100 protein-coding genes and 1 tRNA gene (2 of these 101 only partly in view) are annotated in these 115343 nt (G+C 59.1%); 52 read left to right on the forward strand and 49 right to left on the reverse strand.

From position 1 onward, the window contains the following. The 4 genes in view from PSJ8397_RS01930 to PSJ8397_RS01945 are tightly spaced (at most 60 nt apart) and all read right to left on the reverse strand, a layout consistent with a single transcriptional unit that may run on beyond the window. Positions 1-378, reverse strand: partial view of an ABC transporter permease gene (locus tag PSJ8397_RS01930; protein WP_085862867.1) — the beginning only. The gene continues 438 nt to the left of window position 1, outside the view; the window shows 378 of its 816 coding nt (coding positions 1-378); the start codon lies at positions 376-378; its stop codon lies beyond the left edge, outside the window. Continuing rightward, a complete protein-coding gene (locus PSJ8397_RS01935; protein ID WP_306372129.1) occupies positions 375-1475 on the reverse strand; it encodes an ABC transporter permease subunit in 1101 nt (366 codons plus the stop codon). The genes PSJ8397_RS01930 and PSJ8397_RS01935 overlap by 4 nt, the downstream gene beginning before the upstream one ends. Then, on the reverse strand, positions 1472-2611 hold the full coding sequence (locus tag PSJ8397_RS01940) for an ABC transporter ATP-binding protein (RefSeq protein ID WP_085862868.1): 1140 nt from the start codon (positions 2609-2611) through the stop codon (positions 1472-1474). The genes PSJ8397_RS01935 and PSJ8397_RS01940 overlap by 4 nt, the downstream gene beginning before the upstream one ends. Positions 2612-2671: 60 nt before the next feature. Further along, on the reverse strand, positions 2672-3760 hold the full coding sequence (locus PSJ8397_RS01945; protein WP_085862869.1) for a polyamine ABC transporter substrate-binding protein: 1089 nt from the start codon (positions 3758-3760) through the stop codon (positions 2672-2674). A 197-nt stretch (positions 3761-3957) separates the two neighbouring features. On the opposite strand from PSJ8397_RS01945, the gene PSJ8397_RS01950 reads away from it, so the two are divergent. The 9 genes from PSJ8397_RS01950 (at position 3958) to PSJ8397_RS01990 (ending at position 13844) form a co-directional block, all read left to right on the forward strand. Then, entirely contained in the window at positions 3958-5355 is a 1398-nt protein-coding gene (locus PSJ8397_RS01950) for an aspartate aminotransferase family protein (RefSeq protein ID WP_085862870.1), read from the forward strand. Beyond that, positions 5355-6644, forward strand: a complete 1290-nt coding sequence (locus tag PSJ8397_RS01955; RefSeq protein WP_085862871.1) for an NAD(P)/FAD-dependent oxidoreductase — start codon at positions 5355-5357, stop codon at positions 6642-6644. Before PSJ8397_RS01950 ends, PSJ8397_RS01955 begins: the two co-directional genes overlap by 1 nt. A 327-nt stretch (positions 6645-6971) precedes the next feature. Next, positions 6972-7748, forward strand: coding sequence for an ABC transporter ATP-binding protein (locus PSJ8397_RS01960; protein ID WP_085863453.1), 777 nt, complete (start codon positions 6972-6974; stop codon positions 7746-7748). After that, positions 7745-8461 (forward strand): ABC transporter ATP-binding protein, encoded by a 717-nt coding sequence (locus tag PSJ8397_RS01965; RefSeq protein WP_085862872.1) that lies wholly within the window; start codon positions 7745-7747, stop codon positions 8459-8461. The genes PSJ8397_RS01960 and PSJ8397_RS01965 overlap by 4 nt, the downstream gene beginning before the upstream one ends. 1 nt (position 8462) lies before the next feature. Continuing rightward, positions 8463-9410 carry a branched-chain amino acid ABC transporter permease gene (locus PSJ8397_RS01970; protein WP_085862873.1) on the forward strand — a complete coding sequence of 316 codons (948 nt, stop codon included), beginning with the start codon at positions 8463-8465 and terminating at the stop codon, positions 9408-9410. A 1-nt stretch (position 9411) separates the two neighbouring features. Beyond that, a complete protein-coding gene (locus PSJ8397_RS01975; RefSeq protein ID WP_085862874.1) occupies positions 9412-10512 on the forward strand; it encodes a branched-chain amino acid ABC transporter permease in 1101 nt (366 codons plus the stop codon). After that, positions 10509-11699 (forward strand): ABC transporter substrate-binding protein, encoded by a 1191-nt coding sequence (locus PSJ8397_RS01980; RefSeq protein WP_085862875.1) that lies wholly within the window; start codon positions 10509-10511, stop codon positions 11697-11699. Before PSJ8397_RS01975 ends, PSJ8397_RS01980 begins: the two co-directional genes overlap by 4 nt. A 149-nt stretch (positions 11700-11848) precedes the next feature. After that, entirely contained in the window at positions 11849-12883 is a 1035-nt protein-coding gene (locus PSJ8397_RS01985) for a zinc-binding dehydrogenase (RefSeq protein ID WP_085862876.1), read from the forward strand. Between the two features lie 208 nt (positions 12884-13091). Further along, positions 13092-13844 carry a helix-turn-helix transcriptional regulator gene (locus PSJ8397_RS01990; protein WP_085862877.1) on the forward strand — a complete coding sequence of 251 codons (753 nt, stop codon included), beginning with the start codon at positions 13092-13094 and terminating at the stop codon, positions 13842-13844. Positions 13845-14220: 376 nt separating this feature from the next. On the opposite strand, the gene tsf is transcribed toward PSJ8397_RS01990, so the two are convergent. From tsf to PSJ8397_RS02010, 4 genes are all read right to left on the reverse strand, one after another. Beyond that, positions 14221-15096, reverse strand: a complete 876-nt coding sequence (gene tsf / locus PSJ8397_RS01995) for a translation elongation factor Ts (RefSeq protein WP_085862878.1) — start codon at positions 15094-15096, stop codon at positions 14221-14223. A gap of 77 nt (positions 15097-15173) precedes the next feature. Continuing rightward, a complete protein-coding gene (gene rpsB, locus PSJ8397_RS02000; protein ID WP_085862879.1) occupies positions 15174-16034 on the reverse strand; it encodes a 30S ribosomal protein S2 in 861 nt (286 codons plus the stop codon). Positions 16035-16368: 334 nt separating this feature from the next. Next, a complete protein-coding gene (locus PSJ8397_RS02005) occupies positions 16369-17499 on the reverse strand; it encodes a diguanylate cyclase (protein ID WP_085862880.1) in 1131 nt (376 codons plus the stop codon). Positions 17500-17591: 92 nt separating this feature from the next. Then, complete coding sequence (locus tag PSJ8397_RS02010; protein WP_143515320.1) at positions 17592-18941, reverse strand: HupE/UreJ family protein; 1350 nt, start codon at positions 18939-18941, stop codon at positions 17592-17594. On the opposite strand from PSJ8397_RS02010, the gene PSJ8397_RS02015 reads away from it, so the two are divergent. Continuing rightward, positions 18934-19749, forward strand: a complete 816-nt coding sequence (locus tag PSJ8397_RS02015) for a DUF4198 domain-containing protein (protein WP_085862881.1) — start codon at positions 18934-18936, stop codon at positions 19747-19749. The genes PSJ8397_RS02010 and PSJ8397_RS02015 overlap by 8 nt on opposite strands. Positions 19750-19835: 86 nt before the next feature. Here the strand turns inward: PSJ8397_RS02015 and PSJ8397_RS02020 are convergent, their stop codons facing one another. Further along, on the reverse strand, positions 19836-20513 hold the full coding sequence (locus PSJ8397_RS02020) for a lysophospholipid acyltransferase family protein (RefSeq protein ID WP_143515321.1): 678 nt from the start codon (positions 20511-20513) through the stop codon (positions 19836-19838). A gap of 187 nt (positions 20514-20700) precedes the next feature. On the opposite strand from PSJ8397_RS02020, the gene PSJ8397_RS02025 reads away from it, so the two are divergent. From PSJ8397_RS02025 to PSJ8397_RS02045, 5 genes are all read left to right on the forward strand, one after another. Beyond that, complete coding sequence (locus PSJ8397_RS02025) at positions 20701-21591, forward strand: PfkB family carbohydrate kinase (protein WP_085863455.1); 891 nt, start codon at positions 20701-20703, stop codon at positions 21589-21591. Beyond that, positions 21588-22487: a pseudouridine-5'-phosphate glycosidase gene (locus PSJ8397_RS02030; protein WP_085862883.1), complete on the forward strand. Its 900-nt coding sequence runs from the start codon at positions 21588-21590 to the stop codon at positions 22485-22487. Before PSJ8397_RS02025 ends, PSJ8397_RS02030 begins: the two co-directional genes overlap by 4 nt. Positions 22488-22578: 91 nt before the next feature. Next, positions 22579-23340, forward strand: a complete 762-nt coding sequence (locus PSJ8397_RS02035) for a DUF502 domain-containing protein (RefSeq protein WP_085862884.1) — start codon at positions 22579-22581, stop codon at positions 23338-23340. A gap of 180 nt (positions 23341-23520) precedes the next feature. Then, positions 23521-23757: a hypothetical protein gene (locus tag PSJ8397_RS02040; protein ID WP_085862885.1), complete on the forward strand. Its 237-nt coding sequence runs from the start codon at positions 23521-23523 to the stop codon at positions 23755-23757. A 212-nt stretch (positions 23758-23969) separates the two neighbouring features. Next, a complete protein-coding gene (locus PSJ8397_RS02045; RefSeq protein WP_085862886.1) occupies positions 23970-24206 on the forward strand; it encodes a hypothetical protein in 237 nt (78 codons plus the stop codon). Between the two features lie 62 nt (positions 24207-24268). On the opposite strand, the gene PSJ8397_RS02050 is transcribed toward PSJ8397_RS02045, so the two are convergent. Continuing rightward, positions 24269-25288, reverse strand: coding sequence for a patatin-like phospholipase family protein (locus PSJ8397_RS02050; RefSeq protein ID WP_085862887.1), 1020 nt, complete (start codon positions 25286-25288; stop codon positions 24269-24271). A gap of 58 nt (positions 25289-25346) precedes the next feature. Beyond that, positions 25347-26132, reverse strand: a complete 786-nt coding sequence (locus PSJ8397_RS02055) for a 3-hydroxybutyrate dehydrogenase (protein WP_085862888.1) — start codon at positions 26130-26132, stop codon at positions 25347-25349. A gap of 186 nt (positions 26133-26318) precedes the next feature. Between PSJ8397_RS02055 and PSJ8397_RS02060 the strand changes: the two genes are divergently transcribed. The 4 genes from PSJ8397_RS02060 to PSJ8397_RS02075 all read left to right on the forward strand — a co-directional run bounded on the left by PSJ8397_RS02060 (position 26319) and on the right by PSJ8397_RS02075 (position 30394). Further along, the gene (locus PSJ8397_RS02060; protein ID WP_085862889.1) at positions 26319-26849 is read left to right on the forward strand and encodes a hypothetical protein; all 531 of its coding nucleotides are present in this window, start codon (positions 26319-26321) and stop codon (positions 26847-26849) included. 351 nt (positions 26850-27200) lie between these two features. After that, positions 27201-29033, forward strand: a complete 1833-nt coding sequence (locus PSJ8397_RS02065; protein ID WP_085862890.1) for an extracellular solute-binding protein — start codon at positions 27201-27203, stop codon at positions 29031-29033. Between the two features lie 351 nt (positions 29034-29384). Beyond that, on the forward strand, positions 29385-30068 hold the full coding sequence (locus PSJ8397_RS02070; RefSeq protein ID WP_085862891.1) for an aquaporin: 684 nt from the start codon (positions 29385-29387) through the stop codon (positions 30066-30068). Between the two features lie 98 nt (positions 30069-30166). Continuing rightward, positions 30167-30394 carry a hypothetical protein gene (locus PSJ8397_RS02075; RefSeq protein WP_085862892.1) on the forward strand — a complete coding sequence of 76 codons (228 nt, stop codon included), beginning with the start codon at positions 30167-30169 and terminating at the stop codon, positions 30392-30394. Between the two features lie 21 nt (positions 30395-30415). Here the strand turns inward: PSJ8397_RS02075 and PSJ8397_RS02080 are convergent, their stop codons facing one another. Beyond that, a complete protein-coding gene (locus PSJ8397_RS02080) occupies positions 30416-31039 on the reverse strand; it encodes a helix-turn-helix domain-containing protein (RefSeq protein WP_085863456.1) in 624 nt (207 codons plus the stop codon). An 81-nt stretch (positions 31040-31120) separates the two neighbouring features. Between PSJ8397_RS02080 and PSJ8397_RS02085 the strand changes: the two genes are divergently transcribed. The 3 genes from PSJ8397_RS02085 to PSJ8397_RS02095 are packed head-to-tail and all read left to right on the forward strand — an operon-like array spanning position 31121 to position 34504. Then, a complete protein-coding gene (locus tag PSJ8397_RS02085) occupies positions 31121-32614 on the forward strand; it encodes a class I adenylate-forming enzyme family protein (RefSeq protein ID WP_085862893.1) in 1494 nt (497 codons plus the stop codon). Further along, entirely contained in the window at positions 32601-33257 is a 657-nt protein-coding gene (locus tag PSJ8397_RS02090) for a DsbA family oxidoreductase (protein ID WP_085862894.1), read from the forward strand. Before PSJ8397_RS02085 ends, PSJ8397_RS02090 begins: the two co-directional genes overlap by 14 nt. After that, positions 33254-34504: a multidrug effflux MFS transporter gene (locus PSJ8397_RS02095; protein ID WP_268794653.1), complete on the forward strand. Its 1251-nt coding sequence runs from the start codon at positions 33254-33256 to the stop codon at positions 34502-34504. The genes PSJ8397_RS02090 and PSJ8397_RS02095 overlap by 4 nt, the downstream gene beginning before the upstream one ends. Before the next feature lie 43 nt (positions 34505-34547). Here PSJ8397_RS02095 and hemB read toward each other — a convergent pair whose 3' ends face one another. Beyond that, positions 34548-35540 carry a porphobilinogen synthase gene (gene hemB / locus PSJ8397_RS02100; protein WP_085862895.1) on the reverse strand — a complete coding sequence of 331 codons (993 nt, stop codon included), beginning with the start codon at positions 35538-35540 and terminating at the stop codon, positions 34548-34550. Positions 35541-35660: 120 nt separating this feature from the next. Here hemB and PSJ8397_RS02105 point away from each other — a divergent pair, with 120 nt between their 5' ends. The 3 genes from PSJ8397_RS02105 (at position 35661) to PSJ8397_RS02115 (ending at position 40390) form a co-directional block, all read left to right on the forward strand. Continuing rightward, a complete protein-coding gene (locus PSJ8397_RS02105; RefSeq protein ID WP_085862896.1) occupies positions 35661-36185 on the forward strand; it encodes a component of SufBCD complex in 525 nt (174 codons plus the stop codon). A gap of 45 nt (positions 36186-36230) precedes the next feature. Beyond that, positions 36231-39719 carry a transcription-repair coupling factor gene (mfd, locus tag PSJ8397_RS02110; protein WP_085862897.1) on the forward strand — a complete coding sequence of 1163 codons (3489 nt, stop codon included), beginning with the start codon at positions 36231-36233 and terminating at the stop codon, positions 39717-39719. Positions 39720-39832: 113 nt separating this feature from the next. After that, positions 39833-40390, forward strand: a complete 558-nt coding sequence (locus PSJ8397_RS02115; RefSeq protein WP_085862898.1) for a lipid-binding SYLF domain-containing protein — start codon at positions 39833-39835, stop codon at positions 40388-40390. Positions 40391-40461: 71 nt separating this feature from the next. Here PSJ8397_RS02115 and PSJ8397_RS02120 read toward each other — a convergent pair whose 3' ends face one another. Then, the gene (locus PSJ8397_RS02120; protein WP_085862899.1) at positions 40462-42867 is read right to left on the reverse strand and encodes a GcvT family protein; all 2406 of its coding nucleotides are present in this window, start codon (positions 42865-42867) and stop codon (positions 40462-40464) included. 91 nt (positions 42868-42958) lie between these two features. Beyond that, positions 42959-44338 carry a DUF2254 domain-containing protein gene (locus tag PSJ8397_RS02125; RefSeq protein ID WP_085862900.1) on the reverse strand — a complete coding sequence of 460 codons (1380 nt, stop codon included), beginning with the start codon at positions 44336-44338 and terminating at the stop codon, positions 42959-42961. Positions 44339-44439: 101 nt separating this feature from the next. On the opposite strand from PSJ8397_RS02125, the gene PSJ8397_RS02130 reads away from it, so the two are divergent. Both PSJ8397_RS02130 and PSJ8397_RS02135 read left to right on the forward strand, forming a co-directional pair. Then, entirely contained in the window at positions 44440-46830 is a 2391-nt protein-coding gene (locus PSJ8397_RS02130) for a GcvT family protein (protein ID WP_085862901.1), read from the forward strand. A gap of 79 nt (positions 46831-46909) precedes the next feature. Further along, on the forward strand, positions 46910-47488 hold the full coding sequence (locus PSJ8397_RS02135; RefSeq protein WP_085862902.1) for a nucleotidyltransferase family protein: 579 nt from the start codon (positions 46910-46912) through the stop codon (positions 47486-47488). On the opposite strand, the gene PSJ8397_RS02140 is transcribed toward PSJ8397_RS02135, so the two are convergent. From PSJ8397_RS02140 to PSJ8397_RS02155, 4 genes are all read right to left on the reverse strand, one after another. Continuing rightward, entirely contained in the window at positions 47478-48731 is a 1254-nt protein-coding gene (locus PSJ8397_RS02140) for a Hint domain-containing protein (protein WP_085862903.1), read from the reverse strand. The genes PSJ8397_RS02135 and PSJ8397_RS02140 overlap by 11 nt on opposite strands. 311 nt (positions 48732-49042) lie before the next feature. After that, on the reverse strand, positions 49043-50134 hold the full coding sequence (locus PSJ8397_RS02145; protein ID WP_085862904.1) for a Hint domain-containing protein: 1092 nt from the start codon (positions 50132-50134) through the stop codon (positions 49043-49045). Between the two features lie 262 nt (positions 50135-50396). Next, a complete protein-coding gene (locus PSJ8397_RS02150; RefSeq protein ID WP_085862905.1) occupies positions 50397-57602 on the reverse strand; it encodes an Ig-like domain-containing protein in 7206 nt (2401 codons plus the stop codon). Between the two features lie 659 nt (positions 57603-58261). Continuing rightward, positions 58262-58347: transfer RNA gene (locus tag PSJ8397_RS02155), tRNA-Leu, on the reverse strand. Between the two features lie 210 nt (positions 58348-58557). On the opposite strand from PSJ8397_RS02155, the gene PSJ8397_RS02160 reads away from it, so the two are divergent. Further along, entirely contained in the window at positions 58558-59136 is a 579-nt protein-coding gene (locus tag PSJ8397_RS02160; RefSeq protein ID WP_085862906.1) for a YqaA family protein, read from the forward strand. Continuing rightward, a complete protein-coding gene (locus tag PSJ8397_RS02165) occupies positions 59133-59594 on the forward strand; it encodes a disulfide bond formation protein B (protein WP_085862907.1) in 462 nt (153 codons plus the stop codon). Before PSJ8397_RS02160 ends, PSJ8397_RS02165 begins: the two co-directional genes overlap by 4 nt. Positions 59595-59656: 62 nt before the next feature. On the opposite strand, the gene PSJ8397_RS02170 is transcribed toward PSJ8397_RS02165, so the two are convergent. Further along, entirely contained in the window at positions 59657-60085 is a 429-nt protein-coding gene (locus PSJ8397_RS02170) for an Lrp/AsnC family transcriptional regulator (RefSeq protein ID WP_085862908.1), read from the reverse strand. A gap of 104 nt (positions 60086-60189) precedes the next feature. Here PSJ8397_RS02170 and rocF point away from each other — a divergent pair, with 104 nt between their 5' ends. From rocF to gluQRS, 7 genes are all read left to right on the forward strand, one after another. Continuing rightward, entirely contained in the window at positions 60190-61113 is a 924-nt protein-coding gene (gene rocF / locus PSJ8397_RS02175; RefSeq protein WP_085862909.1) for an arginase, read from the forward strand. Between the two features lie 19 nt (positions 61114-61132). Next, a complete protein-coding gene (locus PSJ8397_RS02180; RefSeq protein ID WP_085862910.1) occupies positions 61133-62176 on the forward strand; it encodes an ornithine cyclodeaminase in 1044 nt (347 codons plus the stop codon). Positions 62177-62439: 263 nt separating this feature from the next. Then, a complete protein-coding gene (gene gyrA / locus PSJ8397_RS02185) occupies positions 62440-65187 on the forward strand; it encodes a DNA gyrase subunit A (RefSeq protein ID WP_085862911.1) in 2748 nt (915 codons plus the stop codon). Between the two features lie 195 nt (positions 65188-65382). Next, on the forward strand, positions 65383-66219 hold the full coding sequence (locus tag PSJ8397_RS02190) for a hypothetical protein (RefSeq protein ID WP_143515322.1): 837 nt from the start codon (positions 65383-65385) through the stop codon (positions 66217-66219). A 151-nt stretch (positions 66220-66370) separates the two neighbouring features. After that, positions 66371-67726: a methylenetetrahydrofolate--tRNA-(uracil(54)-C(5))-methyltransferase (FADH(2)-oxidizing) TrmFO gene (gene trmFO / locus PSJ8397_RS02195; RefSeq protein WP_085862913.1), complete on the forward strand. Its 1356-nt coding sequence runs from the start codon at positions 66371-66373 to the stop codon at positions 67724-67726. A 22-nt stretch (positions 67727-67748) separates the two neighbouring features. Beyond that, on the forward strand, positions 67749-68378 hold the full coding sequence (locus PSJ8397_RS02200; protein ID WP_085862914.1) for a class I SAM-dependent DNA methyltransferase: 630 nt from the start codon (positions 67749-67751) through the stop codon (positions 68376-68378). Continuing rightward, positions 68375-69280, forward strand: a complete 906-nt coding sequence (gene gluQRS / locus PSJ8397_RS02205) for a tRNA glutamyl-Q(34) synthetase GluQRS (protein ID WP_085862915.1) — start codon at positions 68375-68377, stop codon at positions 69278-69280. The genes PSJ8397_RS02200 and gluQRS overlap by 4 nt, the downstream gene beginning before the upstream one ends. A 29-nt stretch (positions 69281-69309) precedes the next feature. Here the strand turns inward: gluQRS and hisI are convergent, their stop codons facing one another. Next, on the reverse strand, positions 69310-69675 hold the full coding sequence (gene hisI / locus PSJ8397_RS02210; protein WP_085862916.1) for a phosphoribosyl-AMP cyclohydrolase: 366 nt from the start codon (positions 69673-69675) through the stop codon (positions 69310-69312). 69 nt (positions 69676-69744) lie between these two features. Here hisI and PSJ8397_RS02215 point away from each other — a divergent pair, with 69 nt between their 5' ends. Then, entirely contained in the window at positions 69745-70197 is a 453-nt protein-coding gene (locus tag PSJ8397_RS02215; protein WP_085862917.1) for an iron-sulfur cluster assembly scaffold protein, read from the forward strand. Positions 70198-70394: 197 nt separating this feature from the next. Here the strand turns inward: PSJ8397_RS02215 and PSJ8397_RS17315 are convergent, their stop codons facing one another. The 5 genes from PSJ8397_RS17315 to sciP form a co-directional block, all read right to left on the reverse strand. After that, positions 70395-70517, reverse strand: coding sequence for a hypothetical protein (locus PSJ8397_RS17315; RefSeq protein ID WP_268794654.1), 123 nt, complete (start codon positions 70515-70517; stop codon positions 70395-70397). Between the two features lie 111 nt (positions 70518-70628). Further along, positions 70629-72728 carry an ATP-dependent DNA helicase RecG gene (gene recG, locus PSJ8397_RS02220; RefSeq protein WP_085862918.1) on the reverse strand — a complete coding sequence of 700 codons (2100 nt, stop codon included), beginning with the start codon at positions 72726-72728 and terminating at the stop codon, positions 70629-70631. Next, positions 72725-74974, reverse strand: coding sequence for an NAD-dependent DNA ligase LigA (gene ligA / locus PSJ8397_RS02225; protein WP_085863458.1), 2250 nt, complete (start codon positions 74972-74974; stop codon positions 72725-72727). Before ligA ends, recG begins: the two co-directional genes overlap by 4 nt. Before the next feature lie 116 nt (positions 74975-75090). Further along, the gene (gene ctrA, locus PSJ8397_RS02230; protein ID WP_085862919.1) at positions 75091-75810 is read right to left on the reverse strand and encodes a response regulator transcription factor CtrA; all 720 of its coding nucleotides are present in this window, start codon (positions 75808-75810) and stop codon (positions 75091-75093) included. Positions 75811-75899: 89 nt separating this feature from the next. After that, complete coding sequence (gene sciP, locus PSJ8397_RS02235) at positions 75900-76178, reverse strand: CtrA inhibitor SciP (RefSeq protein ID WP_085862920.1); 279 nt, start codon at positions 76176-76178, stop codon at positions 75900-75902. A 129-nt stretch (positions 76179-76307) separates the two neighbouring features. On the opposite strand from sciP, the gene mnmA reads away from it, so the two are divergent. Continuing rightward, positions 76308-77447, forward strand: coding sequence for a tRNA 2-thiouridine(34) synthase MnmA (gene mnmA, locus PSJ8397_RS02240; RefSeq protein ID WP_085862921.1), 1140 nt, complete (start codon positions 76308-76310; stop codon positions 77445-77447). 223 nt (positions 77448-77670) lie between these two features. Here mnmA and PSJ8397_RS02245 read toward each other — a convergent pair whose 3' ends face one another. The 4 genes from PSJ8397_RS02245 to PSJ8397_RS02260 all read right to left on the reverse strand — a co-directional run bounded on the left by PSJ8397_RS02245 (position 77671) and on the right by PSJ8397_RS02260 (position 81379). Then, positions 77671-78756 carry a methyltetrahydrofolate cobalamin methyltransferase gene (locus PSJ8397_RS02245; protein ID WP_085862922.1) on the reverse strand — a complete coding sequence of 362 codons (1086 nt, stop codon included), beginning with the start codon at positions 78754-78756 and terminating at the stop codon, positions 77671-77673. A 141-nt stretch (positions 78757-78897) separates the two neighbouring features. Continuing rightward, a complete protein-coding gene (locus PSJ8397_RS02250; RefSeq protein WP_085862923.1) occupies positions 78898-79998 on the reverse strand; it encodes a Hint domain-containing protein in 1101 nt (366 codons plus the stop codon). 128 nt (positions 79999-80126) lie between these two features. After that, complete coding sequence (locus PSJ8397_RS02255) at positions 80127-81053, reverse strand: methylenetetrahydrofolate reductase (protein WP_085862924.1); 927 nt, start codon at positions 81051-81053, stop codon at positions 80127-80129. 29 nt (positions 81054-81082) lie between these two features. Continuing rightward, positions 81083-81379 carry a virulence factor gene (locus PSJ8397_RS02260; protein WP_085862925.1) on the reverse strand — a complete coding sequence of 99 codons (297 nt, stop codon included), beginning with the start codon at positions 81377-81379 and terminating at the stop codon, positions 81083-81085. Positions 81380-81592: 213 nt separating this feature from the next. Here PSJ8397_RS02260 and PSJ8397_RS02265 point away from each other — a divergent pair, with 213 nt between their 5' ends. Continuing rightward, positions 81593-82705, forward strand: a complete 1113-nt coding sequence (locus PSJ8397_RS02265; protein WP_085863459.1) for a Ppx/GppA phosphatase family protein — start codon at positions 81593-81595, stop codon at positions 82703-82705. A 116-nt stretch (positions 82706-82821) separates the two neighbouring features. Here the strand turns inward: PSJ8397_RS02265 and PSJ8397_RS02270 are convergent, their stop codons facing one another. From PSJ8397_RS02270 to pyrH, 15 genes are all read right to left on the reverse strand, one after another. Beyond that, the gene (locus tag PSJ8397_RS02270) at positions 82822-83586 is read right to left on the reverse strand and encodes an HpcH/HpaI aldolase family protein (RefSeq protein WP_085862926.1); all 765 of its coding nucleotides are present in this window, start codon (positions 83584-83586) and stop codon (positions 82822-82824) included. Positions 83587-83599: 13 nt separating this feature from the next. After that, positions 83600-84760, reverse strand: coding sequence for a lipid-A-disaccharide synthase (gene lpxB, locus PSJ8397_RS02275; RefSeq protein WP_085862927.1), 1161 nt, complete (start codon positions 84758-84760; stop codon positions 83600-83602). Next, positions 84757-85695 (reverse strand): LpxI family protein, encoded by a 939-nt coding sequence (locus PSJ8397_RS02280; RefSeq protein ID WP_085862928.1) that lies wholly within the window; start codon positions 85693-85695, stop codon positions 84757-84759. Before PSJ8397_RS02280 ends, lpxB begins: the two co-directional genes overlap by 4 nt. Further along, positions 85692-86471, reverse strand: a complete 780-nt coding sequence (gene lpxA, locus PSJ8397_RS02285) for an acyl-ACP--UDP-N-acetylglucosamine O-acyltransferase (RefSeq protein ID WP_085862929.1) — start codon at positions 86469-86471, stop codon at positions 85692-85694. The genes PSJ8397_RS02280 and lpxA overlap by 4 nt, the downstream gene beginning before the upstream one ends. A 3-nt stretch (positions 86472-86474) precedes the next feature. Then, positions 86475-86936: a 3-hydroxyacyl-ACP dehydratase FabZ gene (gene fabZ, locus PSJ8397_RS02290; protein WP_085862930.1), complete on the reverse strand. Its 462-nt coding sequence runs from the start codon at positions 86934-86936 to the stop codon at positions 86475-86477. A gap of 118 nt (positions 86937-87054) precedes the next feature. Then, positions 87055-87669 (reverse strand): OmpH family outer membrane protein, encoded by a 615-nt coding sequence (locus PSJ8397_RS02295; protein WP_085862931.1) that lies wholly within the window; start codon positions 87667-87669, stop codon positions 87055-87057. Beyond that, the gene (gene bamA, locus PSJ8397_RS02300; protein ID WP_085862932.1) at positions 87669-89975 is read right to left on the reverse strand and encodes an outer membrane protein assembly factor BamA; all 2307 of its coding nucleotides are present in this window, start codon (positions 89973-89975) and stop codon (positions 87669-87671) included. Before bamA ends, PSJ8397_RS02295 begins: the two co-directional genes overlap by 1 nt. Positions 89976-90108: 133 nt before the next feature. After that, a complete protein-coding gene (locus PSJ8397_RS17320; protein ID WP_268794655.1) occupies positions 90109-90243 on the reverse strand; it encodes a hypothetical protein in 135 nt (44 codons plus the stop codon). Positions 90244-90318: 75 nt separating this feature from the next. Then, entirely contained in the window at positions 90319-91698 is a 1380-nt protein-coding gene (rseP, locus tag PSJ8397_RS02305) for an RIP metalloprotease RseP (RefSeq protein WP_085862933.1), read from the reverse strand. Positions 91699-91701: 3 nt separating this feature from the next. Continuing rightward, a complete protein-coding gene (dxr, locus tag PSJ8397_RS02310; protein WP_085862934.1) occupies positions 91702-92874 on the reverse strand; it encodes a 1-deoxy-D-xylulose-5-phosphate reductoisomerase in 1173 nt (390 codons plus the stop codon). Positions 92875-92884: 10 nt separating this feature from the next. Next, a complete protein-coding gene (locus tag PSJ8397_RS02315; RefSeq protein WP_085862935.1) occupies positions 92885-93691 on the reverse strand; it encodes a phosphatidate cytidylyltransferase in 807 nt (268 codons plus the stop codon). Positions 93692-93695: 4 nt separating this feature from the next. Next, positions 93696-94415 (reverse strand): polyprenyl diphosphate synthase, encoded by a 720-nt coding sequence (gene uppS, locus PSJ8397_RS02320; RefSeq protein ID WP_085862936.1) that lies wholly within the window; start codon positions 94413-94415, stop codon positions 93696-93698. A gap of 234 nt (positions 94416-94649) precedes the next feature. Further along, complete coding sequence (gene frr / locus PSJ8397_RS02325; RefSeq protein ID WP_085862937.1) at positions 94650-95213, reverse strand: ribosome recycling factor; 564 nt, start codon at positions 95211-95213, stop codon at positions 94650-94652. Positions 95214-95306: 93 nt separating this feature from the next. Next, positions 95307-95624 (reverse strand): hypothetical protein, encoded by a 318-nt coding sequence (locus PSJ8397_RS02330; protein WP_085862938.1) that lies wholly within the window; start codon positions 95622-95624, stop codon positions 95307-95309. Then, positions 95621-96358, reverse strand: coding sequence for a UMP kinase (gene pyrH, locus PSJ8397_RS02335; RefSeq protein WP_085862939.1), 738 nt, complete (start codon positions 96356-96358; stop codon positions 95621-95623). Before pyrH ends, PSJ8397_RS02330 begins: the two co-directional genes overlap by 4 nt. Before the next feature lie 74 nt (positions 96359-96432). Between pyrH and miaA the strand changes: the two genes are divergently transcribed. The 6 genes from miaA (at position 96433) to PSJ8397_RS02365 (ending at position 104932) form a co-directional block, all read left to right on the forward strand. Next, a complete protein-coding gene (gene miaA, locus PSJ8397_RS02340) occupies positions 96433-97335 on the forward strand; it encodes a tRNA (adenosine(37)-N6)-dimethylallyltransferase MiaA (RefSeq protein ID WP_085862940.1) in 903 nt (300 codons plus the stop codon). A gap of 69 nt (positions 97336-97404) precedes the next feature. Then, positions 97405-98223: an AraC family transcriptional regulator gene (locus tag PSJ8397_RS02345; protein WP_085862941.1), complete on the forward strand. Its 819-nt coding sequence runs from the start codon at positions 97405-97407 to the stop codon at positions 98221-98223. A 244-nt stretch (positions 98224-98467) separates the two neighbouring features. After that, positions 98468-100135: an ABC transporter substrate-binding protein gene (locus tag PSJ8397_RS02350; RefSeq protein WP_085862942.1), complete on the forward strand. Its 1668-nt coding sequence runs from the start codon at positions 98468-98470 to the stop codon at positions 100133-100135. A 112-nt stretch (positions 100136-100247) separates the two neighbouring features. Further along, the gene (locus PSJ8397_RS02355) at positions 100248-101294 is read left to right on the forward strand and encodes an ABC transporter permease (RefSeq protein WP_085862943.1); all 1047 of its coding nucleotides are present in this window, start codon (positions 100248-100250) and stop codon (positions 101292-101294) included. A gap of 14 nt (positions 101295-101308) precedes the next feature. After that, positions 101309-102763, forward strand: a complete 1455-nt coding sequence (locus tag PSJ8397_RS02360; RefSeq protein WP_085862944.1) for an ABC transporter permease — start codon at positions 101309-101311, stop codon at positions 102761-102763. A 72-nt stretch (positions 102764-102835) separates the two neighbouring features. Beyond that, positions 102836-104932, forward strand: coding sequence for a dipeptide ABC transporter ATP-binding protein (locus PSJ8397_RS02365; protein ID WP_085862945.1), 2097 nt, complete (start codon positions 102836-102838; stop codon positions 104930-104932). Between the two features lie 115 nt (positions 104933-105047). Here PSJ8397_RS02365 and PSJ8397_RS02370 read toward each other — a convergent pair whose 3' ends face one another. Next, positions 105048-105635, reverse strand: coding sequence for a lytic transglycosylase domain-containing protein (locus PSJ8397_RS02370; RefSeq protein ID WP_085862946.1), 588 nt, complete (start codon positions 105633-105635; stop codon positions 105048-105050). 162 nt (positions 105636-105797) lie between these two features. Between PSJ8397_RS02370 and ssb the strand changes: the two genes are divergently transcribed. Then, positions 105798-106310, forward strand: a complete 513-nt coding sequence (gene ssb / locus PSJ8397_RS02375) for a single-stranded DNA-binding protein (RefSeq protein ID WP_085862947.1) — start codon at positions 105798-105800, stop codon at positions 106308-106310. Positions 106311-106475: 165 nt separating this feature from the next. On the opposite strand, the gene aroB is transcribed toward ssb, so the two are convergent. Both aroB and PSJ8397_RS02385 read right to left on the reverse strand, forming a co-directional pair. Beyond that, positions 106476-107609 carry a 3-dehydroquinate synthase gene (aroB, locus tag PSJ8397_RS02380; protein WP_085862948.1) on the reverse strand — a complete coding sequence of 378 codons (1134 nt, stop codon included), beginning with the start codon at positions 107607-107609 and terminating at the stop codon, positions 106476-106478. Further along, positions 107609-108187 (reverse strand): shikimate kinase, encoded by a 579-nt coding sequence (locus PSJ8397_RS02385; RefSeq protein ID WP_085862949.1) that lies wholly within the window; start codon positions 108185-108187, stop codon positions 107609-107611. The genes aroB and PSJ8397_RS02385 overlap by 1 nt, the downstream gene beginning before the upstream one ends. A gap of 171 nt (positions 108188-108358) precedes the next feature. On the opposite strand from PSJ8397_RS02385, the gene PSJ8397_RS17090 reads away from it, so the two are divergent. The 5 genes from PSJ8397_RS17090 (at position 108359) to PSJ8397_RS17325 (ending at position 112666) form a co-directional block, all read left to right on the forward strand. Next, entirely contained in the window at positions 108359-108511 is a 153-nt protein-coding gene (locus PSJ8397_RS17090; protein WP_200811274.1) for a hypothetical protein, read from the forward strand. Then, positions 108511-110100, forward strand: coding sequence for a hypothetical protein (locus PSJ8397_RS02390; protein WP_085862950.1), 1590 nt, complete (start codon positions 108511-108513; stop codon positions 110098-110100). The genes PSJ8397_RS17090 and PSJ8397_RS02390 overlap by 1 nt, the downstream gene beginning before the upstream one ends. After that, positions 110097-111035, forward strand: a complete 939-nt coding sequence (locus tag PSJ8397_RS02395) for a site-specific tyrosine recombinase XerD (protein ID WP_085862951.1) — start codon at positions 110097-110099, stop codon at positions 111033-111035. The genes PSJ8397_RS02390 and PSJ8397_RS02395 overlap by 4 nt, the downstream gene beginning before the upstream one ends. A gap of 93 nt (positions 111036-111128) precedes the next feature. Further along, on the forward strand, positions 111129-112421 hold the full coding sequence (locus PSJ8397_RS02400) for an HlyC/CorC family transporter (protein WP_085862952.1): 1293 nt from the start codon (positions 111129-111131) through the stop codon (positions 112419-112421). A gap of 110 nt (positions 112422-112531) precedes the next feature. After that, complete coding sequence (locus PSJ8397_RS17325) at positions 112532-112666, forward strand: hypothetical protein (RefSeq protein ID WP_268794656.1); 135 nt, start codon at positions 112532-112534, stop codon at positions 112664-112666. A gap of 51 nt (positions 112667-112717) precedes the next feature. Here the strand turns inward: PSJ8397_RS17325 and PSJ8397_RS02405 are convergent, their stop codons facing one another. After that, entirely contained in the window at positions 112718-114259 is a 1542-nt protein-coding gene (locus tag PSJ8397_RS02405; protein WP_085862953.1) for a helicase HerA-like domain-containing protein, read from the reverse strand. 479 nt (positions 114260-114738) lie between these two features. On the opposite strand from PSJ8397_RS02405, the gene PSJ8397_RS02410 reads away from it, so the two are divergent. Beyond that, positions 114739-115343, forward strand: the 5' portion of a protein-coding gene (locus PSJ8397_RS02410; RefSeq protein ID WP_085862954.1) for an invasion associated locus B family protein. 28 nt of this gene lie beyond the right edge of the window; the window shows 605 of its 633 coding nt (coding positions 1-605); its start codon is at positions 114739-114741; its stop codon lies off the right edge, out of view.

Consider the following 115343-nt stretch of genomic DNA (forward strand, 5'->3'; position numbering starts at 1 on the left):
CAACCCGATGGCGATAAAGAACAACAACAGTGACAGACCAGTGATCACCTCAGGCATGACCAGCGGCGCGTAGATCATCCCCGAAAACAACCCACGCCCGCGAAACCGCCCCGCGCGCACCATGATATAGGCCGCCATGGTGCCCAATACCGTGGCCAGCGTCGACGACCAGAAGGCCACCTTGATCGTGACCCAAGCGGCGTCCAGAAACGCCTCATTCTGCCACAACTCACCATACCACTTCGTGGAAAAGCCCGCCCAGACGGTCACCAGACGACTTTCGTTGAAGCTGTAGATGATCAAGATCAGCATCGGCAGATACAGAAACGCGAACCCAAAGGTCAGCGCCGTTGCGTTGAACCACGAAAACCGCCTCATCTGTCCGCCTCCCTCTCGATCTGTTGGTTGCGTTGGAACAACACGATGGGAACGATCAGGATCAACAACAGCATCACCGCCACAGCGGAGGCGACAGGCCAGTCGCGGTTGTTAAAGAACTCTTCCCACAGCACTTTGCCGATCATCACCGTGTCCGACCCGCCCAATAGCGACGGGATCACAAATTCGCCCAAGGTGGGGATGAACACCAGAAAACAGCCCGCGATCACACCCGGTTTGCTAAGGGGGGCGGTGATCAGCCAGAAGGCAGACAGGGCCGTACAACCCAGATCTTCGGCGGCCTCAACCAAGCTGTCATCCATCTTTTCCAATGCTGCATAGATCGGCAGCACCATGAACGGCAGGTACGTATAGACGATGCCCACATAGACAGCGGCATTGGTGTTGAGGATCGTCAAAGGCTCAGAGATCACACCAAGGCCCAACAGAAACTGGTTCAGGTAGCCTTCGGTGCTCAGAATGCCGATCCAAGCGTAAACGCGGATCAGAAAGGACGTCCAGAACGGCAGGATGACCAACATCAGCAACGTGGGCCGCCAATGTTCCGGCGCGCGCGCCATACCGTAGGCAATGGGATACCCGATCAGCAGGGTGAAAAAGGTCGAAATAATCGCGATTTTCAGGGACGACAGGTAGGCTGCGAAATACAGGAAATCAGGGATGTCCACGAAGGCGCGCAGCTGCGGCAACAGCAGCGCCAGAACACCCACAATCACCGCCACATTCACCAAAGCCACCGCCAGCGCGGTCAATGCCGCCGCCGCCGTGTCAAAGAACCCGTTCGGCGTGTCCGGCACCAGCGCGCGGCGCACGCGGGGGTAGACGATGTTGAACATCACCACACACAGCGCGACAGCGGCAAAGGCCGCAACCACAGCACCGGCCCCGATGAACGCATAGTTCTCCAGATCGAGGCCGGACAGCATCGTCCAGAACCCGTCCTTCATCGTCGGCACATAAGGCGGGATCGCCAGCGCGATATCGCTGAGAGAGATTTTCAGAACGATGCCAAAGGGCACCAAAAAGAAAATCAGCAGCCACGCATAGGGCAGGGCAATCAGCAGGCGGCGTTTCATTCCGTCAACACCACGCCTGCGGTGTCCGTCCAGCTGAGGTAGACGTGATCCTCCCACGTCAGGTTCCGGCGGGAGATGCGGCGCGTGTTCGTCGCCTGCGCCTTTACAATCAGGCCGGGCGCGACCTCAACATGATAGGTGGAGATGTTGCCGAGGTACGCAATGTCGAGGATCTTACCCTCCATCACATTCGCGGCGTCTGGTTTTTCGGACGAAATCGCCACCTTTTCAGGGCGGATCGCAAATTGGACAGTGCTGGCCGCAGGGGGTGGCGTGTCCGAGGTGGCCTTGATCGGCTCTTCGGTCGCGGACCACTTGATCGCGACGTCCGTACCAGTACTGCCAGCCTCAACCGCGCCTTCGATCAGGTTCACGTCACCAATGAAGTCCGCGACGTAAGCACTTGTTGGGGCTTCATAAATCTGATCCGGCGTGGCAACTTGGGCAAGGTTGCCATCGACCATGACGGCAACGCGGGACGCCACGGTCATCGCCTCTTCCTGATCGTGGGTGACGATCACAAAGGTCGTGCCTGTGGATTCTTGAATATCCATCAATTCAAACTGCGTCTCATGGCGCAGTTTTTTGTCCAGCGCGCCCAAAGGTTCGTCTAACAACAACAACTTAGGCGCCTTTGCTAAACTACGGGCAAGGGCCACACGTTGGCGTTGCCCGCCCGAGATCTGATGGGGTTTGCGTTTTGCAAACTTGCCCAGCTGCGTCAGCTTCAGCATCCGCTCCACACGATCGCCAATCTGGTCTTTGGGCATGTCGGACCGCTTGAGGCCAAAGGCGATGTTTTCCCAAACCGTCAAATGCGGAAACAGCGCGTAGGACTGAAACATCATATTCACGGGCCGCTCATTTGGGGGCACCGGCCCAATATCGACACCATCAAGCAGGATTGTGCCCTCGGTCGGGGTTTCGAACCCCGCCAGCATGCGCATCAACGTGGTTTTGCCACAGCCCGAGGGGCCCAAAAGCGCAAAGAACTCCCGCGCGTAAATATCAAGGGTCAGATCATCAATGGCGGTGAAGTCGCCAAACCGTTTGGTAACGTTTTTGAACTGGATCAGGGGTGTTTCGCTGGGGTCATCCCACGGGGCAAACACCGCGTCAGGTCTGGGCTGCGCCATACGCATTCTTTCTGAAAAGTGCCCCGCGCCAATCAGGGAAAGGCGCGGGGGATCAAAGCCTTACTGGCCGGACTTAATGCGTGTCCACAACCGTGTCACATCACGCTGAACACGGGCCGGATAGGGGCGCGTGATATAGAGGTTTTCCAACGTGGCCTCATCTGGATAGACGGCAGGATACTCAAGGATCTCAGGATCAATGAACTCCTGTGCGGCCTCGTTGCCGCTGGCGTACCAAACATAGTTGGTGGCTGCGGCCGCATTCTGGGCGTCCAGAATGAAGTTGATGAAGGTGTGCGCAGCTTCAGGGTTTGGGGCATCCGCAGGGATTGCCATCTGGTCAAACCACATCTGGGCGCCTTGAACGGGGATCGAATAGTCGATCTCGTGGCCGTTCTCGGCCTCAGCCGCGCGCAGCTGTGCCAGGAACACATCACCGGACCAGCCGACGGCCACACAGATATCCCCATTGGCCAGCGCGTTGATGTATTCCGAGCTGTGGAATTTCTGGATGTAGGGGCGCACGGCCGCGAACACGCCTTCGGCTTTGGCGATCACCTCAGGGTCATGGCTGTCGGGATCCTCACCGATGTAATTCAGCGCAGCGGGAATCATCTCGGTCGGTGCATCAAGGAAATAGACACCGCACTCCGCCAGCTTTTCCATATTCGCCGGATCAAACACCAGATCCCAGTTGTCGAAGGGCGCATCTTCGCCAAGGATTTCGGTCACTTTACCGATGTTATAGCCGATGCCTGTGGTCCCCCACATGTAGTTCACCGAATACTCACCGTTCGGGTCATACTGATCGGTGCGGCCCTGGATCACGTCCCACAGGTTGTCGTGGTTGGGCAGCTGCGCAAGGTCCAGCGGCTGGAACGCGCCCGCAGTGATCTGGCGCTGCAGGAAGGTGGCAGACGGGACAACCACGTCATAGCCCGACCCGCCGGCCAGCAGTTTGGTTTCCAGCACTTCGTTGCTGTCGAACACGTCGTAGATCAGATCGATACCGGTTTCTTCCTCGAACTGTGTCAGCAGGTCTTCGTCGATATAATCGGACCAGTTATAAACGCGGACTTCGTCGGCAGACGCCATACCGGCCAGAAGGGCGGCGGCGGCAATGCCGGATGCAAAATGTTTGGTGGTCATAGTGTTTCCCTGTTTTCGAACGCGCGGTTTACCCCGCTTGATAACTTTGACTATGAAACCCACGCCGGTGATTTGCAATATCGCGGCGATCACACCTGCACGTTGCGGCTTTCGTTTTGTTTGACACTGCGGCCCGCCCCAATAAGCTGCCGCAAACTTAGGCGCTTTGCGTCTGACCTCTCGCCAAGGAGTCCCCGATGAACGTGATTTCCAACCACATGCCCACGGCTGACCTGCAACGCCTGGATGCCGCCCACCACATGCACCCGTTCACCGCTGGGTCAGAACTGGCCGAAAAGGGCGCGCGGGTGATCACATCGGCCAAAGGCGTTATGCTGACGGACAGCGACGGGCACCAGATTCTGGACGCCATGTCAGGGCTGTGGTGTGTCAACATCGGCTATGGCCGCGAAGAGCTGGCCGAGGCCGCCGCCCGCCAAATGCGAGAGCTGCCCTACTACAACACGTTTTTCCAGACCACCCACGTCCCCGCGATTGCGCTGTCCGCCAAACTTGCCGAAATCGCCCCACGGGATCTCAATCACGTATTCTACGCAGGCTCAGGGTCCGAGGCGAACGACACCAACATCCGCCTCGTGCGCCATTATTGGGCGCAAAAAGGCCAGCCGGACCGCAACATCATCATCAGCCGCACCAACGCCTATCACGGCTCCACCTTGGGGGGCGGGTCTTTGGGCGGCATGTCGGGCATGCAAAATCAGGGCGTGCCAGTGATCCCCGGCATCCATCACATCGACCAGCCCGATTGGTGGTCCGAGGGCGGGGACATGTCGCCCCATGACTTCGGCCTTGCCTGCGCCCGCCAACTGGAAGACGCGATCAAACAGCACGGCCCCGACCGCGTCGCCGCCTTTATCGGCGAGCCTGTGCAGGGTGCGGGCGGTGTCATCGTGCCGCCCGACAGCTATTGGCCTGAAATTCAGCGCATCTGCGACGACTATGGCATTCTGCTGATCGCGGATGAGGTGATCTGCGGGTTCGGACGCACGGGCCATTGGTTCGGATCAGACTATATGGGCATCCGTCCGGACATTATGACCATCGCCAAGGGCCTGTCGTCAGGCTACGCGCCCATTGGTGGGTCGCTGGTCTGCGATGAGGTCGCTCAGGTCGTGAATGATGCGGGTGATTTCAACCACGGCTACACCTATTCGGGCCATCCGGTGGCCTGTGCTGTGGCGTTGGAAAACCTGCGCATTTTGCAAGAAGAACGCATCGTTGAGAATGTGTGCAATAAGATCGCCCCGTATCTGGCTGATAAATGGACACAATTGACCGATCATCCCTTGGTGGGGGAAGCCAAGATCGTGGGCATGATGGGGTCCATCGCGCTGACGCCAGACAAGGCCGCCCGCGCCAAATTCAAGGCGGACGCGGGCACCGTGGGGCTGCATTGTCGGGGTCGGTGTTTCGACAATGGCCTTGTGATGCGCCATGTGGGCGACCGGATGATCATCGCCCCGCCGTTGGTCATAACGGAAAGCGAGATTGATACGCTGATCGATCGGGCCGTTCAATCGCTTGATGAGACCTACGATCTGATCCGCGCCGAAGGACTTTATCAGGCCGCCTGATGGATCTGTTGACCGCCAATGACCGCCAGGGCGCCTATCCTGCGTCCTATTATGCGGCCACGGCCACGCCGCTTGACCCGTTTCCCACGGCCAAGGGCGCGATCGCGTGCGATGTCTGCGTTGTGGGCGGCGGCTATTCGGGCCTGTCCGCCGCGCTGCATCTGGCGCAGGCGGGCATGGACGTGGTGCTGCTGGACGCACAGCGGGTGGGCTTTGGCGCATCGGGACGCAACGGGGGCCAGGTGGGCACGGGCCAACGGATCGGACAGGACGATCTGGAAAAGATCGCAGGGTTGGAACACGCCCGCGCACTTTGGGGTTTATCTTTGGAAAGCGTGCACTTAGTGCGCGATCTTATCGCAAAACATGACATGGCATGCGGCTGGTCTGATGGCATCATCGAGGCGGATCACCGCGCCAAATTCGTCCCCCACAGCCATGCCTACGCCGACAAATTGCGCACAGAGTATGACTACGACCTCATCCGTCCGATTGACCGTGAGGAAATGCGCAGCCTTGTCGGATCACCGGCCTATCACGGGGGCACTTTGGACATGGGGGGCGGGCATCTGCACCCGCTGCGCTATGCGCTGGGGCTGGCGCGGGCGGCACAGGATGCGGGCGTGCGGATCTTCGAAAACTCCAAAGTGATCGAAGTTAAGAACAACGCGAACGTCACCACGCAAGCTTCTGAAATAAATGCGCAATATGTGGTTATGGGCTGCAATGGCTATCTTGGTGCCCTCAACGATACGGTCGCCACCCGTGTCATGCCAATCAACAACTTTATCGCGGCCACAGCACCCTTGGATGACCCCCGCGCCATCATTCGCGGCAACCACGCCGTGGCCGACAGCAAATTCGTCATCAATTATTTCCGCCTGTCCGACGACGACCGCCTGCTGTTTGGCGGCGGCGAAAGCTATGGCTACCGTTTCCCGCGCGACATCGCGGCGACGGTGCGCAAACCGATGTCCGAAATTTTCCCCCAACTCAAAGAGGTGCAAATCGATTACGCGTGGGGCGGCACGTTGGGCATCACGATGAACCGGCTGCCGCATTTCGCCCGGCTTTCGGACCGCGTGCTGTCCATCTCTGGATATTCGGGGCACGGGGTCGCGATGGCGACCTTGGGCGGCAAACTGGCCGCGGAGGCGGTGCAGGGCCAGGCAGAGAGGTTCGATCTGTTCTCAACGCTGCCCTCGCCGCGCTTTCCCGGGGGGCCGCGCCTGCGCACGCCGCTTCTGGCGCTGGCCATGATCTGGTACAGCCTGCGCGACCGGCTTTAGACCAAGTCAGCAATAGGGGCTGACGTCCCGTCATCTGATCAGGTGCCGACCGCCGCCGATGCGGACCAAAAGGCGCTGACTGACTTTGTGGTCGCTTGGCTCAAAGTGAAGCCGCTGGCCCCCCTCGACCTGAAGACATCCAAATCTGCAGAACAAAAGACCGCGCATCACGACATCGGCGCGCCGTTTTGCCTTTTATCGCGACGTTTCCCCCGTCATTCGTCAATTTGCCATGGAAACAGGCCCCAACCCTTGCTAGCAAGCCGCATCCTGACTCACGCCACCGAAGAGGGCGGTCAGGTGCGGACCTTTGGGAGAGGGACAAACATGGCTATGGACACGGTTCTCAGCGTCGCTGGGTTGACCAAAAGCTTCGGCGGCCTGCAGGCCGTCCGTGGTGTCGATTTTGAGGTCGAACGCGGCGCAATTGTGGGGCTGATTGGCCCCAACGGCGCGGGCAAAACCACCACGTTCAACATGATCGCCGGTGAACTGCCGCCCACCACGGGCAAGATCACACTGCTGGGTGAGGACATCACCGGCCAGCGCACCGACACACTGTATCACAAGGGGCTGATGCGGACGTTCCAGCTGTCCCATGAATACGCGCGCATGACATCGCTGGAAAACCTGATGGTGGCCGCCCCCGATCAAACGGGCGAAAGCATCTGGTCCAGCTGGTTCGCCAATGGTCGCGTGAAACAACGCGAAGCCGAGGTGATTGAACTGGCCCGCGACACGCTGGACTTCCTCGGGCTGACCCATGTGGGCGAAGAGCTGGCGGGCAATTTGTCCGGCGGACAAAAGAAGCTGCTTGAGATCGGCCGCACCATGATGAACGACGCCAAGGTCGTTTTGCTGGATGAACCGGGCGCTGGGGTGAACCCCACGTTGATGCGCAAAGTGGGCGATATGATCCTGCAGCTGAACGAAGAACGCGGCTACACCTTTTGCATCATCGAACACGACATGGATATGATCGCACGTCTGGCGGACAAGGTCGTCGTGCTGGCCGAAGGACAGGTCTTGATGGAAGGCACGATGGACGAAGTGCGCAGCGACGAACGCGTCATCGACGCCTATTTCGGGGGGGAAGTGGTATGACGCAGCCCGTTCTTTCCCTCAACCACCTGAACGCAGGCTACGGCCAGACCGAAATCCTGCATGATCTGTCGTTGCACGTGATGCCCAATGAAATCGTGGCCATCATCGGCCCCAACGGCGCGGGCAAATCCACTGCGATGAAATCTGTGTTGGGCTTGCTGAACATCCGCGAAGGCTCGGTTGAGCTGAACGGTGAAAACATCACCGACACGCCCGCGCAAAAGGTCATCGAACGGGGCATTTCCTATGTGCCCCAAACCAACAACGTCTTTGTGAACCTCAGCGTGCAGGAAAACCTTGAGATGGGCGCCTGGACGCGGCCAAACGGCATCGAAGACCGCTTACAAGAGATGTATGAGCTGTTCCCCGATCTGGCCGAAAAGCGCACTCAGGCGGCTGGATCGCTGTCCGGCGGGCAACGTCAGATGGTGGCCATGGCCAAGGCGCTGATGGTGGATGCGAAGATCCTCCTGCTGGATGAACCCACAGCGGGTCTGTCGCCCAAATATCGCGGTGAGATTTTCAGCACCATCCAAAAAATCAAAGGCACCGGCGTGCCGATCCTGATCGTCGAACAAAACGCCAAACAGGCGCTTGGAGTGTCTGATCGCGGCTACGTTCTGGTTGATGGCGCAAACCGGCACGAAGGGACGGGGCAGGGCCTTGCCAATGACCCCGAAATCGCACGCATGTTCTTGGGCGGGGGGCACTGATATGTGGGACGCATTTGGCTTTGAATTCGTTAACTTTTACCTGATCCCCGGCCTTGTTCTGGGCTGTATCTATGCACTTGGGGCCATCGGCATCACGCTGACATTCGGCATCCTGCGGTTCGCCAATTTCGCCCACGGTGAGGTGATGATGTCGGGCGCCTATATCGCCTGGACCATCATGGCGCTGGTCGGTGCGGCGGGCATTGCCTTGCATCCGCTGGTGGCGCTGCCCTTTGCGGCGATATTCGTGATCGGGCTGTTTTTGCTGTGTGATCGGTGGTTCTACAAACCGTTCCGCAAGGCCGACACGATCAAGATCGTGATTGCATCCTTTGGTGTGATGCTCATCATCCGCTCCGCCGTGCAGGCGCTGTGGGGGCCGAACCAGATCACCTTCGTGCCCGGCATCGCGCGGCCCAATGCGTGGCTGCAATCGGTGACGGGGGATGCGGGCATGATGATCCTGATGCCCAACAAACACCTATGGATTTTCGCGGGCACCATCCTGTTGGTTGTGGCCCTGTCCTACCTTTTGAACCGCACCCGCACCGGCAAAGCCATGCGCGCTGTGTCCGACAGTCCTGATCTGGCCCATGTGACCGGCATCAACGTGGAAACCGTGATCAAAGCCACATGGATCGTGGGCGGCATCTGCGCCACCGCCGCCGGTGTGTTTTTGGTGATGGACACCCAGACGTTGGAGACAACAATGGGCTTCCGGATGTTGCTGCCCATGTTCGCCGCGGCCATTCTCGGCGGCATCGGCAAGCCGTACGGCGCGGTCTTCGGCGGGCTGGTGATTGGCCTTGCCGAAGAGCTGTCGGCCTATCCTTGGATCGGGGACACGCCGCTGCTGTCGCCTGGATACAAAACCGGCGTCGCCTTTGCGATTATGGTTGTCATGCTCATCGTGCGCCCACAGGGCCTGTTCAAGGGGAGGTCGTTCTAACATGGAAGCCTATCTGGGATATTTCCTTTACCTTCTGTCCTTGCTGACCGTTGGCGGCATCTACGCCATCTTCGCCTTGGGCCTGAACGTGCAATGGGGCTTTGCGGGGCTGTTCAACGCAGGCATCGTGGGCTTTGTGGCCGTCGGCGCCTATGTGTACGCCCTGCTGACGACGGCAGAATCGACCTTCCACATCGGGGGCTTTGGCCTGCCGCTGCCGGTGGGCATGGCGATTGCCATGGCGATGGCTGCACTGATTGCCGGGCTGATCGGTCTGGTCTGTATCAGGCTCAGGTCAGACTATCTGGCGATTGCCACCATCGGCATCGCAGAGATCATCAAACTGATCTTCAAGAACGAGACCGACATCACCAACGGCCCGCGCGGCATCAACAAAATCCCCCGCGCCTGGGAACACTTCAGCGAAGAACGGTTCTATTCCAGCGCGCCCATGTCGTGGATCGCCACCCCAGAACAATGGGTCGCCTTCTTTGACAGCCTGCCCAACTGGTACTGGCAGCCGCTCTTTGCAGGCACCATCCTGCTGGTTGTCTTCATCATCTACAAAATGCTGGAACGGGCACGCACGTCTCCTTGGGGCCGCATGATGACCGCCATTCGCGAAAACGAACCGGCCAGCCGCGCCGCCGGTAAAGACGTGACCAAACGCCGGATTGAGGCGTTCGTGATTGGCGCTGCGATCATGGGGCTGGGCGGCGCGCTCTTTGCCCAGCACCTGCGTCTGATTGAACCGACCAACACCTTCGACCCCTCCAAAGTGACCTTCCTTGTCTGGGTCATGCTGATCGCGGGCGGGTCCGGCAACAACCGCGGCGCCATCCTTGGCGCATTTCTGATCTGGACAATCTGGTCCGCATCAGAGCTACTCATTGCAGGCATGATCGACGTGATTTCAGCGGTGTTCAGCACCCTTGATCCGTCCATCCTTGCAACACGGGCAGGGTTCTTGCGCATGATGCTGATCGGCATCCTGATGCAAGTGATCCTGCAACGCTATCCCGGTGGGATACTACCTGAGGTGAGGCCCGCATCACCGAAGGCCGAAAAGACAGTCGCGGGTGCAACGGGAGAAACCAAATGAAAAAGACACTTCTGGCCACTGCGGCCACCTTCATGGCGACATCCGCCATGGCTGATGTGAACATCGGCAACCCAATGGCCATGACCGGCCCCATTCCTGACCTGAACGCCCCCATCGCGGCGGCCGTTGATCTGGCCGCGCAGAACGTCAACGACCAGGGCGGCATGTTCGCCGATGGTGAGACGTTGAACATCGTGCGCGCAGATTCTGCGTGTGATCCAACCGCCGCCGTGGACGCTGTGACCAAGCTGATCAACGTGAACTCCGTCTCTGCGATCGTGGGTCCGGTCTGCTCCGGTGCGACCATCGCGCAGGCTGAATCCGTGTCGATCCCTGCGGGCGTCGTGACACTGTCCGTGTCCGCATCCTCGCCTGCGATCACCAACATGGAAGACGGCACGGACCTGGTCTTCCGTGCGGCTGCCTCTGACGCCTATCAGGGTGTGGCGCTGGCCGAACTGGCGCTGGCCAACGGCTTTGACGAAATCGCCGTCAGCTACGCCAACGACGACTACAACGCCGCCATCGCGGAAGTCTTCGTTCAGGCCTACACAGACCTCGGCGGCACCGTGACCGCGAACGAAGCACACGAGCCGAACAAAGCGTCCTACCGCTCTGAGGTTGCCACCATCGGTGCGACCTCCGACAACCTCGCTCTGTTCTCCTACTACGGCTCCGGCGGCATCACGCTGATGCGCAACGCTCTGGAAACCGGTGCTTTCACCAACTTCATCGGTGCCGACGGCATGCTGTCCGATGAGCTGATCGAACAGATCGGTGCGGAAAACCTGATGACGTCGACCTTCACGACCTCCGCGTCTGACGACAGCACACCCTCCTTTGCCGCTTGGAAAGCCATCGCCGATGAGGCTGGCGTGCCGGCCTCTGACCCGTTCGTGGCCAACGGCTATGACGCGACCTTCATGATGGCTCTGGCGATTGAGGCCGCTGGCTCCGACGACCGCGCTGTCATCGCCGAATCCTTGCGTGCCATCGCAACCGCACCGGGCGAAGTCATCCTTCCGGGTGAGTGGGCCAAAGCGAAAGAGATCCTCGCCGCAGGTGGTGAGATCAACTACGAAGGTGCCGCTGGCAATCAGGACTTTGACGAGAACGGCGATGTCGCCGGCAACTTCTCCAAGTCCACCATCGTGGACGGCGCATGGGCAGCTGAGCTGATCCAGTAACCGCGTTTTCAGTCGAACCAAGAAACCGGCGTCCTTCGGGGCGCCGGTTTTTTCGTGTCGCAAACAGTTTAGGGCAGGGGCCATTTCTACTTTGCCGAACATGCGATTGCCCGTACCCTCTGTCCAAAGCATGGGGGGGAGACACAAAAATGCGCGCAGCCGTCGTCAGAGACTTCAATCAAGACCTGTCCCTTGAAACCGTCGATGATCCATCCTGCCCGGACAACGGCGTTGTTCTGAAGGTCGATGCCTGTGGCGTGTGCCGGTCCGATTATCACGGCTGGACAGGCGGCCACCCCAAGGTGGGCGATGGATCCATCATGGGCCACGAATACTGCGGCACCGTGGTTGAGGCTGGCAGCCGCGCCAAGTACCGCGTGGGCGACCGTCTGATTGCGCCGTTTATCTTGGGCTGTGGCGATTGTCCCGCCTGTGCCACCGGCGCGTCCAACACCTGTGAAGCCTCGATCGTGCCGGGCTTTGGCACCCCCGGTGCCTACGCGGAATATGTCGCCGTGCCGTTCGATCACAACCTTGTCCATCTCCCCGAAAGCCTGTCACCGGCGCTGGCCGCGGGCCTTGGGTGCCGGGTGACGACCGCGTGGCACGCATTGACGGATCGGGCAGGGGTTCAGGCAGGCGAATGGGTCGCCGTGCACGGCACGGGCGGCATCGGTCTGTCCGCGCTTTTGCTGGCAAAAATGCTGGGCGCGCGCGTCGTCGTTGTCGATATCGTCGACGAAAAACTCACCCACGCGCTGTCGCTTGGCGCAGATGCGGCTGTCAACGCGGCCACCACCAACGCCGCCGAAGCGATCCGCGACATCACCGGTGGCGGCGCGCAAGTCTCGATTGAGGCGTTGGGCATCGCGCAAACGACCAACGCCTCTGTGGAATGTCTGGCGACTTTGGGCCGTCATGTGCACGTGGGCATGCCGTCCGGTGACGGCATGATGACGATCAACATGCGCGCGATTTATGCCAAACAGCTGGCGTTCTACGGCACGCGTGGGATGCCGTCGTGGAAATATCCGAAACTTCTCGACATGATCGAACGCGGCGATGTTGATCTCGCGCCCATGCTGGATCGCACCATCGGGCTGTCACAGGCCAGCGCAGAACTGCGCGCCATGTCGGGTCCGACACCGCCGGGGACCGCCGTCATCACCGATTTCACCGCATAGGGGCGTCTGATGTGGATGGGGGCGCACACTGACCATTGATGGCTGCTCTCCTAATGCGATTTATAAAATTCTCATAATCAGTATTATGTAAAATTAATAATAAGTTACATATTACAAATACCTAGCCTGAAACCTTTCAGTGATTTTCAAAAGTTTACCAAACGTAAAAATTCTTTTGCGAAGTGCTGAAGAATGCTACCCATAGCGCATGACTTCTTTGACCTCATATCTTGATGCGCTGACCAATGCTCCCACGACACAGGCGTTGTGGGCCCTGCACACTGAAACGATGGCAGACTATGGGTTTGACCGTCTGATCTACGGCTTCACCCGCTACCGCAGCGGCGCGTCCCTCGGCGATCCGCAGGATTGGGTTCTGCTGACCAATCACGGCGACGCCTACATGGAACGATTCCTAAGCCACGGTCACGTCTACCGCGCCCCGATGATCCGGTGGGCCCTGAACAACACGGGCCCCTGCAGCTGGCGCTGGATGGCCGACCCGGACAATCTGACCGATGACGAAAAAACAGCTGTCGCGTTCAATGTCAGCCAGAACGTCACCGCAGGATACACGATCAGTTTCCTCAGCGTGTCCGAGCGCACCAAGGGCGCGATTGCGCTGACAGCCAAGTCGGGCATGACACAGGACGAGGTCGAGGCGATCTGGGAGGAACATGGTGCAGACATCACCGTGATGAACAACGTGATGCATCTGAAAATTCAGACCTTGCCCTATTCTCAACGCAACCTGACCAGCCGCCAACGTGAGGTGCTGCAGTGGGTCGGCGATGGAAAAACAACGCAAGACATTGCGATTTTGCTGAATCTGACGCCCGCGACGATTGAAAAACATCTGCGACTGGCCCGTGAGGCGCTGGACGTGGAAACCACGGCGCAGGCTGTCTTGAAGGCCGCGTTCTATAACCAGATGTTTGTGCTGGATTCGGCGGCGGCCTAGCCTGCAGCGCAGTCAGTTCGCACCACAAATTCAAAGACCTACGCGACAGGTACGGAATTCCAGACTGTCGCTTACGTAAGGTAAATGACACCCTATCCTTGTTCCGTGAGTGGTGGCCTTAGGCCTGGGAACAGCGACCTTGACCCCTTGAGATTACGAGGCAAGCAGGGCCGTGCCGGGTAACCGGATTGCTGGTCTGTGTGGGCTAAGCCCTCTTCAGGCCGGCACCTACTTCTATCGTGCTCAATCCTATCCCTGAGATGCACGATACTGTGGCCTCGACCGTCTGGTCGGGGCCACCTCCTCCCTCAAACACATAAAAAGCCGCCCAAAATGAGCGGCTTTTCAATGTTTTATACGTCGAAGTTAACCCAGGTTAGCCCTGCGCTGCCTTGGCAACCTCAGCGGCGAAGTCTTCTTTTTCGACTTCGATGCCTTCGCCAACTTCAAGACGGGCGAACCCTGTGATTTCGGCGCCTGCGTCTGCCGCGGCCTGACCAACGGTCACGTCAGGATTGACGACGAACGACTGGTTCAGAAGCGTGGCTTCGGCCACGAACTTCTTCATGCGGCCAACGATCATTTTCTCGATCACAGCTTCTGGCTTGCCGGACTCGCGGGCGATGTCCATCTGAACCTGCTTTTCTTTTTCGACCACATCCGCGTCCATGTCGGCCTCAGACAGTGCGGCAGGGTTTACAGCGGCGATGTGCATCGCAATCTGTTTGCCCAATGCTTCGTCGCCGCCATTCAGGGCGACAAGAACACCGATTTTGCCCATGCCAGTTGCAGCCGCGTTGTGCACGTATGTCACAACGGTCTCACCTTCGAGGGCGGCCATGCGGCGCACGGACATGTTTTCGCCGATCACAGCGACAGCGTCTGTCACGGTCTGCTCAACGGTCTTGCCGTCCATGTCAGCCGCTTTCAGCGCCTCAACGTCGGCCACTGTCAGTGCGACGTCTGCAATGCCTGCGACCATCTTCTGGAAGTCCGCGTTCTTACCGACGAAGTCCGTTTCAGAGTTCACTTCAACGGCGATGCCTTTGCCGTTCTGGACGGCCACAGCCACCAGACCTTCAGCCGCGGTGCGGCCGGATTTTTTGGCGGCTTTCGCCAGGCCTTTGGTGCGCAGCCAATCCACGGCGGCTTCCATGTCGCCGTCGGTTTCGGTCAACGCTTTTTTCGCGTCCATCATGCCTGCGCCTGTGCTGTCGCGCAGTTCTTTCACCAATGCAGCAGTGATTGCCATCTTTGGTCTCCTTGAAAGTAGAGGTGGTCCGGACGCGAAGGCCGCGCCCGGTCAGGAAAAGTCGGTCAGAGGCAGGCTTACGCCTTCGCCTCTTCTGCCGTTTTCATCTCGTCCAACAGGGCTGCGCCATCTTTGGCAGCCGCGTCGTCATGGGCGGTCTCTGCGCTGACGGCTCCGGTGTCGACACCGCCCGACAGTTCTTCTTCAACAGAGGCTTCCATCTCACCGATGTCGATGCCAGCCGCGCCCATCTGGGCCGACATACCATCCAGTGCCGCACGGGCGGCCAAATCGGTGTAGAGAGCGATGGCGCGGGCTGCGTCATCGTTGCCGGGGATGATGTAATCCACGCCCGCGGGGGAGCAGTTGGTATCGACCACGGCCACAACCGGAATGCCCAGTTTCTTGGCTTCGGCGATGGCCAGATCTTCTTTGTTGACGTCGATGACGAACAGCAGGTCAGGCACGCCGCCCATTTCGCGGATACCGCCCAAGGACGCCTGCAGTTTGCCCTGCTCACGTTCCATGCCAAGACGTTCTTTCTTGGTCAGACCTTCAAAGCCACGTTCGGCTGCTTCGTCGATGGCCTTCAGACGGTTGATGGACTGGGACACAGTCTGCCAGTTGGTCAACGTACCGCCAAGCCAACGGTGGTTCATATAGAACTGTGCGGATTTCTCAGCGGCGTCCTTGATGGGGCCCTGCGCCTGACGCTTTGTGCCGACGAACAAAACGCGGCCACCTTTGGCCACAGTCTCACGGACAACATTCAGGGCAGCGTCCAGCATTGGGACCGTCTGCGTAAGGTCCATGATGTGGATGCCGTTGCGGGCGCCGTAGATGAATTCTTGCATCTTCGGGTTCCAGCGCTGTGTCTGGTGTCCGAAGTGAACGCCTGCCTCAAGCAGCTGGCGCATGGTAAACTCTGGAAGAGCCATGGTCGTTTCCTTTCCGGTTTCAGCCTCGACGGGGGTATCAGACGCCCTGCCCCAAAGATCCAATCGCTTTGGGTCTGCTTGTCCAACCGGTGGATGTCTTGGGATGTCTCCCCAATGCACCCGCCCCCGTCTGGGGATTTCGTGGTCGCGCGTATAGGGCGGTTACAGCTGCTGTGCAAGCCCCTTTTGATCTTGCGCATCCCCCCTTGCGGGGTGGATCGGTAACACCAGATGCAACGGACCGATACTCTGTCTCTTGGACGATCAAAACAAATGCTCTTCGCGCGCAGCCGGATCCTCCCAAACGCGGCACTCCAAATCACCGACCGCTTTGTTATGCCGCCTTATGGATCAGATCGACCCGACGCAACCCGGACAGGAAGACAACGGCGTTGCGTCCTTTTGCTTTGGCCTGATAGAGGGCGCGGTCCGCCGCATCGAGCATTTTGTCGACCTCTGTTGGGGCCCGCATCCAAACGGCACCAACACTGATAGAGACAGGCAGGATATGGCCCGCGACATCAAAGTTTGCCGCGCTGACAACCTCGCGGCACCTCTCCGCGATTTTTTCAGCCTCGGGCGCGTCGATATCGGGCAAGATCACCACAAATTCGTCCCCACCAAGCCGCACAAAGATGTCGTCCATCCGCAGATTGCGAGAAATCATGGACACGATATGTTTCAACAAATCATCCCCAACCGCATGACCATATGTATCGTTCGTCGTCTTGAAACGATCGACATCGAAATACAGCAAGGCCTGCCCTGCCCGTCGGCCCTCTCGTTGGGTCATCTGGTCATAGGCCAGATCCAAACCTCGCCGGTTCAACAAACCCGTCAAATGGTCCGTATTCGCATGGATCAACGAGGCCTGCGCTTCGGAAATATAGGTAAACTCACCCGTCAACAAAGAGTGGATCAAGACCGCACCCGCCAGACTGGACACCAACATGTACGGGAACAACGACGGGAACAGAACCTGTGTCACCGCGGGGGGTGTCAGAAGAAATGCGGCTGCCTGACTGCTCAGCAATAGGCCCAGGATGATTGACTTGCGAATCTTCGCGATGTCCAGATCCTTGACAAACCGGCGCCAGATCCATCCGCTTACAAAAACGGCACACATGCCAAGAATGCCGGGGGCGACGCCCGCCCCCCCAATGTACATGCGGTAGGTGACGCCTGTCACCAAGGTCATCGCCCCGACCACCGGGCCAAGGATGGCCGTCGCCGTGCCCACCAAAAGCGCGCGCATGTCAAAAATGCCAGCGTCGTTGGGCAGGTGGATCGGATCGCTCATGGACATGACCAAGGCAAAGGAAAAAAGCAGGCCCATAAACGTCGTGTTGTGCAAGGCATCGCCACCTTTGCGCTGCAACAATGAGACAGCAAAGATCAACGCCATCAGCAAAGCCATTGAATCGACGAACGACATCAGCATTTCTTTAAAAATCAAGGACATCATCAGGGCACCTCTTATCAACTGCGTCCTGACTAAGCAGTTGCCCCTAACGTTTGGTTACTTCCGCAGCCTAACTGACGCGCTGGTAAAGAAAGTCATAAGAACACGCGTTCCACGACCCAATAGGCCCCGATCAGTGCAATGGAGACACTGGCGGGCATGGCAACCACGGCGCGGTAGCTGTCTTTGCCCCCGACAACACAGCATGCCGCGCTCAACCCGGCCAGGGCCGCAGCCATAAACACCAAGGGCACGTAAGCCTCAACCGCGCGGACCCCCAGCGCTGAAATGGGCACCAGAAGCAGCGGAAGCAAAATTACAGCAACCCCTATGTACATCAGGCCATAACGGCGGCTCGTCCCACCTGACTGCGTCAGCCGGAGTGCGGCGACGACAATGACAAAGGCCACGGCAATACACAGCAGCTGGCCCAATTCCACCCCGATGTTGAACCCCAACAGCGCAGGCAAAACAGCGCCATCCGGCAAACCATACGCCCCAAGCACGGAGGCAAACCCCAGCCCGTGCAAAAGCCCGAACCCAAAGATGATCGCAGGCCGCCATGGGTTCAGACCATCAGTAAAGATGTTTTCCACCGCGATATAGACGATAGAGGCCGCGATAATGGCCTCAACAATCCACATGTTGTCTTCGGGGATGTTGACGTAACCCAAGGTCGCCAGCGCCAGTGTGACCGTATGGGCGGCCGTAAAGGCCGTCACCTGCCAAACCAGCGGGCGCACACGGGTGCTGAGGAAAAACAGGCCCAGGACAAACAGAATGTGATCAAGACCAAGGGGCACGATGTGTTCCACACCGACGGGAATGAACCGCGCGAACGCCTGCAGTGCGGTCATCTGCGCGCCCACGTTCAAATCAACCTCTTCGGACAAGCCACCGGTCAGATACCCGTCCCATCCCTCCTCAACGCCCATCTGCCGCAGGACCAGCACGCCAAATTCCGCAGGCCAGTCGATCTGCATGGATTGCGCATCCTCGGGCAAGGCGGCCGAAAACATCAGGGTGGACTGGCGCACCAGATCGATGTTGCCGACCTCTGGGACGATTATATCGTCCAAGGTAAGGGCCGCGGGCGCACCATCCACCAAAACCGCCATCGTGTCTGTCATCGTCGGCCAAAAGGCGCGAACAGCGCCTGCAAAGGCCGCAGGCTCCATGGCGCGCAACACGTCATAGCGGTCCGCCCCGGGGGCGGTTTCGGTGTCTTGCAGACCCTCAAGGTCGATCCCGGCCACGATGCTCTCAAAATTACCCTCAAGGCTGAAGGTCAAACGTCCATCGACCACTTCCATATCGCCGATGGTCGGAAAAACCTCATGGGCGGCGGCGAGTGACGCGAACGTGATCCAAACCACGGCAGCCATTGACACCAGCCTCGCCAATGTCAGTTTAAGCCTAACCTGATCGGAGTTCATCATGCGCATTTTTGCTGCCCTTATCGCTTTCAACGCGGGTCTGGCCCTCGCCTCACCCGCCGTGTCCCATGAATTCTGGATCGAGCCAGAGGCCTACCAGATTTCGGCGGACGGTACGGTTCAGGGCATTCTTGTCAATGGCGAAGACTTCGAAGGCACGACGCTGGCCTATCTGCCTTTGCGGTTTGATCGCTTCACCATCGCGTCCGGCATGCGGCAAGCCAATGTCGAAAACCGCATCGGTGCGACCCCTGCGTTGGATGTGGCCCCCTTTGCCGAAGGGCTGCATGTGGCCAGCTATCAATCCCGGATGTCCGTGATCGGATATGCGGAATGGGAGAAATTCCTGAAATTCGCAAATCACAAGGATTTTGAGGACATCGAGGCACGCCACGATGCCCGCGGCCTGCCCCGCGAAGACTTCCGTGAGGGATACTGGCGGTTTGCCAAAACACTGGTGGGGGTCGGCACATCTGCGGGGCGTGATTTCCGCACGGGGTTGGCGGTAGAGTTTGTGGCCCTCGACAATCCCTACACCGATGACCTGGCCGAGGGCCTGCGGGTGCAGCTTTATGTGCTGGATGATCTAAAAGCCGACGGTCAGGTGGAGCTGTTTGAGAAAGCCCCGGATGGCACCGTAGAGGTCACGTTGCACCGCACAGACGCCGACGGCATCGCCACCCTGCCCGTCAAAGCCGGCCACAGCTATCTGGTGGACCACGTCTATTTGCGCGAACCCCGTGCGGAATTGGCCGAAGAGGCTGACATTGCTTGGGAAACCCTATGGGCTGCGTTGACGTTTGGTGTGCCTGAATAGGCCTTGAGTGTGCCGCAACCCGACCCTCCGGGGGGAGTTTTTCGGGTCAGATGAAGGTGGGTCGCATGAGGCCCGCCCAGGGTCGTTCAGACGGCGTTTAGGCGGCGTTCCAGATCAGCGTTGAACGTGGCGAGATCTTGGGACGGGTCAAGGTCAGTGACGGGGGTCAAGGTGATCTGAACATGACGACGGCCTTTTTGGCGGCCGATAAAGCTCCAGAATTTGTCATAGGTGGCGTTTTGAAACGGCCCGAGGCCGTCGATGTGCAGCAGCATGACAGGTTGGTCAGGATGGGCTGCGATGATATCGCGGGCACCTGACAAAGCGGGGGCTATGATTTCCTCAGGCTGGCGGCGGATGTGGCCAGCGGGAAACAGCAGGACCGAATTGTCATTGCGCAGCACCTTGCCGATCACGTCCAGGGTGAACTGTTTGCGGGCTTTGCGGCGGGTCGGGTCCCATGTTTTGGGCGACGACATAGGGATCGCGCCAGAGACATACATCGGAAACCACTGGGCCTTGTTGTGGTATTCGTCCCAATGCACCGTGGGGCGCACCCGTGCGGTGGAATACAACATCGCCGCAATGAGCGGGCCATCGTGGCGGCTGACATGGGTGGCCAGGATCAATGTGCCGGGCTGCGCGCCCAACAGGTGTTTGCCAGAGACGCTGACATTATAGAACAGCGCATAATAGCTGCGCACCAGTATGAAAAAGAGGTGTCGCGTCCAGCGCCCTGCGGTTTTGTCTATAAAGCGTTTCATGATCCCTCGTTCCTTGCCTGCAGCATGATCGTCATTGCCGTTCAAATCAATTATGAACAATGTTCAATTATGGAGTAGCGACGTCCTTTGCAACCCTGGCCGCGCCGCAGGTCAGGGAATCCGGACCTCAGAGGTGTCCACGTAATCCCGGTTGACGCTGGCAGGCTTCCCCGCCATCACGGGATCCATGACGAAACCGGATATTCTTTGCATCGGCTCTGTGCTGTGGGACATCATCGGGCGGTCCACATTGCATATGCGGGCCGGATCGGACGTGCCTGGCCATATCACGCGGCTGCCCGGCGGGGTGGCCATGAACATCGCCATGACGCTCGTGAACTTCGGCCTCACGCCCGCCTTGCTGTCGGCAGTGGGGCGCGATCCGGAGGGCGATGAACTGGTGGGCGAAGCAGATCGCATGGGGCTGATCACAGAGCATCTTTACCGCTCTGAAGATTTGCCCACGGACGCTTATATGGCCATTGAGGGCGCCAACGGGCTGACGGCGGCGATTGCCGACGCCCATTCGCTGGAACGGGCCGGCACCAAGATTTTGCGTGCTTTGGAAGACGGCCCCTTGGGCTCGGCTATTGCGCCATGGGACGGGCTTGTGGCGCTGGACGGCAATCTGACCCGCGATCTGCTGTCGAATATCTCAGCATCGCCGCTCTTTGCCCGTTCAGATCTGCGCGTGGCCCCCGCATCGCCTGGGAAGGCGGACCGCTTACTGGCGCTTGTCGGGCATCCGTCCGCGACGCTTTATGTCAATCTCGAAGAGGCGGGCCTGCTGTGCCAGACCGCCTTTGACACCGCACCCGATGGCGCGCGCGCCCTGATTGCCCGCGGTGTGCACCGTGTGCTGGTCACCGACGGCGGCAATCTGGCCGCCGAATGCGAGGGCGCGGTGTTGCGCACGGCACAACCGCCAGAGGTCTTAGTGACCCGCGTCACCGGCGCAGGTGACACCTTTATGGCCGCCCACATCGCGTCCGAAGTGCAAGGCATGGATGCCCAATCTGCGCTGACCCGTGCTCTCAACGCCGCTGCCACCTATGTTTCGGGAGGAACCCCCTCATGATCCCCCTCACCTATTCCCCCGAAGTGGAGGCCGCCCGCGCCGAAGGCCTGCCCCTTGTGGCGCTGGAATCCACTATCATCACCCATGGCATGCCCTATCCGCAAAACGTGGAAACCGCCCGTCTGGTGGAACAGGACATCCGCGACGCAGGCGCCGTTCCCGCGACCATCGCCGTGATGAACGGCACATTGCACATCGGGCTGACCTCGGATCAGCTGGATGCACTGGGTCAGGCGACGGATGTCGCAAAACTCAGCCGCGCGGATATGGCGGCCTGTCTCGCCACGGGCGGCACGGGGGCCACGACAGTGGCCGCGACGATGATTGCGGCACATCTTGCGGGCATTCATGTCTTCGCAACCGGCGGCATCGGTGGCGTGCACAAGGGCGCGGAGACATCCTTCGACATTTCCGCCGACCTGCACGAATTGGCCCAGACCCCCGTGACCGTCGTGGCGGCGGGCGCCAAGGCGATCCTTGATCTTGAGAAAACATACGAAGTGCTTGAGACATTGGGCGTGCCGGTCATCGCCTTTGGTCAGAACACCCTGCCCGCCTTCTGGTCTGCAACCTCGCCTCTTGCGGCCCCGCTGCGGATGGACAGTGCGGCGGATATGGCCCGCGCCCATCAGATGCGGGCTGCCATGGGCCTGCCCGGCGGGCAACTGATCGCCAACCCGATCCCGGCTGACGCCGAAATCCCCGCAGACACTCTGGCCCCGATCATCGCACAAGCCCTCAATGAGGCGGACGCGCAAGGCATTCACGCCAAATCCGTGACGCCCTTCTTGCTGGGCCGGATATTTGAGCTGACAGAGGGCGCATCGCTGACCGCAAATATTGCCTTAGTGCGCAACAATGCCCGGCTCGCTGCCCAAATTGCAGGCAATTTCTGAAACGGTGCCCCCGCAACAGGCGAACCTTCATTGTGAAGCACGCGGGAAGCCCCTACATAGCATCGACACCATTACCTAAGGCCCTGCCCCCGTGACCAACACGCCTGACCCACAGCCCCGCCGCAGCTTGATCACCGGATTGCGGAACAATTTTATCGCGGGTCTGGTGGTGATTGCCCCCATCGGGCTGACACTTTGGCTGATCTGGACGGTGGTCGGCTGGGTCGACAGTTTTGTGTGGCCCTTTGTGCCCAACGCCTATCAACCCGAAGAATTGATCAACCGTCTGATGGGCAACGCCAGCCCGGCAGACGAAAACTGGATCACCGTGAACGTGCGCGGGATCGGGGTGATCATCTTCCTGATCTTCACAATGCTTGTCGGCTGGATGGCCAAGGGCCTGATCGGACGCAGTTTTCTGCGCTGGGGCGAAGGCCTTGTCAGTCGGATGCCCGTTGTGCGGTCCATCTACAATGGCGTCAAACAGATCGCCGAGACGATCTTTGCCCAGACAGAAACCAGTTTCGACAAGGCCTGTTTGATCGAATACCCGCGCAAAGGCATCTGGGCCATTGGCTTTATTTCAACCTCCACCAAGGGGGAATTGGTTGAAAAGGTCGATGTTGGCCCCATGACGTCGGTGTTTGTGCCCACCACACCAAACCCCACATCCGGCTTTTTGCTGTTCTTTCCCACGGCCGATATCATCGAACTGGATATGTCGGTTGAAGATGCGGCGAAACTGGTGATCTCTGCCGGGTTGGTCTATCCAGGTGAAAAAGACACCGATATGCCCCCCGCGTTGGATGAGTTGGCCGAAAAGATCAAAGGCGGCAAGACCGGCGACATCTAACGTTATCTGGAACGGGGTCGGCAGATTTTCGTCATCCGCCCTGTTGCCGAATCCCAAAAGACTGCGCATCAAAGAGATGCAGCCACGTATGGGCACCTGTCGACGGAACAAATATAGCTGTTCACAGCGCCCTGCGTGACCCCGCATTCAAAACTACATGTTTTTTCATCGGAGAATATTATGAAAACATTCACAAAAACACTCGCATTCGCAGCTGTTGCTGCCGTTGCTGCCACTTCGGCCTTTGCCGGTGGTTTGGTGGAACCCGTCATGGAAATGGAACCCGTCATCGTGATGGAAGAAACAGCCGGTTCAAGCTCCAGCGCGGGCATCCTGATCCCGCTGATCCTGATCGCATTGATCGCAGCTGCCATGTCCTCCTCCTCCTCAGGCAGCGACGTCGTCGGTCTCGAATAAACGACGCGACACAGCTTCAACAAACCTGCGCCGCTCCGCATTCGGGGCGGCGTTCGTCGTTTACGGCCAATGGGTTTTCGGCCACACCCAAAGTGTTGCCGCTTCAACACAATACAGTGCCTCAGACAGCATCACGCGCGACGATCAACTTTGACGGGCACGGTGCGCGCGCCTACGGTGTGGCCAGTCGAAACCAAAAACCTGAGGGACTAATGACTACATTCACAAAAACACTCGCACTGGCTGCGACGTTGGGCGTCGCTGCATCCGCTACATTTGCTGGCGGTTTGGCTGAACCCGTCATGGAAATGGCACCGGTCGTTGTAATGGAAGAGACAGCCGGCTCAAGCTCCAGCGCGGGCATCCTGATCCCACTGATCCTGATCGCGCTGATTGCCGCTGCGATGTCTTCCTCCTCCGGCGGTGGTGCTGATTTAGAGCCCTTATAAGCCGCGAAACATTTGACCTGCAAACTATGCCACCCTCGCTGCCATGGGGGTGGCATTGTCATTTAGGGCTGAAACATCTGCTCCAGATCGACAGTGTCGCGTTGACCGATGTCGTTGAAATGGTCTTCCAGGAAACGGTTGGCCGCCGTCCGCCCCGCTGATTTCAACCGCGCCAGAACCACCGGGTTCGGGATCGATTTTGTGGCAACACTCAAATCGTTCATCAAGGCGTCGTCCGCAATCATGTGCACCAGCACATTCTTCATCGCCCCTTCGGGCAGTGTGCCCTGCACCAACAACCGTTTCACAAAATTGATCGCGCGAAGTTCTCGCAGCAACGATGTATTGAACGAGATTTCGTTGATGCGATTGGCGATGGCTTGGGCGTCCGTGGGCACTGCATCACGTTCAAGCGGGTTGATGTTGATGACCACAATATCATCGGGCAGATGGCCTTCAAACAACGGAAACAACGCGGGGTTGCCGGTGTATCCACCGTCCCAATAGGCCTCTCCACCGATCTCAATGGCCTGAAACAAAGTGGGCAAGCAGGCCGATGCCATCAGGGCCTCACCGGTGATGTCATCGCCTTGAAACACCTTGATCTTACCGGTGCGCACATTGGTCGCCCCCACGAAAAGGTCAGGCCCCTGCGCCGAACACACATCTGCAAATTCGAATTTTTCAACGATCGTTTTCAACGGGTTACGATAAAGAGGCCCCGACATGTAAGGCGACATCATCCGTGTCGTGATGTCGAAGGCCGCATAGGCGGGCGAATAGGACATCGCTTGCGCCAACAGCGGGGCCGCAGGTGCGACGGCGTCCATCCACTGCGCAATCCCGTCGTCTGTGACCGCCCCGATCTGCGCCCAAAACCAATCAAGGTTCTCGCGCGCCCCCTCGCGGCCACCGCAGGCCCACCCCGCCTTGAGGGCCGCACCGTTCATCGCCCCCGCAGAGGTCCCCGACATGGCTGCAATTTCGATCCGTTCGTCTTCAAGCAAACGGTCCAACACGCCCCAGGTGAACGCGCCGTGCGCACCGCCCCCCTGAAGGGCCAGATTGATCCGTTTCACCATGCGCCCAAATCCTTACAAAGGATTTGACACCAAAATTTTTGTAAAATTTTGGCTCCCCTCACAACGCAGTCCAACCGCCATCGACGCTAATCGTGGTGCCCGTAATTTGCGCCGCCGCATCAGACGCAAGAAACACGGCCGTCCCGCCCAATTGTTCCACTGTGGCAAATTCCTTGGACGGCTGACGTTTCAACAAGACGTCGCGCACGACCGTTTCGCGGTCCATACCATATTCCTTCATCGTGTCGGGGATCTGTTCTTCGACCAGCGGTGTCAGAACATAGCCCGGGCAAATGGCGTTGCAGGTGATCGGATCCTCAGCCGTTTCCAGCGCAACCGTCTTGGACAGGCCGACAATCCCGTGTTTGGCCGCGATATAGGCCGATTTGTAAGGTGACGCCGTCAACCCATGGGCGCTGGCGATGTTGATCACGCGGCCCCAGCCCCGTTCGCGCATGCCCGTGACAGCCGCCGCTGTGGTGTGGAATGCGGAACTGAGGTTGATGGCAATGATGGCGTCCCATTTGGCCGTCGGAAACTCTTCAATCGGGGCCACGTGCTGAATGCCGGCATTGTTGATCAGGATATCGCACCCCCCCGCCGCCACGACCAACCGACGGCAATCGTCCGCCTTGGACATGTCAGCGGCCACGTATTTGGCCTCCACCCCGAAATTCTCGGCAATCTCGGCGGCCAGCGCGTGGTCTTCGTCACGATCGGTAAAGGAGTTGAGCACAACATTGGCCCCCGCCTTCGCCATCTCCCGCGCAATGCCAAGGCCGATCCCTGAATTTGATCCTGTGATGACAGCGGTTTTTCCCGTCAGGGGTCCAGTCAGGCTCATGGTGCATTCTCCTTTATGTTGCACTGCAGCATAACGACGAAACACAGCGCCACAAGGATGGGTTCCGCACTCCCTGATCACAATCCCGGGCGCCGCCCTGCCATCTTCCCATTTGTGCCCCAATCTGTGCGCAATCCGCCCCTACCTTGGCAGGACCCAAACCCAATTAAACGGCAGGCAAGCACCATGGGGCACACCCCCCTGATCATGACCAACGCAACGCGCACACGTTTTCTGTATGGGGCCTTTGCCCTTGAAGACGGCGTGCCCGTGTTTGTGGGCAGCGTGGTCGAAGGATCAGGCTTTACCTATGATCGCGCCACCGGCTGGCCCGTCGCAGGCACAGTGGCCCGCGTTTCGCTTCAGATCCGGTCAGAGACCGAGGTGATCGACGTGCTGGCAGTGCGGTCCCATCCGGACACGGACGTGGCTCTTCTCAACCACGTGTTCGAAGGCGCCGCGATCGATTGGTTCAATCCTGACGTCGCCTTTCAGCGCAATTTCAAGGCCCCGCCTGCGCGCCCTGCCCCCAAGACAGGGCTGTGTGGCAAGATTGAACTGGCCACTGGCGATATCCTGACCCACGAAGACGTGGATGACATCTTTGGGGGGCGCATCCGTAAGGTGCAACGCCTCGCCAAACGCATCCCGCCCGCTGACCTCGATTTTTGGGACATCGACCCCGATCTGGAGGTCACGCCGCGCGCCGCAGGCTGACCCCAAGGGCTGACAACCCAGGCAACAGGCGGCGAACATTCCGCGGACCACCCCCCAATTTCGACACCGATTCTCAGCCTGTCCTGACGCAGGCCCGGCCATGGGCGCAGTGCGTCATCGCCCCCTATGCACAGGCGGGAATTAACCAATAAAATATAGGCAGAAAAAAACCCTGGCCGAAGCCAGGGTTAAGTCATTGAGGCAGGTTTCATACAGGCAAGAAACCTATCGAGCAGTGCCCTCGTTATAAGCAATCGCGCGCCTGCATCCAAGCTAAAAGTTTGAAAAGGTTTGTTTCCCCATCTAGGCTAAAGCCAAGAGCAACCAAAAAGATCAGGGGACACACCAATCATGTCATTCGGAATATGGGCCCACATGGGCCGGAAATTGCACACCGCGGGACTTGCGGCGTCGGTCAGTCTTATCGCGACATTGGCCGCAGCCGAACCCCAACATGGCATAGCTATGTATGGCGACCCCGCCTTGCCCCCAGATTTTGCGCATCTGCCCTATGCCAACCCTGACGCGCCCACAGGCGGCGCGATGGTGACAAACACCGTGGGCAGCTACGACAGCCTCAACCCGTTTATCACCAAAGGCACCAGTTTCTGGCAGCTGCGGTTCTTGATGGGCGAAAGCCTGATGGCGCGGTCTTTGGATGAACCGTTCTCGCTTTACGGCCTGTTGGCCGAATCGATTGAGACCGCAGACGACCGTTCTTGGGTCGAATTCACCCTGCGGCCCGAGGCCCGATTCTCTGACGGCAGCCCCGTCACCGTCGAAGACGTGATCTGGTCTTATGAAACTTTGGGCACCGTGGGCCACCCGCGCTACGCCGGGTTTTATGCCAAGGTCGACACGATTGAACAAACCGGCGACCGCTCCGTCCGCTTCACCTTCAATGTCGAAGACCGCGAATTGGCCCTGCTGGCCGGTCTGCGCCCCATCCTGCAAAAGGCCCAGTGGGAGGGCATCGATTTCGCCGAAAGCGGCATCGACAACATCCCCATCGTGTCCTCGCCCTACGTGATCACTGATTTTGAACCGAACCGGTTCATCGAATTCACCCGCAACGAAGACTATTGGGCCGAAGACGTCGTGCCCTTCGTCAACGGCCTCTATAACCTCGACACCCTTCGGATCGAATTTTTCGGCGACGAAGTCGCAGCCTTTGAGGCCTTCAAAGTCGGTGAGATCAATTCGAACCGCGAATTCAACGTGGTGCGCTGGGACAGCCAGTACAACTTCGACCTGATCGAAAGTGGGGAATTCGTCAAATCCGTGCTGCCGCATTCCCGCCCGTCGGGCATGACCGGGTTCGTGATGAACACGCGGACGGATCAGTTTGACGACATCCGCGTGCGCGATGCGATGATGCACGCGTTCAACTTCGAATTCATCAACGACACGATCACAGGCGGCGCACAGCCGCGGATCACGTCGTATTTCTCCAACTCGCCGCTGGCCATGCAGGACGGTCCGGCCACGGGCCGCGTGCTTGAATTCCTCGAACCCTTCGCAGACAGTATCCCGCAGGACGCAATCACAGGGTACGCCCTGCCCGTCTCCGACAGGTCCGAACGCAACCGCGCGGGCATCGCCGCGGCGCTGTCGCTGATGGAAGAGGCCGGATACACCATCCAAGACGGTGTGATGGCAGACGAAGACGGCACGCCCTTCACGTTTGAGATCCTGTTGCAAAGCAACTCAACCGAGAATACGGCGATCATCGACATTTATACCGAAAGCCTCACCCGACTGGGCATCACCCCCACAATCACCCTTGTGGACGGGGCCCAGTACAAAGAACGTACCGATGTCTATGATTTCGACATGACCTACTACCGCCGGGGTCTGTCGCTGTCGCCCGGCAATGAACAGTACCTTTATTGGGGGTCCGACAGTGTGGACACCACCGGCGGGCGCAACCTGATGGGCGTGGAATCGGAAGCCATCGACGCCATGATCAACCGTCTTCTGACCTCCGAAAGCCAAGACGATTTCCTCGCCGCAACCCGCGCCATGGACCGTCTGCTGACGTCAGGCCGCTATGTGATCCCGATCTATCAGTGGAACATCAGCCGCATCGCCCATGATGCCGACCTGAAATTCCCCGACACCATGCCCATCTTCGGCGACTGGCCCGGCTGGCAGCCCGATGTGTGGTGGTTCGAGGAAGGCTGATCGACCGGCAGACCGCCAATCCAGGTCAGACAAAAAGGGCCACGCACACCGCGTGGCCCTCTTTGTTTACAAAAGACGTCTTTAGAAGGTGTAAGACGCGCACAGGCTGTTTTCATCAACCACCTCCGATGACCGACCAGCGGAAAATGCAAACGTCTCGTTGGACGCCTGAACACCTGCATAAAAAACCGGTCCAGCCTTGATCCTCAGGAACAGCCATGATGACGCGCGCGACCACTGGCTCAACACTCGGCTCAAAAATGGAACTTGGTGAACACGATCTGAACGTCCCTGCCCCGCACGGCAGATCGGAAACTTGAACCCCATGCGGTCATCGCTTACGCCGGACGCATGAACCAGCCCCTAACGACGCGACAGATCAATGCAAGACGACTGGTGGCGGAAACCATTGGCACCGCGCTGCTTTTGGTGGGCGTCGTCGGGTCGGGCATCATGGCGCAGTCGCTGACCGATGACATCGCGCTGGCGCTTTTGGCCAATGCGATTGCCACGGGGTGTACGCTCTATGTCATCATCACCATTTTGGGGCCGCTGTCCGGTGCACATTTCAATCCGGTCGTGACGTTGGCCTTTGCCCTGCGCGGGGATCATCCGTGGCCCCTGACCGCGGCCTACATCCCGCTGCAGGTCCTTGGTGGCATCGGCGGGGTTCTGTTGTGTCACCTGATGTTTGATCTGCCGGTCTGGCAGGCCTCGACCACCGCGCGCACGGGCGCGTCCCAATGGCTGTCCGAAGTCTTTGCGACCCTCGGTTTGCTCTTCGTCATCTTCGGGGGCCTGCGCAGCAAACCTGATGCGGTGCCCACGCTCGTGGCGCTCTATATCACAGGTGCCTACTGGTTCACCTCATCCACCAGTTTTGCCAACCCCGCCGTGACGATCGCACGTGGGTTTTCAGACACCTTTGCGGGCATAGATCCGTCGCATATTGCCGGATTCATCGCATCTCAGCTGGTGGGGCTTGCCGTGGCATTGCCCCTAACACGTTGGCTTTTCACACCAAATGGCGATTAACTAATAATCAAGACTGTGCTGCTTTCCTATTGTCGAACAAATGTCGGAACCCCATGGGCTGTTTGACGTTTATCTTTCGAACTAATGGAGGTTATTCGATGTCTTGGACCACAGCACTGACCCATTGGCCGCAACTTCTTGAACAGCTGGCTGCGGATTTTCCACAGCTTGAGGCAGCGGCCCTCAAACGGTTCCGCGGCGACCGCGACAAAATGGAAATCTATCTGGCCGATGCCCATCATCTGACCCGTGCCGAGGCGCGTGAGACGCTGAATGATTGGTTGATGTACCGCGCGCCCGTGGCTGCCAGCCAAATCGCCGCATAATCGGCACTGGATCAGGGCCCATTACGCCAGCGATGTGACCCACAAAATAGTCGCATCTTCTGCCGAGACAGAGATGACGTTGTGCCCCATTGAGGCATCATAATAGGCGCTGTCGCCGCGTTTCATCTCAATCGGTTCGTAGAATTCGGTGTACAGACGGATCACGCCCGTCAACACATACAAAAACTCTTCGCCATCATGGCGCACCCAGCCGTCGAATTCCTCGGGCGATCGCGCCCGCACCTGCGCACGGTAGGGCAGCATCTGCTTTTTCGTCAGGCTTTCCGCCAACAGTTCATGTTCATAGGTCGCTGTCGCGTGGCCGGTGCCCTCGCCGGACCGCGTGATGGCCATTCGCCCGTTCACCTGATCGCGCTGCGGCGGGGTGAACAACTGCGGCACAGAAATCTGCAAACCGACAGCAAGCTTTTTCAACGCATCATAGGTGGGCGACATCTGCCCGTTCTCGATCTTGCTCAGCGTTGATCGCGCAAGCCCTGCCTGCGTGGCCGCTTGCTCCAGCGTCCAGCCTTGCGCCTTGCGCAGATCACGCACCCGTGCCCCCAAATCCAACGGCTGCGCTTGCGCCGCATCACCGCTTTCGCGCGCGATCGAAATCAACTGTCGAGGGTCTGTGCTGGTCATGGACACCCTATAGGGCAGCGAGGGCCCCAGTTGCAATGGCGCGGCTTGCATTCCCACGCGGCCCTGATGTAGCCCGATCCTATGTTCCTGTCCCCCGTCCCTGCCCCCTTCAATATGGCCGCCCATGTGCTGGCGCGCGCGGGCGCACAGCCCGACAAAGTGGCGCTCGCCATTCTGGGGCCTGCCCGGGCGGAACGCTGGTCCTATGCGCGGCTTGAGGCCGCTGTGCGCGGGGCGGCGACAGGGCTTTTGCAAACAGGGCTCTGCGCAGGGGACCGCGTGCTTTTGCGTCTGGGCAATACCCCTGATTTTCCAATCGCCTTTCTGGCCTGTCTTGCGGTGGATCTGATCCCCGTGCCCACGTCCGCACAATTGACATCCCCCGAAACCACAGCCCTGGCCGCGACCCTCGCCCCCGCCGCAATCATCGGGGGCGCCGACATCGCCCTGCCCGATCATCCAGCCCCTGTGATCAACACCGACACCCTGCGCGGCTTTCATGCCCTCGCGCCCGCGCCCTACACGATGGGTGATCCCAATCGGGCGGGGTACATCATCTTCACCTCCGGCACCTCTGGGCGGCCCCGCGGCGTGGTGCATGCCCACCGTGCCATCTGGGCGCGCGGGTCCATGTTCGACGGCTGGTACGGGCTGACAGACACCGACCGCGTCTTGCACGCAGGCGCGTTCAATTGGACGTACACCTTGGGCACCGGCCTGATGGACCCATGGACGCAAGGTGCGACGGCGCTGATCCCTGCCGCAGACACCAAGCCCGCAATGCTGCCTTTGTTGATGAAACGCCACGACGCGACGATCTTTGCCGCAGCCCCCGGGGTGTACCGGCACCTCCTTAAATCCCCCATGCCGCCGTTGCCCAAACTACGCCACGGCCTGTCGGCAGGGGAAAAACTGCCCCAAACCACACGCGACGCCTGGGAGGCCGCCACCGGCACCCCGATCTATGAGGCATACGGCATGTCCGAATGTTCCACCTTCCTCTCCGGCAGCCCCAGCACCCCCGCCGAGGCGGGAACACTGGGTCAGCCGCAACCTGGCCGGCGGGTCGCCCTCGTTGAGGGCGGGTCGCTGGCCGACACGGGCGAGATCGCGGTGCACCGCGATGACCCAGGCCTGATGTTGCACTACCTGGACGCCCCCGAAGAAACCGCCCAACGCTTTGCCGGCGATTGGTTTCTGACAGGCGATCGCGCCACCCGCACGGCAGGGGGCCACATCCGCTATGACGGCCGCATTGACGATATGATGAACGCGGGCGGCTACCGCGTCTCCCCGATCGAAGTGGAGGCCGCCCTCGCCCAGCACCCCGCCATATCAGAGGTCGCGGCCGTTGAACTCCGCGTGAAATCGGATGCCTCGGTCATTGCGGCCTTTTACGTTAGCGACGATGTGATAGGTGAAGACGAACTGGCGGCCTTCTCCGCCCGATATCTGGCCCGCTACAAAGCCCCGCGCCTGTTTACCCGCGTGGACGCACTGCCCCGCGGGGCCAACAACAAACTGCTGCGCCGTCAGCTTCGCCAAGATTGGAACGCCCGCCATGGTCAAACTTGATATCCTGTCCGATCCGATTTGCCCGTGGTGCTACATTGGCAAAACAAATCTGGACCGCGCGTTGGAACAGATCGGGGATCACCCGTTCACCATCGAATGGCATCCCTTTCAGCTGAACCCCGATATGCCCGCCGGTGGCATGGGCCGTCGTGACTACCTCGAGGCCAAGTTCGGCGGCAAGGAGGGCGCCGTGCGCGCCTATGCGCCCGTGGTCGAAATGGCGGAAAAGGTCGGGCTATCGATTGATTTCGAAGGCATGCAGCGCACCCCAAACACCCTTGATGCGCACCGTTTGATCCACTGGGCGGGCGTCGAAGGGCGCCAGTCCTTTGTGGTGCAACGTCTGTTTGAGGCCTATTTCCGCGATGCTCGCGACATCGGGGACCGCGAGGTGCTGCTGGATATCGCCGATGGCTGTGAAATGGATGCGGCTGTCATCGGCAAATTGCTGGCCTCTGACGCGGACAAGGACGACATCCAAAACCGCGATGCCCACAGCCGCAAAATGGGGATCCAATCGGTGCCTACGTTTGTCGTCGCCAACCAGCATGCCGTCCCCGGTGCGCAGCCGACCGAGATGTGGGTCAAGGTGATTGGCGAAATCATGGACCAGCTTGAAGGTGACGAAAGCGGATCCGCGTGACACGGTCCGCACTCGGGACGGTGCGCAAAACGGGCGCCCGCCCACGTCAACCGTTGCAGCCCTTGAGCCAAGCGGAATTTGTGGCTCTCGTGGCGATGCTTATGGCGTCGGTCGCCTTTTCGATTGATGCGATGTTGCCCGCACTTCCCGACATCGGGGCAGAATTGACGCCAGACAACCTCAATCGGGCGCAGCTGATCATCACCAGTTTCGTATTGGGCATGGGGATTGGCACGTTTCTCACCGGCCCGTTGGCCGATCTGTTCGGGCGAAAGGCGGTCATTGTCACGGGGGCAGCCTTGTATGTCATGGCCGCCCTTTGGGCATTTGTGGCCCCCACATTGGAAACCATACTGGCCGCCCGCATCGCCATGGGGCTGGCCGCCGCGGCCCCGCGCGTGGCGGCTGTTGCTATGGTGCGCGATCTGTTCTCGGGGCGCGACATGGCGCGGATCATGTCCTTTGTGATGTTGATCTTTTCGCTGGTGCCGGCACTGGCACCGTCTTTGGGCGCGCTGATCATCGCGGTGTCGGATTGGCGCGGGATTTTCCTGGCGTTTGCGGCGTTTTCAACACTCACATCCCTGTGGTTGATGCTGCGCCAGCCTGAAACCCTACCGGCCAAGGCCCGTCGCCCCATCAGCCTTATGTCCCTCTGGTCCGCCGCCAAAGAAACAGCGGCCCACCCGACCGTCCGTCTGGCGACCTTGGTCCAAACCCTCAGCATGGCGATGTTGTTTTCTGTCCTGTCCTCCACCCAGCAAGTGTTCGACGAAACCTACGGACAAGGCCACAGCTTTCATCTGTGGTTCGGCGGCATCGCTGTTCTGGCGTCCTCGGCCTCACTGGTGAATGCGCGGCTGGTGGGCCGATTGGGTATGCGGCCGATCATCAAGGCGATGTTTTCGGCACAAATCGCCCTGTCCGCCGGTATGATCCTGACGGCGCTTGCAGGGCTTCCTCCGCAGGTCGAGCTGTTGATCTACGCCTTCTGGGTCACCTCCGTTTTCTTTCAGGCGGGCCTGACGTTGGGCAACCTGAATGCATTGGCGATGGAACCCTTGGGCCACATCGCGGGCACCGCCGCGTCCCTGATCACGGCAACAGCGACCGTAGGGGCTGTTCTGATCGCCGTCCCCATCGGACTGAGCTTTGACGGAACGCCCCTGCCTTTGGCCGCTGGCTCATTCGCTTGTGCCCTTTTGGCGTTCTGGCTCACGACCAAAATACGACGGGACAGCGACTAAATTTCCGGAAATTTAGACGTCCGCCAGATTTCAGGACACAGGCTCACCCCTGCAACAGACGTGCAGCCGTCGGTGCGAAATACGTCAGCACGCCGTCGCAGCCTGCCCGTTTGAAACACATCAGCGATTCCAGCATCACCTTGTCCCCATCAAGCCAGCCATTTTGCGCAGCCGCCTGCATCATCGCGTATTCACCGGACACCTGATAGGCAAAGGTCGGCACGCCAAATTCGCGTTTCACGCGGCCCACAATGTCCAGATAGGGCATGCCCGGCTTGACCATGACCATATCTGCCCCCTCCCCCAAATCACGTTCGACCAGTCGCATGGCCTCATCCGAATTGGCCGGATCCATCTGATAGGTGTTTTTGTCCCCCACCAAAGCAGAGGACGCCCCAACCGCATCCCGGAATGGGCCGTAAAAGGCGCTCGCATATTTGGCGGTATAGCTCAGGATCGTGACGTGGCTGTGGCCCGCGCTCTCAAGTGCGGCGCGCATCGCACCGATGCGTCCGTCCATCATGTCGGACGGGCCAAGAATGTCCGCGCCGCAGTCCGCCTGCACCAGCGCCATTTTCACCAGCGCCTCAACCGTGCGGTCATTCACAATCTCACCGTTTTCAACAAACCCGTCGTGCCCGTTGATGTTGTATGGGTCGAGGGCGATATCCGTCATCACCGCAATTTCCGGGCAGGCCTCTTTGATGGCGCGGATGGCACGGTTGGCGATGTTGTCAGGCGACCAAGCCAGCGCGCAATCCTCTGTCCGCGCCTCCATCCCCGTGTAGGGAAAGATGCAAATCGCGGGGATGCCCAAGGCCCAAGCCTCACGCGCCGCTGCCCCCACACGGTCCACCGTGCGGCGCACCACACCGGGCATGGAGGCCACGGGTTCCTCTGCATCCGTCCCCTCCATCACGAAAATCGGCCAAATGAAATCCGCAGGCGACAGTGCGCTTTCGCGGACCATGGATCGCAGGGCGGGCGTGCGGCGCAAACGGCGCAGACGGGTGGCGGGATACGGGGGCAAAGTCATTAATCGGGCCTTTCAAGTCACACATTTTGGGTCGCACGAATTGCCGCCCATCACAAGGCTGGGCATCACAACGCCCACCCGCTAGGTTGCCGAAAAACAACCACCACGGGGCTGCCGCGCGTGAACTGGACGTCTACCCTTTTCGAAGTCATCGACATGCGAAGCTTTTCGAACCTGTGGTTCTGGATCGCTTTGGCCGTGATGTGGTCGTCGGTCAGCCACTGGGTGCTGGGCGTGCCCTATGACATGATCCAACGGGCCAAGAAACTGGGCGGTCAGGCTGAACTTGACCTGCAGGACATGGTGCGCATCAACGTCAACCGGCTGCTTTACATCGCAAACGTCTCCGGCCTTGTTCTGCTGACCGTGGTCTCGTTCATCCTCACCTCACTTGTGATTCTCGCGTTTCTGTATGACGTGGAAATCGCACAAGCCGTGTTTTTGCTGGCCTTTCCCATGACCCTTGTAGGCGCGCTCAGCCTGAACACCGCCAAGATCATCGCCCGCGATGACCCTCAGGGGGAGGCTTTGCACAAACGGCTCAGCTCTCACCGCGTGGCGACGCAGTTCATCGGCATGATCTCGATTTTTGTCACGGCGATGTACGGAATGTATAAAAACCTCGCCGTGGGGGTCTGGCTTTGATGTCAACTGGTTGACATGGGGCACGCGCGGGGTAACTCCCACCCCATGGTCAACAGCAAACACATCACCGTTTCGGGCGCGCCCGAAGGCTTCGACGCCCGCCTGATTTTGGCCGAGGCTGCAGCAGGCCCCGTCGTGCACATCGCCCGCGATGACAAACGGCTGGAGGCCACGCGCGCAGCCCTTGCGTTCTTTGCCCCCGACATGCCTGTCGTCGTCTTTCCCGGCTGGGATTGTTTGCCCTACGATCGCGTGTCACCCAACGCCGACATTTCCGCTGCGCGCATGGCGGTGCTGGCCGCATTGACCCACGGGATGCCGGACCGTTTCGTGCTCTTGACCACGCTGAACGCGGCGACCCAGAAAATACCCGCCCGTGATGTCCTGCGCGAGGCCGCCTTCACCGCCCGTGTGGGCGGGCGCATCGACGAAAAAGCCTTGCGCGCGTTTCTGGTGCGCATGGGCTTTACCCAGGCACCCACCGTGACCGAGCCGGGCGATTATGCCGTGCGCGGCGGTATCATCGACATCTTCCCCCCCGGCCAATCTGGCCCCGTGCGGCTGGATCTGTTCGGCGATGATCTTGACGGCGCGCGCCGCTTTGATCCGGCCACGCAACGCACGACCGAAAAGCTCGATGTCGTTGAACTGGCACCTGTGTCCGAGGTGATCCTGGATGAGGCCGCCATCACCCGTTTCCGTCAGACCTACCGTTTGGAATTTGGCGCCGCGGGCACCGATGACCCCCTGTATGAGGCCGTCTCCGCTGGCAAAAAACATGCGGGCGTCGAACATTGGCTGGGCTTTTTCCATGACCGGCTGGAAACCCTGTTTGATTACCTGCCCGCCGCGACAATCACCCTTGATGACCAGAACGCGGCCCAGCGTCAGGCCCGGTGGGACACGATCGCGGACCAATATGATGCCCGCCAAGAGGCGATGAAGGCCAAGGGCCGGATGGACAGCGTGTATAAACCGGCCCCACCGGAGACGCTTTACCTTGATCCCAAGGCATGGAACGCGGCCACCGCGGCGCACCGCGTGTTGCAATTTGCCGCCCTGCCACAGGCCACTGGCCCCGGTGTTACAGACGCAGGCGGCCGCATCGGGCGCGATTTCGCACCTGAACGTCAGCAGGAATCTATCAGCCTTTTCGGTGCCTTGGCCACGCATCTTAAAGCGAAAATGCAAAACGGGCCCGTTGTCGTCGCCTCCTATTCCGAAGGTGCGCGTGAACGTCTGATGGGTCTTATCGAAGACGAAGGCGTGGGCGAAGCGATCCCCGTGACCGATTTCACCCGCGTCGGCAAAACCGGCCTGCATCTGGCCGTCTTGGCGCTGGAACACGGCTTCGAAGGCCCGCTGGCCAAAGGTGCTGACCAGACGTTGACGGTGGTGTCTGAACAAGACGTGCTGGGCGACCGACTGATCCGCCAAACCAAACGCAAAAAGCGGGCTGATAATTTTCTGACGGAAACCCAATCCCTCAGCCCCGGCGATCTGGTGGTGCATGTGGATCACGGCGTGGGCCGCTATCTGGGGCTTGAGGTTGTGACAGCCGCAGGGGCTGCCCATGAATGTCTGCTGCTCGAATATGCCGAACAATCAAAGCTTTACCTGCCGGTAGAAAACATCGAACTTCTGTCGCGGTTCGGGCATGAGGTCGGCCTGCTGGACAAACTTGGCGGTGGCGCGTGGCAGGCGAAAAAGGCCAAGCTGAAAGAACGCATCCGCGAAATGGCCGAACGTCTTATTCGCGTGGCCGCCGAACGCGCCTTGCGCACAGCCCCGGCCCTGACCCCGCCCGATGGCATGTGGGATCAGTTCCTCGCCCGCTTTCCCTACGCGGAAACGGACGATCAGCTGCAGGCGATTTCGGACGTCCTCGAAGACCTCGGCTCTGGCGCGCCGATGGATCGTCTTGTCTGCGGCGATGTGGGCTTCGGCAAGACCGAGGTCGCGATCCGCGCCGCCTTTGTGGCCGCCATGTCCGGCGTGCAGGTCGCCATTATCGCGCCCACGACCCTGCTGGCGCGCCAACACTACAAGAACTTCGCAGAACGCTTCCGTGGTTTTCCCATTAATGTCAGACCCTTATCGCGCTTTGTTGGCACGAAAGAGGCCGCCGACACCCGCGAAGGCATCGCCAAAGGCATCGTTGACATCGTCATCGGCACCCATGCGCTCTTGGCCAAATCCATTCGCTTCAAAAACCTTGGCTTCATCGTCATCGACGAAGAACAGCATTTCGGCGTCCAACACAAAGAACGTCTGAAACAGATGCGCACGGACATCCACGTTCTGACATTAACAGCGACGCCTATCCCACGGACATTGCAGCTTTCTTTGTCCGGCGTGCGGGAGCTTTCCATAATCGGCACGCCCCCCGTCGACCGCCTCGCGATCCGCACCTATGTCAGCGAATTTGACACGGTGACCATCCGCGAGGCGCTCCTGCGGGAACATTATCGCGGCGGGCAATCCTTCTTTGTCGTGCCGCGCGTGTCCGACCTGCCCGACATCGAAGAGTTCCTAAAAACCGAAGTCCCCGAAGTCACCTATGTGACCGCCAATGGCCAAATGGCCGCAGGCGAACTCGATGACCGGATGAACGCCTTTTACGACGGCAAATATGACGTGCTGCTGGCGACCACCATCGTTGAATCCGGCCTCGACATCCCCACGGCCAACACCATGATCGTGCACCGCGCCGATATGTTTGGCCTTGCGCAACTCTATCAAATTCGGGGTCGCGTCGGGCGCTCCAAAACCCGCGCATATGCCTATCTGACATATAAGCCGCGTCAAAAACTCACCCCGCAGGCGGAAAAACGCCTGAAGGTTTTGGGGTCCATCGACACGCTGGGCGCGGGTTTCACGCTTGCGTCCCAAGACCTCGACATTCGCGGTGCGGGCAACCTGCTGGGCGAAGAACAATCGGGCCAAATGCGCGAAGTGGGCTATGAACTCTATCAATCCATGCTCGAAGAACAGATCGCCAAGATCAAATCGGGTGAGGTTACCCTTGTCGATGATGGCCAATGGGCGCCACAGATCAACCTTGGCGTGCCCGTGTTGATCCCCGAAGATTACGTGCCCGATCTGGATGTGCGCCTTGGCCTCTACCGCCGTCTCAGCGATCTGACGACCAAGGTGGAACTTGAAGGGTTCGCCGCAGAACTCATTGATCGCTTTGGAAAATTGCCGCGTGAGGTGAACACCCTCATGCTCGTTGTGCGCATCAAAGCCATGTGCAAACGGGCCGGCATTAGCCAGCTGGATGGTGGGCCAAAGGGCGCGACGATCCGGTTTCACAACGACAAATTCGCCTCCCCCGAGGGTCTTGTGGAATTCATCGAAGACCAACGCGGGCTGGCCAAGGTCAAGGACAACAAAATCGTTGTGCGCCGCGATTGGGGCAGCGATCGCGACAAAATCCAAGGGGCCTTCGCCATCGCCAAGGACCTCGCCGCCAAGGTCAAGGCCGCCAAGAAAAAGACAGAGACAGCAACGCCCTCACCCGCCAAGCCGTGACCTCACGGACTCACTTGGGCGGTTGATGCATCTTCCTGCTGACAGATTGGGATTTGCCGCCTATAGTTTGCCCATAACGGGGACAAACCCCGATCCATAGGCACGAGGCAGTTATGACCCTTCTTTCAAGACGCAGCTTTGCGCTTTCTGCGCTGGCAACCACAACCCTCTCCGCATGCGGAAATGGCATCGGCGGAAATGGTGCCGCTGAAATTGACGCGCGCGTCGATAGCACCCTGTCATTCATGTATAACAATTTCCCCGGCACACGGGATCTGTCGACCAAAGCCAGCGGCATGTTGGTCATGCCCGTCGTGACAGAGGCCGGCTTGGGCCTTGGGGCGTCTTTCGGGCGCGGCGCGCTGAAAGTCGGCCCGACAACCGTGGACTATTATTCAGCCACAGCGGGCAGCGCCGGGTTGCAGATCGGTGCACAGCAATATTCCACCGTCCTGTTCTTCATGACACAGGATGCGTTGATGGATTTTCGCCGTGCAAACGGCTGGGCTGCTGGTGCTGACATCGAATATGCGCTGAATGACACGGGTGAGACGTTGCGGGCTGAGACGACAACCTCCCTCGCGCCGGTGATTGCCGTTGTGTTCGCGCAGGCCGGGTTTCGCGCTGGGGCCACGATCGAGGGCACCAAATACACGCGCATCATTCCGTAGAAACGCGATGATATGGCAACCGCTGCCATACGGTTGCCATACGCCAGCCATACGCAAACCATACGCCTGAATCAGCCCCTCAAACGGCGTCCCTCAGGATCAAACGGTGGTTTGTTCAACACCACACCCCGGTGCGGTTTCCCCAAAATCATGACCTCCACCGCCGTTCCTGCGGGCACGTCTTTCAGGTATCCCAGCGCCAGCGACATATCGACAGAATAACCGTATGCGCCGGACGTCACGCGGCCAACAGGCGTGCCGTCAGGCAGAAAAATAGGCTCACCGCCCGTCGCATCGGCGGTCTTTACATCCGTGATATGGATCAACGACAGAACTTCACGTGGCGCATTATCTTTGACCTTTAAGTAGCTGTCTTTATGAAGGAAATCCTTATCTGCCTTTACTAAGCGATCTAACCCAACCTCCTGTGGCCAATACTCGGGACTGTATTCGCGGCCCCATGAGCCATAGCCCTTTTCCACCCGCAAAGACATCAACGCGCGCGACCCAACAGGCCCTCCGCCCAAGGACGCAGCCGCGTCCATAAGGGCCTTGTAGACAGTAATTTGATCGGCCTCTGGGCAATAGACCTCCCACCCCAGATCGCCGGTAAAGGACACGCGAAGGGCGGTGCAGGACACGCCCGCAATCTCAATTTCGCCCGACCGCATGAATGGCCACTCCGCGGCCTGCAATGACGTATTCGTCAACGATTGCAAAAGCTTACGCGACCAAGGTCCAGCAATGTTGAACCCGCACAGCGCCTCTGTTCGGCTTTCAAACGTGGTGTCCTTCGGCAAGGGGACCATCGCCCAAAAACGTTGATGATACCGCTCCGCCATGCCGGACCCGATGACCCAAAATTCATCCTCGGCGCGACGGGTGACTGTGAAATCCCCCGCGATGCCACCGTTCACCCCAATCAAGGGTGTGAGGCAGGATCTTCCAACGACATCTGGCATACGGTTGGCGAAGACCGCAGTCAGCCAATCCTTCGCCCCGGGGCCTTTACAGACGTATTTGGCAAAGTTGGAAATATCAATGATCCCAACAGCTTGCCGCAGCATCTTCGCCTCACGACCGACGCTGTCAAACCAGGGCTGGCGGGTGAAACCGGCGCTATCGGGCACGTCTTTGTCAAAATACGCAGGATGTTCCCAGCCGTAGTTAAGCCCAAAGACGCCCCCCAAATCGCGCTGCATCGCGTAAATAGGACGCGTGCGCACAGGCCGCCCAGCGTCGCGTTCTTCCCCGGGGAAATGGATCTTGAAACGGTGTGCATATTGATCACCCACACGCGCCTTGGTGAAGGCCGCGTCGGCCCAAGCGCCAAAGCGCGCCACGTCCCACGCGAACATGTCATAGGTGGATTCGCCCTTCGTGATCCATTCGGCCGCCATCAGTCCCATGCCCCCCGACTGGCTGAACCCAGGAATGATACCGTTGCAGCAAAAGTAATTCCGCAAATCGGGGTGCGGCCCAAACAGCACGTTGCTGTCCGGAGACCAGATCATCGGGCCATTGATCACACGCTTGATCCCCGCCTCACCCACGACAGGCACACGGTCGATGGCGCGCATCATGTTGTCCTCGATCCGTTCCAGATCGTCGGCAAACAGCTCATGCCCGAAGCCCTGCGGCGTGCCGCCTTCGGCCCAAAACCGCACGTCTTTTTCGTAGGCTCCAACAAGCAGCCCCTGCCCTTCCTGGCGCAGATAATATTCCCCGTCGCGGTCCGCGACCGACGGCAAACGCCGGTCCATCGCGGTAATCTCAGCTATGGTTTCAGTGACAAAATACTGGTGTTCCGTCGGCAGCAATGGCAGCTCAATTCCAGCGAGTTTGGCAACCTCTCGCCCCCAAAGCCCCGCTGCATTGATGACCCATTCGGTGTGAATGTTGCCCTTTGGTGTTTCGACGATCCATGTCCCGTCGGGCTGCTGAAGTGTCGCGGTGACAGGGCAAAACCGCATAATCTCCGCACCGCGCTGGCGCGCACCCACCGCGTAGGCGTTTGTGACGCCGCTGGGGTCCACGTTGCCGCCATCGGGTTCAAACATAATGCACCGGATGCCGTCATAATTGACCAACGGGTGGAGGCGTTCAGCCTCGGCACGGTCAACCTCATGAAAATTCATCCCGTAAAACTTCGCCTTGGCGGCCTGCAAACGCAGCTGATGTTCGCGGTCTTCGGTCTGGGCCAGATACAGGCTGCCGGGCTGGAAAACGCCACACGACTGGCCTGTCTCGGCCTCCAACTCAGTATAAAGGTTCATCGTATAGTGCTGAATTCGTGAGATATTCGTGCTGTCATGCAGCCCGTGAATATTGGCGGCAGCATGCCATGTGGACCCTGACGTCAACTCATCGCGTTCCAGCAAGACAACATCTGTCCAGCCCAGCTTGGCCAGGTGATACAGGATGGAGCAACCGATAACGCCGCCCCCGATGACGACAGCTTGGGCATGGGTACGCATGAAAACCTCTTGGTGTGATCTGCGTCCAGCCTGCCCGCAGCGCCCCCGTCAGAATGTCCCGTTCCCGACATCTTTCGTCGCGCTGTGACCGCTATTCCCGTCCCCCGACTGGGTCTGTGTCTGGGTCTGTCGTCGGATGATCCGCATTTTCGCTGTCCAGACTGTCCAACACCCGGGACGAGGTGGATTTGCGCAACCTGTCCATGTCAGGCGCAAAGTTCAGCGCCTGCTGGGCGCGCTGGAATTCGATACAAGCAGCCTTGAATGCGGCATCCCGCATTTGCGGGTCATCATGGTCGATCAAACGGCGAAAACTGGACTGAAGTCGCTGTTGGACCTCAATCAAAGCGGCACCGTCGCGGGCCAAAGCCCCAAAGGCGTCCTCAATCAGATCGTAGGGGCTCAGCGGCTTGATCCAAAGTCGGGCGTGCGCGGGGGGGCCGTCAATGTCCGTCTCATCACGGTAGTACGTCAAAATGCGCGACAGCCGCGTGATGACATCAATGGCCGTGCCTGGGTCATTGATGCCTGGCGACAGGGCCTTGGATGCAATTTCCCCCATGGCCATCAGCCCAAATCTGGGATCCTGTTCGTAGGTCCGCACGTCGCCCATTTTGATATGCGCATCCAAGACCTTGTCGAAGGACTTGGTGTCATTCGCGGTGTCGGGGGGATCGGTTTGCACCCAATAGGCCAAAACCTCCCCCCGCATCACGAAGGCGCCTGGGCTTTCGATCAGATAGACATCGCAGCCATAGGCCTCCGCCCGGTCATTGAGGGATTCCTGATAGATATGCTGCACGTAACCGCTTTCGTCCGCACGAAAGGCTGTGGCGTTTTGGGGAACCTCAACGCTGTCATCCCATGGATGCGCGCCCAGACACGGGGTTTTCAATCGGTCCTGAAATTGGGTCGATGTGATGTCTTCTATCTGGCGGGTGGTGTCCATCAAACTGCCAAAGGTCTGCAAGTGCACGACCCAGCGGATCAGGGACCAGACCACATAACACAGCACCAACACTGTCATGCCGAACAGCACCAAGGCCCGTTCATCAGCAAAGATGTTCAACTCACGCAGGATAATTGCGGTCAACGCGTACACATAGGCCCCGATGAACCCCGCCAATGTGTTCTGCGTGGTCGGATCCTGAATAATCAGGCGGTGCGTGCGCGGCGTGAACTGGGACGAGGAATTGCGATACACCGTCACCATAACGGTCAGGGAAAAGGTCGTAACCGCCAACATGGCGTTGGCGATAATCGACAAGAGCCTGTCCGCCGCCTTGCCGCTGACAACGCCAGAGACGTCGTCCGGCAACAGCGGCCCGATCACTGTTGCGACCCCAAGGGCCACCAAAGCCATCGCGCCCAGAATGATCACCCGCGCCACCAAGGTGCGCGACACCTCCCGCAGAATGCGCAGGATCAGTTTTGGCCATGCGACAAGTTTGCTTGTGATCGCCTTTATCATTCCACCATCCGCCCTGGCTGCGACATCCGGTGTCGTTTTCGATCTTGCGCAAAACAGACAGGACGATAGCGTTTCCGAAGATCAGTCAAAGGACCACCCCTATGAAAAACACCAGCCAAGTGGTTGTCATCGGCGGCGGCGTCGTGGGCGCATCCGTGCTGTATCATCTTACGAAACTGGGGTGGTCTGATGTCATGCTTGTAGAACGCAGCGAATTGACGTCAGGTTCCACGTGGCATGCCGCGGGCGGGTTTCACACCCTCAACGGCGACACCAATATGGCGGCTCTACAGGGCTACACCATCAAGCTGTATAAAGAGCTGGAGGAGATCACCGGCATGTCCTGCGGACTGCACCATGTGGGCGGCGTGACCTTGGCCGACAACAAAGACCGCTTCGACATGCTGGTCGCCGAACGGGCCAAACACCGCTACATGGGGCTTGAGACTGAGATCATCGGCCCTGATGAGATCCGCAAAATTGCCCCCATTGCCAACACCGACGGCATCTTGGGCGCGCTTTATGATCCGCTGGACGGGCATCTTGACCCATCTGGCACAACACATGCCTACGCCAAGGCCGCCCGCATGGGCGGTGCCACGATTGAAACCCACTGCATGGTCACGGCCACCACCCAGCGACCCGATGGCACATGGGATGTTGTCACAGACAAAGGCACCATTCACACCGAACACGTGGTCAATGCCGGCGGTCTCTGGGCCCGTGAGGTCGCCGCCATGGCCGGCATTTACGCCCCCCTGCACCCGATGGAACACCAGTATATCGTCACAGACGATGTGCCCGAGATTTATGAGCGCGACAGCGAACACCCCCATGTCATGGACCCCGCTGGCGAAAGCTATCTCCGCCAGGAAGGGCGCGGATTGTGCATCGGGTTTTACGAACAACCCTGCCGCCCCTGGGCCGTCGATGGCACGCCATGGTCCTTCGGGCATGAACTGCTGCCCGATGATTTCGACAAAATCGAAGACAGCATTGCCTTTGCTTACAAACGCTTTCCCGCCCTTGAACGTGCGGGCGTCAAATCCGTGGTCCATGGCCCCTTCACCTTTGCCCCTGACGGCAATCCGCTGGTCGGACCTGTTCCGGGGATGCGCGGCTATTGGTCAGCCTGTGGGGTGATGGCGGGGTTCTCTCAGGGGGGCGGCGTGGGGCTCATGCTCGCCCAATGGATGGTCACAGGCGAATGCGAACGCGATGTGTCCGCCATGGATGTGGCCCGTTTCGGGGATTGGATCACGCCGGGCTATACGCGGCCCAAGGTGATCGAGAATTACCAGAAACGATTTTCAATCGCCTATCCCAACGAAGAACTGCCCGCCGCGCGGCCCCACCGCACAACGCCGATGTATGATGTCTTCGAAGACATGGGCGCGGTCTTTGGCCACCAATACGGACTAGAGGTCGTGAACTACTTCGCCCAGGACGGGGACCCGACCTATGAAACCCCGTCCTTCCGCCGCTCGGACGCTTGGGACGCAATTGCACGTGAAGTGCGCGGTGTGCGTGAAGGCGTCGGGATCACCGAAGTGCATAACTTTGGGAAATACCGCATCAAAGGCCCCCGCGCACGGGCCTGGTTGGACCATATAATGGCCGGTCGCATCCCCAAGCCGGGTCGCCTTTCCTTGACACCAATGCTGTCTGAAAAAGGTAAGCTTTTGGGGGACTTTACCGTCTCCTGTCAGGATGAATTTACATTCCATTTAACGGCATCCTATGGCGCCCAGGCACAGCATATGCGTTGGTTCATGCAACATGAAGAAGATGGCGTAAGCATCGAAAACATAAGCGATAAATTGACAGGGTTCTCCATTGCAGGCCCCCAGGCCAAGACCCTCCTTGCAGCTTGCACCCGCGACACCGCCGACCTGCGCTTTTTGGACGTCCGCCCCATGACCATCGGACAGACCGCCTGCATTGTGCAGCGGGTCAGTTATACCGGCGATCTGGGGTATGAAATCTACTGTGATCCCATGGACCAACGCGCCCTGTGGACAACTTTGTGGACGCAAGGCGCCGCCATGGGCGTCACGCCCTTCGGCATGCGCGCCATCATGTCCCTCAGACTGGATCGTCACTTCGGCTCATGGATGCGGGAATTCAGCCCCGATTACACCGCCAAAGAGGTCGGAATGGACCGCTTTATCGACTGGTTCAAAGACTTTATCGGCAAAGAGGCAACCATGGCTGACGACCCGGACCGCACCTTGGCGACCTTCCTCGTGGATGCCACGGATACCGATGTCACCGCCTATGAACCGATCTTCGAGGACGACACCGTCATCGGCTTTTGCACCTCAGGCGGCTACTCGCACCACTTGGGCAAATCCATCGCCTTTGGGCTCATTCCCAAGGATCGCGCCACCGAAGGCCTCAAGGTTGATATCGAACTTCTGGGCGACCGCCGCCCCGCCACGCTCATCACGACCCCATTGTTTGATCCGGACGGCACGCGGATGCGCGGCTGACCTTCATCTGACCCAATAAACTCCCGCCGGAGGCCCTAAAATTCTGGAATTTTAGGCATTCCTGCCGGACAGTGGCACCATGATCGCAATACTTTATCTTGCCGCGGGCCTGTCCAGCCGCATGCGCGGGGGGGACAAACTTCTCGAAGTTCTGAACGGCACGCCGCTCCTGCGTCTGCAACTGATGCGCGGGGCCTCAGTCGCGCGGACCTTCGTGACCCTCCCCCCGGCCCCGCACCCTCGCCACGACGTGGTTCCAGATACGATCACCAAGGTGCCCGTCGAAGGTCAGATGTCGGACAGCATTCGCGCGGGGCTCGCAGCCCTGCCCAGTCAAGCAAGGGGCGTGATCATTTTGCCCGCTGATATGCCGGACATCACAGCTGAGGATCTGAAAATCCTTCACGCCGCCGCCCAAGAAAATGCGGCCCCCATAGTGCGGGCAACGACAGACGACGGAATACCCGGCCATCCCGTTTATTTCGCCCGTCGGATCTGGAAAGATTTCGAAATCTTGACAGGGGATCGCGGCGCAGTCCGTATTTGCACCACCTACGAGGCAGAAACCGCCTTTATCCCCCTCGCTGGACAAAAAGCGCGGCTCGACCTCGACACACCAGAAGACTGGAAGACCTACCGCAAAAACTCTAAGCGGTGAAAACCTGCACCTCATGACGCTTCAAAATGCGGCGAGCGGCCGCCCAGTCTGCGTTCATGTCTTCATTTGCCAATTCAGGGAACAGGGTGAAAACTTCACGGCGTTGATCGCCATCAAGACTGGACATGCCATAGGCACCCGCCTGAAAACTCTCTGTCCAGGCGCCATTCGACAAAATGACCTCATGACGCTCAAACATCACGTGAATATAGCGCACCTCAGGCAAAGTTATCCGCTCAATCCCTGGGGTACCGACGAGATATTTCGCCGACGACAAAACCTCGTTCTCTTCAAAATACAGCGCAGCGCGCTCGCCCATCAGTAGAACGCGGTGATTGGGCGAGACCATGAGGTCTTGTTCCGGCAGACCTTGTCCCAATGCCCCAGCCCGGATCAAAATGGGATGGAAGTTCGGCTGCGCCATAAGCTCGGTCCTGGTCATAGTCCGGGCACCCGTCCACTGCACAGTTTGTAGGCCGTTGTCACGGGTGAAGACCATATCGCCTGGTACAAGGTCTTCGACACGTCGTTGGCCATTTGGTGTGGCAATCCACGTGCCAGGAACGAAGCAGATGGGATCGGTCCGGATTTCTTCGATGTCCCGAAAAGTGATCCGGCCGAATTCGCGCCCGTCAGAGCCGCGCAGCAGAATGCGCCCGTTCTCTTCGCCGGGTCCACCGTCTTCAAATATGATTTGCGTATCGGGATCTTGCGCGAAGAATTCGGACAGATCGAGAATGTCCAAATCCCCCCCGTTTTCACCGCCATCGACAAGGATATTATTGAAATTCGTCCCATCGTTGGAAACGATAAATTGATCGTTTCCAGATCCGCCGAACAACTGATCCTGATTGCCATCCCCGATAATCGTGTCGTCTCCAGCCCCCCCGAAGATCCGATCGCTCTGTTCGTTGCCACCGGGGCCGTCACCGTCGATAAAATCGTTTCCTGCCCCACCGAAAATCAGGTCCTGGCCAACCCCACCAAAGATCGTGTCATCCCCATCGCCGGCGTCGATCCGGTCGCTGCCTTCACCGCCGTCAATACTGTCATTGCCACTGCCACCAAAAAGCCTATCGCCGCCGCGATCGCCTTCAAGTGTATCGTCACCTGAGCCACCAAACAGCCGGTCACTGTTGTTGCCGCCACGTAGGGTGTCATCTCCATCGCCGCCAAACAATTGATCGGCGTCATTTCCACCTGTGAGCGTATCGTCTCCGTTCGTTCCAAATTCGCGTGCCATGTTTCTTGACCTTTTTTTCGCGATTGCGGGGGGCAATCCTTGGGGGGCTTTGTTTACGTTGACGTCTATCTAGTCGGCTGACCGCACAGCAGAAGAGGTCAGAGCAACACGATCCGTCACAGATATGTTTTCAAAAAAGACAACATTTCAGCGAATAGTTTTTATGGACATTAATTTCTGACAAATTGTCGCACTGACACATTCGCAGGGCCCAACCTTGGCCCCAAAATTAAGGCCGAGGCGCGGTGTTGCGTCTCGGCCTTGCAGTGTTACACCCGATCACGGACGCAATCTGGACGTGGGAGTAGGTGTTAAACCAATAGACAGGCTTCGTGCTTTTTCAGGGCCCGACGCGCGGACTGATAGTTGCCAAGGCCCGCCGTCGTGGACAATTCGGGGAAAAGGTCAAACAACTCCGCGCGTTGGCTTTCACCGATCCCTTTGAGGCTATAGTCAGCGGGCTGAAAACTTTCAGTCCAGGCGCCATTGGACAGAATCACCTCATGACGGTCGAACATGATGTGAAAATACGCCACATCTCCTGGTGCCTCTCGCGATACATCGTGCATTGCCAACAAGTGTTTGGCGGCGACCAACACCTCGTTCTCACCGAAATATAATGCAGCCTGTTCGCCCGTGATTAAGACCCGATGGTTGGGTGACAAAACTAAATCTGTCTCAGGCACGGCCCCTGAAAATGCACCAGCGGCAAATCGAACAGGTGCCCAATCGGGTTTGATGGACACCTCTTTTTTCGTCAGATCACGCCTGCCGATCCACCGGATCGATTGCAATCCATTGTCGCGGGTCATCACACGGTCATCGACTTTAAGAGCCTCGACCGGGATTTCACCCCGATCTGTCGCGATCATTGTCCCTAAGGTGAAACACGGGACCAGATCCGCGGCCTGTCTGTCGGCGACAAGGTTGTAGCCTTGCCCGGGGTTGCCGTTGGCGTAAACGGGCGAAATCAATTGGATCGACTGAATGGGAGCCGCCTCAATTGCGGCTTGGTCAGCATTCGCGCTGAATTCGGGCATCAAATAGACATCACCATTTGTAGCCTGGGTCACAACCGCAGTGATATTGGCTGTCGTCCCATCAAAATAGGTGATCGTCGCATTGAAGATCATTGTGGAGTCGTGGGTTTGCGTTACGCCATCAACGGTAAAGGTGTCATTCGACGCAGTGTTATCAATATCGTAAGAGTTGGCTTCGATCCCGCCAGAAAAACTATCGGCTTCCCAGTCTTTGACGTTATCCGTTGACGCCAAAGGATCTGACGCACTCCCATACGTCCCGAGCCAGCTATTGACCGCAGTCTGGCTTACAAACTGGTTGCCTTCACCCGCGTCGATGTCGGGCAAATTTCCAAGAAACAGAACTTCAAAAGATGTCGGCACAATACCCCCCGGTAACAGTTGTACGATGGACCTATGCAATACGACATTATCTTTAACGGGGAAAAGCGCCGCATCAAAATCATTAAGTGAAAATTAGGTAACCTGCGCAATGTTGGCCCGTTGCCGACGACAATGGAAGCTTGGTGCCATAATTGTCGCCAAAATAGAAACACGGGCCTTTGACTAAAAAAGCCGAGGCACCTCAGGTGCCTCGGCTCTTGTACCACACCCGACCACTTACACAGTCGGGGGCAGCTGCATATTACTTCACCAACAGGCGGGCTTCGTGCTTCTTCAGGGCGCGACGCGCGGACTGATAGTTGCCAAGGCCTGTCTTGGTGGCCAGTTCTGGGAACAGCTCAAAGATTTCATTGCGCTGGCTGTTGCCAATGCCTTTGAGGCTGTAATCACCCGGCTGGAAGCTTTCGGTCCAGGCCCCGTTCGACAAAACCACTTCGTGGCGGTCGAACATGAAGTGGATATAGGCAGTGCCCATCACGTCCACTTCGTGGATGCCTTCCGCGCCCACCAGATGCTTGGCTGCGGCGAGGACTTCACGCTCTTCGAAGTAGAGCTGTGTTTTCTCGCTTGCGACCAGGCAGCGGTGGTTCGGGCTGACCAGCATGTCCCGTTCAGGCAGACCGTTGCCCAAGGCACCGGCCTTGATCAGGATCGGCTTGAGGTGCGGATTCTGCACCAGTTGCGTACCGGACATCTCCTTGCGGCCCACCCAACGGATCTCTTGGATGCCATTGTCGCGGGTGATGATGCGGTCGCCTTCGCGCAGCTCCTCGACCAGACGTTCGCCTTTCGGTGTCGCGATCGTGGTGCCCGGCGTAAAGCATGGGATCACGTTCTCGATTTCCGAGAAGGTCAGCGTTGACCCGTCTTGGAACGTCACCGTACCGGCCTCTGGGTCGCCATCAACGTAGGTGATGAAGTCAACGTTGGACCCTGTCAGGTCAAGAACGTCCACATCGTCACTTTCGCCGTCGCCGTCCAGATCGGGGTCTTCGCCCCCGACGATCACGTCGCCTGCACCTTCGCCGGGCTCATCGACGATGAACAGGTCATCGCCCAGACCACCGAACTGGCTGTCAGCGCCCTGACCACCGGTGATGACGTCTTCGCCTTCGTCACCGTTGATCACATCGTCGTCCACGCCACCAAACAGCGTATCCTGACCGGTGCCACCAAACAGCGTATCGTCGTCGTCTTCACCGAAGATGGTGTCGTTGCCAGCGCCGCCAAACAACGTGTCGTTGTTGTTGTCGGTGACAAGGTCTTCGCCTGGGTCGTTGCTGTCGCCGTCGCCATCCAGATCGTCCGGCAGGTTGGCAAAGCCGCCCTGACCGTTGGCCAGACCGCCGAAGATCAGGTCATTGCCCTCTTCGCCGATGATAACGTCGTTGCCCTCGGAGCCGATGATCGTGTCATCGCCCGAGCCACCTTCGACGCTGTCGTCATCAAAGCCGGCGTCGATCGTGTCGTCGCCCGATCCACCAAAGATAGTGTCATCGTCATCACCGGTGACAATGCTGTCGTTGCCAGCCCCGCCAAAGACGGTATCGAGGTCATCGTTGGGATCGGTGTCCGCAGGATACAGACCTGGGTACCCGACATCCGGCAGGTTCTCTGGGCTGAACGGGTTCTCGAACGGAGGCTCATCGTTGGCGGTGTCGATGATGTCATCACCGTCCCCACCTTCGACGATATCGTTGCCTTCGGCGGTTGCGATCGTGTCATCGCCCTCGCCCCCGTCAACACTGTCGTCACCGGATGCGCCCCAAAGATCGTCGTTGCCCAAGCCACCGATGAGCGTGTCATCGCCGGAGCCGCCTTCGATCTTGTCGTCGCCGTCACCCCCATCAAGGGTGTCATCGTTTGCGCCGCCGAACAACATGTCCATGCCGTCGCCGCCAGCCAAGGTGTCGTCGTCGGTGCCGCCGCGGATAATATCATTACCCTCATCGCCGGACAGATCGTCGTCACCTGCATTGCCGGTGATGCTGTCATCATCCGCGCCGCCGAAGACAACGTCATCGCCCTCGCCCGCTTGAATGGTGTCATCCCCCTCAAAGCCAAGGATCAGGTCGTTGTCTGTGCCTTCGTCGCCCGGCAAGATGCCGTCGCCAGCATCCACGATATCACCGTCGGCATCCACATATGGGATGTCGGGGTTGATGATGTCGTCACCCGCGGTGCCCTGAACCGTGCCGTCGTTGATGCCGGTGACAGTGAACGTGACCGTGGCCGTGTCCTCTGCGCCGTTCTCATCGACGATGGTGTAGGTGATAGACGTCGTGTCGGTGTCGTTCAGACCAAGGTCATCGAAATCACCATTGGCGTCGAAATCGACTGTGCCATCGGGGTTGATGGTGAACAGGCCACCATTGTCGCCCGCCACAGGTTCACCCACATTGGCCGGATCACCGTCAACAGCCACAACCGTCAGATCATCGTCCTCTGGGTCGCTGTCCACACCGTCTCCGGTGTCATCCGTGATGACATTGCCATCCACATCGCCCGCATCTTCGGTCAGCGTGACTGTGTATGCGTTGTCTGTGGCATCCGGCCCGTCATTTTCACCAGTTACAGTGATCGTAACAGTCGTCGTCGACGTTTCGCCCGAAGGATCCGTGACCGTATAGGTCACAGTTGTCTCGGACGTCTCACCTGGTGACAACTCCTCGAAGTCGCCGTTGGGGTCGAAGGTGATGGTGCCGTCGGGGTTGATTGTGACAAGGCCACCCTGGTCGCCTGGGACAGGTTCACCCACGTTGGCGGGGTCGCCGTTGACTGCTGCGACCGTCAGGTCGTCGCCGTCGGGGTCGTCGTCGTTGTCCAGGACGTTGCCCAGCTCAGCCGCTGGATCGTCTTCGCCTGCATCAAACGTATCCTCGACCGCAACAGGGCCGTCGTTGGATCCGGTCACCGTGAAGGTCACCGTCGCCGTGTCTTCCAGACCGTCCTCATCCGCGATCGTGTAGGTCACAGACGTCGAAGCCGTCTCGCCCTCACCCAGATCGTCAAAGTCGCCGTCCGCGCTGAAGTCAACAGAGCCGTCCGCATTGATCACGAACTGACCACCATTGTCCCCGGCAACAGGCTGACCAACATTGCCATCAACACCGTCCACAGACACAACCGTCAGGTCATCCCCCTCAGGATCGCTGTCCACGCCATCGCCGGTATCTTCGGTGATCGCATTGCCGTCTTCGTCGCCGAAGGCTTCGTCCTGCGTGACGACATAGGTGTTGTTGGTCGCCTCTGGTGCGTCGTTGGTGCCGGTCACGGTGACTGTCACAGTCGTCGTGTCCTCACCGCCGTTGCCGTCGGTGACCGTGTAGGTGACCGTGGTCTCCGCGGTCTCACCTTCGCCCAGATCGTCGAAGTCGCCGTTGGGGTCGAAGCTGGCTGTGCCGTCTTCGTTGATGGTGATCAGGCCGCCGTTGTCGCCCGCCACAGGTTCGCCCACGTTGGCAGGGTCGCCGTTCACGTCAGCCACCGTCAGGTCGTCGCCGTCCGGATCGCTGTCGTTGCCCAGCACGTTGTCCAGATCAAGAACCGTGTCCTGATCCGTCTCGCCGGTGTCTTCCACAGCTACAGGGCCGTCGTTGCCACCGGTGACCGTGACTGTGACAGTCGTCGTGTCGGTCGCGCCGTCTTCGTCGGTGATTGTGTAGGTGACCGTGGTCTGCTCCGTCTCGCCGTCGGCCAGATCGTCGAAGTCGCCATCCGGGTTGAACGTCGCCGTGCCATCCGCGTTGATCACGAATGTACCGCCGTTGTCGCCCTCGACAGGCTCACCCACATTCAAAGGCGCACCGTTCACCTCAGACACCGTCAGAGGATCATTCTCAGGGTCTTCGTCGTTGCCCAGAACGTTGTCCAGAACAATCGCCGTATCCTGATCGGTCGCGTCTTCGTCCAGAACCGCAACAGGCGCGTCGTTGGTGCCGGTGATGGTGACGGTCACCGTTTCGGTGTCCTCACCGCCATTGCCGTCGGTGACCGTGTAGGTGACCGTGGTCGTGGCTGTCTCGCCCTCGCCCAGCTCCTCGAAGTCGCCGTTGGGGTCGAAGGTGATGGTGCCGTCGGGGTTGATTGTGACAAGGCCACCCTGGTCGCCTGGGACAGGTTCGCCCACGTTGGCGGGGTCGCCGTTCACCTCGGATACGCTCAGGTCGTCGCCGTCGGGGTCGTCGTCGTTGTCCAGGACGTTGCCCAGCTCAGCCGCTGGATCGTCTTCGCCTGCATCGAACGTATCCTCGACCGCAACAGGGCCGTCGTTGGATCCGGTCACCGTGAACGTCACCGTCGCCGTGTCTTCCAGACCGTCCTCATCGGCGATCGTGTAGGTCACAGACGTCGAAGCCGTCTCGCCCTCACCCAGATCGTCAAAGTCGCCGTCCGCGCTGAAGTCAACAGAGCCGTCCGCATTGATCACGAACTGACCACCATTGTCCCCGGCAACAGGCTGACCAACATTGCCATCAACACCGTCCACAGACACAACCGTCAGGTCATCCCCCTCAGGGTCGCTGTCTGCACCGTTGCCTGTGTCATCCGTGATGGCGTTGGCGTCCAGATCGCCAAAAGCCTCATCCTGATCGACCACGTAAGCGCTGTCTTCGGCGTTCGGCGCATCATTGATGCCCTGAACTGTAATGGTCAGCGTGGCCGTACCAGTGCCGCCGTTGCCGTCGGATACCGTGTACGTGATGACGGTATCAGCCGTCTCACCTGGGGCCAATTCTTCGAATTCGCCGTTGGCCGTGAAATCGAACGACCCGTCCGGGTTCAGCGTGAAGAGACCACCGTTGGACCCTTCGACCGAGGACCCCACCAACGTGTCGTCGCCATTGATGGCCACAACTGTCAGCGTGTCTCCATCGGGGTCGGTGTCGAGGCCCGCATTGTTGTCGGATGGATTGGTGATGACGTTGCCGTCAACATCACCCGCGCCTTCGTCTTCGGTAACGAAATAGAGGTCGGGGCACACAATCGGATCGTCATTCACGCCGTTGACAGTGACGTCGACGGTCGCTGTGTCGGTGCCACCATTGCCATCGTCGATCGTGTAGGTGATCGTCGTGGGCCCGTTGAAGCCATCGTCGGGTGTGAAGGTAATTGTGCCGTCGTCGTTGATCACAACGTCACCGTCAGGCGATGTCGCCTCGGTCACGGTCAGCGGGTCACCGTCTGGGTCGCTGTCGTTGCCCAGAACCGTGATTTCAACGGGAGTATCTTCGTCCGTTTCAGCCGTGTCGTCTCGAGCGATCGGCGCATCGTTTACCGGGTTCACAGTCACTGTCACTGTCGCCGTGTCAGTGCCGCCGTTTCCGTCATCGATGGTGTAAGTGATTGTCGTATCGCCGTTGAAATCATCGTCCGGCGTGAAGGTGATTGTACCGTCGTCGTTGATGACAACATCACCGTCAGGCGATGTCGCCTCGGTCACGGTCAGCGGGTCACCCTCAGGGTCGCTGTCGTTGCCCAGAACCGTGATCTCAACGGGCGTGTCTTCGTCCGTTGTCGCAGTGTCGTCCTTGGCGTCAGGGCCACGGTTCACTTCGTCGCCGCGGATCTCTTCGATCTCGGTGAAGGTCAGGGTCTCGCCAGTTGGGTTGCCGTCGCCATCGACGAATACGACCGTACCGTTGATGCCGTTGCCATTGCTGTCAGGCGTCACATCTTCAAGGACGAACGGGCCTTCGCCAGTCAGATCGAGGATGTCGTGGTCGTTGCCGCCTGCGCCCCCGTCAACCACATCGCCCGCGCCGCCAAAGATCCGGTCTGCATCGTCGCCACCGAAGATTTCGTCGTCGCCCGCGCCGCCGGTCAGAACATCATTGCCGTCGTTGCCTTCGATGACATCATCGCCTGCGCCACCATCAATGACATCGCCGCCATCGAAGACATCCTCATTGATGCTGTAGGACAGGTTGTCGATCGCACCGGAGCCATTCAGGATGACTTCGATCTGGCCGACATAGTTAATGTTGGAATGCACAACATGCTGGCCGTTGTCGGCCGTTGTCACGTTTACAGACTGCAGGAAGTTCCCGTGCGAGTCGTAGTAGTTCACCGTGGCGCCTGCTTCGACATCCAAAAGTGTCAGTGACGACACATAGGCTGGATTTTCGAAATTGATCAGGAAGGTCCCGCCGTTTGCATTGTCGTCAGGATCCGTGGCGTCACGATCTTCGGACAGGATCAAAACGTTGCCCAGGTTGCCCGTAGCAAGGTCGTTGTCGTCGCCTGTGGGGTTCGACGAGTCGAAGACCATAACAGGTGTCGTCGGATCAGCAGAGGTGATGGACACGCCATCGGCCACGAACTGGCCTTCGATCAGGTCGCCTGCGGACAGGTCGTTGAAGTCCTGCGTGCCGTGGAAGGACTGACTGCCACCGATCAGCGTGTCGTTGCCCTCTCCGCCCGTGATGGAGTCCGATCCCGCACCACCGAACACCAGATCGTTGCCGGAGCCACCGTTCAGCTGATCGTTGCTTTTGCCCCCCGAGAGGGTGTCGTCGCCATCTCCGCCGTCAATGCTATCCGCACCGAGGCTGCCGGACAGCACATCGTTGTTCTTGCCGCCCCAGATGTCATCGTTGCCGAAGCCACCAAAGACCACATCGTCACCGGCACTCGCCTCAACCTTGTCGTTGCCAGAGCCGCCGAAGACGACATCATCGCCACCGCCCGAGAAGAGCATGTCGTTGCCCGAGCCGCCGAACACTTCGTCATTGCCTGAACCGCTGCGCACCACGTCGTCACCGGCCCCTGCCAGCACAACGTCGTCCTGGCCTTGTTCGCCTGGCAAAATCGCATCATTCGCGTTGATGCGGTCGCCATCTGGATCGCCGTCATAATTGACATCGATCACATCATTGCCGTCCGTGCCTTCGACATAGCCATCCAGCGCAGGGTCATCTGCCACGGCATCGAAGTGAATGTCGCCCAAACCGACGGTGCCGGAATGTGCAGCGCCCGACCCGTTGTCGAGGATGATCTCAAGCGAGGCCACTTCGCCGTGAATTGTGACACCGACAACAGAGCCCGCATCACCCTGTTCGATTGGGTTGTCGGTCGCGTCAAGTTGTCCGTTGTTGGCGAACTGCGTGTGGTTCAGTCCTGTGAAGGTAACTGGCAGAATGTTACCGTGGATATCCTTTGCGACGACTGTGATCCGGTCATCAAAGACGTGCTCTTCACTGTCGACGTCCAGCAGATCGAACGAGACATTTGTGACAGGCTCATTAAAGTTGATTGTGACCTTGGTCGGATCATCCACATCCCATGCCTTCAGACCGTCAACACCGTTAACGGACCCTTTCATCCACTGATCGTGATCTACGTTCTCAGGGGTGGAGACCGTGAAGCCAACAGAGCCGTCAGGCCCGTTGGCGCTGTTAGCACCGTCAATATTCGTGTTTGACCAGTCAATTTTATAATCGGACATCGTCTGTTCCTACTTCTCAAGCGGGCGCCTCTGCCAAAGCACCACAAATACACACACCGACGCCGCCGAATTCCCGACAACGCAACAGTGCGGGCCGCAAAGCGACCACACATTAATCCGCAATTTGGAAGGGTAGATTCAGACCCGATCCCGCAGACACCAACATTTAACCAAAACACTTCTGTTCTGGCCGGCTTCCCCAGTCAGCCGGTAATGCCCCCCAGTCAGGCTCGACCTATATACATGCCCACAAATGTTCGAAAAAGAGAAAAATTGTAGATTTTACATCGTGGAGCGTCTGCATATGCCGTGTCGTCCCCCTAACACACGCTTCAGGCGATCCCCTAGGATAAGTCTTCGACATATTCAGTAAAATTAAAGCTAAATAACTGATTAACAGTACTTTTCCGAGCTACCAAAAGGCTGCGGTTTCACTTGCGAAATGTTACTCAAGCGCGGATTTTCGGAACAAGCCCAAGGGTCAATTTTCACCCATAGATTGTGGCAAATTTTCCACATTACCTAAAGTCACAATGGATGGTTCATAAACAATGAACGCGCAAAGCCATCTTTGTTCCTGAAACGCATTTAATCTGCGATTCGAAAATCAGCGCCTTCCCCAAGGCGTGATCGCTTTAACCTTCGAATTCATTGAATTTTGGTACCGGTGGCCGGACTCGAACCGGCACGATGTCACCATCGGGGGATTTTGAATCCCCTGCGTCTACCATTCCGCCACACCGGCACGTGAAAGCAGCATGGGGCCGCCTTGGAATGCGCTTGCAATAGCCCTCCGCCACGGCAAGGTCAACGCCCCAAATCGCACGCGGTGTGGTTCACCCGCAAGATGGTCGGCGGATGCGCGTTTAGACCTCATTCTGACGGCCGCGACCGCCCTGCGACTTGACCCCACACGCACTCTCTGGCCTAACCGACAAAACAACAGAGCAGACCAATGATCAGACGTCTTTACGATTGGACCCTCTCCCTCGCAGACCATCCAAGGGCGCTGTGGGCACTGGCCTTTGTGGCCTTTATCGAAAGCTCGGTCTTTCCCATCCCGCCTGATTTGCTGATGATCCCGATGATCATCGCGGCCCCGCACCGCGCCTTCATCATTGCGGGTGTGGCCACGATTTCTTCGGTTCTGGGTGGCATGTTGGGCTATGCCATCGGCATGTTTGCCTTCGAAAGTGTAGGCGAACCCATCCTTGCCTCGCTGGGCAAAGCGGACGCGATGGAAGACTTCAACACGCGTTTCAATGGCGTGGGCTTCTGGGCGGTGTTGATCGCGGGCCTCACACCCTTTCCCTATAAGGTCATCACGATCATGTCGGGGTGGACCGCCATGCCCCTCGCGACCTTTGTTGTGACCTCGGTGCTGGCACGCGCCTTACGCTTCTTCATCATCGCGACCCTGCTGTATAAGTTCGGGGCGCCGATCCGCGACTTCATTGAAAAACGTCTCGGCCTGATGTTTACCTTGTTTTGTGTGCTGCTGATCGGCGGCTTTGCCCTGGTGCGCTACCTATGACCCGTTTGCCCCTTATCGTTTTGGCCGCCTCGGGCAGCGCTGCGCTGCTTGCTGGGGCGTTCCTGTTTCAGGTCTTGGGCTATGCTCCCTGTCAGATGTGTCTGTGGCAACGCTGGCCCCACGCGGTGGCCATCGCCATCGGCCTGATCGCCTTGGCTACCCCCCGCATCCGCGCCCTTTTGGCCTGGGCGGGCGCCGCGGCTGCGGCCATCACTGCGGGTCTTGGCTTTTTTCACACCGGCGTTGAAAAAGGATGGTGGGAAGGCCCCAGCAGTTGCTCAGGCGGCGGTTTGGAGGCTGTCGATGGCGCTGACCTTCTGAGCACCGACATCGCACCAATTGTCATGTGCTCTGATGTGGTCTGGTCTCTTTTTGGGCTCAGCATGGCCAGCTACAACGGCCTGATCTCCCTGGCCCTCGCCCTGATCTGGATCATCGCCGCGCGCCGTCCGGACTAAGACCCGCCCCAGATGCGCGCGCCCTGCCCGTTTCGCTGTTTCAAAAATATGCAAATCCACCCTCAGCGCCCGGCGCGGCGGGTGGACAGCAAAAGACTGGTCTCAGACCGCGTCACACCATCAAGCCGCCGAATGCGAAACAGACATTCATCCAACGCATCCAATGTGTCCGTCCCGATTTCGATGATCAAATCCCAGGTGCCGTTGGTCGAATGGACCGCCTGCACATCGATCATACCGGCCAAAGCCCGCATCACCCGTTCTGTGCCGCGCCCTTCGATCCCCAACATCATCAAGCCCCGCACCGCATGATCTGCCACGTCGGACCGCGTCAACACTGTGAAGCCTGCAATCTCACCGCTTTTGCGCAGACGGTCCATCCGCGCTTTGACAGTGGCCCGCGTGACCTTCAGGTCCACCGCCAGTTCTGACACGGACGCGCGGCCATCGCGCCGCAGCGCTTGCACCAGCCTTCCATCCAATTCGTCCATTTCGACGCCTCATTTTGCGCAATTTGCAATCACTTTGCACAATGCGCCGCCTTTCTAAAACACGCAAGGGGTTCCAGTCTGACGGAAACGAACGGAGTTCACAGATGACACCAAAATCCTTCTTCCTCGTTGGCGCGCCTGTCGACAGCGGCAAAGACCGCAAAGGCTGCATCATGGGGCCCGATGCCTATCGCACCGCGCGGTTGGCTGAAACTTTGGTCGACCTTGGGCATACCGTGACCGATTTGGGCAATGTTACCGCCGACCGCAACGATCTGCCGGACCATGACCACCTGATCGCCCTGCCCCAGACTGTGGGTTGGACAACGGCCCTGCACCGCGCCGGACGGGACGCGGCCAAACGTGGAATGCCTCTGTTTTTGGGCGGTGATCACGCCCTTGCGCTTGGCACGGTTCCAGCGATGGCGGATCATGCCGCCGATGAAGGCCGGCCCCTGTTCGTTCTCTGGCTGGACGCCCACAGCGATTTTCACACGCCATTGACCACCACAAGCGGCAACCTGCACGGAACACCTGCGGCTTATTTCACCGGACAAAGCGGCTTTGACGCTTTCCCGCCCATTCAAACCCCCGTGCCCACCGAACAGGTCTGCATGATCGGCCTGCGTTCTGTCGATCCGGCGGAACACGCAGCCCTTGCGAAAACCGACATGTTGCTGGCCGACATGCGGGCCATTGACGAAGGCGGTATCCGCGCACCTTTGGTTGAATTTCTGGACAAGGTTCGGGCGGCCAACGGCATGCTGCATGTCTCGCTTGATGTGGACTTTCTTGATCCGGACATCGCACCAGCAGTGGGCACCACAGTGCCCGGTGGCGCGACCCTGCGGGAGGCCCATCTGGTGATGGAGATGCTCTGCGACAGCGATCTTGTGACCTCCTTGGATCTAGTGGAACTGAACCCGTTTCTTGATGACCGCGGCCGTACGGCGTCACTGATGGTAGATTTGACGGCCTCTCTTATGGGGCGCCGCGTGTTTGACCGCCCCACCCGTCCCTTTGCCTGAATTCGATAGGAAACCTGATATGCTGAGCCCTTCTGACAAAGCCCTTGTCCCGTTTGTGTCCGTCGACAACATGATGCGTCTGGTCCATCACGTGGGTCTTGAGACCATGATCACCCGCATCGCCGACGCGATCGAAGCGGATTTTCTGCGCTGGGACGCTTTTGACAAGACCCCACGCGTGGCGTCCCATTCGGATGTGGGTGTGATTGAACTGATGCCCACGTCCGACGGGGAGATGTACGGGTTCAAATACGTCAACGGCCACCCAAAAAACACCGCCGAAGGGCTGCAAACCGTGACGGCCTTTGGCCTGCTGGCGGACGTGCAATCCGGCTATCCGGTGCTGTTGTCCGAAATGACTTTGCTCACCGCGCTGCGGACGGCGGCCATGTCAGCACTGGCGGCCAAGCATCTTGCGCCTGAGGGCGCGCGCACCATGGCGATGATTGGCAACGGCGCGCAATCTGAATTCCAATGCCGCGCGTTCAAAGCGATCTGCGGCGTGGACACCGTACGTTTGTACGACATCGACCCTGCTGCGACCGCGAAATGTGCACGCAATCTGGAAGGCTCCGGCCTGACGGTTGTGTCCTGCACCTCCGCGCAAGAGGCGACCGTGGGCGCGGACATCATCACCACCTGCACCGCAGACAAGCAATATGCGACGATCCTGACCGACAACATGGTGGGTGCCGGCGTGCACATCAACGCCATTGGCGGGGATTGCCCGGGCAAAACCGAATTGCACAAAGACATCTTGCACCGGTCTGATATCTTTGTGGAATATCCGCCCCAGACGCGGATAGAAGGAGAAATACAGGCACTGGCTGATGACCACCCTGTGATTGAGTTGCATGATGTCTTCGCAGGCCGCGTGACGGGGCGAACGTCGGACAAGCAAATCACGTTGTTTGACAGCGTAGGTTTTGCGATTGAAGATTTTTCTGCCCTGCGCACGGTCAAGACATTGATCGACGGCACCGCGTTTTATGACGATCTGGACATGCTGGCCGACCCTGATGATCCGCGAGATTTGTACGGGATGCTACATCGCGCCAAATAGGATTTCGAACAGGCTGCGCCTGTCCGATCCGCGCGCGCCGTGCGGCGCGCGCGGATCGCTTGGACGCGTGAACCTGCAAACGATCGTGGATGGCGCCCCCCGTGGATTTGCATATTTTTGAAACAGCGAAACGAAAGGGCATGCACAACGGGGGCGTCACTGCCATTGCACCCTATCCCTTGCCTCTGTTAGGTTGAGGCCAACAAAATATAGCGGTTGGGCGAGTCACCCAGACGCAAACGATGGGACAGCTGAGACATCACATGAGCGACGACACGCAACCCCCTGAAACAAAAGGCGAAACGCCGCCTGAGCGCACCCCCTATGAGGGACCTTCGATTTCCATCACGTCGGAGATGAAGACGTCCTATCTGGACTATGCCATGTCGGTGATCGTCAGCCGCGCCATTCCAGACCTGCGCGATGGGTTGAAGCCTGTGCACCGGCGCATCCTTTATGCGATGCACGAGACCGGCAATGGTCACGACAAAAGCTACCGTAAATCGGCCCGTCCGGTGGGCGATGTGATGGGTAAGTATCACCCCCACGGCGACAGCGCGATTTATGATGCCTTGGTGCGGATGGCGCAGGATTTTTCGATGTCGTTGCCGCTGCTGGATGGTCAGGGCAATTTCGGGTCCATGGACGGCGATAACCCTGCCGCCATGCGCTATACCGAAGTTCGGATGGACAAGCCGGCCGCCTATTTGCTGGCCGATATCGACAAGGATACCGTCGATTTTCAGGACAATTACGATGGCAAGGACCGCGAGCCGACGGTTCTGCCGGCGCGGTTCCCCAATATGCTGGTCAATGGTGCGGGCGGCATCGCTGTCGGTATGGCCACCAACATTCCACCCCATAATCTGGGTGAAGTGGTCGATGCGACACTTGCCTTGATCGAGGACCCCGATCTGACCTCTGAGGACCTGATCGACTACGTGCCAGGGCCTGATTTTCCCACGGGAGGCATCATGCTAGGCCGGTCCGGTGCGAGAAAGGCCTATCTGGAGGGCCGTGGCAGTGTCATCACCCGCGCAAAGACCCGTGTGGAGGAGCTGCGCAAAGACCGTTGGGCGATCATCATCGAAGAGATCCCCTATCAGGTGAACAAAGCCGCGATGATCGACAAAATCGCTGAGGCGGCGCGGGACAAAAAGATCGAAGGCATCGCCCACGTCCAAGACGAATCTGACCGCAACGGTGTCCGCGTGGTGGTGGAGTTGAAACGTGATGCTACGGCTGAGGTCGTGTTGAACCAATTGTTCCGCTTTACCCCCATGCAGACGTCGTTTGGATGCAACATGCTGGCGTTGAACGGGGGACGGCCTGAGACATTGACCCTGCGTCGGTTCCTGACGTCGTTCCTAGATTTCCGCGAAGATGTCGTCATCCGCCGGACGGCGTTTGAGTTGCGCAAGGCCCGTGACCGGTCCCATGTGCTTTGCGGTTTGGCTGTGGCGGTGTCGAATGTGGACGAGGTTGTGGCGACGATCCGTGCCTCTGCCGATGCGCCCGCGGCCCGTGAGGCCTTGATGACACGCGCCTGGCCTGCCGAAGAAATCCTGCCGTTCATTAAGTTGATTGACGACCCAACCCATACGGCCAACCCGGATGGGACCTATAACCTCAGCGAAATTCAGGCGCGTGCAATCCTGGAATTGCGCCTGCAACGTCTGACCCAGCTGGGCGTCAAGGAAGTCACGGACGAGCTGGAGGAGCTGGCCGCCAAGATCAAGGACTACCTTGCCATCCTCGCCTCACGCGAGCGGATCATGGACATCATCCGCAGCGAGTTGCAGGAAACCCGCGATCTGTTTGCTGTGCCCCGTCGCACCGAAATCGTCGACTGGTCCGGCGATATGGAAGACGAGGACCTGATTGAACGTGAAGACATGGTCGTGACCGTAACCGCCGGTGGCTATATCAAACGCACCGCCTTGGCCGACTTCCGCGCGCAAAAACGTGGCGGTAAGGGGATTTCGGGCGGCAGCCTTAAGGAAGATGATGTTGTGACCACGCTGTTTGTGGCCAACACCCACACGCAGTTGTTGTTCTTTACGACCGACGGCATGGTCTACAAGCTGAAAACATGGCGTTTGCCGCAGGGGTCGCGCACATCCAAGGGCAAGGCGATCGTAAATATCCTGCCGATCCCAACGGGTGTATCGATTGCTGCCATCATGCCTGTCGACCGGGATGAAAAGGACTGGGATGATCTGCAGATCATCTTTGCGACCTCCGCCGGTGGCGTGCGCCGCAACAAGCTGTCCGACTTCACCAATGTCATGCGCAACGGCAAGATTGCGATGAAGTTTGAGGACGGCGAAGACACGACCCTGATCAACGCGCGCATCTGTTCGGAAGATGACGATGTGATGTTGGTCACAAATTCGGGCCGTGCGATCCGTTTCCCAAGCACCGACGTGCGGGTGTTCAATTCCCGCGCCAGCCAAGGCGTACGGGGCATCAAGCTGTCGGGCGATGATAAGGTCGTGTCCATGTCCGTCATCCGCCACTTCGACGCGGAGGCCGACGAACGGGCCGCCTATCTGAAAATGCGTCGCGCCATGGCCGGTGTGACCGAGGATGAAGGCGGCGATGAGGACGACGGCAACGCCGACGGCCCCTTGGCACAAGAGCGGTACGCCGAAATGTCTGCCGCCGAAAACCTGATCCTCACCATCACGTCCGGTGGCGCGGGCAAACTGTCCAGCAGCCACGACTACCCTGTACGCGGACGTGGCGGCATGGGCGTCACAGCCATGGACAAGGCCATGCGCGGCGGGCAAATCGTGGCCTCCTTCCCGGTGGAGATGGATGACCAGATCATGCTTGCGACATCAAAGGGTCAGTCGATTCGCGTGCCCGTGGATGGAATTTCCTTCCGGTCCCGCTCCGCGGGTGGTGTGCGGGTCTTCAACACCGGCAAGGGCGAAGAAGTCGTCAGCGTGGCGTGGATCGCCGATCAAGGTGAAGACGAAACCGACGGTGAAGCAGGCGAAGATTAAGTCCGCTGCTTTGAACACAAAAACATGGGCGTCACATAGATGCGACGCTCATTAACTTTCTCACACCATCCACTCAATCGGGCGTTGTGAATGTCATAAGTTAACGCTACGCAATCCCCACAAAGACCGAATTTAACCTGAGGAACCTAGAAAATGATTTTGAAAACAACTGCTTTTGCATTGCCCGTGATCGCAATGGCTGGATTCGCCTCCGCGCAGGAAGTGAACTACACCAGCATCGACGGCAACTACACCAACCTGTCCGTTTCTGGCGAAGACGCCAACATTTTCGGCCTTGCCGGTTCTATTGACTACACAAACAGCGGTTTCGTCTTTAACGGCGGCCTGTCGTACACCGATTTTGACGGTGACATCGACGTGACAGTGTTGTCCTTCCGCGCGGGCTACGAAGTATCCCCCGACATCATCATCTTCGGTGGGGCAAATTTCCTTGACACCGAAGGTTTTGACGAAACGATCTACACCCTTGGTGCCGAAGCCAGCTTTGGCCAATTCACCGCGGGCTTGAGCTTTTTTCAGGTGGATGAAGACGACGCTGATACATTCACAGCCGTCTACGGCAGCTACCGCGTATCGGATGAGTTGGAAGTAGCGGCGCTGATCGAAACGGATGGTGACGACACGATCACTGTTTTGGGCGCAGACTTTGACATGGGCGGCACAACCGTGGACGCCACATACACAGTTGACGAAGACATCTATATCTTCGGCGTCAGCGGACACTATGACTTTGGCAACGGGTTCCGTGCAGGCGGCGATTACGCAACCTTTGACGGCGAAGTCGACTTCATTGCGGTTTCTGGTGGCTACGAAGTGTCCGAAAACATGTGGGTCGACCTGTCCGTCGGTCGGTTTGACCTGGATGGTGAAGAGGTCGACACCCTTGGTCTTGAGTTCACGTTCGAAACCGGTGGCCAGACGCTGCTGATCGATCGTGCCGAAACAGTTCAGGCGCGGTCGCTTGGTGTTGCGGGTGCGTTGCTCAATACTGGGCTGGCCTTCCGCCGCTAAACGAATGCGATGCTAGAAATTTGGCGCGGCTTCCTTCGGGGGGCCGCGTTTTCTTTTGCGGCGGGCCGAGACCCAAGTAGTCCCTGTATGTTTGTCAGGCGTGGCAAAATCGCCCCTTTTCACCGGCGCACCCCTCGCCTAAACGCGTGTCATGACACAAAAACTCCATATCATCGGTGGCGGAATGGCCGGATCAGAGGCAGCTTGGCAGGCCGCCCAACAGGGCATCAACGTGGTCATCCATGAAATGCGCCCAAAGGTTGAAACCTTCGCCCACCGCACTGGCAATCTGGCCGAAATGGTGTGTTCCAATTCGTTCCGATCCGATGACGACGAACAAAACGCAGTCGGTCTTCTGCACTGGGAAATGCGCGCCGCTGGCGGCGTGATCATGACCACCGCAGATGCGCACAAACTGCCCGCTGGTGGTGCCCTTGCAGTGGACCGAGATCCTTTTGCAGAAGCCGTGACGGCGAAGTTAACATCGCACCCTAACATTCAGATTTCATACGAAGAAATCGACACGCTGCCCACAGACGGAAACTGGATTATCGCCACAGGGCCTCTCACATCCGGCAAGCTGGCCGATGCCATCGCAGGCGCCACCGGCGCCGAGGCGCTGGCCTTTTTCGACGCCATCGCCCCCATTGTTTACGCAGAAAGCATCGATATGGGCCAAGCTTGGCGGCAGTCACGCTATGACAAGGGTGAGACTGAGGAGGAACGCACCGCCTACATCAACTGCCCCATGTCCAAAGATCAGTATGACGCGTTCATCAACGCGCTTCTGGCCGCTGACAAAACCGAATTCAAGGAAGGTGAAACCGCGGGTTATTTCGATGGCTGCCTGCCGATTGAGGTGATGGCCGAACGTGGCCGCGAAACCCTGCGCCATGGTCCGATGAAACCTGTGGGCCTCACCAACCCCCATGCCCCCGACGTCAAACCCTGGGCCGTCGTGCAGTTGCGCCGCGACAATGCATTGGGCACGCTTTACAATATCGTAGGCTTCCAAACCAAGATGAAGTACGGCGCACAAACAGATGTTTTCAAACAGATTCCTGGGCTGCAGGACGCAAGCTTTGCTCGGCTTGGCGGGATTCATCGCAATACATTCCTGAACTCTCCGACCCTTCTTGACGATCAGATGCGCCTGAAATCGCATCCCCATATTCGCTTTGCAGGCCAGATCACGGGCGTCGAGGGCTATGTGGAAAGCGCCGCGATGGGCCTTCTGGCCGGTCGTTTGGCCGCAGCCGAGATGCAAGGACACACCCTTGCGCCCGTGCCCCACACCACCGCCACAGGCGCGCTCGTCACCCACATCACCGGCGGAGCCGAGGCCAAGACGTTCCAGCCGATGAATGTTAACTTCGGCCTCTTTCCCCCGGTCGAAGGCCTCAAGGGCGGACGACGCGGACGCAAAGACCGGTACAAGGCCTACACCGACCGCGCCAAGGCAGATTGGACCGGCTGGCTGTCGCAATCGTCACTGGACGCCGCCTGATCCAGCCCTTTAGGCTGATCCCATGACAGACAAAGACACGCCGCCTTCTCTCTGGTCGCCCCGCTCGGTGGATGACACCAAAAAGATCTATGCCGATTGGGCAGACACTTACGACCGCGATGTGACAGATATGGCCTATGCAACGCCCTCTCGCGTTGCGGCCGCCCTGCGCGGGCTAAAGGTTGATGTTACGACGCCGGTTCTTGATTTCGGATGCGGCACGGGTCTGTCAGGCGTCGCCCTGCGGCAGGCGGGGTTTGAAACGGTCGATGGCACTGACATTTCCTCTCAGATGCTGGCCCATGCCGACGTGAAAACCCTCCCCGACGGCCCGGTCTACCGCAACACGTGGCTGGGCGATCCAGACACCATCGACATCGCCAAAGGTGCATACGATACAATTGTCGCTACGGGCGTGATCTCTCTGGGCGCGGCACCGGCCAGCCTGTTGGCCACTCTGGTGGGTTTGCTGCCGCGCGGCGGGCATATTGCCTTCAGCTTCAATGACCCGACCCTAAAGGATCAAAGCTATATCAATGCCTTGGATGACGTTCTTCACTCACAGTTGGCGGATTTGAAGTTCCGCGAACATGGCCCCCACCTGAATGAAAAAGTTACCGGATCCGACGTCATCGTCCTGAAACGCAAATGATCACCCGTTTCGCGCCGTCACCCACTGGCCCCTTGCATCTTGGACATGCCTATTCCGCGATATTGGCCCACGATATGGCCCAAGCGGCGGGCGGCACATTCCTGTTGCGGATCGAAGACATCGATCAAACCCGCGCGCGGCCCGAATGGGAGGATCAGATCTACAATGATCTGGAGTGGCTCGGCCTGAGCTGGGACACACCCGTTCTACGCCAATCGGACCGATTGGAGGCCTACCAGGCGCGCCTTGACGCCCTGTGGAATGATGGCCTCGCCTTCGCCTGTACCTGCACCCGCCGTGATGTGATGGCCGCGCTGGCCGCCCCGCAAGAAGGAATGCTGGTGCTGGCGGGGCCCGATGGCCCCATCTATCCTGGCACCTGTCGCGACAACGACAAAACAGGGGGCACAGGTCACCGGCCCGACGACGCTGCCATTCGGCTTGCCATGCACCACGTTGCGGACAGAATGCCGGACCAGTTGATTTTCACAGAAACCGGCACAGGCCCTCAGGGCGAAACCGGCCCGATTACAGTAACACGAAGAGAGGCACAGGACACCATCGGCGATTTCGTCCTGTCACGACGCGATATGGGCACATCCTATCATTTGTCCGTCGTTCTGGATGACGCGGCACAAGGCGTCACCCATGTGGTCCGCGGCCAGGATTTGTTCGAGGCAACCAAGATCCACATCATCTTGCAGTCCCTCTTGGGCCTGCCGACACCGATCTATCATCACCACACCCTCATTCGGGACGACGCAGGCAAACGGTTGGCCAAACGCGATGACGCACGCGCCCTGCGCACCTACCGAGCTGAGGGGCTTTCCCCTGCAGACATCAGGCAGATGGTCGGCCTGCCCCTTTCATCTGACCCCAAAAAATCCCGCCGGAGGCCCTAAAATTCCGGAATTTTAGGCCCCGCCTCGCGTCAGGTGTCCGACATCGGCGACATCAACTCCACCTCATCGCCCGAAATGACCGAAGTATAAAAACACACCCGTCGGTTTGTGTGGCAGGCCGCCCCTGTCTGATCCACAATCGCCAACAAACAATCGCGGTCACAATCCACACGCAAATCAATCAAGTCCTGTATGTGTCCGGACGTGTCGCCCTTGATCCAGAACGCCTGACGGGACCGCGACCAATAGGTGACGCGTTTGGTGTCCAGCGTCTTGGCCACAGCCTCGGCGTTCATCCACGCCATCATCAACACCTCACCCGTGCCCTCTTGCTGTGCAATGCACGGGATCAGGCCGTTCGCATCATATTTCAGGCTAGCGGGATCGAACGTCATGACTGCTTTTCCTTTGGCACTTTGGATCGAAACGCCTATCTATGACCCGAGCGACGCAAAGGCAACGAGATGAGCACGGACGCAGATCTGATCAAACTCTATTCCACCCGCATTCTGGGGCTGGCCTCGGATATTCCGCACCGCACCCGTCTGGACGCGCCAGATGCGACGGCAAAACGGCGGTCTCCGTTGTGTGGTTCCACCGTGACTGTGGACATCACGCTGTCGCAGGGGGCGATCACGGGGTACGGGCAAGATGTGAAGGCCTGCGCTTTGGGTCAGGCGGCTGCGGCGGTGGTGGGCCACAACATCATCGGGCGCACCGAAGGAGAGGTGCAGACCGCCCGCGACCAACTGCACGCCATGCTGACCGCAGACGGCCCTGCCCCCGATACGCCGTTTGATGGGTTGGAAGTACTGGGCCCCGCGTCCGGATACAAAAACCGTCATGCGTCCATCATGCTCGCCCTTGATGCCACCCTCGACGCTTTGGCCGAGGCCCGCAAGAAGCACTCCGCCTAAGGCGTCAGACAAGAAAAAACCGCCGCTTTCCGGGACAGTGGAAAGCGGCGGCAGATAAGCGTTTCGTGTTGGGACCGGTGAAATGTCGGGAAAGGCAGGATCCCGGTTCAGGTCAAGACAGGCAGTGTCGGACAAAAACAGATCAAAGTTTGGGACAGAAGATCTGGATCACCGCACGAAACGCGTAAGGCAGACAGTTAAAACAGGTGGGGCAAAGACAGCGCCCCAAAGAGCATGACAATCAGGCTCACCATGCCCAAAGCATCGGCAAGGATCGTATCGTGGGATCGTGCGATCACGCGTTTGATGTCTTGTGCCATGGTGATGTTCCTCAATGTCGTGTTCTCTTTGTTGCACCTTTGTTCTCATTAACCAGATCTTAAAGCAAGAACTTTTTAAGAACAAAAGTGAACAAAATGTTCACATCATCGCTAACCCACTGATATCAAACGAATTGCTTTATCCTGTTCCATCAACCAAAGAAGAACACGTGCGGCCTGCCCCCTTTGGCTGTCCAGGGTCGGGTCATCCAGCAACAACTTGCGCGCGTCCGTCTGCGCCAGCGACATCAACGCCGTCTGGCGTTCCAGATCGGCGATGCGGAACCGTGGCAACCCCGACTGCGCTGTGCCAATCACATCTCCAGCACCGCGCATCGCCAGATCTTCTTCAGAGATGCGGAACCCGTCCTCCGTCTCACGCATAATCTCAAGCCGTCGGCGGCCCGTCTCGGACAAGGGCGCCTGATACATCAGCAAACAGGTCGATTTGGCCGACCCGCGCCCCACGCGTCCGCGCAACTGGTGCAACTGGGCCAGGCCAAAACTCTCCGCCCGTTCAATCACCATGATCGATGCATTGGGCACGTTTACGCCCACCTCAATCACTGTGGTGGCAACGAGAACCTTTGTCTCACCGGCCACAAAACGGGCCATCGCGGCATCCTTTTCGGCAGGCGGCATCTGGCCGTGCACCAGCCCCACGACCCCCTCGCCCAAGATCGCGCGCAGCCGTTTGAACCTTTCTTCGGCGGCGGTCATGTCGCTGACCTCGGATTCTTCAACCAACGGGCAGACCCAATAACACTGCCGCCCTTCGGCCACCGCGGCGCGCAACCGATCGACGACCTGATCCATTTTCGAGGTCGCCACCAAAGCCGTGGTCACAGGCGTCCGCCCGGGCGGCTTTTCATCCAGGATCGACACATCCATGTCGCCGTATTGCGCCAACGCCAAGGATCGCGGGATGGGCGTTGCCGTCATCACCAACACGTCCACTGCCTCCCCCTTGGCGCCAAGCTCCATCCGTTGGGCCACACCAAAGCGGTGTTGTTCATCAATGATTGCCAACCTAAGATCATGGAAAATAACGTCTTTTTGGAACACCGCGTGGGTGCCGACGAGGATGTGAATGTCGCCCCGTTCCAACGCCTCCAGCTTGGAACGACGTTCGCGGCCCTTGTCGCGCCCCGTCAAAAGCTCCAACACCACGCCAGCCTCTTCGGCCAAGGGGCGCAACCCATCGAGGTGTTGACGCGCCAAAATTTCCGTGGGCGCCATCATCACGCCCTGCCCGCCCGCCTCGACGGCATTCAGCAATGCCATCAGCGCCACCAGCGTTTTGCCCGCGCCCACATCACCCTGCAACAATCGGTTCATGCGGTGCGGCTGCGCCATGTCTTCGGCGATTTCGGCCACCGCCCGTGTCTGCGCGCCCGTGGGTTCAAACCCCAAGGCGGCCAGAACACGGGCCTGTCGCGCACCATCCCCCGCCGTTGCGCGGCCCTTGCCCCGTCGTTGATCCGCCCGCGCCAAAGCCAACGTCAACTGATGGGCCAGGACCTCATCATAGGCCAGACGTTGGCGCGCTATGGCATCAGGTGCAACCTCAGCCGAGGACAGCGGCCGATGCGCCTGCGCCAAAGCCTCCGCCCATGTGGGCCAACCCTGTTGATCGAACAGCGCCGGATCAATCCATTCGTGCAAAACAGGCAACGACGACAACAGATCCGACGTCGCCTTGAACATCGCCTTTTGCGTCATCGTTCCCGTCAGGGGATAGACGGGTTCAAATGGCGGAATCGCTTCTGCCTCATCAGGGGTAAGGATATGATCGGGGTGCACCATCTGCCCCAATCCGTCAAACAGCTCAATCTTGCCAGACACCACGCGGCGCTGACCCGTCGGCAACTGACGCCGCAAATATTCGGAATGGCTGCGAAAAAACACCAACTGAAATGTCGTCTGGGCGTCCTCAACCATCACACGGTAAGGCCGCCCCCGACTGGAGGGTGCATTATGCTGACCGACAGTCACCTCAACCGTGCAAACAGCCGGCGCCTGAACCTCAAGGATCGACGCGCGGCGGCTTCGATCAATGCCCGAATGGGGCAGCGTGAACAACAGATCGCGGGGCTTTTCGATGTGCGCATTGGCCAGGGCTTGCGCCGATTTCGGCCCGATCCCCTCAAGCGCATCAAGCGCACCAAACAGAGGCCACAGAACCTCAGGCCTGCCTTTTTCCCCGCTCATGCGTCGCCGATCAGCGACAACCAGCCGTCTTCATCGATGGTTTCAACCCCCAGATCCGCCGCCTTTTTGGCCTTTGACCCCGCCCCCGGACCCGCGACCAAAAGATCGGTTTTGGCGCTGACCGACCCACTGACTTTGGCGCCCAAGGCCTCGGCCCGTGCCTTTGCTTCAGCCCGCGTCATCTTTTCCAAGGTGCCTGTGAAGACAACCGTTTTGCCCGCAACAGGGCTGCCAGTCTCCTGCTGTTCGGGCGGGACAATTTGTGTCAACTGGTCGATCAATCGATCAATCGCGCCCCGTTCATCGGGGTTCGACAGGGCATCCGACAGCGACAAGGCCACCGTCGCGCCGATCCCGTCTGCGTCAATCAGATGGGTCCAGGCCTGCTGGGCCTCCGCCGGCACCTCCGCTTCGGCCAGCGCAGCAGCGCGGGCGTCTGACACGCGCGCACGACGCGCTTCTGACGCTGCCTGCTGGCGCTCTGCGTCTTCGGCCAGATCGGCGGCACGGTGGGCCAGCGCCGCCGGGCGGGCCGTCGTGACATTCTTCGCCAGGGCCTCCCATGATCCAAAATGACGGGCCAGGTCGGCGGCTGTCACTTCCCCCACGTGGCGGATACCCAGTGCAAAAATCAGGCGGGGCAGCGCGATTTCCCGTTTTGCATCAATCGCTTGCCAAAGGTTCGCAACACTCGTGCTGCCCCAGCCGTCGCGGTTCGACAGCTTCGCCAGGCTGGCCTCATCCCGCGCGCGCAGGGTGAAAATCTCGCTCGGCTCTTTGACGGGCAACTGTCTGTCGTCATAGAAGGCCTCAACCTGTTTTGCACCCAGCCCTTCGATGTCAAAGGCCGCGCGCGACACGAAATGTTTCAGCTTTTCAACGGCTTGGGCGGGACAAATCAAACCACCTGTGCAGCGGCGCACCGCATCACCTTCTTCACGAACCGCAGGTGAGCCGCATCGCGGACAGCTGTCCGGCATTATATATGGCATCGCGTCATCGGGACGCTTTGACAGGTCAACATCCGCGACCTTTGGGATCACATCACCCGCGCGGTAAACCTGAACCCAATCGCCCGCACGGATGTCCTTGCCGCCGCGGATTTCTTCGCCCTTGTTGCCCAGGCCTGCGATGTAATCTTCGTTGTGCAATGTCGCATTGGACACGACCACCCCGCCCACCGTCACGGGTTTGAGGCGCGCCACAGGGCTCAGCGCGCCGGTGCGCCCCACCTGAATGTCGATCGCCTCAAGCGTGGTCCACGCCAATTCAGCGGGGAATTTATGGGCAATGGCCCAACGCGGCGTGGTCGACCGAAACCCCAGCCGCGCCTGCAACGCCAGATCATCGACCTTATAAACGACCCCGTCGATGTCATAGCCCAAGGTCGCGCGTTGGTCTTCGATTTTGCGGTAATGGTCGATCAAGTCCTGCGGGGTCGCACAGATTTGAGTCAACGGATTGGTCTGAAACCCCAAGATTTTTAGCCGATCAATCGCGGCGGATTGGGTCTTTGCCAGCGGCGCAGACACATCGCCCCACGCATAGGCAAAGAACCGCAGCGGGCGCGACTTGGTGATCTGGGGGTTCAATTGACGCAGTGAGCCTGCCGCCGCGTTACGGGGATTGGCGAAGACTTTGTCCCCCTTATCGCTTTGACGGGTGTTCAAAGCCTCAAAATCCGCATGTGACATGTAAACTTCGCCGCGCACTTCTATGACGTCAGGGGCATCCGTCAGGGTCTGCGGGATATCAGCGATTGTGCGGGCATTTGCCGTCACATCCTCACCCACGGCCCCGTCCCCGCGGGTCGCGGCATAGACCAAGGCCCCGTCCTCATAGCGCAAGGACAATGACAGCCCGTCGATTTTGGGTTCAGACGTGTAGCCCACCAGTTCGGAAAGGCCCAGAAACTTGCGGATGGATTGATCAAAATCGAATACGTCATCTTCCGTGAACGCATTGCCCAATGACAGCATCCGGACCTTGTGTTCGATCTTCCCAAAGACGTCAGACGGTGCAGCCCCCACCATATCGGACGGGCTGTCTGCCCGTTTCAATTCTGGAAACTTGGCTTCGATGGCCGCGTTGCGCCGTTTCAGCGCGTCATAGTCCGCATCCGAGAGAGCTGGCGCATCTTTCTGGTGGTAGTCGGCATTGGCCTTTTGCAGAACGCCGGCCAGACGTTCGAGTTCTGCTTTTGCTGTCTGTGCTGAAAGGTCTTCAACTGGGATGTCTTGCGTCACCGAACGGCCCACCTTGCCACGTTTATTTGGGGCTAAGTGATAGGTCTGTCCGGGGGGGACGTCCAGTCAGTGGATGTCATGCAAGCAACGCCTGCATGACATTTGACGGTTTGACCTCAGGCCCCAACCGCCAATTTCTCATCGTCTTTCATCGCCGCGGGATCAGGATCACGCAACACATATCCGCGTCCCCAAACCGTTTCGATCTGGTTTTCACCGCCTGCCGCTTCACTGAGTTTTTTGCGCAGCTTGCAGATAAATACATCGATGATCTTGAGCTCAGGCTCATCCATACCGCCATAAAGATGGTTCAAGAACATCTCTTTGGTCAGCGTTGTTCCTTTGCGCAGGCTCAACAGTTCAAGCATCTGATACTCTTTACCGGTGAGATGAACAGGTGCGCCATCGACCTCCACCGTCTTGGCATCAAGATTGACCGAAATCGCACCGGTCTTAATGATGGATTGGGCATGGCCCTTTGACCGCCGGATGATCGCGTGAATGCGGGCGACCAGTTCTTCACGGTGGAAAGGTTTGGTCATGTAATCGTCGGCGCCAAAGCCAAAGCCTTTCAGCTTGCTCTCAGTCCCGTCCTCGCCCGACAGGATCAGAATCGGTGTATCAATCCGGCTCAACCGCAATTGACGCAACACCTCATGGCCATTCATGTCCGGCAAATTGATATCAAGCAGAATAAGATCGTAATCATAAAGCTTGGCCAGATCGATGCCTTCTTCACCCAGATCAGTCGTATAAACATTCAGGTTCGCATGGCTGAGCATCAATTCGATGCTTTTGGCCGTGGAGGGATCGTCTTCTACCAGCAATACACGCATTTCACTTCTCCGCTCATGTGTCTGATCCGACCATAAAGTAACAATGGTTAACCACACGTTACCGGAACGAAATTTGTTTACAACTCCCGTTATGGTTGTCGGTACTTTTGAACGGACGTCGCCTTAAGCGCCGCCTCCCCATGATTGCGCACTGCGTTTTCCCATTCCGACAATTCATCTTCGGACAAAAAGTAGGTCTGCTTGGCCTCATCGCGCGACAGCAAACCATAAGCTACAGCTTTGACAACACACGCTTTTCGGGATGCAACCCACCGCCTCGTGTCGGAACTGGGAAGATCTGCCCGCGTCAAAACCGATCCATCCGGCAACTTGACCGACCGCGGCCCGTCAATCTTTTTCAAGTACATCGAACTGCACCTATCTTGTGAAACTTTCGCCCGTTGTGACGAAATGTACCTAAGAACAGGTAAAGCTGCCCCTTGAGAGTAGTTACACTTTTCATATATTCCGACGAAGTTCCGCCCAAAGGACCTCCCATGCCCCTCGACCCGAGCCTCAACTCTCTTGGTTTCGCCAAGCCCCCGTCAGAAACGCGTGTCGTTGTCGCCATGTCAGGCGGCGTCGACAGCTCTGTTGTGGCGGCGATGCTGGCCGAACAGGGATACGATGTGGTGGGCGTGACCTTGCAGCTTTATGACCATGGCGCGGCATTGGCCAAGAAAGGTGCGTGTTGCGCAGGGCGAGACATCCATGACGCGCGCCGTGTGGCCGAAGACATGGGCTTTCCACACTATGTTCTCGATTACGAGAACACCTTCAAAGAAGCGGTGATGGATGAATTCGCAGACAGTTATCTTGCAGGCGCCACCCCCGTGCCGTGCATCCGCTGCAATGAACGGGTAAAATTCAAGGACCTTCTGGAAACGGCCAAAGACCTGGACGCCGATTGCATGGCGACAGGCCACTACATCCAGCGCATGGTGGGCGATCACGGTGCAGAGCTCCATTGTGCCGCGGATCCGACCAAAGACCAAAGCTATTTCCTGTTCTCAACCACGCCCGAACAACTCGATTATCTGCGCTTTCCCTTGGGACATCACGTGTCCAAAGAGGAAACCCGCGCACTGGCCCGCAAATACGGGCTGTCGCTGGCCGACAAGCCCGACAGCCAGGACATCTGTTTTGTACCCAACGGCAACTATGCCTCCGTGATTGAAAAACTCCGCCCAGGGGCGGCGGAGCCGGGGGATATTGTAGATGTGAACGGGAGAGTTCTGGCGCAACACAGGGGTGTCATTCACTACACCATTGGGCAACGTCGCGGGCTTGGGATCGGGGGGCTGGCGGATCCATTGTATGTGGTGAAACTGGACGTCGATAAACGCCATGTCATCGTTGGCCCCAAAAACATGCTGACCACGCGCACGGTCCCTGTCCGTGAAATCAACTGGCTTGGCGATGATGCCTTTGATGCCGTGCAGGAACGTCACATCAGCGTCAAAGTCCGCTCGACAAAACCTCCCGTAGAGGCCGTCGTGCGACCGCTTTCCTCCACCACAGCCGAGGTCGACTTGTTAACACCCGAAGAAGGCGTCTCTCCCGGGCAGGCCTGCGTCTTCTACGACAATGACAGCTCTCGCATCTTCGGCGGCGGCTGGATCTGGCGCGGATATTGACCATCCTGCGAGGCGCTGCGTCGCGGCCATTCGGGTTCAACACAAATAAAGCGGACCAGCTTTCACCAAAATCCAGCCCGCTCTCATACCGGATGACCCAACATACCGTCCACCAAACGGTTCCACACGTGTCGGCTTCTTTGGGTCAAAAATACCTTTCAGGGGGTGTGGGGGATGAAAAATCCCCCACCGGATCCGACCGGCAACGCCGGTCGGAAACGCCTTAGCTTGCGCGCCGACGACGCCCACCGGACCGCCCGGCGCGGCCCCGGCCCTCTTCACCGGCTTTGGGTGGCACACGGTTGAATCTGATCCACTCGCCGCCGCCTTCGTCATTGTTGGTGAGGAAGTTGGCCGCTCGAATCGCTTCCATCTCTTTGCCGGCCTTCGGTTTGGTGGATCCCATACCAAACAATTGAACAAACGCTTCATCATCCATGCCGTCGGGCAGGATGACGCCAGCGGCTTCTACCTCTGCCCGCTTTTCGGCCAGCTTCTTTGGCCCAATGGGCAGCGCCACGGGGTTCATAATTGCGGATGTCATGCCCGCCCCCATGGCCATGGGCAAAAACGCATTGTTGATGCCATGGCGGTTGGGCAGGCCGAACGAAATATTTGACGCCCCGCAGGTCGTGTTGACCCCCAATTCCTCGCGCAAGCGTCGCACCAGGGTGAACACCTGCAGCCCAGCGGTGCCCATAGCACCAATGGGCATGACCAACGGATCAACAACGATGTCATGGGCCGGAATGCCAAAATCTGCCGCCCGCTCAACGATCTTCTTGGCCACGGCAAACCGCACCTCCGGATCCTCTGAAATGCCTGTGTCGTCGTTGGAAATTGCCACCACGGGGACGTTGTATTTCTTGACCAGCGGCAACACCATCTCAAGGCGCTCTTCCTCACCGGTAACCGAATTCAGCAACGGTCGTCCCTCGGCAGCAGCCAGCCCGTTTTCCAATGCCCCCGGCACCGAACTGTCGATGCACAAAGGCGTGTCGCACACCGCCTGCACTTTTTCGACCAGCTGGCGCATCAACTCAGGCTCGACGAAATTATTGTCCGCATAGCGCGGATCCTCGGCCATCTTGTTGGAAAACACAGCGCCAGAGTTGATGTCGAGAACCGTGGCACCCGCCATGGTCTGGGCAATGGCATCGGCCTCTACCCGGCTGAAATCGCCGCGCTCCAACTCCTCGTTCAGGATCTTGCGTCCTGTGGGGTTGATACGCTCCCCGATCACGCAAAATGGCTCATCAAAGCCCATCACAGCGGTCTTGGTTTTGGATTCGATAACGGTGCGGGTCATGATTGTTCCTTAGGCGCAATGGCGGTGTTTCCACAAACTCTAGGGCGGTTTCGTGAGATCATCCGGTTACAAACGACATAGGCAGATACAGGCGCGACGTCAGCCCGTATTGTTTTCATAAAGATAGTGAGGGCGTCCCCGTCACACCTGCCCGGCAACCGAACCGACACAGCGAATGGCCTCTGCTCGGCTCAAGGTCTGCCGTGCGGGCGGGCCATAGTCTTGGCACGACCCCAATCCATAAGCCTTCAAGACCACATCCAATCGCCGCCGGTCTTGGACAGCCAAGGTCCGAAGGGCCATGTCCCCTGGATAGAAACTTTCAGCATAGGCGCCGTCCGCGATCACAACGGCATGCTTTGGCAACAAAAGCGCAAAAAACACAGCGCGCTTGCAGCCCCGCATTTGGGAAACACCCGGCATCTTCTCCAGCCCCGTCACAGGGACAAGCACGTCCCCCTCATCCCGCGTCATCAACAACCGATGCTGGCGCGAGACCTTGAGCGGGCGTCGCGGCCGCCCCGGACCCATTGTGTTGGGTTGGACCCGGTAGGGTTTGTATTTTGACGCATCAGATGAAAAATGCATCTCTCGGCGATTGATCCACAACAGCTGTTGTGGCCCGTCATCAAGGGTCATGACCATATCACCGACACGCAAATCCTCCACGGGGACTTCGCCACTCGGGGTCAGAATACGCGTGCCCTCCAAAAAGCAGATCGTCGGCCCCGCAGAGGTGCTTGCAAAGGAATTGCCATCATAATTGCCTTGCGACAATGATCCGCGATCGTCGCTGGTGACCGCTTGGACTTCGATGGACTCGATCGGCTGACTGAAGGTCTGAGGAATGAAATCCCCGATAAATTCATCAATGACCAGAAAGAGATTTCCATTGGTGTCTTGAAGAATGCTTGCACCACTGTTGATCTGAATCTCTCCCCCGTCTGCGAGCGTGATCAAGATCCGCACGTCATAAAGCGAATCCACCGACGTCGTTGTCGTCGGCCCAGAAGGGGATGTCGGATACGTGATTGTGTCCGTCGACCCGATGTTGTCGCGCTCGATGGACCCGTTGTCGGAGCTGTCCGTGGTCAAGGTGACAACATTGTCGCTCAGCGGATCAGCCGCCGATCCGTAGGTGCCGACAAGGGCTGCGGCCCCCTCCCCCGCAAGGGTCGCCTCATCCGTGTCCAAATCCGCAATCGTTCCCAAATAGAGTGTCGACCAATCTACGCTTGCCATTCAACTGACCTCAGACCTGTTGTGATCTGAGCGACCTAACCGCGACGCATTAGAAAATGGTAAAGACGCCCTTCACCACATTCGGAAACGATAAAATAATTGTCTATCGATCTGGAAAGACCGTCGAATTACGATGTCTGCGCCGCGGGCACAGCAGATGTGCCACCGTTTTCAATCGCCCAGTTGGCATTCGTCTTGATGCCGCCCAGCGGGAAAAAATGAACCCGTTCGATGTTGCTGTCGGGGTTTGCGGCCTTATGGGCCGCAAGGTCCGTCAGCACCTCTGTCGGTTCAAACGGCAACAGCAGCTTTGTGACATCCTTGGCGCGGCGTTGCAGCACGCGCAGCGATGGGCCAACGCCGCAGGCAATCGCAAACTTAATCATCGTCTGAAGCTTTGCGGGGCCTGCGATACCGATGTGAATGGGGATTGTGATACCCGCTGCCTTCAGGCTGTCGGCCCATTCAATAATTGGCCCTGCCTCAAACGCAAATTGCGTGGCCAGCGCCATATCGGCGTCCGTCGTCTCGGAGAACTTTTGCTTCCAGCGCAAGGCATCGTCCACATTGGCTGTCCCGCCGCTCGGATCGATGTCCTTGTTCCCCTCAGGGTGACCTGCCACGTGCAAACGTTTGAAGTCCCCGAAGGCGCCGCTTTCCATCAGCTGCATAGAAGAATGAAAATCACCGTGAGGCTGATCAACGCCACCGGCCAGCAACAGCGCCTGATCGACGCCCGCCTCACCACGGTACATCGCAATCCAGTTGTCCAACGTGGCGCGGTCTTTGATGATGCGTGCAGGGAAATGCGGCATGACCGGATAGCCGTCCTCGGCCAGCCGTTTGGCAGTGCGCACCATGTCCTCAATGGGGGTGCCTTCGATGTGGGCAATATAGACACGGGTGCCTTTGGGCAGCAGCGCTTTGAAATCCTCAACCTTTTCGGCGGTGCGCGGCATCACCTCGATGGAATAGCCGTCCAGAAACGTCTCAAGCTCCGGGTTCACGCCCGTGGCTGGGGCGTTGTCTTTTTTGCGGAAATTCAACAGGGCCATGACAGCGTCCCTCCATGTGGTGCGGTCGCTCACGCGTGACCGTTGTTGTTGATCAGCGCCATAAGGCGGTCTTTGTCGTATTCGGCTTCAATCTGGGCGGCCACGGCCTCGGCGGCCTCGGCGTCCGTGCCGTCATGGGGCACCGGCGGCGCCTTGCGCCATTCGGCAAGATAATCATCGGTTTCTGCCGCACCGGATTTCATCGCGGCCCGGTCGATGGCCTGTTCAAACCGTTCGCTGAGTTGTTTTTTCACCCCGCGACGGCCTTTGCCCACGATTACCTGCGCCGGAATATCGCGCCAGTACACGATGGTAACGTCTGCCATATGATTCTCGGCCTCCCTGCTCTTCGCCCCCACCTAATCACGATGGGCCAAAATTCAGCACCCATTTTCGACATCAAGCGCCCCAATGGCGACCCCCAAAACAAACGAGGGCCACATCATATTTCACATCATGAAAATGAAGTGACTTCGAAAGCTTGCGCGAAAGGGACCGCAAGCCTACGTTAAAGGTAACTCGATATGGAGGGCGTGACTATGGCGCCCAAGCGTCCCAAAGGTGCGGGCGCGTTCCCACAGCCGGTAGAGCACCCCGTGCCGACACCGCCCAGCTCAGACGCGCTTTATGCCGCGCTTGATTTGGGTACAAACAGTTGCCGCATGTTGATCGCCCAACCAAAGGGCAGTCAGTTTCATGTGGTCGACAGCTTTTCCAAATCTGTCCAGCTTGGGCAGGGTCTGGAACAGACTGGCAAGCTCAGCCGCGCCTCGATGGCGCGAACCGTTAATGCTATGCGTGTGTGCCGCCAAAAGTTGCAGCGTCACAAGGTAGAAAGAATGCGCCTCGTCGCAACCGAGGCCTGCAGGCGGGCGCGCAACGCCCAGCATTTCATCAACACCGTCAAACGTGAAACCGGTCTGTCACTTGAGATTATACAGCCCGAGGAAGAGGCACGGCTGGCCGTCATTTCATGTGCGCCGCTGGTCAGCACCAAATCCGAACAGCTGTTGGTTGTCGATATCGGCGGCGGGTCGACGGAACTTGTCTGGATCGACCTGACAAACGTCCCCGCGCGCGAACGTCCCCGCGCGATCATGCGCCTGCATTCGGGCTTTCGCCAAGATCCGGGGCCCTTTGCAGCGGCCAAAGTCGTTGACTGGATCTCGGTTCCATTGGGCGTGGCCACTTTGCGTGATCAGTTTGCAGACGTGGAAGACGACAGCGCGCGGTTTGCGTTGATGTCCTGGTTCTTCGAGGAAAACCTAGAAAAGTTCGCGCCCAGTGCCACCGAACAGGACCGCGCCGGGTTCCAGATCGTGGGCACCTCAGGGACCGTGACGACGGTGGCCGCCAGCCATTTGGGGCTGCGGCGGTATGACCGCACAAAGGTCGACGGGCTGCGGATGACCTCCGACCAGATCGACACGGTGATCCAGGGCTATCTGAAAATGGGTGTGGCCGGCCGCCGTGCGGATCCGCGCATCGGCAAGGACCGTCAGGCGCTGATCATGTCGGGGGCTGCGATTTTGCAGACGTTGATGCGGCTCTGGCCGACGGACCGCTTGTCTGTGGCTGACCGCGGTTTGCGCGAAGGGCTGTTGTACCAGCAGATGTCAGCAGATGGGGTGCTGGAGGACGCGCCCTATTAGGGCGCCCTAAAATTCCGGAATTTTAGGGGTGCCTCCTGCGAAAGGTTTGCGCCGGACACACATTGGTCCAGTGGACCAATTTGGGTGCAAACGGGCGGAGCCCCAACCCAAAGACGTCAGGGGGCTTTTTTCGCAAGGTCGCGCAACGCTGTGCCCAGGCTGATCGCATCACCGCCAAGACCCAGACACTGAACGCCTTTTTGGATCTGTGCCGGAAAGGCCGCTGGGTCGAAGGCGATGGTTCCAATGACTTTCCCAGCCGCTTTCGTGCGCGCATAGACGTGATCAATCGCGACCACGACCTCCGCCGCATCCGGTTGTCCAACGTACCCCATATCGGCGCTAAGATCTGCCGGGCCGACAAAGATGCCGTCAACACCGTCTGTCGCCGCAATGGCGTCGATATTGTCCACCGCTTGCGCACTTTCGATTTGAACGAACAAGAAGATCTGATCGTTGGCGGAGGAGACATAGTCCACAATCTCACCATAGCGGGACGCACGCGCCAGAGCGGCCCCCATGCCCCGTGTGCCTTGACCCGGATACCGCACCGCAGCCGCCACCTGGACCGCCTGCTCACCAGTGTTGACCATGGGAACAACAACCGTTTGCACCCCCAGATCCAGCACCTGTTTCAGCATCCAGTCTTCGCCCATGGGCACGCGCACGATGGGGTGCGACGGTGTGCCTGCAAGGGCCTGCAACTGTGCCGCAATCGTTTGCAGGGTATTTGGCCCGTGTTCGCCATCAATCAAACACCAATCAAAGCCCGCATGGCCCGCGATTTCAGCAACGGTCGGCGATGCAAGGGTCAGCCATAACCCAAACAGGGTGTCGCCGTTTTGCAGCTTTGATTTCAGGATGTTGGTGGGTGCGGGCATGTGGGGTTTTCTCCTATGGCATACGGGCAAGAATGGCACGCGCGGCGCGCAGCCCGGGTGCATCCCCCCCCTGCCCCAAACGCTCCATCGTCAGGTTAAGGGCCGCCAACTGATCCTCAGGGGCAGCCATCACACCTTTAAGCGCACGGGCAATGGGGCCAGCTTCACAGTTTTGGCCGATAAATTCAGGGACAATGCGGGTTTCACTGACCAGATTCACCAAGGTGACCGTATCGGTCAGCAACATTCGGCTGATGATCTGACGGCTGAGCCAATTCATATCATAGGCGATCACCATCGGAGTGCGGGCAAAGGCCAATTCAAGCGAGACGGTGCCAGAGGCAGCCAAGGCCAAGTCACCTGCCGCCATCGCCACCAACCGGTCACGCGCGGCATGTTCAGGTGTCTCCCCGTCGCCTGAGACAACCACGCCATAGGCGGCCCCCTTCAGGACAGGCGCGAACATCGCCTCAACGGTGTCACGCAGATGGGTCAACGTGGGAATGACGATCTGAACCTCGCCCAGGTCCGCCTGAGCAATCGCATCGCTAAAACGTGCGCTCAGCCGTTCAACCTCCCCCCGTCGTGAGCCGGGCAAGACCACAAGCGTCCCCCGATCTTCGGTCAGCCCAACCTTGGTGCGAAAAGCGGCCAATTCATCTGGCGTTATCGCAGGCTCGGCCGTGACAGGGTGACCCACGAAATCACAGTCCATGCCGGCCTCTTGCATATACGGCGGCTCAAACGGGAACAGCGCCAGCACATGGTCAATCACCTGCGCCATTTTGGCAGCACGCCCCGCGCGCCAGGCCCAAACGGTGGGGGCCACATAATGCACCGTTCGGATGTCTGACGCCGCTTTCACCAGCCGCGCGACACGCAGACAAAAATCCGGGCTATCGATGGTGATCAGGACGTCCGGCTTGGCCGCGATCACCGCCTCTGCGGTTTCGCGAATGCGTCGTTTCAGGTGCCGGTACTTGGGCAGAATTTCTGCGATCCCCATCAAGGACAGCTCTTGCATGGGGAAAAGACTGCGCAGGCCCTGCCCCTCCATCAAGGGGCCGCCGATGCCATCAAAGTGGACCTGCATCACCTCAGCGCGCATTCCCGCCATCACTGCTGCGCCCAACTTGTCGCCCGACGGCTCACCGGCGATCACGAAGGCCTTCATGGGCTGACCCAAAGATACAGACCCGCCGCATTGAGCGTCGCAATCACCGCTGGCGCATCGACGATCATCACGCCGCCCTCTTGAATGACGATCCCTGCAAGCCCCGCCTCCCGCGCGCGTGCGGCGGTTGAAGGGCCAATCGTTGGCATATCGACGCGCAGGTCCTGATCGGGTTTGGGCCCTTTGAACAAGAACCCGCCAACAGCCTCAGTCTGGGGGGCATGCCCATCGCGCCCAGACAGCCAATCCGCAGCCCCGCCCAGAAGGTCAGATGCCGTGTCCATAACGGTCGAGAACGGGTCGCTGGTCTGATGGGGGGCCTGATGGGGGGCCTCATGGGGTGCGGGGCGGTCCGCGCAGAAGTCTTGCAGCAACGCATCCGTCCCTCGTGCATCTTCGCGGGCGATCACGTGACCTTTGTTCACGATCATGGCTTGCCCCAGATCTGCCTGCCCCATTTCAGCCAGGGCCCGCGTTGCCACGGACACATCCACCGTCAAATCCGGCGGCAGGGTTTGGGTGAGAACACCCGCTGCTGGCAACAGCTGCGGGGCGATTTGGTGGGCGCCGACAACGGTCATGCCGCGCTCCTCAAACAGGGCAACAATCGCCCGCAACGTCCCATCATCGCCCTGCGCCATGGCGGCCACGAGCGTTTCAATCAAAGGGGCTGTGGCGGCATCCACCGCCGTGGGATCAATGTTGGGGCGCTGCATGGCGCCGACCATGCAAACCTCGGTCACATCCAACGCCTGAAGGCGGTTTAGGAAGGTGCCCAATGTCTCGATCCGGAACGGCACGCGCATGTACTCGCCTGTCACGCCGGACGCAAATCCAGACATTTCGCAAACGATGGGCGGGCGACCTTGGGCGTCCAGCGCGCGCGCCACAATCGGGGGCACGCCGCCCGTGCCCGCAATCAACGCGACCGTCATCGCGGCGTCAGGAATTGGCGATCACTGTCGCCCAGGATGAAATCGACCATCTGGCTGACGTAGGCGCTGTCGGTCTCATCCCCCAACCGGCGGGCGCGTTCCATAAACGATCCTTCCCCGTCTTTGAGCGTTTGAAACGCCACGCGCAGTGCCGTGATATCCGCACGGGCCACGCCGCGCCGTTTCAAGCCAACAAGGTTCAGACCGTCCAACTCCCCCCGTGGGCCTTGCACGAGGCCGTAGGGAATGACGTCATTCGTGACCATGGACAGCGCGCCGATGATCGCCCCGCGTCCAATGCGCACAAACTGGTGGATGCCGCACAGACCGCCGATAATCACGTCGTCCTCGATCACACAGTGTCCTGCCACTGCGGATTGGTTCACGATAATCACGCGGTTGCCCACTTGGGCGTCATGGGCCACGTGGGATCCAGCCAAAAAGAACCCATCGTCACCGACACGCGTCACACCGCCACCGCCTTGGGTGCCGGTGTTCATCGTCACATGTTCACGAATGCGGTTGCGCGCCCCGATGATCAACTGCGCCGCTTCGCCCTTGAATTTGACGTCCTGGGGCACTTCACCCAGCACACAGAACGGGTAGACAACCGTCTCTTCGCCGATGGTGGTATGGCCTGTCACCACCACATGGGATTTCAACTCAACCCGGTCCGCCAGCCGGACCTGAGAGCCCACAACGCAGAACGGGCCAACCGTGACATCCGCCCCGATCTGGGCCCCGTCTTCGACAATGGCGGAGGGGTGAATGGACATGGGTCAGCCCTGCAGATCCATCATGGCGGTAAATTCGCCTTCGGCCGCCATCTCGCCGTCAACGGTGGCCACACCTTTGAATTTCCAGACCTTGCCGCCGGGCTTGCCACGGGTGGTTTCCACGCGCATCTCAAGCACATCACCGGGCACCACCTTACGGCGGAATTTGCAGCCATCGATGCCCATGAAATAGATCAACATGTTCTTGTCCATCAGCCCCATGGTGGTGCCCACCATAACAGCCGCCGTCTGGGCCATCGCCTCAATGATGGTCACACCAGGCATGATCGGCGTGCCTGGGAAGTGTCCCTGAAAATGGGGCTCATTCATGGTGACGTTCTTGATGCCCACAGCGGACGCGGTGCCATCAATATCAACGACCTTGTCGACCAGCAAAAACGGATAGCGGTGCGGGATAATCCGCTGGATCAATTGGATATCGGCGGTGGTGATGGGGTCAGACATGAAAGCTCCGTTCGATCAGGGCCACCATGTAACCCTTTTTGTGTTCTGACGGGCCTAGCAAGCCCGCAGCGGTTGGGCAAGTGCGGGCGCATTTTGCAGGTCCCCTCACCGCCGCCGATCACTGGCCCGTGTCAGGCAAATCCGCACCATCGCCCAACGTCTCGTTGATCCGCGCAATGGCCGCATCTGTGATGTCCACGCTGGGCAGCCACAAAAGGGCAGACCGACGTTCCACCAACACCGTCGCAGAATTTTCGATCAGCAGCTGTTCCAGGATCGGGCGGCTTGCTTCAAGAAACTGGGTACGGGCCTCGCCCAGACTGGCCTCCAACGCATCGACCTTGGCGTCTTGCGCGCGCCGGATCGCGCGGGCCTTTTCGTCAAAGGCCTCCGCCTCTTGTCGAAACACGTCCGGTGCCATGGTTGAGCGCTGCGCGGCCAGATCCAACTCTTCCTCACGCAGGGCTTCGGCCAGACGGCGCTGCTCTGCGGCCAAAGCCTCCCCCGCGGACCGGTAATCATCGATGACCCGTTGCCCAAACAGCGATTGACCGAACAGCCGATCAAAATCAATCACCAGAAGTGAGGATTGCGCCGAGGACACGACCGGTGCGCCCCCCTGCACCTGAACCTGTCCCTGCACCAAAACGGGCGCGGCCCCTTCGTCCTGCGCCACAGCCCCAAGGGCCGCGACACAGGCGCATGTGGTCACCGCAACGCGTCTCAGGCGCATCAGAACGACGTCGAAATCGTCACGTCAAAGTTCTTGGTTCGGTCGTTGGGCTGCACGTCCAACGGCTCTGTGAAGTTAAAGCGCAATGGACCAATTGGCGTGTCCCAAAAGATAGAGACACCGGCAATCGCGCGGGGGGTGAAATCATCGTATTCGATATCCATGCTGTCGATCCCCGTTTCCCAGACCGACCCGTAATCAAGGAACACGCCGCCGGAAATGCCGTATTCTTCGGGCAGGCCCAGCGGGAATTCCGCCTCAAGCCGTGCGACCGCAAAGGCATTCCCGCCCAAGGCGTCGCCGGTGTTGATGTCACGCGGACCAATGCCTGAGGGCTCAAAACCGCGGAACGTCCGGCTGCCCAAGAAATACCGGTCCGTGATCCGGCTGTTGCCGTCTTGATAGGACAGATAGCCGCCTTCCAGCGTGGCCCGCAAAACGACTTCTTCGTTCAGCACCCGGGTCTGTGCGGTGATCTCAGCGGAGGTTTCGATGTACGTCGCATCGCCCGTCCCGAACTCTTGCCCAAAGCGGAACAGCACACCCGCATTTGGGTTCAGACCGGTGCGACGGGTGTCATAGCTATAGCTGTAGCCCAAGGCATTCGTGCCCACAGCGCCTTCGTCTGCTTGAATGAAAGGCGATGCAGTGTCAGCGACGTCTTGGATGTCCGTATAGTCATACGAATAAAACAGCGTCAAACGTCCGTTTTCAGACACAGGAAACCCGATGCGAGGGCGGAACTGGCCGCTTTCCGTGTCGAATTGTGCGTTCTGATTGTCCGTCGTCGAATAGCCAAGATCCAGACCGAACGACAGATCGCGGCCCAGCAAACGCGGCTCCGTAAAGCTGAAATCAAGACTGCGGCTTTCAGCGCCGGCCTGCAAATCAAAGCTCAGCGCCTGACCACGGCCCAGGAAATTACGCTGGTTGAACCGCGCCAAAAGGCTGAACCCATTGTCTGTTGAGAAGTTGCCCCCAAACGAAAGGGACCCTGTCGGCGCCTCGGTCACGTCCACATCAATCACAACCTGATCGGGGCTGGACCCCTCACGGGCGTCCACATCGGCGTTGCCAAAAAAGCCCAGCGACCGAATGCGTTCCGCGCTTTCGCGGATTTGGCGCGGGTTGAACGGATCCCCTTCGACCACATCAAACCGGGATCGGATCACGCGATCCAGCGTTGTGTTGTTGCCTTCGATGTCGATGCGTTCCACGAAAATTCGTGGACCATTTACAAGGGCGAATTCCACGTCCAACGTCAGGGTCCGGTCATTGCGCGTCACGCGCGGATCGACGCGAACAAAATTCAGCCCCTGCTGCAGGGCCACCCGTTCGAGGCGCGCGATGTCCTGATCAATCAGCGACGGCGAATAGGTGACGCCTGTGCGCAAGCGCAACGCATCTTCAAACACCTGCGGATCGGCGCCCGTCACTTCGGATGTGACAGACACGTTGCCAAATTCGAATTTCTGGCCTTCCTGCACGTTGAATGTGATCAGATAGGCGTCGCGTTCGCGTGTCAGCGACACATCGACGTTTTGAACCTGAAAATCCACGTAGCCGCGCGACTGATAGAAATCGGTCAGCACCTGCTGGTCAAAGGCCACGCGGTCCGCAATGAAGGTATCGCGCCCGATGAGGGCGCGCAAAAGACCCGCCTGTTTGGTTTCCAGAACACGGCGCAAACGGCGTTCGCCGAAGGACCGGTTGCCTACAAAGCTGATGCGTTCCACTTCCGTCAGGCCGCCTTCGAAGACTTCGAACACCAGATCGACGCGGTTGTCGGACCGTTCAATGATGCGCGGGGTGACGGTGGCGTTGACGCGGCCTTGGTCTGCGTAAACTTGGGTGATCGCTGCGGTGTCCGCCTCTGCCTGCGCGGGGCTGTAAACGCGGCGCGGCTGGCTGCGGATCACGGCGCCCAATTCGGCGTCGCGTACACGGCTGTTGCCTTCAAAGGTGATGCGGTTGACCGTTGGGAATTCTTCGACCTGAATGACAAGAGTGCCGCCACGGGGCACGACGTTGACGTTTTCAAAAAGCCCCGTCTGACGGATCGTCTGGGCGGCATCATTCACCTGGCCCGCTGTCACCGTCTCCCCCCGGCCAAAGCCAAGGTAGGTCAGGATCGTTGCGGTCTCGATCCGTTGATTGCCTTCAACCACCACATTCGAAAAGGTGAAATTTTGCGCATGGGCAGCAGGTGCCCCCAGCGTCACGCCCCCAAGCCCGACAAGGGCGACTACGGCCCCCATTCGAACCTGTGTTGCACCCCAGTTCACAGCCCGTGCGATCTTTTTCATTTTTTCATGCTCGTTTCGACATCCCAAGTGCCATTGGTCTACCCGTGGGGCGCAGGGTTGTCAAAAACTCAAAACGCGCCGCCACAGTCTCTCTGCAGGGCGCGCTGAAATTTGCTTACGAAGGGGTGCGGCGTCAGTTCAGTTGAACGGACCCGATCCATGCCCCAAGGCACAAAGCAATGCCGATTGTTGCAAGGTACAACAGACGATCCCAATTCAGGTTCACCAGTAGGGAAACACCCCGATATCCTGCTGTCAGCGTCTGCATTACTTAATCCTCACTCTCGTTATCAAACCCGTTTGCCCGTCAAATGTGTCAACATCTGGGCAGGGTTTGGGTAACTTACGGGCAGAAGATCAGATCGTTGAAAATCGCAAACAACATCAGGGTGCCAATCACCGCCAGCCCCATCGCCATAAAAATGTTCAGCGCCTTATCGCTGGGCATTTTGCCCGTCACGGCCTCATAGGCGTGAAAGACCAGATGCCCGCCGTCCAGAATCGGGATGGGGAACAGGTTCAACAGGCCCACGGCGGTGGACAGGACGGCGATAAAGCTGATGAAGCTCATCGCGCCTTGTGCGGCCAACGAACCTGATGTTTCGGCGATGCCCACAGGTCCGCTCAGGTTGCAGGTGTTGATGTTGCCGATGATCATCTGTTTGAGACCATTGAGGGACTGCTTGATGATGAACCACACCTGCTGGATCGCAAGGCGCAGCGCCTCGCCAAAGCCCACGGCGGTGGTGGCGGGCTCAAAGAACAACCCGCCATTGCCGATCCCCAACTTGGGTTCATCGCGCATCGATCCATCGGGTTGCGGCAGGGCGACCAGACGCGGCGTCAGGGTTTCGACAAACGTCTCCCCCTCGCGCCAGATCTCAAGCTCAATCGGGTTGGCGCCGATGGCCTCAACCACGTCGACCATATCCCCGAACTGATAGATCGGGGTGTCATTCATGCGCACGATCACGTCGCCGATCTTTAGCCCTGCGTCATCCGCCGCAGACCGAGGGGTCAGCGATTGCACCAAAGCTGGCTGTGGCTGCGGGCCAAGCACTGTGATGCGGTCCCCGTCACGGTCCACCAGATAGCTGACAGAGGGTTGCGACGGCAGATCGGCCACAGCGGCGGCGAACCCCTCGGGGTAATTCAGGGCCGTGCCCTCAACGCGCAGCACACGGTCACCGGGCTGCAACTCTTGCGTGATTGTCTGAGGGAAATCAGGCACCTGCGACACGGTCAGCGGCGATAACGGCTGGCCTTGGGCCAGCAAAACGCCCGCGAAAACGATAAACGACAGGATGAAGTTGAAGATCGGCCCCGCCGCGACAGTGGCAGACCGCGCCCAAAGCGGCGCACCCAACATGGTGTCACGCGCATAACGCGCCTGGGTCAAGGCATCCTCATCGCCCGAAATCGCGGGCCTCGCGGGATCATCGGCCACAGGCATGGATGCCGCATTGGCGTCACCCTTGAATTTCACATAACCGCCAAAGGGCAAGGCCGCGATTTGCCAGACTGTGCCACGGCGGTCTGTGCGCGCAAAAATCACCTTACCGAAGCCAATGGAAAAGACATCCGCATGGATGCCGCACCACCGGCCCACGATGTAATGGCCGTATTCGTGGATCGCCACGATGATCGACAGGGCAATCACAAAGAACACCAATGTGAAGGCCAAATTCCCAAAAGACGGGATCAAATTCGTGAGAAAATCCAAGGCTTAACCCTTTATCGAGGCAACATCATTCGTCGTCAGCGCACGCGCCATCGCGTCCGCCTCTTGCACGCTATCTAGGGTGATCGTGGCATTTTGCAGCCCCTCGCGGGACAACATCACGTCAACGCAGGACGCAACCTTGCGCGCCATATCCGTAAAGCTGCACCGTCCGGCGATAAAATCATCCAGCGCCTGTTCTTTAGACGCATTGAACACAGCACCGGTCAGCCCGCCTGCCTGCATCACCGTGCGCGCGATGTCCAAGGCGGGGTAGCGCACCGGATCAGGCGCGCGGAAATTCAGCTGGCCGATTTGTGCCAGATCCAGACGGTCCACCGGAAGGTGGCGACGGTCCGGCCAATGCAGGGCAAACCCGATGGCATGGCGCATGTCGTGCGGACCTACATGGGCCATGATCGCGCCGTCGTTGAACCCTACCATGGCATGGATCAGACTTTCGGGATGGACAATCGCCTCAATCTTGTCAGGGCCGACGCCAAAAAACTCTTTGGTTTCAATCAGCTCCATCGCTTTGTTGAACATGGACGCACTGTCGATGGTGATGCGCTGACCCATATCCCAATTCGGATGGCTTGAGGCCTCGGCCACGGTCACATGGTCCAAGTCGTCCAAGGGCCGATCGCGGAAGGCCCCGCCGCTTGCGGTAATGATGATCCGTTCCACCGCGTCCATGTCTTCGCCAATCAAGGCCTGAAAAACGGCGGAATGTTCGCTGTCCACGGGCAGGATGGTGGCCCCATGACGCGCGGCCTCGGCCATCAGAAGCGGCCCCGCACAGACCAGCGATTCCTTGTTGGCCAGCGCCAGGGTCGTTCCGTGCTTCAGCGCCTCGATCCCGGGGGCCAGGCCGGCCGCCCCCACAATCGCAGACATGACCCAATCGGCAGGGCGGGCTGCGGCCTCGATCAAGGCGCCCTCGCCCGCTGCGGCTTCAACCCCGCTGCCCGACAATGCCGCACGCAGATCAGCCAACCGCGCGGGATCGGATGTCACCGCCACATCTGCGTTGAATTCAATGGCGTCACGGGCCAACTGCGCAATGTTGCTGGCCCCCGTCAGCGCCACCACATCATAGGCGTCCGGCGCACGGCGCACCAAATCCAGCGTGTTCTGCCCGATCGAGCCTGTCGCCCCAAAAACGGTGATCCGCCTCAATGTGCCACCCTCAAAACGCGACACCGGGCACGTTGAACAGGCTGGCCACCGCCAGCATGAACAACGACGCCCCAAGCAAGGCATCAAAGCGATCAAACAGCCCGCCATGCCCCGGAATAAGGGCCGAGCTGTCTTTGACACCCTGCCTGCGTTTCAGCGCGCTTTCCGCGATGTCGCCCATCTGTCCGGCAAAGCTGATCACGACAGACAAAACAACGATCGACCATCCGGCATTCGTCATCTGCATGAACAAAATGCCCACAAGCGCGGCCCCGATCCAGCCGCCGATCGTGCCACTCCATGTCTTTTTGGGGCTGATCGCAGGCCAGAACTTCGGCCCGCCCAAGGATTTACCTGCAAAATATCCCGCAATGTCCGTCACGACCACGATGCTCACCAACCAGATCAGCCACGTAAACCCGTAATCAATGCGAAAATGCACAAGCCCATAGCCTGCAATTTGAATGGCCAGCGCGAAGATAAAGAACGTGATGCGTTCGCGGTCCAGAACCACCGCGCCAATGATGGGAACCGCCAAAAACAATGCGTAGAAGTTGTTCGACTGCGTGCCCCCAAAGACCTGCGCCGACAGGATCGACGCCACGGCCGCGGCCAACAACATGCCCGATGTGGGCGACGCCCCGCGGATCATGATCCAACATTCCCAAACCATCACGGCAGTGACAAAAACCGCCAGCATCTGAAACCACACGCCACCGGCCAAAATGGCGGCAACCCCAATGGCGGCCATTACGGCACCTGACGCCACGCGAACCTTCAGGTCGTCCCAATTGCCGCCCTTCGTCTCCAGCGCCACGAACTTAGACCTTTACCGCGCCAAACCGGCGGTCCCGCGTTTGGAAACCGGCCAGCACGTCCGCAAACACCTGACGCGTGAAATCAGGCCAAAGCGTCTCGATAAATTCGTATTCCGCATAGGCCGACTGCCACAAAAGAAAATTCGAAATCCGCGCTTCTCCACTGGTACGTATGACCAGATCAGGATCAGGCAGAAAGTAAGTGTCGAGGTATTTGGGCAGCGTTTCGTCGCCCACGTCCTTGGGCGCCAATTTGCCCGCAGCAACATCTTGGGCCAGGCGTTTCGTCGCGCGGGCCACCTCATCGCGGCCACCGTAATTGATTGCGACGGTCAGATGCACGCGATCATTGTCGGCGGTCATCAGCTCAAGCTCATCCATCAGGCGGACGAGTTTGTCGTCCAGCCGCACGCGGTCCCCGATGAACCGCACACGCACGCCATTGGCCATCAAATCGCGCGCCTCACGTTGGATGTAGCGCCGAAACAGCTTCATCAGACCGGCCACTTCGGCCTGTGTCCGTTTCCAGTTTTCCGTCGAGAAGGCAAAAATCGTGAGGTATTTCACCCCCTCATCGGGGCAGGCCTCAACAATCTCCCGCACCCGTTTGGCGCCGGCATGGTGGCCCATCAGACGGGGGCGCCCGCGCATCTGCGCCCAACGGCCATTGCCATCCATGATGATGGCGACATGATTTGGCCCGTTATGTGTTCCCTCGGCCATGGTGGCCCCCGCTCGTCTATGCCCGCTTGGGCCATTCTTCACGCCGGACATCCGGGGCTGGCGCCCTTTGATCCGGCGAAAGGTCCACTGGACCTTTCTTTAATGCCGGACATCCGGGGCTGGCGCCCTTTGATCCGGCGAAAGGTCCACTGGACCTTTCTTTTATGCCGGACATCCGGGGCTGACGCCCTTTGATCCGGCGAAAGGTCCACTGGACCTTTCTTTAATGCCGGATCAAACCTGCATGATTTCTTCTTGCTTGGTCTCAAGCGCGTCATCAACACGTTTGATGTAGGTGTTGGTAAGGTCCTGCACCTCGCCCTCCCACAGCTTTTGGTCGTCTTCGGAAATCCCGTCAGCCTTGGCTTTCTTGATCTGGTCCATCCCGTCGCGGCGCACGTTGCGGATCGACACCCGCGCGTTTTCCGCGTAGGTGCCCGCAACCTTGCCCAGCTCACGACGGCGTTCTTCGTTCAGTTCAGGAATGGGCAGCATGATGATCGTGCCATTCAGCTGCGGGTTGATCCCCAGCCCGCTTTCACGGATCGCCTTCTCAACTTTGCCCACAAGGCCCTTGTCCCAGACATTCACCGTCACCATCCGAGGCTCCGGCACGTTGACGGTGCCCACTTGGTTGATCGGCGTCATGGATCCATAGGCGTCCACCATCACGGGCTCCAACATCGAAGCGGAGGCCCGGCCGGTGCGCAAAGACGCAAATTCCGTGCGCAGATTGGCAATCGCCCCATCCATACGGCGGGTCAGGTCATCGGTGTCTAGCATAAAGTCGTCGGACATGGTCTGTGCTCTCTTATTCGGCTTTGGCCCCCGTATATCGTCAATATGCGGGGTTTGTATAGAAGTGGTGTTCAGGAGATGTGCAGACCTTCGCTAAAATGGCCAAAGATCAACTTGCGGGGGGCGCAACACAAAATCAGGGCACAAAACATCGCCAAGATTGAAGCCTGCCGCGAACAACGCACAGGCCGCCAGACCAAGTGTCAGATAGGCCTTGTCCGTCACGGCTGTCGCTTGGATCAAAACGATCCCGATCACAATCAAGGCGACACTCACCATCGAATTGCTGAACGCAAAACAGTCTACAACAAAACCGGATCGATCCCGTGTGCGCACTTCGATCTGGCTGAATGTCACGCCGCCCAAAATCAAAAGCCAGCCGAAAATCAGCCAGCCTTGCCGCCCGATCAATCGCGCACTGTCGTTGACGTGCCCGACCCGTCCAGAATGCCACGGAACCCGCCCTCATCATCCAGGCTGAACACCACAATCGGCAGGGAGTTTTCCCGCGCCAAAGCAATGGCGCTGGCGTCCATCACGCCCAGATGCTGGGCCAACACCTCATCATAGGTGATCGTGTCGTAGCGCGTGGCATCGTTATGTTTGGCGGGATCCTTGTCATAGACGCCGTCCACTTTGGTGCCTTTGAAGATCGCCTCACATGCCATTTCAGAGGCCCGAAGCGTGGCCGCCGTATCGGTCGTGAAATAGGGGTTGCCCGTTCCGGCGGCAAAAATGCAAATACGTTTCTTTTCAAGGTGACGCACGGCACGACGGCGAATGTAGGGCTCGGCCACCTCGTTCATGGTGATCGCGGAAATCACGCGGGTGTGGATGCCAAGCCCTTCCAATGCAGATTGCATCGCCAGCGCGTTCATGACCGTGGCCAGCATGCCCATATAATCGGCCGTGGTGCGCTCCATCCCCTGGGCGCTGCCCGACAGGCCGCGAAAAATGTTGCCGCCGCCGATGACCATGCAAATTTCAACCCCCATCTCGTGGACGGTTTGCACCTCTTTGGCGATCCTTTCCACCGTGGGGGGATGCAGGCCAAACCCCTGATCGCCCATCAACGCCTCGCCTGAAATCTTCAACATGACCCTGTTGTATTTGGTCGTTTCGTTGCCCGTTCCGGTGTCAGACATGCGTGCCCCTCGGCTGTTGCTTTCTATTCGGGCCAAAATGTCGCAAAAGCCCCACAGGCGCAATGGGACTTCGCATGATTGACCTTTCCGAAATTGAAGCTGACAAGCCCGTGCTGATCTTTGGACCGACCGCTTCGGGCAAGTCAGGACTGGCCTTGCACATCGCAAAGGCCCAAGGGGGTGTGATCCTCAATGCCGATACGCTCCAAGCCTATGAAGGCTGGCCCATCCTAACAGCGCAGCCCCCTGCGGAAGACCTGGCCCAAGCGCCCCATCATTTGTACGGCCACCTGACCTTTGACGCGCCGACCTCTGTGGGCGATTGGCTGCGCGATGTCGCCCCGTTTTTGGCGGACCACGCCGCGGGCGGGCCGCGCCCCATCATCGTTGGGGGCACGGGGCTGTATTTTACGGCGCTGACCGAAGGGCTGGCCGATATCCCGCCCACACCGGACGGCGTGCGCGCCCGCGCCAACGCCATCCCCCTGCCCGATCTGATTGCCGATCTGGACGCAGACACCGCCGCCCACATCGATCTGGCAAACCGCGCCCGCGTGCAGCGCGCGTGGGAGGTTCAATCAGCCACCGGCCAGTCCATCCGACACTGGCAGGCCCAGACCCCGCCTGCCCTCTTGCCGCTCAAGGCCTGCACCCCGCTGGCTCTGCTGCCCGATGTGGACTGGCTGGGCGATCGGATCACCCGACGTTTTGACCAGATGATGGACATGGGGGCGGCCGAAGAGGCCCGCGCAATGCTGCCCCGCTGGGACCCCAAAGCCCCGTCGTCCAAAGCCATCGGTGCGGCTGAGATGATCGAATTTGTGCAAGGCCGCCGCGATGCCGATTCGCTGAAATCCGCCGTCGTGGTCGCCACACGCCAGTACGCCAAACGCCAGCGCACTTGGTTAAGGTCCCGTATGAAGCGGTGGCGGCAGTTGGCCCTACCAGATGTGGCGGACAACAGATTGTCCACATAAGCGGCGTTGATTTGTTGGGGTTGGGCGGCAATCCTTGTCCTAATCCAACCTGACGAAAGCCGCCCGCCCATGTTTGCAGATCCCCAAGACCGTCTCTCTCTGACGGCCATCGCCCAGAATGCAGCCCACGGCAAATGGCGCACCGAAGCCATGCGGTCCCATCAGACACCGCGTCTGATCTTCGTGGCCAAGGGTCAGGGCCGGATCACCGTGGCGGGGCTGACGCGCGGGTTCGGCGCTAACAACCTGATCTTTTTGCCGCCCAAAACCATGTACGGGTTTGAATGCGGCCCCACCGTGTATGGACAGATGTTGACCATCCCGCAGGCCATGGCCAGCGAATGGCCACTTGAACCTGTCCACTTGCGCCTGCGCGACGTGGTGGCCCAAAAAGACCTTGCCGTGCATCTGGACGCCCTGGAGAGGGAGCTGAAATCGACCCAACCCGGATCGGACCGCGCGGCACATTATCAGCTGGGCCTGCTGGCGATCTATTTTGAACGACAGCTTGATGCGCACGAAGACGATGGGCCCGACACGCGGCACGAAACCGCCTCTGCACGACTGGTGGCGGCCTACACGGACCTGATTGAACACCATTTTCGCGAAAGTCGCGGTGTGTCGGACTATGCGGCCATGTTGGGCGTAACGCCCACGCATCTGACACGGTGCTGCAAACAAACCAGCGGCAAATCCGCGCTCGACCTTCTAAAGGACCGTGTTTTGTTTGAGGCCCGTTTGATGCTGCGCGACAGTTCATTGCCCGTGCGGCAGGTCGCTGATGATCTCGGCTTTGGGTCGGCCGCTTATTTCACCCGTGCGTTTCAGGCGAAAACAGGTCAGACACCGACCAGTTTCCGCAAAAAGGGGCCGCTTTCCGTAGCGTAAGCCGGAAATCTTCGCAAATTCATGCCGCATCGCAGCAATTCCAGCTTTCGGGTTGCATGTCGCAGACAGGACATGCGAACGTCGCAAACGTGATCTAATATGCCGATTGCAACCGTTGACGGCAGCGCAAAAAGCCTGCCCAATGCGAAACCGGAGGGGAGTGTCCGTGACAACCGCGCGTCAGCGCATCGTCCCAAGCTGCCCGACCGACAAAAAACAAAAACGTGTATCAGGGAGAACACGCATGACAAAAAAAACACTGACAGGCGCGCCGCTGCACCCCGCAGTCGATGTGTACGTGAAAGACGTCGAGGCCGGCAAACTCAGCCGCCGCGAATTCATCACGCGCACAACGGCACTGGGCGTGACAGCGTCCGCCGCTTATGGGCTGATGGGCATGACCCAGCCTGCACAAGCAGCAGGCCACGCCCAGCAAGGCGGCACGATGCGCATGCAGATGGAAGTCCGCGCCCTCAAAGACCCACGCGCCTTTGACTGGACGCAGATGGCCTTTGTGACCGCTGGCTGGCTGGAATACCTCGTTGAGTACAACTCCGACGGTTCGTTTGAGCCAATGCTGCTGGAAAGCTGGGAAGTGAACGAAGACGCCACCGTCTACACGCTGAATGTCCGTCAGGGCGTCAAGTGGAACAACGGCGACGATTTCACCGCCGAAGACGTGGCACGCGTCATCACCGACTGGTGTGACAGCTCCGCCGAAGGCAACTCCATGGCCGGTCGGATGTCCGCGCTTGTAGATGCCGACAGCGGCATGGCCATCGAAGGTGGCATTGAGGTCACTGGGTCCCATCAGGTGACATTGAACCTGCCCAAGTCCGACATCACGCTGATCGCGGGCATGGCCGATTACCCAGCTGCGGTCTATCACAGCTCCATCGACCGTGAAGACCCAAGCCGCACACCCGTTGGCACCGGTCCTTACACGATCGAAAGCAACGAAGTCGGCGTCAAAGCCGTTCTCGTGCGCAACGAAGGCCACGACTGGTGGGGCTATGAGGCTGGCAAAGGCGCATTCCTCGACCGCATCGAATACATTGACTACGGCACAGACCCCTCTGCTTGGGTTGCCGCTGCAGCCGCGGACGAAGTGGACATGACCTATGAAACCGTTGGCGACTTCGTCGAAGTCTTCGAAGGCATCGGGTTTGAACGTTCCGAAGTGGCCTCTGCTGCGACGATCGTGATCCGTCCAAACCAGGAAGCCGAAGTGGACGGCATGAAGCCTTACGCAGACGTCCGCGTCCGCAAAGCGATCCAGATGGCTGTCGACAACGCTGTCTGTCTTGAGTTGGGCTACGCGGATCAGGGTATCCCTGCGCGCAACCAGCACGTGGGCCCAATGCACCCAGAATGGGCTGACGTCGCCAAAGTGGATTACGATCCCGCAGGTGCCATGGCCCTTCTGGAAGAAGCTGGCATGGCTGATTTCGAATTCGAAATCTTCTCCATCGACGACGACTGGCGCAAGAACACCACGGACGCCGTGGCGGCCCAGATGCGTGACGCTGGCATGAACGTGAAACGCACGATCATCCCCGGCTCCACCTTCTGGAACGACTGGACCGACTACTCCTTCTCGTCCACCAACTGGAACCACCGCCCACTGGGCACGCAGGTTCTGGGTCTGGCCTATCGCTCCGGCGAAGCCTGGAACGAGTTTGCGTACAACAACCCAGAGTTCGACGCCCTTCTGGACGAAGCCAACTCCATCGCGGACGCCGATGCGCGCTCCGAGGTGATGGCGAAGATCCAGCAGATCCTGACGGACGATGCTGTGACGATCCAGCCCTACTGGCGCACCGTGTATCGTCACGCCAAGCCAGGGTTTGTGGGCTGGGATATGCACATCGCGTATCTGCCACAGATCTACAAGATCGCTGTCGCAGCCTAATCGGCTGACACAGTTCGGGCCGCCCAGTTTGTGCTGGGCGGCCTTTTCATACGACCCACACCGATCGATTGCGGGGCCATGCACCCACGCAACATAGCCAACAGGGGCTTTTATGGGACTGTTCATACTGCGACGCCTTGGGGTGATGATCCTCACGGCGCTCTGCCTGACATTTATCGTGTTCTGGCTCACCAATCTTTATCCGAACCTCGAAAAGCTCGCCAAAACCCAAGGCAACTTTCGGATGTCGGACGAACAGGTCCAAACCTATCTGGGCAACCGTGGCTATACACAGTCCCTCCCCGTAAAGTACGGCCAATGGCTGGGCGTGTTGCCGGGCTACGTTATTGAGGGCACCGACGGAGAAACCCGCGCCCGGTGTGAGGCCAACGGCGCGCCCACCGAAGACACCGCCACCTTCTGTGGCATCCTGCAGGGCGAATGGGGGCAATCCACCGTCTTCAAGGACGACGTCAGCGAAATCGTCAGCACACGTCTGGGCCTGACCGGCAAGCTGATGTTCTGGGTCATGATGGTCATGGTGCCCGGCGCGCTGATCATTGGCGTTCTGGCCGGTATGCGCGAAGGGTCGCGCACGGATCGGTCGCTGTCTACTGTGTCGATCGTCTCCACCGCGACACCTGAATATGTATCTGGTGTGATCCTGATCGCAGTGTTCGCAACGCCTCTGTTCGGGATGCAGTATTTCAAAGGTACGGCCACATCCGCCATGGATGACGCCACCTTCAACAACTTCTTCTTGCCGGTGATCACCATCGCGCTTTACGGCATGGGCTACATTGCCCGTATGACCCGCGCGTCGATGACCGAAGTGATGACCGCGCAATACATCCGCACCGCCCGCCTCAAAGGCGTGAGCTTTCCAAATATCGTGATCAAGCACGCCCTACGCAATGCGCTCATCGCGCCATTCACTGTGATCATGTTGCAGTTCCCGTGGCTGCTGAACGGTGTGGTGATCGTCGAGACCCTGTTCAACTACAAGGGCTTCGGCTGGACGCTGGTACAGGCGGCCTCAAACAACGACATTGAACTGCTGCTTGGCGTCTCTGTTGTGTCTGTTTTCGTGGTTCTGGTCACACAGCTGATTTCTGACATCGGCTATGTGTTCCTCAACCCACGTATCCGTATTTCCTGATAGGAGCCTGAGCTATGGAAGAACTCACTTGGACAGGCTCAATGGGAGCCATTCTCGTCCCGCTGATCACCCTCACCGCAGCCGTGTTTCTGACAGGCGTGGTGGTCCAACTTGTCATGGGGGCCTTCGCGCCCGAGGTGAAATTGCAATCGAACCCCGATGGCACCCTTCAAGGCCGCGGCGGTCTTTTGGGCCGGTTGGAAAACTACACCGGTTGGCTGTTTATGCTGTTGGTCGCACTGATCGTGGCCTTCATCGTGATTGCATGGTTCATGCCTTACGGCGACGCAGGCATCCTGGGCGAAGTCTCAAAACGGTTCCTGCCCACATGGATTGCGTTGATCATCACCTTTGTTCTGTCGATCACCTTCAAACGTAGGCTGGGCCTTTACGGCAAGTTGTTTGACAGCACGATCGGCATGATCGGGTTTGGCCTTGTCATGTTCTGGGTGTTTACCTCCATTTTCGTGGGGCTGTTCGACATGATCGGCACCCACGATCCGCTGCAGCAAATCTCCGGCCTGAAGAACAAAACACCCGGTGTCGTGGTCCCCGAAGGCCAGGACGAGGGCTTCTTTCCGCACTACCTGCTGGGCGGCGACAACCTTGCGCGTGATATCTTTACACGGATGGTGCACGGGTCAGTCATCGTGATGGTCATTGCGCCGCTGGCGACGATCTTTGCCTTTATGGTGGGCATTACGCTGGGCCTGCCTGCGGGCTACTACGGTGGGCGGCTGGACACCGTGCTGTCGTTTCTGGCGAACCTGATCCTCGCCTTCCCGGTGATCTTGCTGTTCTACCTGCTGGTCACACCTGAGATCGTGGCGACAGGCCTGCCGAACTTCCTCGCGGCGTTCCTGTTTGTCTTCCCGTTGGTTTTCTTCGGCGTGCTGATCAACTCGCGCTACAAAAATCAGGCGGGCAAGAACGGGCTGTTGCTGGCCCTGGTTTTGGCCCCCTTGGCCGTTCTCTATTTCAGCACGATCAGCGACGCGGGCTCTCCGCTTTATATCTGGCCTGAGGCGCTGGACCTCTTCGATATCCCCGGGGGTATTCTGGTGGTCTTCGTGTCTGTGGTCTTTGTGAACTCCCCCACCGTGTTCCGCATCGTGCGCGGGCTGGCGCTGGACATCAAAACCCGCGACTACGTGGCCGCCGCCCAAACCCGTGGTGAGGGCCCGTGGTACATCATGCTGTGGGAAATTCTGCCCAACGCACGCGGGCCGCTGATTGTCGATTTCTGCCTGCGGATCGGCTACACCACGATCCTTTTGGGGACATTGGGCTTCTTCGGGCTGGGCCTGCCGCCCGAAAGCCCCGACTGGGGGTCCACGATCAACGAAGGCCGCAAACTGCTGCTGATCTTCGCCCACCCTGCCCTGCCACCGGCCATTGCGCTGTTGTCACTGGTGCTGGGCCTCAACCTGCTGGCCGACGGCCTGCGCGAAGAAAGCCTCAAGGATTAAGGGCGGGCAGAGTTTCATCGAAACTCTGCTGCCAAATTCTCCATGAGAATTTGCGCCCCAGAAAGGAACGTTATGAAAGATACCACATACGACGGCCCGATCCTTGAGATCGACAAACTCTCCATCAGCTTTTTCACGCGTCTGCGTGAAATCCCCGCCGTGATGGACTTCTCCGCCTCCATCATGCCCGGTGAGGCGCTGGGCATCGTGGGCGAAAGTGGCTGCGGCAAATCCACAGTGGCGCTGGGTGTCATGCAGGATTTGGGCGTCAACGGCCGCATCGTCGGCGGGTCGATCAAGTTCAAGGGCCAGGACCTGAACACAATGACCACGGAAGAGCTGCGCGACATCCGCGGCTCCCAAATCGCCATGATCTATCAGGAACCCATGGCGTCCCTGAACCCCGCCATGCGCATCGGCAAGCAGCTGATGGAAGTGCCGATGATCCACGAAGGCGTTTCCGAAAAGGAAGCCTATGAACGTGCGCTTGAGGTCGTCACCGACGTCAAACTCCCCGATCCCAAACGCATGCTCAATTCCTTCCCGCACCAGCTGTCTGGCGGCCAACAACAGCGCATCGTTATCGCCATGGCGTTGATGTCCAAACCCTCGCTGCTGATCCTCGATGAACCCACAACCGCCCTCGATGTGACAGTTGAGGCCGCCGTGGTCGAACTGGTCAAAGACCTCGGCAAAAAATACGGCACCTCGATGCTGTTCATCTCGCACAACCTCGGTCTGGTGCTGGAAACCTGCGACCGCATTTGCGTGATGTATTCCGGTGAGGCGGTGGAACGCGGCTCCATCGAAGATGTCTTTGACGAAATGCAGCACCCCTACACGCAGGCGCTGTTCCGCTCGATCCCTCTGCCGGGTGCCGACAAGAACGCACGACCCCTCGTGGCGATCCCCGGCAACTTCCCCCTGCCCCATGAACGCCCTCAGGGCTGCAACTTCGGCCCCCGCTGCGATTATTTCGAAGACGGCCTGTGCAATGAGGCCAAACCCATCCCGATGTATCCGGTCACAGGCAACGAACGGCACGAAACCCGCTGCCTGAAGTTTCAGGAAATCGACTGGAACGCCCCCATCGACGTGGGCCCGCAAACCGAAAAGCCGGAACCGGGCCGCGTTGTCCTCAAGATGGACAACCTCAAGAAATACTACGAGGTCGCGGCCTCTGCCCTCTTTGGGGGTGGCAACAAGAAGGTCGTCAAAGCCAACGAAACCTTGTCGTTTGAGGCCCGCGAGGCTGAAACGCTGGCCATTGTGGGCGAATCCGGCTGCGGCAAATCCACCTTTGCGAAGGTGCTGATGGGGTTGGAAACAGCCACAGACGGCCAGATCCTGCTGGACAATCAAAACATCGAAGGCACCCCGATTGAGGCCCGCGACACCAAAACCGTGTCCGACGTGCAGATGGTGTTCCAAAACCCCTTCGATACGCTGAACCCCTCCATGACCGTGGGCCGCCAGATCATCCGCGCGCTTGAAATCTTCAAGATCGGCAAAACCGACGAAGACCGCCGCCAACGGATGCTCGAACTGCTTGATCTGGTGAAACTGCCCCGCGCCTTCGCCGACCGGATGCCGCGTCAGCTGTCGGGGGGGCAAAAGCAACGTGTGGGCATCGCGCGGGCCTTTGCGGGTGACGCGCGGATCGTGGTGGCCGATGAACCTGTGTCCGCGTTGGACGTCTCGGTTCAGGCCGCCGTCACCGACTTGCTGATGGAAATTCAACGCGAACAGAAAACGACCCTGCTGTTCATCTCTCACGACCTGTCCATCGTGCGCTACCTCAGCGACCGCGTGATGGTCATGTATCTGGGCCATGTCGTGGAACTGGGCACTACCGAACAGGTCTTCGCTCCGCCCTATCATCCCTATACAGAAGCGTTGCTGTCCGCCGTGCCCATCGCAGACACCAGCGTGAAGAAAAAACACATCGTGCTGGACGGAGACATCCCCTCGGCCATGAACCCGCCCAGCGGCTGCCCGTTCCAAACACGCTGCCGCTGGAAGGACAAGGCGGGCAAGGAAAAGTGTGAAACCGAAGTGCCGCCCGTGCGCGTGCTGGCCGAAGGTCATCAGGTCAAATGTCACCTGCCCGATGCCGAACTGGCCAATATGGAACCGGTGATCGAAATCCCCGCCACCGCTGCTGAATAACCGCCCTCAGCAGCACACCGAACAGAGGCGGGGGCACACCATCCTCCGCTTCTTTGGGTCAAAAATACCTAAATCCTACGGCGACCTCGCCGAACAACGACGCAAATCAAACGCTTCAGTTGCCCCAGATCACGCGCACATAATTCTGCGTCTCGCGAAAGGGCGGCACCCCGCCGTGCTGCTGCACCGCACCGGGCCCCGCGTTATAGGCCGCCAAGGCCAAACGCCAGGACCCGAAGGTGTCGTATTGCTCGCGCAGATACCGCGCCCCACCTTCAAGGTTCTGCACGGGGTCATGGGGGTTCACACGCAAATACTGCGCGGTGGTCGGCATCAGCTGCGCCAAACCAAGCGCCCCGGCGGAGGACACGGCATTGGGATTCCACGCGCTTTCCTGCTGAACCAACCGCAAAAACAAATCTTCCGGCACATTGTTGCGACGCGCCGCAGCCTTTGCAACGTTCAGAAACTGCCCGCGATAGGTGCCCGTATATGCAGGCCCCGTGTTTACGGCTGACGGAATCTCCACCCGCGGCGGCTGAAGACGCACCGAATTGGCATATTGCGACGACGCACGCCCATCCAAAACATTGGTCTGCGACTGAAACAGAGACGTCCGGTTCCGCGTGGATACCGTATCCGCCACCACCGGCACCGATGTGGCAACCGTTGCCAACGCCGCGATTATCCCCAAGACACGCATGATCGCCCCCGTCCTCTTGCCGTATACATAGTCGGCTGGGGGTGACCTTTCCATAAAATTTTCGCAAAAGCCAACGCATCCCGCGCGGTCAGGGTTCCCTTACCCCCTTTGTGATGATGTAAACGAACCAAGCAATGACAAAGATTCGAAGGGGGCGCCGCTATGGCTGGATCACTGAACAAGGTTATGATTATCGGCAATCTGGGCCGTGATCCAGAAGTGCGCAGCTTTCAAAACGGCGGCAAGGTCTGCAACCTCCGCATCGCCACGTCCGAGACGTGGAAAGACAAAAACACCGGCGAACGCCGCGAGAAAACAGAATGGCACTCGGTTGCGATCTTCCAGGAAGGTCTTGTCCGCGTGGCCGAGCAGTACCTGCGCAAAGGGTCCAAGGTCTACATCGAAGGCAAGCTGCAAACCCGTAAATGGCAGGACCAATCAGGTCAGGACCGGTACTCCACCGAAGTGGTTCTTCAGGGGTATGACGGCGTCATGACAATGCTCGACGGCCGCGATGGCGGTGGCGGCGGCATGGGCGGCGGCGGTGGCGGCGGCTATATGTCCGATCAATCCGGCGGCGGATACGGCGGCGGCAACCAGGGCGGCGGCTATGACCAAGGCGGCGGCTACGGCGGCGGTGGCGGCAGCGACATGGATGACGAAATCCCGTTCTAAATTTATCTTTCTCAACATAAAAACGCCCGCCTTTCACCCAAGGTGGGCGTTTTTTGTTTGGCATGCGCGGTCGAATTCTTGGGGTCAAAAATACCTCTGCCAGAGGCCCCTAAAATTATATAATTTTAGGCCGGATCGGAGGGGCGCAGCCCCTTCGATCCAAAGTCAGACACGCGACCGGCGCGCGGACAAGGCATCGTCCAGAACCGACAACACAACATCGGCAGGAACGTCGCCTGTTACGAAGGCCTCGCCAATGCCGCGCGCCAGAATGAACCTCAGCTGGCCGTCGACGACCTTCTTGTCCTGCCCCATCAGCGCCAACAGGCCCGCCGCATCCGGCAATTCCCCCGCAATATCGGCAATATCCGTCTTCATCCCCATATCCTTGAGATGCGCACGCACGCGGCTTGGGGCCTCTTGCGCGCACAGCCCCAACCGCGCGGAGACCTCAAACGCCAGCGCGCAGCCGATCGCCACGCCTTCGCCATGCAACAACCGGTCCGAATAGCCCGTGGCAGCCTCCAACGCGTGACAGAACGTATGGCCCAGGTTCAACAAGGCGCGGTCGCCCTGCTCGGTCTCATCCCGCTCGACGATATCGGCCTTCATCTGCACCGACCGGGTAACAGCCCAAACCCGAGCGGCCAGCGGATCACTGGTTGAATCTTTCAAACCTGGTCCTGCGTCCTCCAGCCAGTCAAAGAAATCCTCGTCGCCCAACAATCCGTATTTCACGACCTCGCCGTAGCCGGACAGAAAATCCCGTTCGGTCAACGTGCCCAGCAAATCCACATCCGCCAAGACCAACGTCGGCTGATGAAACGCCCCGATCAGGTTTTTGCCACTGGGCGAATTGATCCCCGTCTTCCCCCCGACCGAGCTGTCGACCTGCGCCAACAAAGACGTGGGCAGCTGCACAAACCGCACCCCGCGCCGCACGGTCGCCGCAGCAAATCCCACCAGATCGCCAATGACCCCGCCCCCAAAGGCCACAACGACATCGCCGCGTTCCACCTTTTGCGCCAACAACCACTCAACGGTTTGTTCAAGAAACGGCCAGCTTTTCGTGGCCTCCCCCGCAGGCAGCACCAAGGCCTCGGACGCGATGCCCGCCGCCTCAAACCCCTGTTTCAGCGCGGCCAGATGCAATGCGGCCACGTTTTCCTCGGTCACAATGGACACCCGCGGCCTGCGCAAAAACGGCGTGATCCGTGTGCCGGCCTCTGCCAGCAATCCAGGCCCAATGACCACATCATAGGCCCGTCCGGGCAGGTTCACATGGACGGTTTCAATCATCACTCAGTCTCCAACACATCCGGACGCGTCAGCAAAACCTGAACAACTTCATCCGTCATCTCATCAATGGAAAAGGCTGGGTCTGCCTTGGCCTTCAGGTCCGCCAGCGCGTAGATCGGCGCGCGGGCGTCAAACAGGGCTGTCAACGTGGCCTTTGGATCCGGCGTGCGCAACAGCGGCCGTGTGTCCTTGTGGCGCACGCGCTCCCACAACAAATCAAGGTCCGCGTCCAATAACACGGCCACGCCGTTCTGGGATATGGCATCGCGGTTGCGCGCGGCCAGATAAGCGCCGCCGCCCGTCGACAACACGCACGGGGCGGCCATCAGCAACCGCGCGATGACCTCCGCCTCCCGGTCACGAAAGAACGCCTCACCGGACCGTTCGAAAATCTCGGCAATCGTGGCATTTGCCGCCGTTTCGATTTCTTCGTCAGAATCAACGTAGTCGACACCCAACCGCGCGGCCAGCGCCCGCCCGATGGCTGTTTTACCAGACCCCATCATGCCCACCAGAACCACCGTCCGGTGCAATCTGAACACCCTGTGCGGTGCGTCTGACGTGTCGCTGTCGGTCATCGAGACGGAGCCTTTCTATACAACCACGCCTGCCCTGCATCGGCTGTGCACCGCCAATGCGGAAAAAATCCCCAAACGGTGGCGTGATCTTGCCTGAAAGGACATATATAACCAAAGTCAAAGCGGCAACTGAGGCCGCTCACATTGGGGCATAAAGATGAGGCAAAAAGTATGTGGCGGCTGATCAAATTTCTATTTTTGTTGATCGTCCTCGCGGCGATTGCCTTTGTAGCCTACGCGTATTTGGGGCCGATCTTTGTGCCCGCTGACTTTGCCCCCCCTGTGGAAGAGATCATACAGCCTGTCACCTTGGGGGGCAGCTGATGCGGCGTGGGGCGACTCTCGCGGCTGTGGCCTTGATCGCGTCTGCCCCGCTTGCCGCACAAGAGGCCGCCGATCCGAACGCCCCCCTGTCCGCCATTGACTGGCTGTCGCAAAGTGTTGAACAGCCCGAAACCCTTGCCGTGGCCCCCCGCGTCACCGGCACCGAGGCCACCCGCGGCAGCCGCCCCACCCGCGTGCCACCGCGCGATGAAGCCCCCGTATCCGGCAGCGCCGCCCCCCCCACCGTCACCGTGCAACCCTTGGGCGTACCCGCCCCCCGTGCCGTTGGTCTTTTGGCCCCTGAAACCACAGGGTTGCCGGCCAATCTGTGGTCAGGCAGCGATGCAGATCTTTTGGGCACGCTCCTTATGGCGCAGGACATCGATACCCTGCCCGCCCTGCAAGAGTTGGTCATCACCCTCGCCATCGCCAAAGCCGATCCAGCCTTGGGCGATCCCTCCAACCTGACTCTGTTGCGGGCACGGGTGGATATCTTGCTCAAGACGGGGGCCTTGGAACAGGCGCTTGCCCTATTATCAGCCGCCCCCACGGAGGACGCCGCCCTCTTCCGGCGCTATTTTGATGTCGCCCTTTTGACAGGGGATGAAAACGACGCTTGCCGTGCATTGAAATCCACCCCCGATGTGGCGCCAACCCCGTCCGCACGGGTGTTCTGTCTCGCACGGTTGGGCGATTGGTCGGCGGCGGCCCTGACGCTGAACACCGGTCAGGCCTTGGGCGACATCGATGCCGAGACCGGTGCTTTGCTGTCGCGCTTTCTGGACCCTGAATTGTTTGAGGGTGAGGCCGCCCTGACGCCCCCCGCCCCAGTTACCCCCTTGGCGTTCCGAATGTTTGAGGCCATCGGTGAACCGCTGACGACCCGCAATCTGCCCCGCGCCTTCAGCCACGCGGACCTGCGCCCCAACGTTGGCTGGAAAGCCCAGCTTGAGGCCGCCGAACGGCTGGCCCGCAGCACCGCCATTTCGCCCAACGCCCTTGTGGGGCTGTATTCTGACCGCGTGCCGTCGGCCTCTGGCGGGGTGTTTGAACGGGCCAAGGCGGTGATTTCTTTGCAAAACGCCCTGGCCGAAGGCGACGCAGACCGCATCGGCGCGGCTGCGTCCGATCTTTGGGATCAGGCGACCCCCGTGGGCGTGGCTGTGCCCTTGGCCCAACACTTCGCCCCCGCGCTTGAGGCCGCCGAGGTCAGCGCCGATCATCACGACGTCCTGTTTAAGTGGCTGCTCTTGTCGGACCGCTATGATACCGCGGCCCTCAGGCCGGACCTCGCCGCGACTGACCCGTTCCTTGCGGCCCTTGCCACAGGCGATCCGTCTGGGGCCCTGCCCCTCAAACCCGCATACCCTGTCCTGCAAGAGGCCTTCCGCGCCGACGCCAGCCCCGACCTCACCGACCTTGCCGCCAGCGGCAAACCCGGCGAGGCGATCCTGCGCACCCTCGCCACGGTGCAACAGGGCCTTGAGGGCGACCGGATCGCCCTGCGCGAAGGTCTGGCAACGCTGCGCGCCTTGGGCCTTGAAGACGTGGCCCGCCGCAGCGCCCTGCAATACGCGATCCTACCATGACGGCAGCAGAACGTCCCAACGTCCACTGGATCCAGGCCTTTCTTGAGGCGCAGGCCGCTGAGTTGGATGCCGCGACGAACACCCAACTGGCCTACGCCCGCGACCTTCAGGACTTCGACGCTTGGCTGACCCACAAGGCGCATTTTGCCCAAGCCACCAAGGCCCATATCGAACGCTACCTGATCTGGTGCGACGCCCAAGGCCTGTCCAAAGCCACCCGCGCGCGGCGACTGTCCGCGATCAAACAGCTGTACCGGTTCGCTTTTGAGGAAGGCTGGCGCGACGACAATCCCGCCATTCAAATTTCAGGCCCCGGGCGCGACAAACGGCTGCCCAAGACCCTGACCCATGACGAAGTCGATGCCCTGCTGGAGGCCGCAAAGGCCGCGCCGCGCGACACATCCCGCACCCATGCGATGATGGAGCTTCTTTACGCCACCGGTATGCGCGTGACCGAACTGGTGTCCTTGCCCGTGTCGGCGGCGCGCGGCGATCCACCTATGCTGTTGGTGCGCGGCAAGGGCGGCAAGGAACGGCTGGTGCCGCTGTCCCCCCCTGCGCGGGCGGCCTTATCCACTTGGCTGGCCGACCGTGATGCGGCCGAGGACGCTGCCGTCAAAAACGGCACCGCCAAATCGCCATTCCTCTTTCCGTCGCGCGGTAAACTGGGTCACATCACGCGGCAAAGCTTCTTTAACCTGATCAAGGGCCTCGCCCAGACATCCGGTGTCGACCCTGCCAAAGTCACGCCCCACACCCTGCGACATGCCTTCGCCACCCACCTTTTGGCGGGCGGCGCGGATCTGCGGTCGATCCAGACGTTGCTGGGCCACGCAGATGTCGCCACCACCGAGATTTACACACACGTGCTGGACGAACGTCTGAAAGATTTGGTGTTGGACCATCATCCATTGGCCCAGAAACGCGATGACTAAACGCGGACCATTGCCCCGTATCGTGACAAAGGCGTCTTGATTACGCCCCCCAGAACCTCATATGACAGGCCATGATGATTGACACCTCCGCCCATGCTTGACGCCGTTTTCTGGACCACCGCCGGTGCTGTCCTGTTCCTTCTTGTTCTGTCTGGCTTCTTTTCAGGCTCTGAAACCGCCCTGACAGCCGCGTCCCGCGGTAAACTGCGATCCAACGCGGACAAAGGCGACAAAGGTGCGGAACGGGCGTTTCGCATCACCGAAGACCGTGAACGCCTGATCGGGTCCGTGCTGCTGGGCAACAACCTTGTCAACATTCTGGCCACCGCACTGACCACCGCGATGTTCACACGGGCCTTGGGCGAAAGCGGTGTGGCCGTAGCCACCGCGATCATGACCATCCTCATCCTGATCTTCGCGGAAGTCTTGCCGAAAACCTACGCCATCACCAACCCCGAACGTGCGGCGGGCTTTGCATCGCTGCCCATTTCAGTGGTCGTGACGGTCTTTGCCCCTGTCGTCTCTGCCGTGCGCATTCTTGTGCGCGGGGTGTTGCGGATTTTTGGGGTCCAAACGGACCCTGACAACAACATCCTTGCCGTGCGTGAGGAAATCACCGGCGCGCTGCAGATGGGCCAAGCCGAAGGTGTGGTCGAAAAAGAGGACCGCGACCGCATCCTGGGCGCGCTTGATCTGGCGGACCGCACGGTGGAAGAAATCATGCTCCACCGCACAGAGATTGAGATGATTGATGCCGCCCTGCCCGTGGCTGAGATCCTCAAACTGTGTCTGGACAGCAACCACACCCGCCTGCCGCTGTTTCGCGATGAACGTGAGAATATTGTAGGTGTTCTGCACGCCAAAGACCTGTTGCGCGCGATGCATAAAATGTTGGCCGATGGGCGGATCGAACCCCATGAGATGGCAGAATTCGACATTCTGACCGTCGCCATGACGCCTTATTTTGTGCCCGAAACCACGACGCTGGATGATCAGATGCGCCAGTTTCTCGCCCGCCATACGCATTTTGCGTTGGTTGTCGACGAATACGGCACCTTGCAGGGCCTCATCACGCTTGAGGATATTCTGGAAGAAATCGTGGGTGAGATCACCGATGAATTTGACACCGATGGCGAAAACGATCTGCAGGCCGACGACATGGGCCGCTATATCATCGACGGCGCCATGACGATCCGCGACCTCAACCGCGCAACCGATTGGAACCTGCCGGATGACGAGGCCAACACCGTCGCCGGTCTTGTGATCCATGAGGCGCAGATGATCCCGACCGTGGGTCAGGTGTTCAGCTTTCATGGCTTCCGGTTTGAGGTTCTGGCCAAGGAAGAGAACCGTCTTTCTGAGTTGCGGATTACGTCGCTGTCCTGACGGTCTATAAAATTGTTTGCATTTGATGGGGGATAAGCAGTGGGGCGTTAAGCCACTGGTAAGGCTGCGGACGCAAAGTGCTGTCAGTTGACCTTGAGCGAGGATACCCCATGACCCTACGTGCCCTGACCCTGATGACAGCCTGTCTTGTGACGCTGGCCGCCTGTTCTGGCAGCAACGGCGATTCGACCGAAGGCATCATCACCATCACCCACACTGAGCGTGGAACGCTCTACTGGGAATAACCAAGATCCAAACTTAGGGGCCGATACCGACCGGCCCCTAAGGGCTGCCACCTATCTGCCTTTGAACAACCCACCCAATATGCCACGCACAATGCGGCGGCCCGTGGTGCCTTTGAGTTCTTTGGCAACCACTGTCGCAATGGCTTCGCCGAACCCTCCGCCTGATCGGCGGCGACCTCGGCTGGAAGACCGTTCCACCTCGCGTCCGGTGTAGCGGCGCCCTTTGCGGTGTTCGCGGGCCTCCTCTTCCAGCTTTTCTTCCTCGGCCTCGGCGGCTTCCGCCGCTTTAGCGGCCTCCTCAGCCCGCTTGGCCAACATCTCCGCCGCGCTGTCACGGTCAAGGCGTGCATCATATTTCCCGGACATGGGCGATGCGGCCATGATACCCGCGCGTTCGGCTTTTGTAATCGGACCCAGCTGGGATGACGGTGGCCGGATCAACGTGCGTTCCACAATGCCGGGCACGCCTTTGTCCACAAGCATCGAGGTCACAGCCTCCCCCGTGCCGACCTCTCGGATCGCCTCGGCGGTGTCAAACGCGGGGTTAGGGCGATAGGTGTCTGCGGCCTGTTTCAACTCCTTTTGGTCCTTGGCCGTAAACGCACGCAACGCATGTTGCACGCGGTTGCCCAACTGGCCCAAGATATCTTCCGGCACATCGCCGGGGTTTTGGGTGATGAAATACACGCCCACGCCTTTGGACCGGATCAGGCGTGCCACCTGTTCGACCTTGTCCACCAAGGCCTTTGGCGCGTCCTCAAACAGCAAATGCGCCTCGTCAAAGAAGAACACCAACTTGGGTTTGTCAGGGTTGCCGACCTCCGGCAGTTCCTCGAACAGTTCCGAGAGCAGCCACAACAGGAACGTGGCATAAAGCTTCGGGCTCGCCATCAGTTTGTCGGACGCCAGAATGTTGATACGCCCGCGGCCGTCGGCCTCCGTGTGCATCATATCCTCGAGCGCCAATGCCGGCTCTCCGAACAACTTCGCGCCGCCTTGGTTTTCCAGCACCAAAAGACTGCGTTGAATGGCCCCGACGGAAGACGTTGACACATTGCCATACCGCAGCGACAGATCCTTGGCATTCTGACCCACCCAGACCAACAACGCCTGCAGATCCTCAAGATCCAGCAGCGGCAGGCCCTCTTCATCCGCCACGCGGAAGGCCACGTTCAGCACCCCCTCTTGTGCCTCCGTCAGGCCCATCAGCGTGGACAACAAAAGCGGGCCCATCTCCGCCACGGTTGTCCTGACGGGGTGACCCTGTTCGCCCAAAAGATCCCAAAACGTCACCGGAAAGGCATCATACTGCAGATCCAGCCCGATGGTCTCGGCGCGTTTCATGAACGGCTCATGCAGTTTGAACTCCGCCGTGCCCGATTTGGCCAACCCCGACAAATCGCCTTTCACGTCAGACAAAAACACCGGCACACCTGCCGCCGAAAACCCTTCGGCCAGAATTTGCAACGTCACGGTTTTTCCGGTCCCCGTGGCCCCCGCGATCAACCCGTGGCGGTTGGCGTATTCCAACAGCAATGTCTGGGCATCGCCGTAGCCGTCACCGCCGCCCCCAATAAAGATCCCGTCACCCATGCTGTTGCCTCCCGCATGATAAATATTGTGGGTCAAAATACATTCTTAACCATTTTGGGCCAGTATATTCGTATCGAGGCGCGCACATGTCCTTTCTTGGCGCTTCGATATCCTCCCTGTCAGACTTGCCGCGCCCTCGGGCGCGGTTTTTTTATACTTTTGGTCAAAAAAATTACATCAACACGGCACCTGAACCCATTGGTTTAGTTGGAAAATAGATAGATTTCATTTTGTGGCGAAAACCATGTTGACGCCTGCGGATCGGTTTCGTAGCGTGTCGCCAATAAGTCGGCTAAGTCCGACAGGGAGAAAACGGTAAAAGGGTCCTTTCGGGGCCCTTTTTCCAATTTTGAGGGGCCCATAAAGCGGGCAATCGGGTGTCGTCGGCGGGGTCTTGCCTTGGTGATGATTTGCCCTGACACCGCCCTAGCCCCATGTTAAGCCTTGCGTAAATTATGAAGAAACACATTGGACAACACATGACGATGACACATCGACCCTTCGCAACACTTACAGCGCTTTTGGCAACAGTGGCTCTGTTGGCGGGTCCAGCCGCCGCGCAAGAGGCCGAAACCTCAAACGACCAACCCGAAAGCGTCTTTAATCTCGGCGAGCCTGTGGACGAAAACGGCAACCCGATCGCCCCAGAGCCGCAAGAGCCGCAACCCGGCCAGCAGTATCTGCAAGAGGTGTTCAACGATTGGGCCCTGCGGTGTCTGAAGGTCGAGGAGGGCGAGGACCCCTGCCAGATGTATCAGTTGATGCAGGATCAAGACGGCAACGACGTGGCGGAAATCGCGATCGTGTCCTTGCCCAACAGCGGTCAAGCCGTGGCGGGCGCGACGATTGTTGTCCCGCTTGAGACATTGTTGACAGAACAGATGACCCTGCGTGTCGATGGTGGGCAGGCCCGTCGGTTCCCGTTCAACTTTTGCAACCTGGGTGGCTGCGTGACGCGGCTGGGCCTGACGGCAGAGGACGTCGCCTTGTTCAAGCGCGGTGCAGAGGCGACGCTGTCGATGGTGCCTGCTGCGGCCCCGGACCAGCAGGTGACGGTCACAATGTCACTATCCGGCTTCACCGC

Origin of the sequence: Pseudooctadecabacter jejudonensis, assembly GCF_900172275.1 — a bacterium.
Classification (GTDB): Bacteria; Pseudomonadota; Alphaproteobacteria; order Rhodobacterales; family Rhodobacteraceae; genus Octadecabacter; species Octadecabacter jejudonensis.

Excerpts from the sequence above, each read along its gene's own strand:
- PSJ8397_RS01980 (WP_085862875.1), top strand. The coding sequence starts at position 10,509 with ATGAAAAAGACACTTCTGGCCACTGCGGCCACCTTCATGGCGACATCC.
- PSJ8397_RS02350 (WP_085862942.1), top strand. The coding sequence starts at position 98,468 with ATGACAAAAAAAACACTGACAGGCGCGCCGCTGCACCCCGCAGTCGAT.
- PSJ8397_RS01955 (WP_085862871.1), top strand. The coding sequence starts at position 5,355 with ATGGATCTGTTGACCGCCAATGACCGCCAGGGCGCCTATCCTGCGTCC.
- fabZ (WP_085862930.1), bottom strand. The coding sequence starts at position 86,936 with ATGTCTGACCCCATCACCACCGCCGATATCCAATTGATCCAGCGGATT.
- PSJ8397_RS17090 (WP_200811274.1), top strand. The coding sequence starts at position 108,359 with ATGTGGCGGCTGATCAAATTTCTATTTTTGTTGATCGTCCTCGCGGCG.
- PSJ8397_RS02250 (WP_085862923.1), bottom strand. The coding sequence starts at position 79,998 with ATGGCAAGCGTAGATTGGTCGACACTCTATTTGGGAACGATTGCGGAT.
- PSJ8397_RS02005 (WP_085862880.1), bottom strand. The coding sequence starts at position 17,499 with ATGATGTCCTTGATTTTTAAAGAAATGCTGATGTCGTTCGTCGATTCA.
- PSJ8397_RS02060 (WP_085862889.1), top strand. The coding sequence starts at position 26,319 with ATGGGGCACACCCCCCTGATCATGACCAACGCAACGCGCACACGTTTT.
- PSJ8397_RS02270 (WP_085862926.1), bottom strand. The coding sequence starts at position 83,586 with ATGCCCGCACCCACCAACATCCTGAAATCAAAGCTGCAAAACGGCGAC.
- PSJ8397_RS01935 (WP_306372129.1), bottom strand. The coding sequence starts at position 1,475 with ATGAAACGCCGCCTGCTGATTGCCCTGCCCTATGCGTGGCTGCTGATT.
- PSJ8397_RS02015 (WP_085862881.1), top strand. The coding sequence starts at position 18,934 with ATGCGCATTTTTGCTGCCCTTATCGCTTTCAACGCGGGTCTGGCCCTC.
- hisI (WP_085862916.1), bottom strand. The coding sequence starts at position 69,675 with ATGACGTTCGATCCCGCTAGCCTGAAATATGATGCGAACGGCCTGATC.
- PSJ8397_RS02260 (WP_085862925.1), bottom strand. The coding sequence starts at position 81,379 with ATGGCAGACGTTACCATCGTGTACTGGCGCGATATTCCGGCGCAGGTA.
- PSJ8397_RS02070 (WP_085862891.1), top strand. The coding sequence starts at position 29,385 with ATGAACCAGCCCCTAACGACGCGACAGATCAATGCAAGACGACTGGTG.
- PSJ8397_RS02090 (WP_085862894.1), top strand. The coding sequence starts at position 32,601 with ATGGTCAAACTTGATATCCTGTCCGATCCGATTTGCCCGTGGTGCTAC.
- miaA (WP_085862940.1), top strand. The coding sequence starts at position 96,433 with ATGATTGACCTTTCCGAAATTGAAGCTGACAAGCCCGTGCTGATCTTT.
- PSJ8397_RS02265 (WP_085863459.1), top strand. The coding sequence starts at position 81,593 with ATGGCGCCCAAGCGTCCCAAAGGTGCGGGCGCGTTCCCACAGCCGGTA.
- ctrA (WP_085862919.1), bottom strand. The coding sequence starts at position 75,810 with ATGCGTGTATTGCTGGTAGAAGACGATCCCTCCACGGCCAAAAGCATC.
- PSJ8397_RS02355 (WP_085862943.1), top strand. The coding sequence starts at position 100,248 with ATGGGACTGTTCATACTGCGACGCCTTGGGGTGATGATCCTCACGGCG.
- PSJ8397_RS01975 (WP_085862874.1), top strand. The coding sequence starts at position 9,412 with ATGGAAGCCTATCTGGGATATTTCCTTTACCTTCTGTCCTTGCTGACC.
- rocF (WP_085862909.1), top strand. The coding sequence starts at position 60,190 with ATGACACCAAAATCCTTCTTCCTCGTTGGCGCGCCTGTCGACAGCGGC.
- PSJ8397_RS02115 (WP_085862898.1), top strand. The coding sequence starts at position 39,833 with ATGACCCTTCTTTCAAGACGCAGCTTTGCGCTTTCTGCGCTGGCAACC.
- PSJ8397_RS02085 (WP_085862893.1), top strand. The coding sequence starts at position 31,121 with ATGTTCCTGTCCCCCGTCCCTGCCCCCTTCAATATGGCCGCCCATGTG.
- PSJ8397_RS02140 (WP_085862903.1), bottom strand. The coding sequence starts at position 48,731 with ATGGCACGCGAATTTGGAACGAACGGAGACGATACGCTCACAGGTGGA.
- PSJ8397_RS02400 (WP_085862952.1), top strand. The coding sequence starts at position 111,129 with ATGCTTGACGCCGTTTTCTGGACCACCGCCGGTGCTGTCCTGTTCCTT.
- PSJ8397_RS02025 (WP_085863455.1), top strand. The coding sequence starts at position 20,701 with ATGACGAAACCGGATATTCTTTGCATCGGCTCTGTGCTGTGGGACATC.
- PSJ8397_RS02125 (WP_085862900.1), bottom strand. The coding sequence starts at position 44,338 with ATGATAAAGGCGATCACAAGCAAACTTGTCGCATGGCCAAAACTGATC.
- PSJ8397_RS02160 (WP_085862906.1), top strand. The coding sequence starts at position 58,558 with ATGATCAGACGTCTTTACGATTGGACCCTCTCCCTCGCAGACCATCCA.
- PSJ8397_RS02150 (WP_085862905.1), bottom strand. The coding sequence starts at position 57,602 with ATGTCCGATTATAAAATTGACTGGTCAAACACGAATATTGACGGTGCT.
- pyrH (WP_085862939.1), bottom strand. The coding sequence starts at position 96,358 with ATGTCTGACACCGGAACGGGCAACGAAACGACCAAATACAACAGGGTC.
- PSJ8397_RS02390 (WP_085862950.1), top strand. The coding sequence starts at position 108,511 with ATGCGGCGTGGGGCGACTCTCGCGGCTGTGGCCTTGATCGCGTCTGCC.
- PSJ8397_RS02365 (WP_085862945.1), top strand. The coding sequence starts at position 102,836 with ATGAAAGATACCACATACGACGGCCCGATCCTTGAGATCGACAAACTC.
- PSJ8397_RS02065 (WP_085862890.1), top strand. The coding sequence starts at position 27,201 with ATGTCATTCGGAATATGGGCCCACATGGGCCGGAAATTGCACACCGCG.
- PSJ8397_RS01940 (WP_085862868.1), bottom strand. The coding sequence starts at position 2,611 with ATGGCGCAGCCCAGACCTGACGCGGTGTTTGCCCCGTGGGATGACCCC.
- PSJ8397_RS02180 (WP_085862910.1), top strand. The coding sequence starts at position 61,133 with ATGCTGAGCCCTTCTGACAAAGCCCTTGTCCCGTTTGTGTCCGTCGAC.
- PSJ8397_RS02295 (WP_085862931.1), bottom strand. The coding sequence starts at position 87,669 with ATGCGCCTGAGACGCGTTGCGGTGACCACATGCGCCTGTGTCGCGGCC.
- PSJ8397_RS02120 (WP_085862899.1), bottom strand. The coding sequence starts at position 42,867 with ATGCGTACCCATGCCCAAGCTGTCGTCATCGGGGGCGGCGTTATCGGT.
- PSJ8397_RS02050 (WP_085862887.1), bottom strand. The coding sequence starts at position 25,288 with ATGGTGAAACGGATCAATCTGGCCCTTCAGGGGGGCGGTGCGCACGGC.
- lpxA (WP_085862929.1), bottom strand. The coding sequence starts at position 86,471 with ATGTCCATTCACCCCTCCGCCATTGTCGAAGACGGGGCCCAGATCGGG.
- recG (WP_085862918.1), bottom strand. The coding sequence starts at position 72,728 with ATGAGCGGGGAAAAAGGCAGGCCTGAGGTTCTGTGGCCTCTGTTTGGT.
- gluQRS (WP_085862915.1), top strand. The coding sequence starts at position 68,375 with ATGATCACCCGTTTCGCGCCGTCACCCACTGGCCCCTTGCATCTTGGA.
- PSJ8397_RS02280 (WP_085862928.1), bottom strand. The coding sequence starts at position 85,695 with ATGACGGTCGCGTTGATTGCGGGCACGGGCGGCGTGCCCCCGATTGTG.
- PSJ8397_RS02385 (WP_085862949.1), bottom strand. The coding sequence starts at position 108,187 with ATGACCGACAGCGACACGTCAGACGCACCGCACAGGGTGTTCAGATTG.
- rpsB (WP_085862879.1), bottom strand. The coding sequence starts at position 16,034 with ATGGCTCTTCCAGAGTTTACCATGCGCCAGCTGCTTGAGGCAGGCGTT.
- PSJ8397_RS02075 (WP_085862892.1), top strand. The coding sequence starts at position 30,167 with ATGTCTTGGACCACAGCACTGACCCATTGGCCGCAACTTCTTGAACAG.
- PSJ8397_RS02030 (WP_085862883.1), top strand. The coding sequence starts at position 21,588 with ATGATCCCCCTCACCTATTCCCCCGAAGTGGAGGCCGCCCGCGCCGAA.
- PSJ8397_RS02170 (WP_085862908.1), bottom strand. The coding sequence starts at position 60,085 with ATGGACGAATTGGATGGAAGGCTGGTGCAAGCGCTGCGGCGCGATGGC.
- PSJ8397_RS01960 (WP_085863453.1), top strand. The coding sequence starts at position 6,972 with ATGGCTATGGACACGGTTCTCAGCGTCGCTGGGTTGACCAAAAGCTTC.
- uppS (WP_085862936.1), bottom strand. The coding sequence starts at position 94,415 with ATGGCCGAGGGAACACATAACGGGCCAAATCATGTCGCCATCATCATG.
- sciP (WP_085862920.1), bottom strand. The coding sequence starts at position 76,178 with ATGTACTTGAAAAAGATTGACGGGCCGCGGTCGGTCAAGTTGCCGGAT.
- PSJ8397_RS17315 (WP_268794654.1), bottom strand. The coding sequence starts at position 70,517 with ATGGCACAAGACATCAAACGCGTGATCGCACGATCCCACGATACGATC.
- frr (WP_085862937.1), bottom strand. The coding sequence starts at position 95,213 with ATGTCCGACGACTTTATGCTAGACACCGATGACCTGACCCGCCGTATG.
- PSJ8397_RS02040 (WP_085862885.1), top strand. The coding sequence starts at position 23,521 with ATGAAAACATTCACAAAAACACTCGCATTCGCAGCTGTTGCTGCCGTT.
- ssb (WP_085862947.1), top strand. The coding sequence starts at position 105,798 with ATGGCTGGATCACTGAACAAGGTTATGATTATCGGCAATCTGGGCCGT.
- tsf (WP_085862878.1), bottom strand. The coding sequence starts at position 15,096 with ATGGCAATCACTGCTGCATTGGTGAAAGAACTGCGCGACAGCACAGGC.
- aroB (WP_085862948.1), bottom strand. The coding sequence starts at position 107,609 with ATGATTGAAACCGTCCATGTGAACCTGCCCGGACGGGCCTATGATGTG.
- bamA (WP_085862932.1), bottom strand. The coding sequence starts at position 89,975 with ATGAAAAAGATCGCACGGGCTGTGAACTGGGGTGCAACACAGGTTCGA.
- PSJ8397_RS02215 (WP_085862917.1), top strand. The coding sequence starts at position 69,745 with ATGAGCACGGACGCAGATCTGATCAAACTCTATTCCACCCGCATTCTG.
- PSJ8397_RS01985 (WP_085862876.1), top strand. The coding sequence starts at position 11,849 with ATGCGCGCAGCCGTCGTCAGAGACTTCAATCAAGACCTGTCCCTTGAA.
- lpxB (WP_085862927.1), bottom strand. The coding sequence starts at position 84,760 with ATGAAGGCCTTCGTGATCGCCGGTGAGCCGTCGGGCGACAAGTTGGGC.
- PSJ8397_RS02395 (WP_085862951.1), top strand. The coding sequence starts at position 110,097 with ATGACGGCAGCAGAACGTCCCAACGTCCACTGGATCCAGGCCTTTCTT.
- mnmA (WP_085862921.1), top strand. The coding sequence starts at position 76,308 with ATGCCCCTCGACCCGAGCCTCAACTCTCTTGGTTTCGCCAAGCCCCCG.
- PSJ8397_RS02245 (WP_085862922.1), bottom strand. The coding sequence starts at position 78,756 with ATGACCCGCACCGTTATCGAATCCAAAACCAAGACCGCTGTGATGGGC.
- PSJ8397_RS01945 (WP_085862869.1), bottom strand. The coding sequence starts at position 3,760 with ATGACCACCAAACATTTTGCATCCGGCATTGCCGCCGCCGCCCTTCTG.
- PSJ8397_RS02055 (WP_085862888.1), bottom strand. The coding sequence starts at position 26,132 with ATGAGCCTGACTGGACCCCTGACGGGAAAAACCGCTGTCATCACAGGA.
- PSJ8397_RS02360 (WP_085862944.1), top strand. The coding sequence starts at position 101,309 with ATGGAAGAACTCACTTGGACAGGCTCAATGGGAGCCATTCTCGTCCCG.
- PSJ8397_RS02020 (WP_143515321.1), bottom strand. The coding sequence starts at position 20,513 with ATGAAACGCTTTATAGACAAAACCGCAGGGCGCTGGACGCGACACCTC.
- PSJ8397_RS17320 (WP_268794655.1), bottom strand. The coding sequence starts at position 90,243 with ATGCAGACGCTGACAGCAGGATATCGGGGTGTTTCCCTACTGGTGAAC.
- PSJ8397_RS02370 (WP_085862946.1), bottom strand. The coding sequence starts at position 105,635 with ATGCGTGTCTTGGGGATAATCGCGGCGTTGGCAACGGTTGCCACATCG.
- mfd (WP_085862897.1), top strand. The coding sequence starts at position 36,231 with ATGGTCAACAGCAAACACATCACCGTTTCGGGCGCGCCCGAAGGCTTC.
- PSJ8397_RS02190 (WP_143515322.1), top strand. The coding sequence starts at position 65,383 with ATGGCTGGATTCGCCTCCGCGCAGGAAGTGAACTACACCAGCATCGAC.
- trmFO (WP_085862913.1), top strand. The coding sequence starts at position 66,371 with ATGACACAAAAACTCCATATCATCGGTGGCGGAATGGCCGGATCAGAG.
- PSJ8397_RS01990 (WP_085862877.1), top strand. The coding sequence starts at position 13,092 with ATGACTTCTTTGACCTCATATCTTGATGCGCTGACCAATGCTCCCACG.
- PSJ8397_RS02130 (WP_085862901.1), top strand. The coding sequence starts at position 44,440 with ATGAAAAACACCAGCCAAGTGGTTGTCATCGGCGGCGGCGTCGTGGGC.
- PSJ8397_RS02165 (WP_085862907.1), top strand. The coding sequence starts at position 59,133 with ATGACCCGTTTGCCCCTTATCGTTTTGGCCGCCTCGGGCAGCGCTGCG.
- PSJ8397_RS02345 (WP_085862941.1), top strand. The coding sequence starts at position 97,405 with ATGTTTGCAGATCCCCAAGACCGTCTCTCTCTGACGGCCATCGCCCAG.
- PSJ8397_RS02045 (WP_085862886.1), top strand. The coding sequence starts at position 23,970 with ATGACTACATTCACAAAAACACTCGCACTGGCTGCGACGTTGGGCGTC.
- PSJ8397_RS02135 (WP_085862902.1), top strand. The coding sequence starts at position 46,910 with ATGATCGCAATACTTTATCTTGCCGCGGGCCTGTCCAGCCGCATGCGC.
- PSJ8397_RS17325 (WP_268794656.1), top strand. The coding sequence starts at position 112,532 with ATGACCCTACGTGCCCTGACCCTGATGACAGCCTGTCTTGTGACGCTG.
- PSJ8397_RS01950 (WP_085862870.1), top strand. The coding sequence starts at position 3,958 with ATGAACGTGATTTCCAACCACATGCCCACGGCTGACCTGCAACGCCTG.
- PSJ8397_RS01970 (WP_085862873.1), top strand. The coding sequence starts at position 8,463 with ATGTGGGACGCATTTGGCTTTGAATTCGTTAACTTTTACCTGATCCCC.
- PSJ8397_RS02200 (WP_085862914.1), top strand. The coding sequence starts at position 67,749 with ATGACAGACAAAGACACGCCGCCTTCTCTCTGGTCGCCCCGCTCGGTG.
- PSJ8397_RS02405 (WP_085862953.1), bottom strand. The coding sequence starts at position 114,259 with ATGGGTGACGGGATCTTTATTGGGGGCGGCGGTGACGGCTACGGCGAT.
- PSJ8397_RS01965 (WP_085862872.1), top strand. The coding sequence starts at position 7,745 with ATGACGCAGCCCGTTCTTTCCCTCAACCACCTGAACGCAGGCTACGGC.
- PSJ8397_RS02080 (WP_085863456.1), bottom strand. The coding sequence starts at position 31,039 with ATGACCAGCACAGACCCTCGACAGTTGATTTCGATCGCGCGCGAAAGC.
- hemB (WP_085862895.1), bottom strand. The coding sequence starts at position 35,540 with ATGACTTTGCCCCCGTATCCCGCCACCCGTCTGCGCCGTTTGCGCCGC.
- gyrA (WP_085862911.1), top strand. The coding sequence starts at position 62,440 with ATGAGCGACGACACGCAACCCCCTGAAACAAAAGGCGAAACGCCGCCT.
- PSJ8397_RS02010 (WP_143515320.1), bottom strand. The coding sequence starts at position 18,941 with ATGCGCATGATGAACTCCGATCAGGTTAGGCTTAAACTGACATTGGCG.
- PSJ8397_RS02255 (WP_085862924.1), bottom strand. The coding sequence starts at position 81,053 with ATGGCCCTGTTGAATTTCCGCAAAAAAGACAACGCCCCAGCCACGGGC.